The sequence below is a fragment of the Gardnerella sp. DNF00550 genome (assembly GCF_049262685.1).
Classification (GTDB): Bacteria; Actinomycetota; Actinomycetes; order Actinomycetales; family Bifidobacteriaceae; genus Bifidobacterium; species Bifidobacterium leopoldii.
The window spans coordinates 461,372-576,714 of record NZ_CP058397.1 but is presented as its reverse complement, the minus strand read 5'-3'; the positions used below and the strand labels follow the sequence as shown (position 1 = coordinate 576,714).

Genomic DNA, 115,343 nt, shown 5'->3' with positions numbered 1-115,343 from the left:
ATAACAGACACAGAAAATTTGCTTGGGGATTCTGTCAGTAAAGTTGCTGACATGATTGAGACAACAAAAAAGCGTACAGGAGTAAATGTTAGGCTCTTATATTTGTCTACTTTTGGAAATACAAAAAATCCATCAAAATGGGCTAGTGATTTGTTGATTAGTACGCTTCCAGCTAAAAATACTGTGCTGCTTGCACTAGCAACTCATGATGGAAGATTAGTTGTAGCTGTTTCACCTAATTCCGATGAATGGCTCAAAAATAAAAATACTGTAGACTCGTTATCCGATGCAGCTTATAAGCCATTAGTAAGCACAACTGGAACGCATTGGGATCAATCTGCAATAATGATGATGAAACAAATAATGCGTGCAAAACGTACGTCAACAACTTCTTCTGCAAGTCTTATTTCTACAATTATTATGCTATTAATATTGTTGGCATTATTCTCAATAGTCGCGATTATTCTGTTTAGAAAGAATCGCATACAACGTCAAATACTTGCTGGTGTTAGAAAAGCTCGTAGAAGGCACGCTCGTCACAGGTAGACAAAAAATATTCGATAACTTGTTTTATTTTCAGCAATTATTCAGGAAACATTCAGCTTGATAAGTGATGCTAATCAATATGAGTAAGAACGTTGAAGCATCTATTGTCGTGGTCGATGACGAGCCATCAATCCGTGAACTTTTGGTAGCATCTTTGCATTTTGCTGGGTTTGAAGTAGAAACTGCCGCATCCGGCTCAGAAGCTGTTGAAGTAATTGAACGAGTAAATCCGAATCTTATCGTTATGGATGTTATGCTCCCAGATATTGATGGTTTTACTGTTACGAGGCGTATTCGTCAAAATGGAATTAAAGTTCCCGTATTGTTCCTAACTGCAAGAGACGATACACAAGATAAAATTATGGGTCTAACTGTTGGTGGAGATGACTACGTTACAAAGCCATTCAGCTTGGAAGAAGTAGTGGCAAGAATACGAGCAATTCTTCGCAGAACACAAGAACCTGATGAAGAAACTCATATTATAAAAGTTGCAGATCTTGAGATTAATGAAGATTCTCATGATGTAACTCGATGCGGTATGCCAATCGAACTTAGCCCAACTGAATACAAACTACTTCATTATCTTATGGACAATGAAGGTCGAGTTCTGTCAAAAAGCCAGATTTTGAATCATGTATGGCAGTACGATTGGGGCGGAGACGCAGCGATAGTTGAATCTTATATTTCTTATTTAAGAAAGAAGATTGATGGCATTGAAATTACTGACGATTCAGGAAAGCCGCAAAAAGTAGTTCCTCTTATTGAAACTAAACGTGGCATCGGTTATATGATTCGAGAACCTAAGGCAGGTCAAGCCTGATCATGCAATCTAGTAATAATAACTACGATAATGCTGAATCAACTATTAGCAACAGTACGAATAATAACTCTAAAGATGATTCAGATGATAGCACTGCTGGAAAAAGTGTTGCGATAGTGCTAAGCGAAAATGACAAAAAAGATAAAAAACCTCGTAAAACCTGTTGGCTACGTCGTCGCATAAATACAATACCACTGAGTACGCGCTTAGTTGCATGTACTCTCGCTATTTTAACTGTAGCTGCTTTTTGCATATCACTATCGATCCAGCAGCTCGTAGGAAATTATTTGCTAGAAAAAACTGATGCACAATTAGCCGGTCAAGCGCAATTTGTTTATGACAATGTTGATTCATTGCGCATGAAAAACTCAAATCAATCTTCAGTAGGTCCGAATAATTACTTTATGCAAGTTAGGGATACGCATAATAAGATTATTTCTACTCCATTAATACCAAAAATTAAAGGATCGATTGTTTCGGTTCCTAAACTTCCTGCAGACGGTTTTGATAGTAAAAAAATTGTTACTCACAAACCTTACACAGCACCTGCAATCGTCAGGGGAAATACCAATAAAGTCGATGCAATCACTAAAAAAGCTGCAAAATCACCATGGAGAGTTTTAGTATTAACGTGGGGTCAAAAGAATAACTATAACTCAGAGTTAAGCGTTAGCGGTTACGTCTATATTGCTTTATCTCTTAGCGATCAAATTGACACCGTTAGCACACTTACTCGTTACTGCATAATGGTAAGTATTGCAGTTATTTTGTTTGGAGCAGTATTTGCAGCAATTATTATTCAATCAGCTTTAAGACCGTTAAAACGAATTGAAAAAACAGCTTCAAAAATTGCTTCTGGAGATTTAAGCAAACGAGTTCCATCTGCTCCTGAAAATACTGAGGTTGGATCTTTAGCAGCTTCTCTTAACTCTATGCTCGCTCGTATTGAAAGAGGATTTAATGAGCAAGAAGATATGACAGAAAAAATGAAGCGATTCGTTTCAGATGCAAGTCATGAATTACGTACTCCATTGGCTGCAATTCATGGATACGCTGAATTGTATACAATGTGGCGCAACATGCCAGGAGAGCAGGAGAGAGCAGATGACTCTATTGCTCACATTAAAGCTTCTAGCGAAAGAATGACTGAGCTAGTAGAAGATTTACTTTCTTTGGCGCGTTTTGATGAAGGTCGTGGAATTAATATTTCACAGCAAGTTAGCTTGTCTCCAATACTTTCTGACGCAGCTAATGATTTACATGCTCTTGATCCTGCTAGATCCGTTCAGCAAGGCTATTTGACTATTTCGGATGAGTGGAAGCTTATGAATTGCACAAATTGCAATTTTGAGCGTAAGCTCCAATTCCATGCTGGAAAACTTCCAAGTGTTATGTTACTTGGCGATGGCGCTAGATTACGCCAAGTAATGACAAATATCGTAGGAAATATTCATAGATACACCCCTGTTGATTCTCCTGTAGAAATTGCAGTAGGAGTTATGAAGGCATCTATAACTCCAAATGAATTATCTAAATTACCTTCTGTAAAAGAATCACTGAAGGAGTTTTTGGAAGCAGCGGAAGTTAGCCAATCTACTGATACTGGTCATAAGTATGCTGTAATTCGAGTTGTTGACCATGGTCCTGGAGTTCCAGAAGAATCTTTATCTAGAATTTTCGAGCGTTTCTATATTGCTGACCCATCAAGAGCTAGAGAAAAAGGTGGAACTGGCTTGGGTATGGCAATTGCGCAATCTGTAGTAAAAGCACATCATGGTTTTATTTGCGCAACTATATCTTCTCCATCAGAAGCATCGACCGATTCTAAAACTAATCTTGATGACACTATGGATGGGTCTGAGCCGATAGATGTTAAACCTCATGGCTTAACTCTTACTGTAGTGCTGCCAGTTAATGAAATTGAAGATCCTTCTAAACTTGTTAGCGATTAAAATATTGGCATGAGTAACACTTGCGTAGGTTAAAAAAATTTTATTGCCCGCGTGTATGCGCTACAATGTAATAAGGAAACAAGTAATAATAATATTTGGTACACTATCTATAGACCTATCGCATATGCTGATGCTTGATGCCTTGTGCACTTCAGCGTGCGAAATGAGAATTATTTGGAGTGAGGTGTGTTATGCCCAATGGGCGCGTGCGTTGGTACGATACGCAGAAGGGGTACGGCTTTATTGTTGGAGATGATGGTAAGGATGTTTTCCTGCCAGCAGCAGCATTGCCAGTTACTGTAAAAACTTTACACAAGGGTACACGAGTTGAGTTTTCTGTAATTGAAGGTCGCAAAGGACCACAGGCGATGGGTTTGAATGTTATTGCAACAGCACCGTCGCTTGTCAAGGCTACTCGTCCTAAAGCCGAAGATATGGCGGCTATTGTAGAAGATCTTATTAAACTTCTTGATTCTGCTGGTAATGGTTTGCGTCGACGTCATTATCCATCAACTGCTGAAAGCAAAAAACTTGCTACATTGTTGCGTGCAGTGGCAGATAATTTTGACGTTCAGGAATAGTGTCTGGAATATTATTTATGACTGATGAAGTGATGGATCCACAAGAACTAGCTAGAAGTATAGCTGTGGAAACTTCAGAACGTACTGGTGCAGTAGGTGATTTTGTATCTTCTACAGAGCTTGGTGACGGAGTTACAGACTTTCGTTTCGTAAGCAATTTAGTTGGATATGAAGGCTGGCAGTGGTCAGTTACGTTGTATCATGATGAGGAAACTCAACGTTGGACTGTGAATGAATCAACGCTTGTTCCTACTGAAGATTCTTTGCTTCCACCACCATGGATTCCATGGAAAGACCGATTGAAACCAAGTGATCTTTCTGTAATGGATTCTATTGGCACATCTGAAGACGATTCTCGACTAGAAGATGGCTTCCGTCAAGTAAATAATATTGATGATAGTAATTCTGAAAAGAATATAGAATCAGCAAATTCAGATGATAATTCTGAGTCTAAAACTGAAGATGACGCTAAAGCTAATACTGAGGCTGAAGATAATACTGAAGCTAATACTAGCGAAGAAGATGCAGACACAAACGCAAACGCAAAAAAAGATATTAATCAAAATCAAGAATCTTGCGATGCAAATAATGATTTTGACGAAGATCTTGAAGAAGCTGTTTCAACGCTAAGACTGTCTCGCAGACGAGTAATGACTGCGGAAGCAATTTCGCAAACAGCTAAACGCTGGTACGCAGGTCAACATGGTCCAAAGTCGTTATCTACAAAAATTGCCGATGGCAAAGCATGTTCATCATGCGGATTCCTTATTCCTCTAGCTGGAAGTTTAGGCTCTATGTTTGGTGTATGCGCAAACATGTGGAGCCCAGACGATGGGCGAGTTGTCTCGCTTGATCATGCTTGTGGTGAGCATTCTGACATTGAACCACCTGAGCCATCGCAGCTTTGGATTCAATCTGAGCCTGCATACGACGATTATCATATTGACATTTTGCAACAAGCTCCACGAGATGAGCGAGCAGACGTTGAGCTTATTGAGGAAGCAATTGAAGACAGTAAGATGCATCGTCGTAAGCGCAGAAAATTAGATTCAAAATTGCGCAACAAAAAAGAAGCCTCAACAGATAAAGATGAACAAAATAATTTATCTGAATCTGATTTAATTGACAATTCAACTATTGACGAAAAATTATATGAAAATAATGATGACAAAAATCGCGAAATTAAAGTTGAAAATCAAACTGAAAAAATTGAAGAGACTGTAGCTAATGAATCTGAAAAATCTGAAAAATCCCAAAACGATGCAGATTATCCTGATTCTTCAGAAGTAAACTTGCTAGACGAAAATTCTGTTACAGAAGAAATACCGTTAACAGAAAAAGTTGAAGAGCCACAAGAATCTGAAGACACTTCAAAAACTGCAGTATCCGCATCAATGCGATTATATAAAAGAAAATCTCGCAGACAACATAAGTAATTATGCAAGAAACGAAAATATGAATATTTAGGTTCATCATGCATGACTATTGTGATGCTATGGAATACTGTACGAATGAGTAAATATATACGACGCTTCGCGTCATGGCGACTCGTTACCATGGAATGAAAGAAAAGAACGGAAGGCAGTTATGTTTGAACGGTTCACTGATCGCGCACGACGCGTGATTGTGCTAGCTCAGGAAGAGGCTCGCTCACTTCAGCACAATTATATTGGTACTGAGCATATTTTGCTCGGGCTTATTCGCGAAGGTGAGGGCATTGCCGCGAAAGCGTTAAGCTCAAAAGGCGTAGACCTAGAAGGCACTCGCAAACAGGTTGAAGAAATGATCGGCAAAGGCACTGTTTCGCCTGCTGGTCATATTCCTTTTACGCCTCACGCTAAGCAAGTGCTTGAACTGAGTTTGCGCGAAGCTCTTCAGCTTGGTCACAGTTATATTGGTACTGAGCATATTTTGCTCGGTCTTATTCGCGAAGGCGAAGGAGTTGGCACGCAAGTACTTATAAAGATGGAAGTTGATCTTGGAGACTTGCGAAGCACTACTGTTGATTTAATTCGTGGAGATAATGCTCCTAACGGTAGCGAGAAGGGCGAGTTAGCTAATGCTGGAAGTGTACAAGATAAGCGAAATCAATCCGGCTCTGCTCTTCTTGATCAATTTGGACGCAATTTAACATTTGAAGCTCAAGAAGGAAAGCTTGATCCTGTTATAGGTCGTTCTGAAGAAATTGAACGCGTTATGGTTGTACTTAGCCGACGCACGAAGAATAATCCTGTGCTTATTGGCGAGCCTGGAGTTGGTAAAACTGCAGTTGTAGAAGGTCTCGCACAGAAAATCGTTGAAGGCGATGTACCTGAAACGTTAAAAAATAAGCAAGTTTATTCGCTAGACTTAGGTTCAATGATTGCAGGATCTCGCTATCGTGGCGATTTCGAAGAGCGCTTGAAGAAAGTGCTTAAAGAAATTAAAACACGCGGCGATATTGTGCTTTTTATTGATGAAATTCACACTATTGTTGGAGCAGGTTCTGCTGATGGAGCTCTTGGCGCATCCGATATGCTTAAACCAATGCTTGCGCGTGGAGAGCTACAAACAATTGGTGCTACTACTACTGACGAGTATCGCAAGTATATTGAAAAAGATGCTGCTTTGGAGCGTCGTTTCCAGCCGATTCAAGTTCCAGAACCTACAATTGCTGAAACTATTGAGATTCTTAAGGGATTGCGTTCTCGCTACGAAAATCACCATCATGTAACTATTACCGATGGAGCTTTACAGTCTTCTGCTGAGCTTTCTGATCGTTACATTCAAGATCGTCACCTTCCAGATAAGGCTATTGATCTTATTGATGAAGCTGGTGCGCGCTTGCGTATTAAGCGATTGACTCAGCCACCTGAGCTCAAAGAATTAAACCATAAGATTGCTAAGATTTCCGAAAAGAAAGATGAAGCAATCAAGCAGCAAGATTTTGAAGAAGCTGCAAATCTTCGCGACGATCAAGAAAAGCTTGAGAATGAAGCTGCAGAGAAGGAAAAGGCTTGGCGCGAAGGCGAGTCTAACGTCAAGATGGTTGTTGACGAAGACATGATCGCTTCCGTTGTTTCAAGCACTACAGGCATTCCTGTAGTAAAGCTTACTCAAGCGGAATCGCAGAAGCTTCTTCAAATGGAATCTGAACTTCACAAGCGTATTGTTGGTCAAGATGAAGCTGTGTCTGCTTTAGCTCGCTCGATTCGTCGTGCTCGAGTTGGTTTGAAGGATCCTAAACGTCCTTCTGGCTCGTTTATTTTTGCTGGTCCTACTGGAGTTGGTAAAACTGAGCTTGCCAAGGCACTCGCAAACTTCTTGTTTGATGACGATAATGCCTTAATTAGAGTTGACATGTCAGAGTTTGCAGAAAAGTACGCTGCGTCTAGGCTTTTCGGTGCTCCTCCTGGATATGTTGGATATGAAGAAGGTGGCGAGCTTACTGAAAAAGTTCGCAGAAAGCCATTCTCCGTGGTGCTTTTCGACGAGATTGAAAAAGCTCATCCAGATATTTTCAACACGCTTTTGCAAGTACTCGATGACGGTCACTTAACAGATGGTCAGGGTAGAAAAGTGGACTTTAAGAATACGATCATTATTCTTACCACAAATCTTGGTACTCGCGATATTGCGAAGGCTGCAAACACTGGCTTTACACTTGGAAATAACGCTGATTCCACGTATCAGCGCATGAAAGATCAGGTTAATTCTGAGCTTAAGCGTCATTTCCGTCCAGAGTTCTTAAACCGTTTGGACGACACTATTGTGTTCCGTCAGCTTACAGAGCCAGAAGTTCGTAAAATTGTTGACATGGACGTGAAGTTGCTTAACGACAGGCTGTTTGACCGTCACATGTCTCTAGAAATTACGGATGCCGCTAAGAATTTGCTTGCACAGAAAGGCTTCGATCCTTTGCTTGGTGCGCGCCCGTTGCGTCGCGTAATTCAGAGAGATATTGAGGATACTATTTCTGAAAAGATTTTGCTTGGTGAACTTTCTGACGGCGAACACATTAAGGTGGATGCTGAAGGCGAAGGATTGCTGGGGGAGTTCACAATTAAAGGCGAAAAGTTTGAGACAATAGACACAACTGCTGCTGTTGCTACTGAAGAGAACAAATCTGAAGAAAATAAATCTGAAGATAGCGAAAAAGAAGATAGCGCAGCTAAAGAAGATATTACTGCTAAAGAAGATAGCAATAAGAATAAGTAAAGTTACACAATAACTAACTGAATACACTAAAAGCCCGGCGCATAAATCTCGTCGGGCTTTTCTACTTATTTAACTTAAATTCATTCTTGAGTCATGCGAATATAGGATTTGAAGAGAATTTCCAAACGCTCGTCATTATTGGAGCAAGGCTTTGTGGCACCAAAAGCAACGTCTACTATTTTATCTAGCTCATCATGAGCTTTGCGCAAATCTTGAGGCATGTATGTTGGGTCATATAAGTCTGCTAGTGATTGGCCTGGGTGATTCGCGCGCACTTTAAGTACGGCTTTGCCTGCTTCAATAACTTTTGCTCGCATATCACTTGTAAGCTCTGGAAGCGGAAGATTATTCCAAACGACTGTGTTGGAGAAGCGATTATCACTTTTTAATCTTCCACCAATTGCATCTTGCCAAGCCATAAACATAGAAGATTCTATAATTGCAAAATTAAATCCATCTGGGTCTATGCATGTATAAACTTTGTCCCCTGCAATAATATTTGGTTCATATATATCACAAGTAGTATATTCACGACGATTAGTACATACACGTGGAATAGCTAAATAAATTTTATCTGGTTGATTATTTTTTCCAAATATCCACGCAGTTTCAGCTTTATCTCGCGTTCCTTCAGCAGTGCTTTTTTCTCGCATTCTACGAACTTTCTCAACGCGTTGAGAAATAAATTTTTGATTCACGCATTTCAGAAGGCTCAGCATCCACTAGCCATAAACACCAGCGATTTTTATCGTTAATAAGCTCCTTTGCTCCAATAAATTTGCATACATATTTAGGAGCAATAGTGTCTTTCATTGCTTCATCATATTCTTCACGCGTATTAAGAATAAGATTCCCACCATCTGTTGGCTGTGATCCTTTATCAACTCTGTTAAGAGTACCTTCTTTTTGACTACGTTTTTCAACAAAAATGTCATACCCCCCCCCCACGAGATATGGATTTATGTGAGAAACTATAGTTTTGGTAGGTTCACCATTAATTTTTTCGTAACTATATAAAACTGGTTGCAGAATCTTGTCACTTTGCGTATCCATGCCAATAATTACAACATGCACATTCGCATTATCAGTAGATTGAGCATTCCAAGCAAACGTCTTATGTGCAAAACGAATGCGCCAACCTTCAGAAAACAGCGGTTTGAATAATGCTGGCACAGGCTGACCTTGAGTGATACTACTAGCCAGTATGTTAACCAGATCATTAAGAAAAAGATGGGATTGTTAATAAAACCTTTGTTCAGATGATTGAAGCCCTAGGCTACGATATAGAAATTACATATGTAAAGAGAAAAAAGCAAGGTGAATAAAGTGAATGAAATTAATAATATAGAGGTTGAATTATTATCTAATCAAGAAGTACATCCTACAGAAGTTAATGAATTTGAAAGTATTATTTTTAACCTTGATTCTCAAATTGATATGCTCTCTAGCAAAGCAGATAAATGGGATTGCTTAGTTGCACTTGGATCAGGTGTTGTTTGTGCAATGATGGACATTCTTTGGACTAAGGAGTTTTCTCTTATTGAAGGGAGAGATATCGCTGATAACAAGATCGAAAATGTTGTAAGAAAAACAGCCCATATGATGGGATGCGAATCTTATGATTTGAAAAAGTGTGTTAAGTTTTTAGAGGATAAGTTCCCTATTCCTTCAGATGGGAACACACCAGATTTTGGAGGTGGACTACAGCACCATCTCAGAGATTTTGCGCATCATCCTACCATTGTCGGCTTGATTTTTTCTTTATTGACTCAATTCACATATAAGTCATATGGAACCGATGTTAATGGGAATTTTTTGATTGTCGATGTTCTGGAGAAAAGCAGAGTTTTTATAGGAGAAGATACTAGTTCAAAAATAATAAATGGAACTTTTGTTTGGTTTTTTCATTTAATTAGTGATATAGCTGGTTCGAGTAGCACTGCAGGTCTAAGTGGTGGTACTGGAATTCCAGGACCAATTTTGTCAATCGCCAAAGAGATGTCTTGTCTCCCTATATTTAAAAGTATTCATAAAAATGACACGTCTTTGTTTGTGCTTCTATCGAAAATGTTTAACGGAACTCTTTTTGCTGAACACGATGGGAACGGACAAATTATTAGAGAAAGTATTGTAAAACTAGATTTTAGGGGTGAAATGGGCTTTGCGGTGGAAATTGGAAAACAAGCCATCCCGGTTGTTGTAAATGAATGTATAGTTAGAACCTTTTATATGATTAGGCAACTTGCAAGGCAGATTAAAGAAATTCAAATAACAAGGATTGAAGACTTTAAAAAGATAAACATAAAAGAAATACTTCCTTTTAATTCTCCGACACTTACAAGGATGCTTACCGTATCAACTGGTGTTTTCACTGCACTTGATGTGTCCGAAGCAGTGGTTACTAAAAAATACTGGGTGTCAATTAATTGTGTGGGAGTAGGAAGATTTACCTTAGCATTAGGCGATGAAATGGTTTGGGCTTTAAAACGCAGAGATATACGTCTAATAAAGTATATGTATGAAGCTATTTATAGGAATACATATACCGACACAGATCAAAGGATATATCAAAGAATGAGTGATGGCATGGATTATGACAAGCTTGGATTAAATGAAGAACAAACAGAGATTCTTTATAATCTTGAATATTACAAGACCCTTCATGATGCTTATAGATCTAAACTTCCTATTGGTGGAGAAAAGATTCGTCAAATGAAACTTGAATGGCTTAATGAGTGGAAAGGATACATGACCAAAGGCTTCAAAGGATTTATGAATGGTATGAATGCTGAACTTAATTGGTATTCTCTTGAAGAACTTCACGAGAAAATAAGATTAAATAGTTCAGAGAAACTTTGGTTTAGACTTGTTTTACTTGAGGCAATGCTTTTTGAACCATATTTTCCGCTTAAAACTGAAACAGATAAAAAGGGTAAAGAAGTACCAAGTAATAAATATTCTTATATAAATGCTCCGATTACGGGATATAAGAAGTCCGAAGGGGATAGGTATCTTGATAGTGAGTTTTCTGGAAGGCACAAGTTTCCTGGGTATGTTAAACGTCTTAGAAAGTGTTATGACAAAGTTTGTCGTGAAATGAATGAAGTACTTAAGACTGCCATTACATCAATCACGATAACAGCAGGAGTCGCAATAGTCACTATAGCAACAGCAGGTGCATTAGCTCCAACTATTGCAGTAGCCTTAGTCGGGTCGAATTTTGCTGGGTTAAGTGGAGCGGCCTTAACAAGTGCTTGCCTAGCATATTTGGGTGGCGGTGCAATTGCTGCTGGTGGACTTGGCATGGCAGGCGGTACGATTGCTATCGTTGGCGGTGGAGCAATTCTTGGAATAGGCGTAGGTGCTGGTATAGGTGGTGCAACTGGTGCTATTAGCTTGATGGGAAAGAAGAATACTATTCTACAGTCTGCTAAGTTAATGGTATCAGTTAGAGAAGTATTCATGAATGATGAAAAAGATCTTGAATACTCTAAGTCTGTTTATGAAAAGTATGTTCAGAATATAACTGAAATTGAAAAAGGTTTAATTGAACTAAGATTGAAGGCTAATGTTGCGGACAGTAAAGAAAAGAAAGAACTGAAAACTAAAATTAAGAGCGCCGAAGAATCAGTGCATGCTATGAAGATTGCTATGAAAACCATGAATAAATTTATCAGTGCATATGAGGTTGGAATGGGAATAACTGAATAATTGGATTAATTTATAAGGATTGATATGTTTCCACAAACTATGAGAGAGAAAAATTTGCAATAATAAGTTATGGTATCAGCTCATGCCACGTCGAGAGTGTCGTATTGATGTCAAAGGCTGATTAGGTGGGTGCAAATTTGCCCTTGTGCAGCAGGGGTTCGCGAGGGTTATCGTTAAAAGGTTTAGTATACGGCGGCTTTAAACTAGGTTCTCGCGGTTTTTGAGCGCAGTTCGGCTGTTTGAGGGAAGATGTCAACGCTCTAGGGTCGAGTGCACAAGATGGATAACGTTAAAAAGTGCACCCACCTTGCACCCAGGGTGGTTTATGCAAAAGTAACTATAATAAAGGTTTAAAAGACATCTTTCTTGCTATAGTAGTAGTCATGAAAAGGAGCAGTGCATGGGTTATAAAGATAGCAAGAAAACTATGGACCTTTATAATATGTCTTATTTTTTACGTGGGCAATCTTCAAAAATCATAACTAAGTTATCCGATAATGATAAAGCTGCTTTTGTCCTTAAAAACTGAAAATCAAAAGCCATACTCATTTCAAAAGAAAGATATGACCGATTAGTCCGTGCATGTATAGATATTTTAGATTATTAACGAGGGGATAAAGAGGACAATGGCTGTGAAAAAATCCGAGCTGTATTCAATTTTGTGGGAGGCTTGTAACAAGTTAAGGGGTGGTGTGGAGCCTTCAAGATACAAAGATTATGTGCTCGTACTTTTATTCTTTAAGTACGTTTCAGATAGATATAAGGGGAAAAGATTTGCAGATTTTGAAGTAAGTGATGGTGCTTCATTTGATGATCTGGTAAAAGCCTGCGGTAAAACAGATGTTGGCGAACGCGTAGATATTGTGATTCAAAAGTTCTTAGAAAACAATAGGCTTAAAGGCTTACTTCCTGATGTGAGCTTTAATAATCCTGATGAGCTTGGCAAAGGTAAGGAACTTGTAGATAAGGTTTCAGGTCTTATTAAAGTATTTCAAAATCCAGCCATAGATTTTAAAAGTAATATGGCAAGTGGAGATGACATCATTGGAGATGCATACGAATATTTCATGATGAAATTTGCTCAAGAATCAGGAAAAAGTAAGGGGCAATTCTATACTCCGAGTGAAGTGTCTCGAACCATCGCTAGATTAATCGGCATCGGAAACATTGATATTACTGTCCAGAAACCTTACACTCTTCACGATCCAGCTGCAGGAAGTGGTTCTCTTCTCATACGAGCAGCAGATGAAGCACCTACTCGTAAAGATGGTAGCTCACTCGTTGACATATATGGGCAAGAAAAATATTCAGATACCGCAGGCTTAGCCAAGATGAATTTTATCTTGCATAATAAAGCAACAGGTGAAATCAAGGCTGCAAATACGCTATCTGACCCACAATATATTGACGATTTTGGCGAGCTTGCGAAGTTTGATTTTATCGTTATGAATCCGCCATTTTCAGATAAAGACTGGACTGATGGCATCAAAGTCTCTGAAGACAAATTTAAGCGTTTTGATGGTTATGGTGATACACCGCCAGAGAAAAATGGTGACTATGCGTGGTTCTTGCACATCTTAAAAGCATTAAAACCAACAGGTAAGGCGGGTATTATTCTACCTCACGGTATCTTATTTAGAGGTAATGCTGAGGAAACAATTCGCAAGGCAATTTTAAAGAAGAAATGGATTAAGGGAATCGTTAGTTTACCTGCTAACCTCTTTTACGGAACGGGTATACCTGCATGCATTATTCTTGTTGATAAGGAAAATGCTGATGAGAGAGAAGGCATCTTTTTCATTGATGCAAGTGATGGATTTAAGAAAGACGGCAATAAGAATAGGTTAAGAGAGCAGGACATCGAAAAGATTGTACAGACCTTTACTAATCGAACGGAGATAAATGGATATTCTCGTTTTGTGAGCTTTGAAGAGATAGAGCAAAACGATGGTAATTTAAATGTGCCGAGATACATTCAAAAAATTGATGATACTCTACCACAAAATATTGAGTCTCATCTTAACGGTGGCATACCTAAGTTTGACATCGATTCTTTAGAAAAGCTCTGGTCAATTGCACCAGAACTAAAAACGATTTTGTTCAAAATAAAAGACGCTGAACACGATATTTGTGAGTTAAAAGTCAATCCTGACGAAACTGAAGAAACAATTATCAAAGACACAAATATCATAAGAGAGTCTAATACTGAAATTGAGGAACTTTTTAATAACTGGCAAAAAACAGCGAAAAAAGAACTTCTCAATATTAATGACAATACATGCCCTAAGTCACTTATTCGAAGTCTTGGCTTTGCTATGCTAGAAAGCTATGCAGAAGCTAAAATTCTAGACAACTATGCTGTCTATGACATTCTACTTAACTACTGGAACGAAAAGCTCCAAGATGATGTATATGTGATTAAGGCTTTAGGATATGAAGCTGGTAGTGAAATCGAATATACCTATGCAACCAAAAAAGGTAAAGATGATAATGGCAATGAAGTCAAAGTCGAAAATAAAAACAAGATAAAATCATTTGACGGAGCGCTCATTCCACGAGAAATACTGGAACAAGAATACTTTAATGCTGAATTAAAAGAAATAGCTGATTTATCAGCACAAGCTGAGAATATATCATCAGAACTAAATGAAATGGTAGAAGAACAATCTGGAGAAGATGGATTATTGTCTGAAGTATTGAATGAAAAAGGTAATTCAATAACTAAGGTTAAATTTAATAACAGGTTAAAGTCGCTAAAAGCTGAATTAAAGAAGTCAACGTCAAACGCAGAATTGCAAACAGAGTATAATTTGCTCACGCATTATCAAGAAAAACAAAATAATCTCGATAAAGTGAATAAAAAGATCAAAGAAAAAACGAACGAGCTTGATGCGAAAGTGGCTGAAAAGTATACGACTCTTACTATCGATGGAATTAAGCATCTTCTCTTTGACAAAAAGTGGATGGCAAAGCTTCAATCTGACATTAAAAACGAGCTTGACAACGTAATTAATGACTGGGCATCCAAAGTGCATACGATTGCCAGTCGTTATGAGAAGACCTTGTCTGAGATAGAAGAAGAAACTGCTAAATCCGAGCAAGCAGTGAAAGCAGCTTTAGAAAGGATGGGTTACAGATGGTGAGCTATCCGCAAGATTGGGAAACTAAAAATGTAAAAGACTTTGGATATGTAGTGACAGGTAACACACCAAGCACCAATGTTTCAGAATATTGGGGCAGGACGCATACGTGGATAACCCCAACCGATATTAATAATAAAATATTTGTTAGTTCAAGTGAAAGAAGACTAACTGAAAAAGGTTATTCAGTATCCCGAAGACTACCATCAGGTTCTGTGCTTGTTACATGCATTGCGAGTATTGGCAAAAATTGCATACTACACGGCCAGGGAAGCTGTAATCAGCAAATAAATGCAATTTGTGTTAACGATAAAAACTATAATTTGTTTATTTATTATCTGATGGAATTTAATAAACAGTATCTTGAAAATTTGGCAGGAATTACTGCCACCAAAATTATTAAAAAACAAATATTTGAAAATATTGAATTTATAGTCCCACCGTTGCCCGAACAACAAGCAATTGCTGATGCACTTACTGCTTTTGACACACACATTAATAATCTTTCCAAGCTCATTGAAAAGAAAAAGATGATCCGTGACGGGGCGGTGGAAGATCTCGTCAGTGGCAAGCGAAGGTTAGCAGGATTTAGTGGTAAGTGGGAAGAAATAAGCTTTAATGATTCAGTTATTCCTAAGGCTAGAATAGGTTGGCAAGGTTTAAAAAAAGATGAGTATCTACAATCTGGATATTCTTATTTAATAAGTGGTATGGACTTTTATCGTGGAACTATATCTTTTGAAGAAATAAGTTTCGTATCCAAAGACAGGTATGATATGGATAGTAATATACAAGTAAAACCAGGCGATGTTTTAGTTACTAAGGATGGGACAATTGGTAAGGTTGCTATTGTTCCTAATATAGATAAAAGAGCTACTTTAAATAGTGGTGTATTTGTCTTTAGAGTAATTGAAAAATTAAAGAGAAAATTTTTATATTGGATTTTAAGATCCTCGCTATTTTCAAATTTTATAGATGAGCTATCAGCAGGGTCTACTATAAAACATTTATACCAAAAAGATTTAAAACAATTAAAATTTGTTATCCCCACCTCTCTCACCGAACAACAAGCAATCGCTGATATTCTCACGGCTATGGATAAAGAGATTACTGACCTCGAAGAAGAAAAAGAGAAATATATGGCATTAAAAGCAGGGGCAATGGATGATCTTTTAACCGGCAAAATCAGATTGGTATAAGGAGGAAAGTATGGCAGACGTACATGTAGATTTAGAACGAGAACAGCTGCAACAACGTGTTAAGTCATGGATTATCAATGACTTGGGGTATACCTTCCTTGGAAATCTGGAAGACCAGGAAAATATTGGCATTAAAGAAGACCTATTAAGAGCCAATCTAACTAAACGAGGTTATCAAAAAGAGAAAATTGATGTGGCAGTCTCTGAGCTTATGAACTTGTATAAGAATCAGGTGGATAGCCTCTATCAAGTAAATAAAGAGATTTATTCTCTTATTCGTTATGGTAGGCAGGGTGTGAAGGATGAGAAAAAGAATCGGAATACTGTTAACTTTATAGACTGGGATAACATCGACAATAATGACTTCCAACTGGCTGAAGAGGTAACGACCTTGAGGTTTGATGGTAAAACACATCATAGACCTGACCTCGTTATCTATGTGAATGGTATTGCTTTGGCTGTTTTTGAGCTTAAGCGTTCCTGTAAAAGTATCGGTTATGGCATAAGGCAAAGCCTTGATAGTCAAAAGCGAGAGAATATTCAAGAGTTCTATCATCCGGTTCAACTCATTTTTGCAGGCAATGAATCAGAGGGATTAAAATATGGCACGATTAACACCGAGGAAAAATATTATTTAACGTGGAAAGAAGATACTAAGGCAGAAGATACACTTTCAAAAGAGATTGCTATGCTGCAGTCAGGTAATCGCTTAAAAGATGCCATTGTGTCTTTGTGTCATAAAAAGCGCTTCTTAGAATTTATTCATGATTTCATTATTTTTGATGCGGGTATTAAAAAGGTTGCTCGCTATAATCAGTATTTTGCCAATATTGCTGCTAGAGAGCGCATAAATGCAGGTGAAGGCGGTATTGTTTGGAATACACAAGGCTCAGGTAAGTCACTCATAATGGTGTGGTTGACTAAATGGATAATTGAAAATATCGATGAGTCACGTGTTGTAATAATCACTGACCGAGATGAATTAGATGACCAGATTGAAAGTCTCTTTTTTGATGTTGATGAGAAAATTAAACGAGCAAAAAGCTGTAAAGATTTAAGAGATACGTTAAACAAGACTGATGATTCGATTATTTGTTCGCTCATTCATAAATATGGGCATAACGCTGGCAAACAATCAGATGTAGATGCTTATGTGAAAGATTTAAGGGAAAATCTGGGAGCTGACTTTAAAGCAAAAGGTAAAATTATTGCTTTTATCGATGAATGTCATAGAACAAATTCAGGTAAACTTCATGAGGCTGTTAAAGCCATTATGCCTGATGCTATTTTGATTGGTTTTACAGGAACACCTCTTCTTAAAAAAGATAAGGTAACCAGTATTGAAACGTTTGGTTCTTATATTCACACCTATAAGTTCAATGAAGGCGTAGAAGATGGTGTCGTGCTTGATCTGCGCTATGAGGCGAGAGATGTGGATCAAAATCTGACGAGTAAAGACAAGGTTGATACTTGGTTTGATATTAAAACAGAAGGCTTAACTGAGAGTGCAAAGATAACACTTAAACAAAGATGGACTTCAATTAGCAAGCTGTATAGTTCAAAGCAACGCTTAGAAACTATTGCAGCGGATATTCGTATGGATATGATTACACTTCCTCGTTTAAGAACAGATCGTGGTACAGCGATGCTTGTTGCGGGTAGTATTTATGAGGCGTGTCGGTATTGGGATATTTTCACTAGTAGTGGTTTTACTAAATGTGCCATTGTAACATCCTACGAGCCAACGGATGCAAGTGTTAGAACTGCAGTTACGGATCCTAATCAGGAAAGTGAAGAGGAATATAAGAAGCGTATATACGAAAAAATGCTAAACGGAAAAACTGTAAGCAAATTTGAATCCGAAGTTAAAGAGAAATTCAAAAAAGAGCCCGGACAAATGAAGTTGCTTATAGTTGTAGACAAGCTATTAACTGGGTTTGATGCGCCGAGTGCTACCTATATTTATATTGATAAATCAATGCGCGATCACGACTTATTCCAAGCAATATGCCGAGTCAATAGACCAAACGGTGATGATAAAGATTATGGTTATATCATTGACTATAAGGATTTATTCCGTAATGTACAAACAGCGATGCTTGATTACACAAGCGAAGCATTTGATGGTTTTGATAAAGAAGATATTGATGGACTTTTGAAATCGCGCTATGATGAGGCAAAAGCTACCATGGTTGGATCTATGGCTTCACTAGAAGATTTGTTTGCTAATGTTAATGGAAATGAAGACACAGACTACATTGATTATTTCTGTGGCAATGATTGTGAATCTGAAGAAAAGACTGGATTAAGAGACGCATTGTACTCACTTACATCTTCATTGACGCGTTCATTTTCTGATTGCAGTGGCAAACTTGAAAGTGATTATGGTTATAGTGAAAGCCAAGTATCTGCTATTAGAAAAAGTATCTCAGGCTATAACCAAGTTAAGGAAATGATTAGACTCGCGAGTTGCGATTACATCGATCTGAAGGCTTACGAGCCTGACATGAGATATATTTTAGATACCTATATTAAGGCTGATGATTCTAGAAAAATAAATACCATTGGAGATAGAGGTTTAGTTGAGCTTTTAATTAACAGTACTACAACTACTCCTGTTGATGTCCTTGATGGTCTATCAAAAAATGATGTTGCGAAAGCAGAAATTATTGATAACAACATTAAACATGAGATTGTTAAAAAAACTGATAGTAATCCTAAATATTATGGCAAGCTATCAGAGATGCTGGAAGATATTATCAAGCAAAGAAAAATTGAAGCAATTAGCTATGAAGAATACTTAAAGCAGGTTGCTGAACTCGCAAAGGCGGTTTTGCATCCTGAAGTAAGTGGAAATTATCCTGATGAGGTTCGAGAAAGTGAAGCTAAGCGAGCTCTGTATGATTTCTTTGGAAGAGATGTTGATAAAGCGTTATCTATTGATCAATCGATTAGGTCTTCTTTGTCTACGAATTGGAAAGATAATCTTCAAAAGCAGAAGAAAATAAAACTTGCTATATATGAAAATCTATCGCTATATGGTTATGGTGATGATGAGAAATACTCGAAAGTGGAAGAAATTTATAGCATGATAGAGAGGCAAGAAGAATATGATATGTAGAACAGAGTTGATTGGAGGTATCGAGGTTAAGATAACTAAAAAATCTAACCTAAAGAATCTTTATATAAGAGTAGTACCACCCGAAGGTGATGTTACTATAAGTGCTCCACTCGGCTATTCTGACGATGAAATAAGACTGTTTGTATTAAAAAAAATGCCTGAAATAACTGCTGTTAAAGATAGAATGCTTGCACAAAAAAGACAGACTAAGCGTGAATATATTTCAGGTGAAAGTTATTATCTATGGGGGAAACCATATAGACTCGATGTAGAAACTGGATCTAAACAGTACGGTATCAAGAAAATGCCTAACAAAATAGTATTTATGGTTCCAGAGGGCGCAAGTGTTGCTAAGAAAGAGAAGGTATTTAATGAATGGTATCGTGGTGAGCTAAAAAGAGTTATAGGGGACTTAGCTCCGAGCATAGAAGAAAGAATGGGCATTCACGCAGACGAGTACCGAATCAAGAATATGAAAACAAGGTGGGGAACATGCAATATAGATGAACGACGTATATGGATAAATCTCCAATTGGCAAAAAAACCTATAGAATGTCTTGAATATGTTCTTGTTCATGAATTGGTACATCTTTTGGAGAAGAACCATACGCATAGATTCCATGCTTTAGTTGGAAAATATTATCACACATGGAAAGACGCAAAGAAAACATTGGAAAGTATGCCTTTAGATTACTTAGAAAAAGGAGATAGTATTATAAATGAGAAAGAAGGTTAGCTACAGCGATATTTTTGATGTTAATAAAAAAACTGGAGCACTCATCTTAGGTGCCAGTAGGCTAGATGATTATGCTACAAAGTTTTTGAACAAATACTGTAAGGATGCTCTCAATGAGCCTATGCCTTTACCTGTCGATGATATTCTCAAAAAGATGCACTTAAAAATTGCAGAAGAAAGACTATCTACTAACTTGGATATCTTCGGATGCTGCTTGTTGATAGATGGGAATATTAAAGTCTATAACGAAAAAACAGATGAATATGCTGAGAAGTTCTTTAATAAAGGGACTATAGTAATTGACCCAGAAGCCGTAAAGATATACGGTGATGGATCTAAAAGAAATACTCTTGTACACGAATTACTTCATTGGGAAAAAGATAAAACCTACTTTGAAATTTTAAATTCTAAAAACGAAAATAAGGTAGAAAAAATTTATCCTACTATGCTCAGGCAATCCCAATATTTCTATACGCCATCTAATGGAAAACGAACTAAAGAAAACCAAATACAGTGGTTAGAGTGGCAGGCTCACAAATTAGCTCCGAGAGTATTAATGCCATACTCTACTTTTAAGAAAAAAGCGACTGAGCTGATAAAAAAAAGAAGTGTCTAGCGGTGAAGAGCTTGTGCAAAAATTAAGCTCATTCTTCCAAGTATCAAAAGAATCCGCAAAATATCGATTGTTTGAAGTAGGCCTTGAAAAAGAGTTATCTTCCATTTCTGACTTTAAATATATTTTTGAGGATCAACTTACTAAAAATGAATTTACTAAATTAACGCCACAAGATGCGTTTAAGCTGTTAGAAAATAATAAAATTTTTGAGAAGTGGGTTAATCACGGCAACTTTATCTTTGTTGATGGCTATTTTGTGATAGCGAGCAAAGAATACGTAAAAATAAAAGATGGAAAACTGGCTTTGACGACAAAAGCCAAGCGAAATTTATCCAAGTGTGTTATCAATATTAGGTTAAAACATCATGTAGAACACGGAATTAATTCTACTAAGGATAAAGGAACAGCATTTCTTCTAAAAGATGATGGCGTAGACATAAGATTTCTTTATTTTGCGCCATCAGACCAAAAAGCGATATCGATAAATTTAAATCGAGTTGATAAAGTTTCTATGTATTCAAGCTTTATTGATGTATTAAAAAAGGATAATTTTGAGTATGAAGATGAATTTACTAGCCTTCTGACGGATCAAAATCAATCACTTTGTGAGTGTTTATGGTATTCGTTTGAAAAAAATGGATTAAGATCGCCAGAAAAATTTAATGAAGCAACATGTCTTAATAAAAATTATCACGGCAAAATTAAAAATAATAAATACAATAACATGAGCAAGGGCACACTGTGGGCGATATGTGTTGGGCTAGGATATTCTGTAAGAACAATACAAAAAATTTTTGCTAAATCAAACTACACATTAAAAGAACAAGAAAACCCTGATAAATTCTATCTGAAGATTTTGGACCGCATGCCAGGTATAAGCATTGAAGACTTCAATGGTATTTTGATACAAAGTAACATGGAAGAACTCGGTAGTAAATTAAGATAGAAAAAATTTTTAAAAGTCGTAACTCGAAGACTTGGTTTTAGACCCCGAATGGGGTCTTTTTTTATGCCCAAAAATCAGAAAACCGTTGCTAAATCAACATTCTTGCACCAACTTTTGGAGTTGGGCATAAAAATTTAATTTAGTTAATAATGAATACAGGTGTTAAAACCTAAACAATTTAAAAAAGTATAGATCAAAGCCTGATTAGCTATAGGGCGATGAGATACAGCATAGAGCTTCACGGATTTATTCCGTGGGGTGCTATGTGAAGTACCTCTATTTTCCTATGGCTATTTTCATGCCTTAAGAGCTGGTACTTCACAAAGTGCCAGCTATTTTTGTATGCGTCTTCTCATCGACCCAACTTGGTCTTATTCATATGCTTACGAAGGATTAGTGAAACTTATTGAACAGTAGTCCAAATTTTGATTATAAAAACTATTCTGCCCCTAAGGATGATCCTATTCATGATGCAGAAGATGATCATCAGTTAAAGAAAGCAATTAAAAACCAGATGCAACATGCTAGCTGTGTTCTCATATTAGCTGGTATTTATTCTACATACAGTAAATGGATTAACATTGAAATTGAGCTAGCACAAGAAATGGGAAAAAGATTATAGCTGTTGAACCTTGGGACTCTGAAAAAACATCACGTGTCGTAAAAAATGCTGCTGATGTAATAGTTAAGTGGAGAACTGATTCTATAATTTCCGCTATTAGAGGATATTAGTTTTTTAAAAAATAGAGCTATTCAGATGATTGATAGAGAAGTTGACTTTAATAGATTGCGCAAAGTCCAATGCACTAATTGTAAGCACATATTTACAGTTGACTGGAATTGGCTTGAAGAATCATATGAACATAAAAAGACATGCAAGCGTTGTGGTATAGACTTCTTATACCAAGAGAGTAGTGTGATACCATGTATTTATAATTCTGAGAAAGCACTTGACGATAATTCTCTTGTGAATATGTTTTGGTATCACACTACAGATATAAAAGATTGGCCAAATAATAGTTACAATCCTTTAGACTCATTAACTGAGGATACTATCAAACGTATGGGTGGCCTGCGTAAGGCACAAGAATGGAATAATCGCATGAAAAACAAGGCGCTTCACTTAGGAACATATGAAGCTTCTGTTTTTAATATGTATAGAAGAATTGAATATGAAGATCTTTGTGGAAAGGAATTTTACTTATATAGAGTCAAATTGAGAAAAGATTCTAAAATTTACCCTGGATGGAAATATGAACCAGCAAGCATGGTCGGAGAGTTTGATAGAGATGAAATGTGCCCTAAACCTTATAATATTACACGTTATTTAAATTATTATGAAGATCCTGGAACTTTGTCGTTAGCAATACGACCAGAAGCCATTGATAGTACACAAGTAATTGGATTTGATGATATTGCTGTGAATAAAAGTGAAATTGAAAATATTGTATATAAATTAAAATACATTTCAGAACAAAAGATAATCGAGTATACTTCTAACAGTATTAATCTCCCACAAAGTTCATTAGAGTGTAACAATATATTTGATGAAATATTTAATGATTTGCCTATTGCATTTTCAAATTCGTTGCGACATGCTGTGCAACCAGTTAAAAATTATGAAAGCTTTGCTAATTGGTTAATAGCAGTAAAAGCATTTGTAACTGACCATTACTCAATTAAGAAGATGCTAGATTCAAAACAATTTAATAAGGTCTGAACATATTTTGTGCTGAAATCATTTCTTAAATTATTGGATAATTAGATTGGAGATAATTTTTCCATGATTAAAAAAGTAATTATAAAAGGTTATAGAAAATTTAAAGATTTTAAATTTGAACCTGAAGGTGGAATGAATATTGTAGTTGGAGACAATGAATCTGGGAAATCTACTTTATTCGAAGCTATAATAATGGCTTTGACTGGACGTATTGATGGTGTTCGTGCGTCTGAAGCTATTAATCCGTATATGTTTAACAAAGATAATGTAGAGAATTTTTTTAAAAACAAAGAACTAAAAAATTTACCTGAATTCTTGATAGAAGTTTATTTAAATGCTGGCGATGGGGATATACAACGATTACGTGGTGCTAACAATAGTTTACAGGAAGATTCAGTAGGATTAAGTGTACATGCCTATTTTGATCTTGATTATGAAAAAGAAATTAAAGATTATTTCGAACAACATGATTGCCCAAATATAATTCCAACAGAGTACTACAGAGTAGATTGGATTGATTTTTCTGGAAGATCTATTTTTAAAAAGCCAAAAGATTTGGGTGTAATGCTAATTGATTCTTCAAATATAATCTCAAATAAATACGCTAATTACAATACGCGCAATATAATTAATTCGCACATAAATACGAAAGATAATAATAAAATTACTTCTGAATATAGAAGCAGATGCAATAATCTAGCAGCACAACAAATTAGCGAAATTAACGAAAAACTTGAGGAATATTACAAAGAAGAAAAAGAATGGACCATTGGGCTTCAGTCTGACCAATCCAATTCGTCATCATGGTGGAATATATTCACTCCATGTGTTGATAATATACCTTTAAATTTCATAGGACAGGGATATCAAGCATGTTCGAAAACTGTTTTAACTTTTTCACAGAAATCCGATAAATCTAATTACATTTTTATGGAAGAGCCTGAAAACCATCTAAGCTATTCAACGTTAAGGAAGTTGTTATATTTTATTGAAGACAATTATTCAGAAAAACAGATATTTATATCTACACATAGTTCTTATGTATTAAATAGAATGGGATTAGATAAAATATCTTTGATAAACAATGGTAAAATAAGCAAATTTAGTAATCTAAATCTTGATACTGTAGAATATTTCAAAAAATTATCTGGATTTAATACATTACGTATTTTATTATCAAAAAAAGCAGTTATCGTGGAAGGCCCTTCTGACGAAATTGTATTTAATAAATTCTTTAAAGATACTTATGGTAAAGAGCCTCTTGATTGTGGAATTGATGTAATAGCAATCAATGGAGTTGCATTTAGGCGATGCCTAGAACTAGCTGACATATTATCTAAAGATATTGTAGTGTTGCGTGATAATGATAATAAAAATCCTGAAGAATGGAAAGAGAAGTTATGTAAAAATATGCATAATGACTATAAAAATAAAATATTTATAGGAGAAGTAAATGATGGGAATACGCTTGAAACACAAATAGTTAAGGCAAACAGTAACAACAAAGAAAAACTGAAAAAAATTTTAAATTACAGTGAATCTGATAATAACAATAACATTGCTAAATTTATGATAAATAACAAAACTGATTCTGCGCTACTAATCGCAGAATCAGATATAGAATTAAATCAACCATCATACATTAAAAATGCTATTGGAAGTTTAAAGGAAATTGCTAATCAAAGCAATAATAAATAGATGTGGATATTGTATGCATAAATTTATACAAGCATGTGCTGGCTGGGGGAAAACGCACGCAATAATTGAACGTTGCATACAAATGCCTACCAGCAAGAGACGAATAATAATTACATTAACATCTTCAGGTCAAAGCGAATTGAGAAGAAGACTAAGAGAAAATATGGGTAAAATAAATATCTACCCTGAAGTAAAAGGCTGGTATGAATTTTTAATGCACGATGTTATAAGTCCTTATCTGCCAAAAAAGTTTTCAAATATCAAAATTAGTGGATTTGATTTTGATAAAAATAGAGAAAATAGAGCATGGAGAACAAACAAAAAGGGTAAAGTCGGTAGATATTTTACATCAGAAAATAAACTAATCAGAGGATCTGTTGAAGAGCTGTCTGCGGAAATTATGCTAAACGAAGCGTCTGGTTTGGTTGAAGATCGCCTATCTCATATATATGACGAGCTTATAATAGACGAAGTTCAAGATATTAGTCGCACTGGCTTGGATGTATTGGAATTGCTTATTAAACAAACTAAACTAAAAATCTTTTTGGTTGGCGATGTGCGACAATCGTTGATCGATAGCAATTTACAATCAAATAAAAATAAATTATACGATAGGGTAAATCTTATTTCGTGGTTTGAGAAAATTTCAAAAAATGGGAACCTAAAAATAGAGTACAAGAATGTAACACATCGTTTTAATCAAGAGATAGCAAATTTTTCAGATCAGATTTTTTATAAAAATTCTTTTCCTAATACAGTATCAAAACAACACTGTGAAAAAAATATTGAGCATAAGGGTGTTTATATTGTTATGCGTAAAGATTTGCAGGATTATATTTATGAATATAATCCTAAACTTTTACGTCATAGCAAAGCGTGTGGTAAAAATTTAGAGAATTTAGATTTTAAAACTATTGGAAAAGTAAAAGGATTATCATTTGACCATGTTGCAATATTAGCCACCAATCCAATATTGAATTTTATTAAACATAAAGATGAAGTCTTAACACAGAAATCTGCTTGCGAGTTTTATGTAGCTGCTACTCGTGCCAGACATTCAGTTGCTTTAATTGTAGATTCACTTCCTACAATTGATCCTTCATTAAATATTAAGGAATGGAAGCCTAAATCTAAGCAAGGCGTGCTTGATTTTTAAACTGATAATGAAAAAGAAGTATCAAAACTGTTTCCTTAACGCAATAATTTTGATACACTTGCGTTATGTATATTTTTGTAAATGATACTCTTCTTACGCGTGAGGAAGCTGCAGCCAAGTTAGCAGTTAGCACTCAAAGAGTTAGTGCATTATGCTCTAATCATTTACTAACAACATACACATTTGGAAGTAGGAAGATCTTAATTTCACTTGATTCCGTAAATCGTTATAAACAACAAAACTCTAAAAGCGGTAGAGCATATGCTCCGTCATTAGCTTTTGCAACATTGTTTATGCTTAGCGGTTGTGAAGTTTCGTGGATCAATAGGCAGCAGAAGTATCGTATAGAAGCATATTTGCGCTCAATTACTCAACAAGAGCTAGTTAATCGTTCCAGAAATCGCGCGAAAACAATGGAGTATTGGTGTAGAAAATCGCGTTTAGTAGAACTTTCGAATCACTTAATACTTTCAGCCGCAACTGGGAATATGCACTCACAATTCCAGCTTACGCAAACTGACAAAATAGAAGGATATGTAAGTAGCAACAATCTAGGGGATTTAATAAATAAATTTCATCTTAAAAATAGCGAAAATGGCGCAGACAGTTCAATAATTAACGTTAAACTTCGCGTTATTGAAGATTCTGAAGTTTTAGATTTCATTAGCCAAAATGTTTCTTCACACATTACTGAATACACACAAGAATCATCGACAAAATCCTTTATGCCAATAGCAGTGTGCGCCGCAGATCTTGCCGAATCTCTTGACCTTCGCGAGCGCCAAGCAGGATTAAACAAACTTGCGGAATTGATTGCTAAATATAATCACTAAACATAATCATGCAATAAAAGAATAAAAAAGAATCATACCTTTTGCTAAAATTTAGAAACAATATTGGGGAGTTTTTTGGGGGAGTTTTATGATTGACATAAGTGTACCTACACCTACAGTTGAAATTTCTAGTAGCACACATCCGTGGAGCACTATATACGCATTATCTAAATCATGCAATAGTTCACTATGGCTTTTAACTGGCGGACTTATGATTCAGTTACACGCAATAATGAATGGAATTACAGCACGCCCTACTTCTGATGCTGATTTATTGATTGATGTAATTTCTAATAAGGATAACGTTCGTAAAGTTTATAACGCTCTAAAAAATCTAGGATTTTCATTACAGACTGGCTTAACCGGATACGCAACTAGATTAAGGAATCAAAATAATGATGTTGTTGATCTGTTAATAGCTGATCATACTCCAAAAAAGTTATTTGGCTTTTTAAATATCTTTAATGCTCCACTTTTATCCATGCCAGGCGGAGCTCAAGCAATAGACCGAAGCATGCTAGTAACGCTTATTGATAGACATGAAAATAATGAAGCAATGCTAAGAATCCCAGATTTACTTGGAGCGCTCATATTGAAGAGCGCTGCATATAATGCAGATAATATGGGGAACAGGGAAAAGCATTTGTATGATTCAGCGCTAATAGCATCTTTAATAGACGATCCAGATTCTGAAGCTAAACGATTGCATAGTAAGAATGATTATAAAAGATTAAGATTTTTAAAATCAAAACTTACTAAAGATTCAATATACTGGGACACTTTAGATGCAGAACATAAGCTAAATGGCTTAGACACACTTGAAACTCTCACAGAACACGCTATATAACGTTTAAAGTTGTATAAGTATTTTTATATAGATGTCTCATTAATTTCTTTTGAGAATACCGAACTTTACGTATCAAAACTGTTTCCTTAACGCAACAATTTTGATACTCTTGCGCACTATCTATATAAATCAGATTTAGCATACAAAGCATACGAACAAAGTCAAAGTTGTAAATAAAGCAATATTTGGTAACCTGAGTTACAGGAGTCTCCCTGCGTTGAAAGTCGGCTTCACGCCGTTGACTGCTTTAACACTTTAGGCGTTGCGTAGGCTCCTTTACTTTTTTGATTTTCAACCATCAATACTCTATATGCCAGTTTGTGTTTTATGTAATAGTATTTTCAAATTTTTGTGTTTATAACCTTATAACTCAATTTTTTAAGATACCTAATATTGTCAGGATTAGTTAAAAGAATAATTTGTATAAATGATTAGAATATAAATGGTTCTAAAAATATTGCAATTGAATAAGTAGGGGAGAAAGTATATGAGCTACGTTGCGGATAAACCTATTGAAAAAGCTGATGAAGATTTGTTGGGAAGATCTGATTTTGCTAAACAATTTGGAAAATCGATTTGTGAATATGATAGCAAAGATGGTCTTGTAATCGGTTTGTATGGAAAGTGGGGAAGCGGCAAGACATCTATTATTAACATGGCAATATCTGAGATTCCAGTAGACGAAGATGAAGCCCAAAAAATAGAGAATGAAAAATGGTATTCAAGAGTATACAAAAGAATAAGAAAATCCGATACTTCACAAAAAACTGAAGAAGATCAAAATCATAATCCAATAATTATTAGATTTTCGCCATGGAATTATTCCGACAAGAACAATTTAATTAGTTTATTTTTCCATGAATTGAAGAATAAACTAGGTGTTGCTAAAGGAGAAGAGAATAAAGGAAAAATCGGAAAGGCTATAAGCCAATATTCAGATATTATTGACGCGTTATCAATTATTCCAGCAGTTGGGCCTGCAATTGTTCCTATATTGAAAACTATTTCCAAAGCAGCAGGAGCTAAATTGATGGAAACTCCTAGTTTGAATGATGCTAAAGAAAAATTGTGTAAGGCGCTAGAAGATTTTAACCACAAAATTATTGTTTTTATTGATGATATAGATAGATTGACTACTCCTCAGATTAAAGACATTTTCCAATTGGTGAAACAAGTAGGCGATTTTCCAAACATAATTTATGTCCTTACAATGGATAGGGAAATTGTTTGCAATGCTTTGTCTGAATATCACAATATTGATGGAGATGAGTATTTAAAGAAAATTGTTCAAGTTTCTTTTGAAGTTCCTGAAATTGATAAAACAACCGTGCATGAAATATTAAGAGATCGCCTTAATGATATTGTTCATAAAAACAAAGATGAAGAAGAATTTGAAAATAACGAATATTTTGAAACAGTACTTGAAAACTGTGTAAATCCATATGTAAATAATATAAGGGATGTAAATAGATTACTTAATGCTTTCCGATTCAAATATGGCGCTTTATGGAAAGAAACATCATTTGTTGATTTATTAGCTATTACATCTATCGAAATTTTTGAGCCTAAGTTATATGAATGGATTTCTGATAATGCATATGCATTATGCCAATGCAGTGAACATAGTCTTCTAATGATTGGCAAGGATAATAGAGAATACTTAAAATATTGCAATGAGAAATTTAGTAGCCTAGAGCTTGATTGTAACAAAGTAATAGATATTCTTTCAACTATGTTTCCTACATTTGCAAAAGACATTAATAAGCATAAATTCGCAAATCCTCAATCTAAAGAAGAACTTATTAGTAAAATGCGCGTTGGTTCTATTGAGAAATTTGATTTATATTTCAGTTTTAATTTATCAAGTATAAAAATTCAAAGAGAAGTAATTCTCGAATGTATAAATAATTGTAGCAAATTTGCTTTCATGCAAAAAGTTAAGAATTTTAATAAAGATGGTAACATTATATTCTTTTTAAAAATTACAGAGGCATTACTCTTTGATAATAAAATATCAAATAATAGACTTGCTGTAATTGCATCTACATTATTTGAATTGCAATATGGCTTTAAAGGTATAGACTTATCTAATTTATTCAAAACATCCGCATGTGAATATTCAGAACATTTAATACATAACATAATTACTCGATTAGAAAATGAAAACGATAGGTATGAAATTATTAGTTCTGCAGTTCAAAATATTAATAAATACAGCATTGGCACAACATCTACAATAATTAGAGATATTGGATTTGCCTACAAAAAATATGGATGTGAAGATGAGCGTAAAGATTTCCAATTCATTAGCCTTAAACATTTAGCAGATATTGAAAAAATTTATGCTACAAAAATTAAATCTATTTCATATTCCGAGGATATATTAAATTCTTATCAATTCTGTGTGGCATTTTGCGTATGGAAATATATTGATAAAGAAAGTGCCATTTCATATGTTAAGAATATATTTAATAATGAGAAGAATAAGCTTAAATTCTTATGCTTAACAACATATAATAGTTTAACGGGCTGGAAATTTTATTCAGAGAATTGCTTTAATCTAGTTTCTGAAGAAGAATTTTATGATTCTATAAAAAATTTTGATAAAAGCAGATTAGATGAATTTACTAAAGAAGAGCAAATAATATTAGCTTCGTTTAATATAAACTATGAAAATAGAGACAATGATCATTTTCTTCATGCGCAAGAAAAACAAGCTATAGAACTCATAGAAAAGTGGAAATCTGAAAGCAACATAGCAAAGAAATAAATCATATTGGGCACTAGCACACTGCAGTTAGTGCCAAATATTTTTGCCGCTTACCCTATTTAGCAGCATGAGTTATAAGAGTCTTCCTGCGTTGAAAGTCGGCTTCATGCCGTTGACTGCTTTAACACTTTAGGCGTCGTGTGGGCTCCTTTACTTTCGGCTTATAACATGTGAATATTAAAGACTGTAAAACAGTTGGAATATACGAAAAGCTAGTCATACCCTCAAACCAACTCATTACGAGATTAAAGGGTAAGAGGAGCCCTAGCTTTCACTTCGATTCTATCATATAAGTCTTTCCATAATACAGCAGTGGTAATCCTTGAAGCGCAATAAGTAAATAAATAGTCCCGAACAATCCAGGTGCCCGGGACTCGCTATCCACTATACTGCAGACTCATTATGAAATTAGACGCAATAGTATCTGCTATGTTCTCACTCGTTATTATCGCTGGAGTATGGTGCCATTTTTCACCTTGGCTCACAGTCTTTCCCGCATACGCTGATGCTATCCTAGAAGTGGGTTTATCAAAAAGAAAAAATCTTAGCGTGTTGTTACTGCATATAATGATGTGGAAAATAAGAGAGGAGTGAAAAGCTAATGGACATGATGAAAATTTATTATGACATGGCAGAGAAACTTCGACCTTATGCTGAGCCATACATGGATAAGCTCTCTAAAGAAGCAGTCAATAGTGCTATTAGAGCAGGAGAGCCATCAATTGCAATTGGTGACTATTTGGCAGAAGCATGGTTGCACAAGAGTGCGCCTAAAGATTTGTTAATCGAAGCGTATAACCTGCTAGAGCCTTATGAGTGCGGCGATATACATGACGATATAGCAGACGATTTAGGGTTGCCGCGTAAAGTTGATCCATTAGACGAATAAAAAATAAATTTTGGTCTATAACCCTAGAACCTATAACCCTAGAAAATATACTTAAAATGAAGATTGCGAGGGACCCCTCGACTAACAATCTGACGTAAACGGCAGCTGCGAGGCCCTCGCGTTACTTCTATTATAGAGTTATTTTTCAAAATATTTCAATGCAGCATGGGATTCAATAAATATTATTATTCAAAAACGTTTATCTAGAGAAGATACGAAACTAAATTGCGTTTGCATAATAGAAAACGGGGAAATTAACTATTACAAAAGAGCTGGTCATTCCCCCAAACCTACCCCGTGAAGGGTCAAGGGTAAGGGGGAGCCCCAGCTCTCAATTCGATTCTATCATATGAGCACCTTCCCTATACGCAAGGATTACCCATATTCTTGTTATTGTTTAGCTAGATTTATCATACGCAATAAGCATGTATCAAAACTGTTTCCTTAACGCAACAATTTTGATACACCTTCGCCGAATAGAATATATGACACACCAACAGACACGCTGAAAAACACGCCAAATAGCACACCAAACGACACGCCAAAATAGGCGAGGGCTTGCATTTGAGAATATTTCGGGTATAGTAGTTACTCGTGCTTCGGCACTGACATTGTTCAGTAAAGTTGCATTGCGGACATAGCTTAGTTGGTAAAGCGCAACCTTGCCAAGGTTGAGACCGCGGGTTCGAGTCCCGTTGTCCGCTCTAGGTCCGATGAGTTATTCGACCTTACGGTGGGTTAGCCAAGCGGTTAGGCAGCGGCCTGCAAAGCCGTATAGATGAGTTCGACTCTCGTACCCACCTCGATTAAGCTTCAAGCTTAATAAACAACCTGGGCGGTTGGCGCAGTGGTAGCGCACTTCCCTGACACGGAAGGGGTCACAAGTTCGAACCTTGTATCGCCCACTCGAAAGGATTGCCTTTCACGCATAATTAAAAAATTTTGGGTGATTGGCGCAGCGGCTAGCGCACTTCCTTCACACGGAAGGGGTCATAGGTTCGATTCCTATATCACCCACAATATGTTCGCAGTGTAGAAGCACTGCGTTTTTTGTTATCTGGCTATTTTTTATTTCCTAACTTACATATGAAAATTTTTCGCAGCCAAACACACATGCAACCACAAATAGAAGCAATATCTCATAGCAGTCAGTCAATCAATCAACCGACCAGCCAAGCAAGCAACCAATCATTTCTTCACAGAAACACACATGCAAATGTTCATTTTGAGTTCATTTAATATCGTGCTATACTCGTCCGAGTACAAGTGAAAATTGCAGGGGTACTGGAAACAGTTGAGAAACACCCTTTGAACCTGTTTTGTTAAGACATGCGTAGGGAGCAATTACAATAAGTGATTTCTTTCTGTCACGATTTTCGTGACATCTTGCGTTGCCACAAAGTAGTAGCAATTACACGAGTATCAACTAAACAATTAAAAAAAAAGATTTAAAAAACAATTAAAAACTAAAAACCAAACACCAAAACCAAAAAATATCCGCCTGAATGTCACTTTTGGGAAAACTTGCACAAGTGAGGAGGAATACTGCACATGATTAATAGCAGCATAAGTGCTGAAACTATAGAATCGGCCATAAGCTGGCTTGCAGGATTCACAGAAAAACCAGGAGAACAAGGAGTTACTCGACCTCTTTACACAAAATCTTGGAAACAGGCTCTTTTTGCTCTTCGTCAACGATTTGAAAAACTCGGTATGACTGTGGAATTCGACCAAGTTGGAAACCTAATTGCAACTGTTGAAGGATGCGAAAAACCAGAAAGCATAATAGCTTGCGGATCGCATATTGACACAGTTTCAAGAGGAGGTCGTTTTGACGGCCAACTTGGAATAGTTGCAGCCTATTTAGCAATTAAGAATTTACTTACTAGATATGGAAAGCCAAAGAAAAGTCTTCGCATTATCTGCTTAGCAGAAGAGGAAGGCTCACGTTTCCCATACGTATTCTGGGGTTCAAAGAATTTCTTCGGGCTAGCCAAAAAAGAGGACGTAGAAAATATTTGCGACAGTGAAGGTGTTCCTTTCGAAACAGCAATGCGTGAAGCTGGGTTCAATTATCAAACAACTCAACCTAAGTTCGCAAATCTTGAAGCCTGGATTGAGCTACACATTGAGCAGGGACCAACGCTTTACAGCAATCACGAAGATTTAGGTATTATCACTAGCATTGCCGGTCAGCACCGTTGGGATATTCATCTTAAAGGCGTACAAAATCACGCTGGCACAACAATGATGTCCTACAGGCACGATGCAGTAGATTGCATGTCTCATATAATCGCCAAAAATCTTGACAAAGCTAAGCAAGCAGGCGACCCACTGGTGCTTACTTTCGGTAGAATCAGCGTAGTTCCAAATCAAGTAAATATTGTTCCTGGAGAAGTTACTTTTTCAATGAACTGCCGTCATACAGATAAAGCTTTTCTTGATAAATTCTTGCAGGAACTCGACGAGGATATTCACGAAACTGCCAAGTCTTATGGCATTACAGCGCAGATCGATAAGTGGATGTCTGACGATCCTACACCACTTAGCGACGATATTATTAATCTTTTGAAAGATCAAGCTAATAAGCAAGGTTATGCGTACAGAGTCATGCATTCAGGTGCTGGTCAAGATACGCAAATTTTTGCTCCGTTTGTAAAATCCGGAATGATTTTCGTTCCTTCAAAAGATGGTATTAGTCACGCTCCAGAAGAGTACACAGATCCACAAGACGCTGTTCACGGAGTAAAGCTTTTACGAGATGCTCTGCATAGTTTGGCTTATGAGGACTAACTAAAAACCAACTAAAAAGATAACGAAAACCAAATAAATAGAAATCTAGGAAGGACGCAAAAGGCATATACGATGCAAACTTCACTGCTTAATTAATCGCAGCGAAGAAAAGTGAATATCGAATGAGAGTACAACGCTTATTCACGAATAAGAGGCTGATACGAAGGGGCGCACCACCACGGGTACGAAATCCTTTCGTATCTTTTTTTATTTTTGAGCAAAGTTGCGATTATTACTTTCAAAAAACTCAAAACACAAAAAAGAATCAAATTACAAACAAGAAAAGTAAGGAGGTGCGCATGCAAATTAGTAAACTGCTACAAGACGAGCCAGTAGCTAGTAAAAACTTGGAATGTTACCGCGAGCGCGGCTACACCAACGAAGATTTACTGCCAAAGCCGCAAGAAAAACGCACAATGAGCGCTCTTAATTTCTGCACTTTGTGGATGCAGTCTGTACACAATATTCCTAATTATGCTGCAGTTGGCGCATTCCTTTTAATGGGATACTCTCCAATTTACGTAATGATTGGTATCATGCTTGGCGCAATTCTTACAGCAATTGTCATGGTTGCTAACGGTGTTGTAGGTTCCAAATACGGCATACCGTTTTCTATGCATTTGCGCGCAACATACGGAAAAGCAGGCGCTCAACTACCAGGATTCCTCAGGGGAGTAGTTGCTGCAATATGCTGGTATGGAATTCAAACATATATAGGTGCGAAAGCTTTAGAGATTCTAGTTGGCAAAATTTGCCCTGAGTTTCTTACTTTTGGAAACAAAATACCATTTGTTGGTTCGCACATACCTATTATTATTTCCTTCGCAATATTTTGGTTGCTTAATTTGGCGATTGGTTTAGGCGGAGGAAAGACTCTTAATAAGCTAACTGTAGTATTAAGCCCACTTATTTACGTTGTTTTTGGTTGCATGAGCGTATGGGCTATTAGCTGTGCTGGTGGATTATCTGCAATCATGCAATATCATGCTACTGTTCAAGCGCCAACTAATTACGGTCTTGGGCTTTTCATGATGATGGTTGTAAATTCTGTACTGGGCGTTTGGGCTGCTCCTGCCGTTTCTATTGCTGATTTTACGCAAAACGCAAAGTCAACTATGGCTCAACTAAAAGGTCAAATTGCTAGCTTCTTGCTGAGTTACGCGCTTTTTGCTTTTACAAGCGTAGTTATTTTAGTGGGCGGATCGCTTTTTTACCATGAAACTATTACAGATGTTCTTGTTATCATAAACAAGTGGGATAGTCTTCCTGCAATTGCAATAGCTACTGGGTTGCTTCTACTTACTACAGTTTGCACAAATGCTACTGGCAATATTGTTCCTGCAGCATACCAGCTAACTGCTTTAGCTCCGCGATTTGTAAATTATAAGCGTGGCGTAGTTATTGCAGCTCTTGTAAGCACTGTGTTAATGCCGTGGAAGTTTATGGCTAATATTACAGGCTTCTTGAATCTTATTGGCATGCTTTTAGGCCCTATTGCAGGTGTTCTACTTGCCGACTATTACGTAGTAAAGCGCACGCATATTGATCTTGATCAAATTTATTACGATACAAATAGCTCGTCAAAATCTGCCTATTCTGGAACTAACTGGATATCTTATACTTCTACGATACTTGGGCTTTTATTTGCTCTTTCCGGGCAGATAATTCCTCTACTTTCACCGCTTACTCAAATCTCATGGATTGTGGGATGCGCTGTAGGCTTCGTGTGTCAAATATTACTATCAAAAGTTTTTCAGCCAACAATGGCTAAAGAAAGGAAATAATATGAACTACGATGTAGTAATCACAAACGGTTTGGTTGTATTCGATAATGAAGCAACTAAAGCCGATATAGCAATTAAAGACGGCAAGTTTGCCGCTTTTGGAAGCAACTTTACAGCCGATAAAACTATTGACGCAACTGATTTAATAGTTGTTCCTGGAAAAGTTGATTCTCATGTTCATATTAACGCTCCAGGCGGCGGCGTTCGCGACGATTGGGAAGGTTTTGTAACAGCAACTTCTGCCGGCGCAAAAGGCGGTATTACTACAATGCTGCAAATGCCTTGCAATCAGATTCCTGCTACTACTGATGGAAAGTCATTTGAAGCAGTGCTTAAAGAAGCCGACGGAAAGCTCAAGGTTGATGTTGGTCAAACTGGTGGCTTGGAACCACAAAACCTCAATGGCGGAATATGCGAGCAAGATAAGCAGGGTGTCGTTAATTACAAGGCATTCCTTGGAACTACTGGCGACAAGGATTTGCAAGTTGATTTGTATAATTGCGACGATTATTCCCTCTACACCGGTATGCAGCAGATTGCAAAAACCGGCAAAATTTTGATTATGCATTGCGAAAACGCTCCTATTACAGACCAGCTTGGAAAGAAAGCTCATCAAATGGGAGCTAGAAAGCTTTCTGAGTTCGTAGCAACCAGACCTGTTTTCACCGAAGTTGAAGCGATTGAACGCGCTTGTCTTTTTGCTAAAGAAACTGGATGCAGAATTCATATTGTTCATGTTTCTTCACCGGAAGGCGCTCAAGCTGTTGCTGACGCTCGTAAGAATGGCGTAGACGTAAGCTGCGAAACTTGCAACCATTACCTGTATTTCGACACTTCTGAGCTTGACGAAATTGGAAATATCGCTAAGTGCACTCCGCCAATTCGTGACAAGGAAAACCAGAATGGCTTGTGGGAAAAGGTTTTTGACGGTTCTATTAACTTCATTGTTTCCGACCATTCGCCAGCTCCTTTGAGTTTGAAGCAAACTGATGATGCTTTCACAGCTTGGGGTGGTATTGGTAGCGTTCAAAACGATGTTGATGTGTTCTTTGATGAAGCTGTGCAAAAGCGCGGAATGTCGTTGACTCAATTTGTGGCATTGAATTCTAGCAATTCTGCAAAACGCTTCGATTTGAAAGGAAAAGGCAGCATACGTTTGGGTTACGACGCAGATCTTGCATTCATTAAGCCAAACGCTCCTTATGTTCTTAAAGCTGAAGACCTTGAGTATCGAAACAAGTTCAGCCCATACGTTGGTCGCACTATTGGCTGCCAGGTGGTAAGAACTTTGCTTCGCGGCGAAGAAATTTACAGCCAAGAAAATGGCGTTTGCAAAGGCTTCAAGGGCAAGTTTATTCTTCATCCAGCTAAGGATTAGGTAGAATCTTTAAACGTAATATTTAAAACTTAAAGCATATTCTACAGAAAGGAGGTAAGTGTGCTGAAACTTAATCACGATACTGTGGATTATGTTGAGAACGAGAATTTACTTGAACTACTTAAGCGCGAAGGCTACGACAGTACTTTTGTTGCAATAGAAGTTGATGGTGAATTAGTAAAACGCAAAGATTTTGAAACTTTCATAGTTAAAGATAACGCAAAAATTGAAGTATTTAGCATTATGGGAGGAGGATGAATGGAAAGTGACGATATTCGCGCAAAAGTTCTTAAACGTCAGCTAAAGGAAGATAATGATTTGTTTGCTCAACAATCAGTTTCAATACTTGGCTGCGGCGGTTTGGGATCAAATATTGCGTTAATGCTTGCGCGAGCCGGCGTAAAAAAGTTGTACATTTACGATTTTGACAGTATCGAGTATTCGAATTTAAACCGTCAAAATTATACGATTAACGAAATTGGACAACATAAAGTATCTGCTACTAAAGCGCGGCTTAATGAAACTTTGCCGTACGTTGAAGTAGAAGCTTTCGTGCAAAAAGTTACGCCGGAATCGTTAGATGAGATTGCTGAGCGCTCCGACTTGTTTATTGAAGCATTCGACAATCGCGAATCGAAAGCAATGGTTCTTGACTATTTCATGAATCATCCTAACAAATATGTTATTACCGCTTCTGGCTTATCTGGACTAGGAGATATTAAGAACGTAAAAATTAAGCATCTTTCAAACGTGTGCTTAGTAGGTGATTTTAAGTCTTCTCCTGAAGAAGGCTTGTATTTGCCTTATGTTTCGATTATCGCAAGTTTAGAAGCGTTAGAAGCGTTGAAATGGATAAAAAATGGAGGAAATTATGGAGAATGAAGATTATTTAGAATTAGGTGGTAAGAAGTTTACTTCTCGATACATTTTGGGTTCTGGAAAGTATTCTGAGGAGCTTATTGATGCCGCAGTAAATAGTGCTAAAGCTGAAATGATTACTGTAGCAATTCGCTATAGCGAGAAAGCTGCAGGAATTTTAAAGCATATTCCAGAAGGCGTTACCATTTTGCCTAATACTAGCGGATGCGTAACTGTAGAGGAAGCAGTTAACACTGCACATATTGCTCGCGAAATGGGTTGCGGAAACTTCATCAAGCTTGAGATTATTCCTGATCGCAAGTATTTGTTGCCAAACAATGAAGCTACTTTGCAAGCAACAAAGATTTTGGCTGACGAAGGTTTTACTGTTCTTCCTTACATGTATCCAGATTTGTACTTTGCTAAGGCAATGCGCGACGCTGGAGCTGCCGCAATTATGCCTCTCGGCTCTTTGATTGGCTCTAACAAGGGTCTTGAAACTAAGAAGTTTATTCAGCTTATTATCGACGAAATCGATCTTCCTGTTATTGTCGATGCCGGCATTGGCGTTCCAAGCCAGGCTGCTGAAGCAATGGAAATGGGTGCTGCAGCTGTAATGGCAAATACTGGAGTTGCTACTGCAAACGATATTGTGCTTATGGCTAAAGCATTCAAGCTTGGTATTGAAGCAGGCCGCGCAGCTTATCTTGCAGGCCCTGGTCGAGTGCTTGAAAAGGGTGCAACACCATCTTCTCCAAAGCGCGATGACGAAAGCAAGTAAGCAAACAAATAAAATAAGTCTTCAACTTAAAACACTGAAAATCTGAAACAAGTAAGCCTTACAAGTGCAGCCAGTACTTGTAAGGCTTGCGACATACCTAATTTGCACTTTTTATGAAAATGATATAAGGTATTCACTTGTTTGCGGACATAGCTTAGTTGGTAAAGCGCAACCTTGCCAAGGTTGAGACCGCGGGTTCGAGTCCCGTTGTCCGCTCCATTTGAAAATAAAATATCCACAATTCTGCAACATTCACACATCGAACATGCGTTTCCTATATACTACTTATATACTGAACTATGATGTGACGAGTGCAGTCAGCGCATAAGATTAAATGCTGAATGCTTACGAACGCAACTTGCATTATGTCAACGACTTGAAAGAATGGGGATTATGGCTGAAGACGTGCAATCTACCGAGCAGACACACTCTAAAGAAGATCGTATGTCAATCATGTCAGACGCTATTGATTCCTTATGGCAACAAGGCGAAATTACTTCCATTCCTACTTTTTCTAAACACCGTATTTTTTGTGATTTTCCAGGACTTCCAGCAAATACCCAACTAGCTTGGTTTAAAATCCCTGGGAAACTATTTGGAATTGCGCTAGGTTTATGCAAAGATGATGGAAAACATTTTCGTCAACTTGCAATCGCAGACAAAGATGGGAGAGTTTACACAGGAGATAAAGTAACTCCTGTAGAAGCAATTGAGCGCATACCACAATTGTCATTTATTGAGCAAGGGTCTTTTAATCTATATAACAAAACTAGATTCTATGGATCTAAGCAAATACAAGCATCACATAACTTTACAAAACAACTACAAAACGTATTTAAAAATTTACGAAAAAAGAAAGTAAATAAGAATACTTCAAGCTCATACGCAAAACAAAACATTAACGATAAGCCTTTTGTCTATGGCGATGTTGTTATGCAAGTTTCTTTAGATGATGGCTTACATCAAGTTGCTTCATGGATCTGCTTAAACAATGGAAAGCATAAAAAATATACTATCGAAGGCACACGCGTATCGTTGAGTGACGATTTTAGATGCAATCTTTCATATGAAGACGCTATTGCTACAGTATTTTTTGCGACTTTTTTTGTGCCAGATTTACACCAATCATTAGTTGGTTTTGGATATTTTCACGTATTACACCGCTTACATACAGAAGCTCCTCTTGGCGCAATAAGAAGAAGCGTTTCCGATATTAAAACTGCGCGCAAAGAAGGTTTTAGAGTTTCCGGTTTGGAAGAATACTACGAACGCGTCATGCGCGACGTTGGAGCATTAGAGCAAACTCACAGTCTAGAAGCAGTCCATGCAGCGGAAAGATTACACTTACAACCTGCACAGAAAACTTCAGCACATTACTTGATTTGGGATGATTCATTAGAGCCTTCTGCAGCTTTGAAAGTGTTGCGCATTGAAGGTGCATTAAACAGACTACAAGCAATTTATCAATGCATTCAAGCAAACGCATCGCAAGGTGGTAAAAGTTTAGAAGATAATATTACTTGCGAGCGCATTTGTGCTATCGATAACTCATTTATTGAAGATCCAGCTTTTATTGCTAGCGAAGATTTAGGAATGCAAAGTTTCGGAGATCCTACGCAAGATGACTGTATTCGCCCATTAATGCATTTATGGCGCAAAGCTCGCAAGTGCCAACAGTCTGCATCGTATTTAAAACAGACTGAAGCAGGAGAGTGGTTGTATCGCCAATCTTTAGCTGAACTTATTCGTAGCTTGTATTTACCGTTCCGTTTTGATGCAGATTTTCGCTCTAATTTAGGAGATGGGAAAGTTGCATTAGCTTTTACAGCAACAGGATCATCACTAATGCCAAGAAGTATCTACGATACTCATAAAAATAAGTGGCATGAGTATAGCGATAGCGAAAAGTCCAATATTTCAGTAAATTACAATTTGAGAATTGGAATTATGCTTGCAACTCTCGCTTTTGGTATTAGCGATAAAATACAGCAAGTTTCTATTAGACTTGACTCTATAGGTTTAGAAGAAATGGTTGCTGCACAAGATAGCGCTATTAGCAATCTACTAAATCGTACGCTAAGAGCACTAAATAGAATTGATAACAATAGTACGCACGAAAAAGGTGAGCCAAAAGATGGAGACATTCATGGTGACCCTTCTAAGTTGCAAGATTTGCAACACCTACCGTTTGCTGATGTTGTAGAAGCTGCGCAATCATTAGTAGATGAGCATAGTGATGATTTAACAAGCGCGATGGAAGTCGGAAACAATGAAAACAACGCAAACAACACAAATAACACAAATCCTTTAGCAGCATTTAGCGAACCGCCAGAAGTGCGAACTTTAATGACCGTCACTTTCGAACGTGACAATTTCGTAAAACATATTCGCTCGCACGGATTACAAAATCCTATAGAATTCTACAAAAAATCTAACGCGCGTATAAGCTTAAACGAAAATTGCAAGCTTAACACTGTAGAACCATCATTCGATTTGCATGACACTTGCTTCTCGCCTAACGGCGCACAGGAAGAGCCAGAGTTTTCAGACACACTATTTAACGAAGAACAAGAAGAAATACTCGGAACAGAACATGCTAAAGGTCTTTCTATACAACGAGAAGACTTGCTACAGCAAGCAGTCGCCGATTTTCATCATATTGCTTCACAACCATTGCTAACAACAGCTGAAAAAGCTCGTGAAGCAATGAATATCATCGAACAAATTGGCGACCCAGAGCTTAACAACCAAGCAGATATAGTAACTCGTTCACTTATTGACGAAACTACAATACCGGAACTTCATTTCAAAGCATCTCAAAATATAAGAGATATGCGCATACACGCCCAAGAACAACTCATAGAGGGCGACATTAAACAAGCATTAGAATCTTATGAGAACAATATTGCAAAATTTGACACCATGTTCACAATAGATAATGCTGTGCCACGTTACTTTAATTCATATGCAGAACGAGTAGTGTACAACCGCTTATTCGCAACACCAGACGAGCAAACACTACTTATTCCAGACGGATTATTCTACGCCCACATGGAATTAGCAGATTTGCTCTCACAACTACATCAATATGATGCGGCGTTAAAACATTTAAACACAATGGTTTCATACGCTCCAACATACGCATTATCGCATTTGCGACTTGCAGCAGCATTATCGCAACAAGAAGATTGGACGTCAACAGTAGCAGCATGTCTAAACGCACTTCGAGTCGCATTAGACAAAGACGACGCAGCATTCGCATACTATAGATTAGCTTATGCAGCTTGGATGCAAGACAAGTTCACTCTGGCAGCAAGCGCTTACCGAATGGCAGACTATTTAGCTCCAGGAAGAATAGAACCGCTACAAATGGAACTAGAAGAATTATTATCACGAATGCGCTCGCAGTGTTATAAAGCTCCTACTAGTATGGATGATGTTAGACATTGCTTTATGAGTGACGATATTCCTGTCTGGCCTAATATTGAAGCAAATCATATTATTGGAAAAGCCGCAAAGCTAACTGTTGACGATGGAATGTTTGTAATTGCAAGAACTTTGTGCGTAGCGCATATTCGAATGTCACTGAATGACGATTGTGAAGGTGCAGTACAATCACAGTTCTTACGTTCATTAAATGCGTAAATGGTAAGTGACATAATCTATATAAAGCAACAGCTGATTTGAAGGGGGTTTCATGAGTATGGCTCACGATGATATCGAGTCAAAAAACGCACAATGGACTCTTTTTGACGATTTTGACGAGCAAAATGAGACTCATGAAAATACGCAAAAAACAGATACGTGGATTGCTCAACTTCAGCCAACAGACACTGATGCGTTGGCTCTTGGAAACTTGCAGCCAGCGACGCTTACTATAGAGCAAGCTGCGAAACTTTGGGCAAAATTGGCAGCTTGGGCACAATCTGATCAAATTGCTTATTACGTAGAAGATTCTCCGACTAGTTCAGACGCAGCATATGATGCAAGAATGCGAGCGCTAAGCGCTTTAGAAGCTGCCTTCCCAACTTTAGACACACCTCAATCTCCAACACATCGCGTAGGTGGAACTTTTTCTAACGATTTTACTTCTGTAAAGCATCCGTCTCGAATGATGAGTTTGGATGACGTATTTTCAATTGAAGAATTACACGATTGGTATAACAGCGTAATTCGCGATTTACAATGGGATGAGTCTAAACCTCTTCCTATGACTTGCGAAGTAAAAATTGATGGTCTTGCTTTAAATCTTATTTATTGCAACGGTACTCTTGAACAAGGTCTTACTAGAGGCGACGGCGTAACTGGCGAAGATATTACATTAAACGTAAGAACGATTGAAGCAATACCAACACAGCTTCATTCTGACAATCCTGACGATATTCCTGAGTTCGTGGAAATTCGTGGCGAAGTTTTTATGAAATGGGAAGACTTTAGAAAATTAAATGATGAACAAGAAAATGCTGGACGAGTTGCTTTTGCAAACCCTCGTAACGCTGCAGCTGGCTCTTTGCGCCAAAAAGACCCACGAATTACAGCCACGCGTCGATTAAGCTTTTTTGCACACGGACTAGGTGAGCTTCGTTGGAAAGAAAATACAAGCCATAACAATAGTGAAACAAAATTTAATCAGTCTGACGCATATAAGCTCTATCAACAGTGGGGAATACCTGTTTCTCCGTACACAAGAAAAGTCACAAATTTTTCTGAAATAGAAGAAATGATTGACTATTACGGAGAGCATAGGGCAAATATTTTGCACGCTTTAGACGGCATAGTTGTAAAAGTTGATGACAGAGCATTACAGCATCAATTAGGAGCTACTTCTAGAGCTCCACGATGGGCTATTGCATACAAGTATCCTCCTGAAGAAGTTAATACTTATTTGAAGGATATTATTGTCCAGGTTGGAAGAACTGGAAGAGTAACTCCTGTAGCTGTTCTTGAACCTGTTACTGTAGCAGGATCGACAATTTCTCGCACAACTCTTCATAATGCTTACGAAGTTGAACATAAAGGTGTGCTAATTGGCGATACTGTCGTAGTTCGTAAAGCTGGGGATGTTATTCCAGAATTAGTCGGACCGGTACTTAAAGCTAGGGAAGGGCGAGAAAATGAACTTAGAAAGTTTGTTATGCCAGAATACTGCCCATCTTGTGGAACTAAGCTAGCTCCTGCAAAAGAGGGAGATAAAGACATTCGTTGCCCAAATGTAGAAAACTGCCCAGCTCAACTTACAGAACGAATAATTCACTTGGCTTCCAGACAAGCTTTTGATATTGAAAATTTGGGCGATAACGCTGCGCTAGCTCTTACAAATCCTGAGGATTGCAGACCTACAACTGCAGAAGTTTACTGCCCAGATATGGATAAAATTATAATTCAGCGAGGCGCAACTCAACAACCATATATACCGTCACCAGATTTAACGCTACCTGAACCACAAACTCCAGTACTTAGAAATGAAGCTGGATTATTTAGTATTACTGCCGACGATTTGCAAAATGTAATGGTTTGGAAAGAAATTCCTCTTGTTGAAGAGTGGAAAGAAGTTAGTAAAGACGGTAGCTTTAAAAAGCGTACACGCAAAATAGGCGGATCTGGTCTTTGGCATCAAGTTAGAGCATTTTGGACTCGCACAATCGAAGCAAAGTTATCTACAAATTACGAAGCAGAAGGAACTCCCGAAAAAACTACTTCACCAAACGAACAATGGGATCCTCAATATCCTAAATTCCAAGTTCCAATTGACGCTAAAGTGGTACTTTGGAAAAATAAGCGCATTACTAGAAATGCTAAAACTAGCGACAACGCTAAAGAAACAATAAATGTGCCATGGTATACAAGACCTTCTGAAACTACTCGTAGTATGCTTGAAGAAATAGCTCAAAAAGGCAAGAATGCAGCACTGTGGCGAGTTTTGGTTGCTTTATCTATTCGTAGACTAGGTCCACCAACTGCACGTCTTATAGCGGCAAATTTTGGATCTTTAGACAATATTTCCAAAGCATCTATTGAAGAACTTACACAAATTGATGGAGTTGGTCCTGAAATTGCGCAAGCAGTATACAACTGGTTCCAACAAGCTAATGACCCTGCTAATTGGCAATTTGAAGTATTAAAATCGTGGCAAGAAGCAGGTGTAGTAGGGAAAGTTGAAGCATCATCTTTCGCTCAAACATTAGTAGGTAAAACAATAGTTGTTACAGGATCTTTGCAAGGATTTACAAGAGACAGCGCAAAAGAAGCTATAGTCTCAAGAGGCGGCAAAGCATCAGGATCAGTAAGCAAGAACACATATTGCGTTATTCTAGGCGAAAATGCAGGATCCAAGGCAACTAAAGCGCAAGAACTTGGCATCCCTATGCTTAACGAACAACAGTTTAATACTCTTTTAAAAACTGGGAACTTAGAAGAAATACTACAAATTGCAAATAATACTGTTCCAAATCTCATTGCTGAGGAATCATAACGCATGAATACAAGTGAACTCGAAAAACAAGTTTACGATTTGCTGGGTAGCGTTATTGATCCAGAATTAGGTCGCTCTGTTACCGAATTAAATATGGTAACCGGAGTGCATGTGATAGAAAAAGCTGAAACCATTGATACAACAAAGTTTGCTTATGATGTAGAAATAAATCTTGAACTTACTGTGCCAAATTGCCCTCTTGCAGAAGTAATTACAGGACGAGTTCAAGAAGCTATATCTAAATATCCTCAAGCAATACTCATACCGCACGTTAACGCCACTGCAATGAGTAAAACTAAATTAGAAAAGTTGGTTGCAGATTTAAAAGCTGAACGCAAAGAAAATCCATTTAATAAAGCTGGCACTCGCACGAGAATTTTTGCTATAGCTTCTGGGAAAGGCGGAGTTGGAAAATCTTCTATAACTGCTAATTTAGCTGCAACTTTTGCAGCATTAGGTTACGATACTGCAGCTATTGACGCCGATATTTACGGCTTTTCTTTACCGCGAATGTTTGGAGTTAATTCTCAACCAACAAATTTAAACGGAATGCTTATGCCTGTAGTTGCTTGGGGAGTAAAGCTTATTTCTATTGGAATGTTTGCTGGAACTGATCGTGCTATTTTGTGGAGAGGACCACGATTACAACGTTCTTTAGAGCAGTTTCTTTCAGATGTTTGGTGGGGCAACCCTGATGTTTTACTTCTTGATTTAGCTCCAGGCACAGGAGATATGGCATTAGCTGTAGCGCAATCCTTACCAAACGTAGAGCTTGTTGTAGTAACAACTCCACAGCCTAGCGCATCAGATGTAGCAGTTAGGTCAGGTCTTATGGCTTTGCAAATTCCTGTAAAAGTTCGCGGAGTTGTTGAGAACATGAGCTGGTTTGAAAATAACGGCGAGCGCTTAGAATTATTTGGTTCAGGAGGAGGAAGGAGAGTAAGCGAACAACTTTGTAACGCTCTTGACACTAATGTGCCTCTTTTAGCTCAACTTCCTTTAGATCCTGCGCTTAGAGAAACTGGTGAAGCAGGGAGACCTGCTGTTCTAACCGAAGATGGAAAATTGGCAGATTCTAATTTAGCTAATACTTTTATTCATTTAGCTAAATCTTTAATAAAAAACTCTTAAAGCAAATAAAGCTTAAAATACAGCCGAAAAAATAAGTATGGGGTTGCTTAAAATCAAGCGACCCCATACTTTTAGTTAGTTATAAAACTAATTATTTAACAGCGTTCAACCACTGCTCTTTAGTAGCCTTTTCAGCTTCCAACTTAGCTTTACGCTTATTATCGGTTTCCTTAGCAATAGCAGCGTTAAGCTCTTCTAGTTGTGCTTCCAACTGTAAAGCAAAACTGGACTTACGAGCGTTAGCTTCAGGATCAGCCTCACGCCAAGCAGCTTCTTCAACAGCCTTAATCTTTTTATCAACGTCGTTTAAGCGAGACTCAATACGACGCATATCTTCACGAGGAACGAAACCAATAGCATCCCATTCTTCCTGAATCTGAGACAAAGCCTTACGAGCTTTCTTAGCAGCTTCTTCATTTTCTACTGGCAACAAAGCCTCTGCTTTTACGAGCAAAGCTTCCTTCTTAGCAAGATTTTCGTGTTCTCCAGCATTAACCTTTTCACGGTCATTTTGACGAGCATGATAGAAAGCATCAGCAGCTTCGCGGAACTTAGCCCACAAAGCATCATCGTGCTGGCGGCCAGCATTGCCAGCTTTCTTCCAACGATCCATCAAAGCATTGAACTTCATAGAAGTTTCACGCCAATCTTTTGAATCTTTTAAGCTTTCAGCTTCTGCAATAATAGCTTCCTTAAGCTGCTTAGCAGTATTACGCACGTGCTCACGTTCTTTAACCCAAGAATTGCGAGCCTGAGAGAATGCAGAACGAGCCTTTGAAAAACGCTGCCACAAAGCATCGGCATCAGACTTATTCAAGTGAATAGTAGTACGCTGATGCTCCTGCCATTCGTCAAATAAAGCACGTAGCTTATCGTTTAATTCACGCCAATTAGTAGATTCATTCATTTGCGCTACTAACAATTCTGCACGTTCTACAATATTTGTACGCTCTTTCAAAGCTTTTTCCAGAGCTTCTTTTCGAGCTTTAGCGATTGCTTCCTTCTTTTCATTACCTTTTGCAGTCAATTCGGCGTGTCGCGCACGTAAAGCAGCAATATCGCCTACGGCAGCAGGATTTTCCAATTCAGCTTTCAAAGTATTAAGCGTTTCGTCAATTTCTTTTGCTTTTACATTGGAAGCTTCTAAGCGCTTAGCAAAAAGATCAAGCTTAATCTTCAAATCAAGATAACGGTGAATATAGAAAGTCAACGCTTCTTCAGGAGTGCCAGTGGAGTATTGACCAACCTCACGCTCAGCACCGTTTTCAGTAACGTAAACAGTGCCATTTTCATCAACACGGCCAAAGGTTTTTGCGGCTTTAATATCCTCTTCACTATAAGAAATGGTTGGTGCTTGAGCAACAACACGAGTCTTATGCGCGAAGCTTGCTGGAGATGGAGCAACTGGCTTTGGCGCGGTAGTAGTTTTAGTAGTTTCTTCAGGTTTAGTCTGTTCGGTCACGGGACGACTCCTTACAGCAGATGCACGGTAACATTGTTACGAATAAGTATGACGGTAAGCCATGATTTTTCCGCAACACCACCTATTATAGTGGACATGGTACAAGGCTCATCAATATCGGGTTTCCCTGAATGGCTTCCTAGTGAACGCGCTGTTGAACAGCAAGTAATTGACACACTAAGAGAAGTGTTTGAACTCAACGGTTTTATTGGAATTGAAACGCGTGCAGTAGAACAGGGTTCAAGCTTATTAAAAAAAGGCGAAACCAGTAAAGAAATTTATTTATTATCGCGTTTACAAGAAGTTGGTCACGAATCCGACACTCCTGTAGAAGAACGCATTGGTTTACATTTCGATTTAACAGTTCCACTCAGCCGTTACGTCGTTGAGCATACTGGTGATTTGACGTTCCCATTTAAGCGCTGGCAAATGCAAAAAGTTTGGCGAGGGGAGCGTCCACAAGAAGGTCGTTTCCGTGAGTTTGTTCAAGCAGATATCGATGTCGTAGGAAATGGCGAATTACCTTCACACTACGAAGTTGAACTTCCACTTGTCATGGTTGAAGCTCTTGAGCGTTTACGTAAGTTCGGTCTTCCTAAGGCAACTGTTCATGCTAACAATCGAAAGCTTTCTGAAGGTTTTTATCGCGGTATTGGATTAAGCGATATCGAGGGAGTTCTTCGAGAAATCGATAAGCTAGACAAAATTGGCGCTGAAGAAGTATCCAAGCTTTTGGTAAAAGAATGCGGAGCTACGGCTTCTCAAGCTGATGCATGCTTAGAATTAGCTGAACTTACTGCCGAAACAGGAGATGAGTTGAAGTCTCGTTTCGACGAATTATGCGATAAGCATAATATTTCTCGAAATGATGATAACGAGTCTTATGTTTTAGCTTCTCAAGGTGTTGAAACTCTTGCAATGATTGTAGACGAGGCAGCACGTATTCGCCCAGGCGCTGTTGTTGCTGATTTGAAGATTGCTCGTGGACTTGACTACTATACTGGTTCTGTTTACGAAACTTTCCTTGATAATGCAGCATCTCTTGGTTCAATTTGCTCTGGTGGACGTTACGATAATTTAGTTTCACAGGGCAAGAAGAAGTATCCAGGCGTAGGACTTTCAATTGGCATGTCTCGACTGCTTTCTTATATGCTTCACACTGCAGGAGCTACTGTTTCTCGAGTTTCTCCTGCTGCAGTACTTGTTGCAGTGTGGAATGAAGAAGATCGTCCTGCATGCAATGCTATTGCTAAAACTTTACGAGATCGAGGCATTGCAGCAGATGTTGCTCCTAGCGCAGCAAAGCTTGGTAAGCAAATAAAATATGCTGACAAGCTCGGCATTCCTTATGTGTGGTTCCCTGCTGATAGCACTGAATCAGAGTCATCTCACGATGAAGTAAAAAATATTATTACTGGCGAACAGGAAACCGCGGATGCCACGTCTTGGCAACCGGATACTGTTTATGCCCGGCAGACAGTTTCTTGCGCTAAATAATGTTCTTGCAAATTTGCTTGAATATTGCGCGCAAAATCATGTCAATAGAAACAAATGAATATATCAATTAGATTGTAGAGGAAGTGGACTTATGAGCCAGACGGCGTATCGCACACATCATGCCGTTGAAGTGACTGAAGAATTAGTCGGGCAAAAAGTAACCATCGCTGGTTGGGTTGATCGTCGCCGCGATCATGGTGGAGTTGCCTTTGTTGATGTCCGTGATAACACAGGCTTAGTGCAAGTTGTTATTTACGATGAAGAAACTGCACGACCATTGCGTAGTGAATTCGTTGTGCAAGTGACCGGCGAAGTTCGCTTGCGTCCAGATGGCAACGAAAACGATCATTTAGCAACCGGTAAAATTGAGATTGTTGCAGAAACTGTTACTATTCTCGCAAAGTCAGACGCTTTGCCATTCCAGGTTTCAACAGCTTTGGAAAACGAGTCCGAGAACAAGCTTCCAAGCGAAGATGTTCGTTTGAAGTATCGTTACCTTGATTTGCGTCGCCCATCTATGCAGCGCAATTTGAAGCTTCGCTCTGATATGGCTAAGGCTGCCCGCCATGCTTTGGAAGACATGAACTTTACTGAAGTTGAAACACCAACTTTCATTAAGTCAACTCCTGAAGGTGCTCGCGACTTCGTTGTTCCAGCACGATTGGTTCCAGGCTCTTGGTACGCACTTCCACAGTCTCCTCAGCTTCTAAAGCAGTTGCTCATGGTTTCTGGCGTCGAGCGCTACTATCAGCTTGCTCGTTGCTATCGCGACGAAGACTTCCGTGCGGATCGTCAGCCTGAGTTCACTCAGCTTGATATGGAAATGAGCTTTGCAAGCCAGGAAGATGTTATGGCTATGGCAGAGCGCGTTATTGCTGCTATTTGGAAGGAAGCTGGTCACGAGATTGCTCTTCCTTTGCCTCGTATTACTTGGCAGGAAGCAATGGATAAGTATGGTTCCGATAAGCCTGATTTGCGTTTTGGAAACCCACTTATTGAGTTGACTGACTACTTTAAGAACACTCCATTCCGCGTGTTCCAAGCTTCATACGTTGGCGCTGTGCTCTTTAAGGGCGGTGCTGCAACTCCTCGCCGTCAGTTTGACGCTTGGCAGGATTGGGCTAAGCAGCGTGGAGCTAAGGGATTGGCTTACGTTGTGTTTGGTGAAGATGGCGAGTTAAAGGGTCCTGTTGCTAAGAATCTTAGTGAAGAAGAGCGCGCAGGTCTTAAGGAAGCTGTTGGAGCAGAAGATGGCGATGCAGTGTTCTTCGCAGCAGGCTCCCGCGAGTCTTCGCAGCTTTTGCTCGGCGCAGTGCGCGTTGAACTTGCTAGCCGCGCAGGATTGCTTCACCCAGATGAGTTTGCTTTCACTTGGGTTGTTGACTTCCCACTGTTCAAGCGCACTGATGATCCAGATGATGACGACGTTGCTGTTGGTCACTCAAAGTGGACTTCTATGCACCATCCATTCACAATGCCGTCGGCTGATTGGATCGATAAGTTTGATAAAGATCCAGAGCACGCTATGAGCGATTCTTACGATATCGTGTGCAACGGTAACGAAATGGGCGGCGGATCCGTTCGTATTCACCGCGACGATATTCAAGATCGTGTGCTTAATGTTCTTGGAATCGATAAGGCTGAAGCTGACGAAAAGTTCGGCTTCTTGCTTGAAGCTTTCAAGTATGGTGCTCCACCTCACGCTGGTATTGCTTTGGGTTGGGATCGTACTGCTGCAATTTTGGCAGGCGCAAGCTCAATCCGCGACGTAATTGCATTCCCTAAGGCTGGCGGCGGTAGGGATCCTCTAACCGGCGCTCCTGCTCCGATTTCTGACGAGCAGCGTGCTGAAACTGGCGTTGATTACGATCCAGAAGAAAACGAGTAAATAGAAATACTTGTAAAAAGTGTTATTGATAAGCCGTTGATTGTTGATTTTATGATTACAATTAACGGCTTTTTTGTAACGTAAGAGTTACAAAACGTAACGATAGTGATAAATAGCCGTAACACAGGTTAGCTAAACTTCTTGTTATGGATAAGCAAGTATCAAAGTCAAATCCAAACGCCGAGGATATGACTAATCGCACTATTTCAGTGCAAAAAGCGGCAAATCCCCTCGTAGAACTAAGTCATGTCGAAAAGCATTACGGAAAACTTCATGTGCTTAAAGACATCAATCTGACTGTTAACAAAGGCGAAGTACTAGTTATTATCGGTCCATCTGGTTCTGGTAAATCGACAATGTGTCGCACAATTAACCGTCTCGAAACTATTGATTCAGGTGACATACGTATTGACGGTGAGCCACTTCCTCAAGAAGGAAAAGAACTTGCAGCTTTGCGAGCAGAAGTTGGTATGGTATTCCAGTCCTTTAATCTTTTCGCTAACAAGACTATTTTGGAAAATGTTATTCTTGCTCCAATGAAAGTGCGCCATATGGATCAGCAAAGTGCTGAATCTCTTGCTATGGAATTGCTTACTCGAGTCGGAGTTGATAATCAAGCAAATAAAATGCCTTCACAACTTTCCGGCGGTCAGCAGCAGCGTGTTGCAATTGCTCGAGCTCTTGCTATGCAGCCAAAAGTTATGCTTTTTGATGAACCTACATCTGCACTAGATCCGGAAATGGTTAATGAAGTTCTTGATGTCATGGTTGAACTTGCAAAAGAAGGCATGACTATGATTTGTGTTACCCACGAAATGGGATTTGCACGCAAGGCAGCTGACAGAATTGTATTTATGGCAGATGGTCAAATTCTTGAACAAGGCACTCCTGAAGAATTCTTTGAACATCCAAAAACTGATCGTGCAAAAGATTTCCTTTCCAAGATTCTTACGCATTAATCTGCTTTTTGTTTTATCTTTCAGTAAAATTCTGAAACTTTAAAACAGTTCTTATGAAGGGAAAAGATATGAAAATATTACAAAATCGCATTTTTCGTGCGATACTAGCGATGCTTTGTACCATATGTTGCGTTATGCCACTTACAGCGTGCGATCGTAGCGATGGTAAAAAAGTCATACGCATCGGTATTAAATTCGATCAGCCAGGCATCGGCTTCAAAAAATCAGGAACTTACGTTGGATTCGACGTTGATGTTGCAAAGTATGTTGCTAAAAAGCTTGGCTATTCCGAAGATCAGATTGTGTGGAAAGAATCACCATCTAAACAACGCGAAACGATGCTCCAAAATGGCGATGTTGATATGATTGTAGCCTCATACTCTATTACGGATGCTCGTAAAAAAATGGTGACATTTGCAGGACCATATTTTATTGCTGGCCAGGATTTACTAGTTCGAAAAGATGAGCATAAAGTAAGCGGTCCAAATGATTTGGACGGAAAGCGTTTATGCTCAGTTTCAGGCTCAACATCTGCAATTGCTATTAAGGAGCGTTACTCTTCAAAGGTACAGCTTATGCAACAGCCTGGTTATGCAGAATGTGCAACTGCATTATTCTCAGGAATTGTAGATGCTGTAACTACCGACGACATTATTCTTGCTGGTTTAGCAACCGCTTCTCGAGGTCGTTTAAAGCTTGTAAACAAGCCATTTACCGCAGAATATTACGGAATTGGCATTAAAAAAGGAAATACAGGCTTAGCTAAGAAAATTAACACAGCCTTAAAAGACATGATTCGTAACGGATCATGGAAAAGAGCTCTAGACGACAATTTACGAGGCACTGGCTTTAAGCCAAACGCAAAGTATAATCCGCCAATTCCTCAAGAAGGAGAGAAGTAATATGCAAGATTTTATGCAGCTATTTACCTCCTACAATATTCCAGGAGCATTCTTGGTTAATATTGAAATAACTTTATGGAGTGTACTTTTTTCATCAATTATTGGCGTAATTCTTGTTACTATGCGCATTTGCCCTGTTTCATCATTACGCATGATTGCTACAGTTTATGTTGAATTGTTTAAAAACATGCCACTTACCATCATTATGGTTTTTATGGTTTTAGGCGTTTACGCTCAGCTTAAGATAGGATTCTCCTCAATTTTTGAAGTGAATTTCTTCTGGCTGGCAATTGCTGGATTGTCGCTTTATACTGCAGCATTTGTTTGCGAATCTTTGAGATCTGGTCTTAATACAGTGCCTGTTGGCCAAGCAGAAGCTTGCCGCGCTCTTGGATTAAATTTCTTCCAATCTGCAACACAAGTAATTCTTCCACAAACTTTCTGCGGTTCAGTAGCACCATTAGGTAATACTTTTATTGCTTTGCTTAAGAATTCTACAGTTGCTGCTGCAGCATCAGTTGCCACAGAGACTTCAACAATGATGAGCGAAATGATTGAGAAACATGCAGATTTGATTGTTCCAATCTTCTTAATTTTCGCTTGCGGATACATTATGCTCATCATTCCTATCGGCATTTTGACTACTTATTTGTCAAATAAACTTGCTGTGAGAAGGTGATAACAATGGCTAAACAACGTGAACAATCATTATTATTTGATGCTCCAGGTCCAAAAGCTCTTAAGAAAATTCGCATAGCTAATATTATTGCCGGTTGCATTTTTGTTATTTGCATTATTGCTATTCTCGTTCGTTTGAGCAATCCTCCAGAGGGAGAAAACCAACTTTCTTGGACACTTTGGAATCCTGCACTCGAATCTGAAGCCTGGGTTGATTTTTATCTTCCTGGATTATGGATGACACTAAAGGCATCGTTACTTGCAGTAGTTGGTTCTATTGTATTTGGCTTATTCTTCGGACTTTGCCGTTTACTACCTAATTTTATTATTCGTAGTATTTCCGCAATAGTAGTAGAATTTTGCCGTGCAGTACCAGTATTGATGCTTATGATTTTCTTGTGGAGAGCATTCGCACTTTCTGGTATGAAAGAATCATCATACTGGGCTGTTGTTTTGGCACTGATTATGTATAACGGTTCTGTTGTTGCAGAACTTGTTAGATCTGGTGTTGGCAACTTGCCAAACGGTCAAAGAGAAGCTTCGCTTGCATTAGGATTGAGCGAATACCAATCATTGACACAAATTGAAATGCCTCAAGCAATTATTGCTATGATGCCTGCAGCAGTAACTCAGCTTGTAGTTGTTTTGAAGGATACTGCACTTGGTTCAATTATTATGTACACTGATTTGCTTCAGGAATCGCGTCGACTCGGATCAATGTACTTTAATATTTTGCAAACATTAAGCGTTGCAGCAGTAATATATTTCCTTATTTGCTTGGCATTGTCTTGGTTTGCACAATGGTTGCCATCGCACTTGAAGAATCGAACTGCCGCTCCAACAGAACCAGAGCCTGTTGCTCCAATTGCTATTATGGATCCTTCTAATGTGAACCAAATAGCAGTTGCTAGCGAAGTTAAAGAGCTTCCTTATGGTGGTACTCCACGTAAGTATCACGTACATCATCGCGGTACAAACGCTTCTATTCACCATTGGCGTCACACTCGTTACTTGCAAGGCTATGACGAGCATCATCTAAAAACTGGAGATGAACCGGAAGAAAATGATGACAACAATGCAGAAAATAACTAAATTTCATATTTAGTGGTGTTTAGTAGCAAATTTCTCATAAGCGCAGTCAGTATTTATTATTGGCTGCGCTTATTATTTTCTATCTTGCAATTTCTAACTTTGGTAGAATCATAATAGTATTTCAAAATAACCGTTAAAAGCAATATTTGCGCAGCGACGCACAAATCGCTAAACTATTAAGGTCACATGCATACGAGGAGGCTTTTACATGGATGACGCGTTTGAGTTGTCCGCTGCAAAGATGCGCGAACAAGGCATGAGCGAAATTGCTATTGAACAATTTAAACACTTATATAATGCTTGGAATTTAGATAAATCAGGGGATAAGCCTGCGGAGTTTATTCGCGAGAGCACGGTTGAGCCTATTAAAAGCGTTCCAACTTTCCACGAAATTTACGAAACTATTGATCACGACAAAGCTGTTAACGCATTCGCAAAAACTGCTTTTATTAAATTAAATGGCGGTTTGGGAACATCTATGGGCTTGTCTTGCGCAAAATCTTTACTACCAGTTCGTAGGCATAAAGCTCGCCAAATGCGCTTTATTGATATTATTATTGGACAAGTTCTTACAGCTCGTCAACGATTAGGAGTTAATCTTCCGCTTATTTTCATGAATTCTTTCCGCACGTCTCATGATACTTTGCAAGTACTAAAACGCAATCGCAAGTTTGTGCAAGACAATATTCCTGTAGAAATTATTCAACATCAAGAACCAAAATTAGTAGAGGAAACTGGAGAACCGGTTTCTCACAAGGAAGATCGATCTCTTGAATGGTGCCCTCCAGGTCACGGCGATATTTTTTCAACTCTGTGGGAATCTGATTTATTGCATACTCTTAAAGAAAATGGAATTGAGTATTTGTTTATTTCAAATTCTGACAATTTAGGTGCTAGACCGTCGCGCACTCTTGCTCAACATTTTGAAAATACTGGCGCACCTATCATGATTGAGGTTGCGAAGCGAACGCAAGCAGATCGTAAGGGCGGTCACATTGTTAGGGACGCGCAAACAGGAAGACTAATACTACGAGAAATGACACAGGTTCATCCTGAGGATCGTAGAAGCGCACAAAGCATTAAAAAACATCCATACTTCAACACAAATAATATTTGGGTTCGTGTAGATGCTCTAGAAAAAAAGTTAAAAGAGCACAAAGGAATTTTGCCTTTGCCTGTTATTTTTAATCACAAAACTGTTGACCCAACTGACGAAAGCAGCACACCAGTAGTGCAATTAGAAACAGCAATGGGCGCAATAGCTTCACTTTTTGATGACGCAATTTGCGTAGAAGTTGATCGCATGCGTTTCTTGCCTGTTAAAACAACCAATGACTTATTTATTATGCGATCAGATAGATTCCATCTTACTGATTCATATGAAATGGAAGATGGTAACTATATATTTCCTGATATTGATTTGGATCCACGTTATTACAAAAACATCAATGATTTCAACGAAAGATTCCCATATTCTGTTCCAGCTTTAGCTGCTGCAAAATCAGTAACTATTAGAGGGGATTGGACATTTGGAAATCAAGTTTCAATGTTTGCTGACGCTGTTTTAGAAGATACAGGAGAACCAAGTTATGTGCCGAACGGAGAATTCGTGGGACCGCAAGGAATTGAACCAGACTCTTGGGTTTAAAGCAGATTTCTTGCAAATATGCGATTTTTATTGATAGTAAATAAAATTATCTATAAAAAAGTTATATGGCGTGTCGCGAAAAAATGGCGTATTTTCAACGTTGTTGATGTTCGTGTGAATAAAAAATACATAATTATTAGAAGTTTTTTAAAAAATGTCCACACGTACCGCAAAACACCATTAAAATAGAAAAGGTGTGCGCAGTATTGCAACACAAGTTTTGCTGCATTTCGTAGTCGCTTGTATGCAAGGCGCATAAGTAAATTGATACAAACATGATACGTGAGGACTAATGGTAGAAGGAAGCAACGGAAGGCGACGTTTTTCCGACAAATGGGGCAAACACGAGTTAGATGTACTCGCTGTATTGTCTTCCGCATTCCCGCAATGGCTGACTTCGCGTCAAATTGCACAGCGCGTAAAGGCATATGCAGATTCGTACGGTGAGCTTGCAGATCAAGCAGCTAAAGCAGCATTCGCAAAACAATTCCAGCGAGATCGCGCAAAGCTTGCTGCTATGGGTATTGCAATCGAATCTAGGCAGCCAGAATATTCTTCAAAGTCCGAAGGTCAAGACTTTGCGTCTTATCGTTTGCAATTAGGCGATGAACCTCGCGTACGTTTACGTTTCGACCAATCTGAATTACCAGTTTTAGCTGCAGCAAATTATCTTGCTCGTTCAATGTCTATTTCTTCTCTTGATTCAGGTCAACACGAGCAACAGCGCACTTCTCGCACTGCTCCTAGAGTTCCACAAACTCCTATTCCTGGCTTAGGCTTGGATTCAATCGCACCTGGTCTTGGAACACAAATGCTACCTGATTCATTGGTAAAAGTTATTGATTCTCGCAGATTTGCCGCAACTGTGGATGTCGATGGTGAACATTTAAACGTTGCTTATACTGATGCTGACGACTTAGCGATGTTTGTGCTAGAACATCCTGGATCTAGCGTAGTAAGCCCTCAAGAAGCAGTTGATGCTTTCCATCGCCGTTTGCACGCAGCAGTTAATTTTGCTCAATGTGACGAAAATGAGCAAAAAGATGAAGAAGATGCTATACAAGAAGCGCAAAATATTGAAGAACAAAATAGCGACACTGATAAATCGCATACCAAAAAAGGCTCTTCATTCCAAACTGGAAGTGAAGTAGATCGTAGGCTTCGATTGATGCTTTTCTTGTCTGCTCATCTTGGAGAGGAATTCCCATTAGACGAGCTTGCTGAGCGTTTTATTGGTAGACCAAAAAGCGATGATGAACTCCGTCGATTTGTTACAATTCTTCACAAGGATATAAATACTCTTACTACTGTTTCTGACGATGGGGAAATGGCCGGAAGCCAATTCTTTGATATAGATTGGACTCTTCTTGAGAACGAGGGAATTGTTTCTGCTACTAATTCTCTAGGATTGGAAAGACTTGCTGGAATTTCGCAGCAATATTTGAGCATGCTTACTGCGTCTGCTAATTATTTGGCACATTCCTTGCTTTTGCCTATTGAGCAGCGCACACAAGCTGAATCCTTGTATAAACGTCTTCGCCGTCATGTTCTTCCTGGTCAAACTCCATGGCTGAGTTTAACAGGTTACGAAATTGAGCCTCGAAATTGTTCTATTGTTCGCAGTGCTATTAACTCTGAATCTTTGCTAGATATGGAATACACTGACGGGGCAGGACGTATTCGTCGCAAGATTGTTGCACCGTCGAAGATTTACGTTGATGAAGGCGTTTACTATGTTGCAGTGTGGACTGATGTAGAGCAGCAAACACCAGAAGATAAACGTGAATTTGTTGCTAAAGATACGACAATTAATAAAGCGAATGGATTGCCTCGCATTTGGCAAGTTCTTCGCGTAGCACGTATTGAACGTGCAGAAGTTGTAGAGCCTGTGTCTCAAGTTGAAATTCCAGATGTGCCAGTTAGCGAACTTCGCAAGTGGAGCTTTGATAACGGAACTGAGACTTGCTTCATTACCGACGAAACAGAATTGAACTTTTTGAAGAATCTTTCTGGAGCCACTATGGAAACTTGTGGCAGCGGAGTAAAAGTCCATCTTACTGTTTCTTCTGATTCATGGTTCGTTGCTTTTTGCATTGCTCACGCACGTCATATTACAGCTGTTGCTCCTGAAACATTGCGTAGTATGATTATTGCTCGCGCTCAACGTGAATTAAGCGTTAATCACGCTGATAATGCGAATACAGAGGAATAACAATGCCTTGGTGGATTTGGCTACTCATAACAGTTTTTATGCTGATCATGGTAGCGCTAGGAGTTGTTATTGTCGTTTTAAGCGCAATAAAAATAGCTAGGGTCTGCTTTGGCATTTCCGAAGACGTTTCTTCTAGATTCGAACGTTTGCATGAACCAAATAAAGAAGATAATGAAAATCCTCGAGATCCATTATTTACACTTCCTATTAAAGATGCAACGAATCGATATGAGCGAACGCACGCAAGAGTTATTGAGCGTCATCAAAAAATTCGCGAAAATCACCGTAAAATATGGCAGCATTGGGATAAAAAATCTCTTCGCGAAGAAGACATTCAGCTATAGCATATAAGAAAGCGACTAATACTTTTTATGTCTCATTTATCACATAAAAAAGACTGCAAAAATAAATCAAGCAATCCAACTGACTGCAATGAGAATGATGTAGTATTATCTCCTTCACAACGTTTCGCAGCTTTTAAAAATACAATGAAGCACGAGCGTTCAATGGCATCTAAATTTGAGCGTTCTTTGTCTTTTGAACTTGATGATTTTCAACTTGATGCTATTGATGCACTAGAAAATGGCAATAATGTTTTAGTTGCTGCTCCTACTGGAGCTGGTAAAACTGTTGTTGCGGATTTTGCTGTATTTCTTGCGCAAAATCGCAATGTAAAAGCTTTTTACACAACGCCTATTAAAGCTTTAAGTAATCAAAAATATCACGATTTCTGCGAACTGTACGGCTCAGACAGAGTAGGGTTATTAACTGGAGATACTTCTGTAAATCCTGAAGCAGACATTGTTGTAATGACTACTGAAGTTTTAAGAAATATGCTTTACGAGCATTCGATTACGTTGCAATCTTTAGGTTTTGTCGTTCTTGACGAAATTCATTATCTTGCAGATAAATTCCGCGGAGCTGTGTGGGAAGAAGTTATTATTCACCTTCCAAAATCGGTGAAAATTATTGGGTTGTCTGCAACTGTTTCAAATGTTGAAGATTTTTCTGCATGGCTAGAATCAGTGCGTGGAGAAACTCATTTGGTTGTCGACGAACACAGACCCGTGCCTTTAGAAAGACATGTTGTTATTCAAGAGGATTCTGCAACTGAGCCTGAGTTACTCGATTTATACGACCATGACAATAATGGAAACGTAACTAAGCGCGTTAACCCTGCATTGACTAGGAAACTTAATGAATTTGAGTACCGCGCTCGTCGCCGTAAAGAATCTTACAGCGATAGCAAATACCGTTACAGAAAAGGTAAGAAGCACAGTATTAACGGGGGAGTTGCACAGTTAGATAAATGCGCGAAACGACATACTCCTCGTCGCTGGGCTGTTATTGACGAATTAGATTACCTAGGAATGCTGCCAGGAATTTATTTTATATTCTCTCGTTCCGGTTGCGATCAAGCTGTTCAACAATGTTTAAACGCAGGATTAATACTTACATCTGATGAAGAAATGTACGAAATCCGTAAAATTGTTGACAGTATGGTTGCAAATCAACTTTCTAAAGAAGATTTACACGCTTTAAGCTTTGAGCGTTTTCGTTTTGCTCTCGAACAAGGATTTGCAGCACATCATGCAGGTATGATTGCGTTATTCCGTCACATTGTTGAAACTCTATTTGAACGCGGACTTATTAAAGTTGTTTTTGCAACAGAAACACTTGCTTTAGGCTTAAATATGCCAGCTCGAAGCGTTGTTGTAGAAAAGCTAGTAAAATTTGACGGTACTGGGCATGTACCTCTTACACCTGGAGAATTTACGCAACTTACAGGTCGTGCTGGAAGACGTGGAATTGACGATATTGGTTACGCAATTCTTGTAGATCATGCTGATTTTGTTCCTCAACAGGCTGCAGCGCTTTCTAGTAAACGCGTATACCCACTACATTCCAGCTTCGTTCCTACGTTTAATATGGCAGTTAATTTGCTGAACTCAAGCGATGCAGATACTGCTCGAACAACACTAGATCGTTCTTTTGCTCAATGGGAAGCTAATGCTTCTGCTGAACGTTTACATAATCGCATGAACGAACTTGAAACAGCTCTTAAAGGCTATGAAGAAGCATTCCACTGCGAACATGGGGATTTTGCTGAATTCTTACAATTACGTATGAAGCTTAAAGAAGCTCAACACGATCAACGCCGTAAACTGAAACATACTTTATTCCACACAGATGCAGAACGCACAGCAGCGTTTAAAGCGCTGGATGATGTTATTGCAAATCTTAGAGAAGCTGAGCGAACGCATCCGTGTGCAGGTTGTGCAGATATTCAACAACATTTGCGTTGGGGCTACCATTGGATTAGAGAACATAAGGAACTTGATCAAGTACGTGAACGCTACGAATCTCGTACTGGTTCTGTTGCTAGAACTTTTGACCATATTTGTGACGTATTGTACAGTTTGGATTATTTACAATCTGAAGATTCTTCACAAAACCAAATTTTGCACCTTACTGAGCGCGGTCAATTGTTAAGAAGGTTGTATAACGAACTAGACATTGTATTTGCTGAAGCTATTTGCGAAGGAATTTTTAATAATCTTTCACCGCTTGAATTATTATCGTGCTTGTCTGCATTAGTTTATGAATCTAGAGGACCTGCAGGGGGAGAACCTAGACGATATCCAGGCGGCAAGGATGGCGCGATATTTAATACAGTATTGCGAATGAAAGAATTATTTATGCGTACTAGCGCATTATGCGCAGACGCTCATTTGCCAGCGTTAAGACCGCTTGAATTTGGTGCTGTAGATATTATGTATGATTGGGCTAATGGTGCTGATCTAGCTGAAATTTTGCGCAATACCGACAGCACTGGAGGAGATTTCGTGCGTCAAGCTAAACGTCTTATTGATTTACTTACTCAACTTTTCGCAGCAGGAGAATATTTACAATCTATAGATGGCGTAGATAAAAATCTTTCTTCGTGCGCTTATGAAGCTGCAAAACTATTAAACCGTGGAGTTGTTGCATACTCAGATGTATAAGTATGAGCATATACAAATAAAACGCATGTATTTTGTATATATAAATCGTTTTTATATATATAGTCCGTGCAATTCGGTAATTTTATAAAGTACTACACAAGGAGATACTATGGCAGAACGCAGTTTACGCGGTATGAGCATTGGTGCGAAATCATTAGAATCTGACGATAATGTAGATTTCGCGGCACGAAATGATGTTGTGTATGTGTGCCCAAAGGGACATCGCACGATTCTTCCTTTTGCTCAAGGCGCAGAAATTCCTGAAGAGTGGGAATGCCGCTGCGGCACGATTGCACATCGCGAAGGCGACGATGATCGTCCAGATGATGATTTCAACAAGCCTTCTAGAACGCATTGGGATATGCTGCTTGAACGTCGTAGTGAAGAAGAATTAAAAACTTTACTAGACAAACGTCTAAAAATGCATCATGAGGGCTGGATTCCTGACTATGAGTGAATTCTCGGTGACTTCAGGATGCACTAGTCGTCGCATTATTCTGCTTGATCTTGATGGCACATTAACAAAGTCAGATGCTGGTATTATTACTTGCGCAAAGCTTGCATTGAAAGAATTGAAACAGCCTATTCCGGACGATGCTGAAATGCATCGTTTTATAGGTCCTTCAATTTTAGAATCTCTTCAACGCAATAATGTGCCTGAATCGCTGCTAGCAAAGGGACTTGCTACGTATCGCAAGTATTATTCTGAAGTAGCAACTTTTGATGATCCAAATAATCCTGGTAAAAAGATTCCAGGATGCCTACTTAACAAAGTATACGATGGAATACTTGAGCAACTCACAAAACTTCGTGAAGCTGGATATTATTTAGCAACCGCATCTTGCAAGCCAGAATATCAAGTAAAGCCTATTTGCGATTATTTTGGTTTAACGAAGTATCTTGACGGAATTTATGGCGCTAGCAAAGATATGTCGCGCATTAGCAAAACTCAAGTTATTCGTTATGTTTTTGATGAGATTGATTACAATCCAGAAAAAGGCGACAGAGCTTTGATGGTTGGAGACCGCTGGACTGATGCCGACGGAGCAAAAGATTGCGGCTTGGATTGCTTGGGATGCGCTTGGGGCTATGCTGAGCCTGGCGAGCTTGAAGCACACGGATCTTACAGAATTATTGATAGCGTAAGCGAATTAAGCACTGCAATTTGCGAATATTTCGCTTAATCTAATCAGAATTTTTGTCGTAACGGCTTTTTCTTTACACCCTCGTAAAGTTTCGGTCGTTTTTTGGCGGGAAAACGGCTTTTTCTTTACATACATGCACAGTTTCTGTCGGTTGAGCTTATTATTTGACTAGATTTACTTGATATTTATCCGATAATGTACGTTATGTCAAATTAGAGATAAACAATCAAACACAACCAACAAAATCTCAACTACTATCAAATAATATCCCTATTGATACTTCTTACTAAATAATCTAAGACTTGCAGCTTCGGTACGCACAAAATAGCATGACAAAAATATTGACAAAAATAAGCGCGATAATAATCACATATGACGCAATCAGCGTTGATCTCATTAATAACCAATAATCATCGCGAACAAATCCAAAATCGCGAACAATATGCAAAAGCATGTACGCAAGCATTGCGCAAGGAAGCCCACAACAATGCGTAATAACAATACTCCAAGGCATTAAACCAATAGAATTTCTCTTATTACTATTGCTAATACTATTTGCCTTCAAATAAGCATTTTTTCGAAATTTTACTAAAAAACGCACGCAAGCAAATAAACTATAGAAAAACAATGATACTGAAGCAAACCAGCAAATAACAGCGATAATAACAACTACAAACATGCCATTATCCCCACGTTTCCTGAACAAGACTCCATGAGTTTGAAGATGTATGAGAAGTAGGTTTTGAATAAGATTTGCGAGTAGACTTACTACTTTTTTCTTCAACTTGCGTAGCATCAACAGAATTTTCAGAAGATAAGTCCTCTTCAACTCTAGAAACAATGCGGCCAACAGCAATAGCAAATACTGCTAAACCAGAAGCAAGCATACGACGCATATTATTTTGATTCTCATCGCACTCTTGAACAGATTGACCATCACAAATAATAGTCATATTTCTCAAACGCTCTTCTGAGTATCGATTAAGAAAAATAATAGCCGTAGTAACATTAACTAAATTAACGCCAGCATCAAGCAGCCTTTTAGCTACAGCCATAATCGCAATATCCTTAAAAGAATACAAACGACGAGAACCAGAACCGCTAGATGCATGAATTGAAGGCTCTATAATGCTTTTACGAGCCCAATAATCGAGTTGCCGGTAAGTAATACCGGCAACCTTCATAGCGACACTACCACGGTATCCTGAAGCGTGATCAGCAGACAGAGAAAAATTAAAAAGCTCCCCCTGTACTGCGTTAATCACATTATCGGACTGTGACTGCGTCATGTGCGAAAAATACCAGTCTGAATTTGCCAATCATAATTTCATCGCCATTATGCAGCACTGATTCATCAACACGTTCACGATTTACATACGTACCATTTAGACTTCCAGAATCTGAAATGCTAAACACGCCATTATGGCGCTTAAACACTGCATGAGCACGCGAAACAGTAGAATCATCTAACAAAATATCAGCATGCGAATCGCGCCCAACTGTTACTAAGTCTTCATCGAGAAGATAGCGAGAACCAGACACTGCTCCCCTAGTTGAAATCAACAACGCAGTACCAGGACGTAGTTTCGCTATAGTATCAAAATCATCCTGCTGCATAGGACGATCTGAAGTTGTATTCATTGGAATATGAATAGCTGGCATACCAATAATAGTGGTTTCGCCAGCTGTAGGAATCGGTTCAGTCATACTTGCTATTCTACCTTGTTACTCGACTGGTTTTGCATATTCGTACTGTTTTGGTTCGCGTGTCGAAGTAATTTCTACCTCATCAGGCACTGAAACCATTACAGAAGAACCAAATTTAATTTTTAAACGCGACCCAACACCGCCTGCAATATTAACAGCATTTTGCAAATTCTGAGGGTCACCAATTGCTTTCACAATATAAGGAGGATCAATCATAATATTGTCACATATAAGACCATGCTTAGTTTGTGAAATATAGCTTGAAGTAACTATTCTCACACCGTTAATAGACATAACTTCTACGCCAGCATTTCGCAATTCCTCTATTAGCTGAAACATCGTAGCGGCATCAATATTCTCTTTTTCACCTGCGGTAATGTGAACTACAATACCTTTACCTACTGCCGGCAGACGTCCAGAAATAAGACCATTTGCTTGAGCATTCTGCTGAGCAATGCGACGAGCTTCATCTTGTTTATCTACTGCTTCACGCAACGAATTAAGCTGACCTGTTAATTCACTTTTTCGGCTTTCCAAACTCTGAATTTGAGAATGAGTTTCTGTAATAAGACGCGTCAACTCCTCTTCACTCATTGTTTCATACAAAAGTGAGTTACTACGATTAACTTGAATCATGTACGCAAAACCTAATAAAGCGCAGAGCAACATCATTAAAAAGCCCGTAAATATACGCGCCCGCGTCACATGACCACTTAGTGAAGATTTTACTTTACGATGAACTGCTGGGAAAGATCCAGTTTGAGTTTCATCACTTTCACGATCATGCGCTTTTTGACGACGCATTTTATGAAGAATATCATCACCTTGTGGAGAATGAGAAAACATTGAAACCATATGCTAACTCCTGAAGATGAAACGACGAATTGCAGAAACGTTAGAGAAAATACGAATTCCTAAAACAACAATAACTGCAGTTTGTAATTGTGCACCTACACCAAGCTGATTTCCAAGTAAAACAAGCAACGTAGCTGCTATAACGTTTGAGAAGAATGAAATAACAAAAACTTTATCCGAAAAGTTTCTTTCAAAATATGCACGTGCAGCACCAAGCAACGCATCTAGTGCTGCAACGACCATAATAGGTAAATAAGGCTGAATGACAATAGGAATATCTGGATGAACAACAACTCCAATTAATACTCCCAAAATTAATCCAAAAATCGCTGCCATGCTTATCTCCTAATTCTCTCGTTGGCAAAACTGATATCGCCTGTGTTTGCTGCGCTGAGTCGTATAACTCTCGAAGGTGAAACCTGTGGATTAATGCCTGCATTAGCTAAAGATGCGTACCATTTCATGCGTTTCATATCATTACACTGTTTAATTAAATCATCAGAATCGCCAATAACTTCAATAACATATGGACTTTGAGTTTGATTAACTCCAATAAGAATAGTTTGGCCAGCAACACGAATAGAAGTTTGTGCTCCAAGTCTATGCCCATTAACAGAAATAGCTTCAGCGCCTGCTTTCCACAATAATGATACAAATTGTTGAATATCGCGATCTGTAACTAATCGCATTCTTGCGCCATTACTCTCGCGAGGCAAAGAACCGCTATTCACATCGCTCGAAGCAGAAATAGGATTAGCAATAGTTACAGTAATCCCAGAACCTTCTACAGCATGAGTGCCATTAACCATATCATCTGATTTACTAACTTCATCCTCTTCAGGCGTAGTAATTTTTTGCGACTCATGATCTACGTTATTTCTCAATAACGTTACTTCTTCTACAAGCTTATCGAAACGAGACGTATAACCTGACAACTCATTAGCTAATGAAGAACGTATTGCTTTTCTAGGATCAGTGTGTAACTTACGAACAAACTGACTCCCAACAGTACCGATAGAAACACACAATAAAAATACTATAGCTCTAGTGAACCACAGATTAAACGGTTTAACAGGTTGTTTACTTAATCTTGCATCCATAAACATTGGATCAACCGGACGATTAGTTAAATCATCAATAAGACGCAAAGCATAATCGTCAATATAACGTCTACGATCATGATTGTGAGCAAAACCACTAGGAGACATTACAACATGATGCGTTGAAATACCAGTAAATGAGTGCGAGAATAATGCTCTACGCCTAGTTAACAACATTCCATCAGGAGCAGCAAAAGACATTGGCATAGTGCTTTTATGAGACGTATGTTTTACATCTAAATCTTTGATACTATCTTTTAAACTAACAAATTCATCTTGCTTAGTCATATGTGCGTACACGCCTTATTTAGTTTTTTCTTGACTTAGCAAGTAACAAATAAGCTTGCATATAGTAAAGCAAGCCAGCATACCAATATAGAGCAATACCCCACACTCCACATGCAAGTGCAGCAGCATAAAGCAGGAACATAGACTCAGTAGCTACAGCATAAACAATCATTAAAGAAACGATCGAAAGCATAAGAAGCGCTGTACCAGCTTTACCTACAAAGTTAACAGGCAAAGGACCATAATCTCTTTGCGCAAGTACTATTACAAGTACAGCCATAATAACATCACGCAATACTACTAATAAAAGTGCCCACCAAGGGATAATCATTGCAACAGCTAAAGCTAACGTACTGCAAAAAATCAATAGACGATCAGCTATAGGATCAAGGATTTGACCCAACTTACTAACTTGATTCAAAGTACGAGCAATATAACCATCAAGACAATCAGAAAACGCAGATATTGCTAAAACAATAAGAGCAAAAGTCATCTGATGCTGTGTAATAAGCCAAGCAATATAAGGAATTGAACATATGCGCAAAAAACTGATTAGATTAGGTATTGTCAAAACTCGATTCATTGCTTCAGGACTATATTCCTGATTAATAACGAACTTAGTCATAATATCTTCCTCATACGAAATCACTCAATTAATCAGCATATATTCGCATCAAAAAAACTCGCTTGTTGTGCAATACTTAATATGTTGGGGACATATTTCATGTCCCCAACATACATCTAATATTTATTCGTGCCAAGCAGCTTTTGCAGTATTACGAATAGCTTCAATCGCCTCTTTAGGACTTTCTGCTCCATAAACTGCAGAACCTGCAACAAGCACATCAGCACCAGCTTCAGCAACTATTGCTGCAGTTGAAGGGCTAACTCCTCCATCGACCTGAATATGAGTCTGCAATCCGCGACGAGTAATTTCGTCACGTAAACGGCGAACCTTATTCATTTGATTAGCTAAGAACTTCTGTCCACCAAAACCAGGCTCAACAGTCATAATAAGAACCATATCGAATTCATCAAGAATATCGAAAATAGGTTCAACTGGTTCTGCAGGACGCACAGCAAAGCAAGCTTTACAACCCATATCGCGAAGCTGACGAGCTAATCTCACTGGAGCATGAGTAGCACCCATATGAAAACTCACAGAAGCAGCTCCAAGCTTAGCGTATTCTGGAGCCCAACGATCTGGATCCTCAATCATCAAATGTACGTCAACTGGAAGTTTAGTAACCTCACAAATTCGCTTAACAATTGGTTCACCTAAAGTCAAGTTAGGTACAAAGTGATGATCCATTACATCGACATGAACAAGATCCGCATTAGATATTGCATCAAGGTCACGCTCAAGATTGCAAAAATCTGCGGAAAGAATGCTAGGTGCTATTTGTATATTCATGTGTACTATTCTAGAAAATGCAAGCGACTAGTTTTATAAAAACAAAATTTTTAAAATTGCTTTTTCAAATACTTGAATCTTATTTACTAGAAGTATTCTGAGACTCACGTTCTCTTTCGTCTGAAGTTATATCTATAAGTCGTTCAACAAGAGAATCACGAGTACTAGCACTCTTTTGCAGCAAAGCAAAAACAATAGTTGCACAAATAAATACGATAATAGAAACCCAAACATTAATGCGAACACCTAAGAAAACATGTGAAAAATCAATTCGCAATGCCTCAATCCATACTCGTCCGATTGTGTACCACATAACATAAAGTGCGAATACGGAACCGGCTTTTAACTTCTTAGCTATAACTTTGCCAAAATAAATAAGCAATGCAGCACCGATGAAATTCCAAATCATCTCGTACAAAAATGTTGGATGAAATAATGTGCCTTCTGGGCACGTTAACCCATCATAACATCTTTCACTATGACCTATTGCTTGTGTGGTATCATAATTTAACTTCAAACCCCATGGCAAGTTAGTAGGAGCTCCGTAAAGTTCTTGATTAAACCAATTCCCCAATCTTCCTATACCTTGAGCAATAAGCACTGCAGGAGCTGCACAATCAGCTAGTAATCCAATAGGATATTTACGATACTTGCATAACACACAAGCAGCCAATGCGCCTAAGAATATGCCGCCCCAAATTCCTAGACCACCATTCCAAATTCTAAATATTTCTAAAAAATCACCATTAGAGCCAAAAAACTTTTCTGGAGTTGTAATAACGTGATACAAACGCGCGCCAATTATTCCAGCAGGAAGACTGACTAAAACAAGATCAAGTATCTGGTTAAAATCTCCTCCAAGACGCTTCCATCGACGCGTAGTAATCCACATTGCAACCAAAATACCGGCAAGAATACTAAGAGCGTAAAACTTTATGTTTACAAAGCCAAGAGAAAATTGCGAAATACTTGGCGACGGGATAAAACAGACTGTCATGGCGTCGATATTAGTCTAAGCCCACGATTGCGACAGATAAATTCAGAAATGAGCAAGTTGCAAAAGCACAAGCAGCACAGGACCGCACAGCAAAATAGAATCTACTCGGTCAAGAACACCACCATGACCTTTTAGCAAATGCCCCATGTCTTTAATACCAATATCTCTTTTAAGCATAGAAGCACACAAGTCACCGAATGTGCCAATGATTCCAGAAGAAATACCCATGACTAATGGCATCCACCAGAAATTGAACCAAGAGGAACCATAAAAACCTGCAATAATTGCATATGCTCCTATAATTGCAAAAAGCATTGAGCCTATTAAGCCTTCTACAGACTTCTTAGGAGAGATTCGCGGAGAAAGCTTATGTTTGCCCAACCATGCACCAGCAAATAATCCGCCAGTGTCACTTAATGCAGGTAAAAATACCAAAAGCATAGCGTGAGCAACTGCGTATTTTGTATTTGTAAGAGCTAATACAATGCAAGAAGCTAAAAGTGGAATGTACAACACCACGAATAGCGAAACAGACGTATTCGTAAATAAAGTATGTTCGTATGATGAGCGGTTAGAACCATCGAGCTTTTTTTCTACAGCTTGCATCGTTCTATCTGAAATAGTACTGCTAAGAGTCGCACAAATTACTGTAAGAAGCAAAGATGCAGTAATTCCACTAGCCATAGCAACAGCATGCCATTTTGCATAGTATGTTGCAAAAATAGTTACAAGCGAACATATTGATAACGTTACGAAAGGAATACGCAAACCGAGAGTTGCAAAATCAACATGTAATTCCCACAATGCCAGAACCATAAAAATGGCCATAAGCACTATAAAGACATCAATGCTAATAATTAAGCAAGAAACAATTGCTACAACTAGTATTGCGGCAGTAGCAATTGCTTGAGGCATATTCCTGCCCGTGCGACGATTAATATCACTTAAAGTTTCATGGGTGCCATGTGTAGCAGTATCTGCTTTGTCAAAAGACAATCCTACTTCTGATGCAGTTTTTTCAGCATTTGCTTTACTGACTTCATTGGCAAAATTATGCTGTTTTATTTGACTCATACGGCACCCATTCAGTTTGAAACTACAAAAATCTCAGACTTCCATAATTTCTTTTTGCTTACCTTCAAGCAAAACGTCTAAAGAATCAGTAACTTGCTTAGTTACTTTATCAAGCTCTTTTTGTAAACGATCGCCTTCATCTTCGCCAAGTTCACCATCTTTAACAGACTTGTCAATAGATTCCTTAGCTTTGCGACGAATATTGCGAACTGCAACTTTGCCTTCTTCTGCTTTATTCTTAGCAAGCTTGACGTATTCCTTGCGACGCTCTTCCGTGAGCTCTGGCATAGTAACACGAATAACATTGCCATCACGATTAGGGCTTACACCTAAATCAGAATCGCGAATAGCCTTTTCAACAGCATTCGCTTGAGAAGCGTCAAAAGGCGTAACTGAAAGAGTTCTAGGCTCTGGAACACCAATAGATGCAACAGCTTTAATTGGAGTTGGAGCACCATAATAATCAACCATAATTCCGTTTAGCAAAGCAGGATTAGCACGACCGGTGCGAATACCCATAAAATTCTCTTTAGTAGCTTCAACAGACTTATTCATCTGTTCACGGGCTTGATCAATTATTGCTGACATGTGTTCTCCTTTATAATATTTAAGCAAATGTTGGCTCTGCATTAGACACTAATGTGCCAATAGATTCTCCAACAAGAGCACTAGTTACGTTACCTTCGCCCTCAAGACCAAACACACGAATTTTTTGATTATTATCGCGAGCCATAGAAAGCGCAGACGCATCCATAACAGCTAAACCATCAACGATAGCGCGATTGTAGTTTAATGTTAGGAACTTACGAGCAGTAGAATCTTTACGAGGATCAGCACTATATACGCCATCCACACCATTCTTGCCCATAAGAACTTCATCGCAATGAATTTCCAATGAACGTTGAATAGAAACAGTATCAGTAGAAAAATATGGCATTCCGGCACCAGCACCAAAAATAACCACACGACCCTTTTCAAGGTGACGAATTGCTTTCAACGGAATATAAGGTTCTGCAACCTGACCCATTGTAATAGCAGTTTGTACGCGAGTTGCTTGCCCTGCTTGCTCAAGAAAATCCTGAAGAGCCAAGCAGTTCATTACAGTGCCCAACATACCCATATAATCGCCACGGCTACGATCAATACCTGCTTGCTGCAGTTCTGCTCCCCTAAAGAAGTTACCGCCGCCGACAACAATAGCAACCTGAACGCCTTGATTCACTGCAGCTACTATTTCGCCAGCAATCCTACGAATAACATTAGTATCAATACCAACAGCGCCACCACCGAATGCTTCTCCAGAAAGCTTTAATAAAACCCTACGGGACTTTCCTTCATCCGTTTGTGCAATAGCCATACAGATTCCTCCAGTCATAACGGCGAATGAGGTATATCTTTGTCAGTTTATCTATCAATAACGACACTCAAAACGCACGTTAAGCTGGAAAATGAATATAAAAAATGGGTTGCGCACAACTTGTGCACGCAACCCTATATACAAGAACAAAAATAAATTCTTATATAATTAGTGCTTATTCAGCAGCACCTTTGCCAACCTCAACGCGAGCAAAGGCAAGAGCGGTGCCGCCAACTTCCTTGAACAAGTCACCAACGCTCTTGGATGGATCCTTAACGTATGCCTGCTCGAGAAGTACAGTTTCCTTGAAGAAAGCGTTCATACGTCCTTCAACAATCTTTGGAACAATCTTCTCTGGCTTGCCTTCAGCCAAGGACTTCTCGGTTGCAACGCGACGCTCAGATTCCAAAACTTCTTCTGGAACATCTTCGCGGCGAAGCCACTGCGCACCCATAGCGGAAATCTGCAAAGCAGCTTCGTGAGCAACCTTTGCACCAGCCTCGTCAGTAGCAATCATGGAAACGATGCTTGGAGGCAATTCCACAGACTTCTTGTGAGCATAAATCTCAACGTGTGGACCGCTTACCTTAGCAACCTGACCAACCTTGACGTGCTCGCCAAACAAAGCTGCTGCTTCTTCAACAGATTCCTTAACAGTTGCGCCATCAGCTGGTGCTGCAAGTACTTCTTCAGCAGTAGAAGCATTAGCTTCAACAGCATGGTCAAGAACAGTGTTTGAGAATTCCACAAACTTTGGTGTCTTTGCCACAAAGTCAGTTTCAGAATTCAACTCAACTGCGTAACCAGTTTCGCCTTCAGCAGACTTAACAACCTTAGAAGCGATGGTACCTTCCTGAGCCTTACGACCTTCACGCTTACCAGCTGCCTGAATACCCTTAGCGCGGATGATTTCCTTAGCGCGGGCAACGTCGCCTTCAGCTTCAGTAAGAGCCTTTTTAACGTCCATCATGCCGGCGCCGGTTTCTTCACGCACCTGCTTAATCAACGCTGCAGTAATTGCTGCCATTTTGTTCTCCTCGTATCAATATGATTCTTAAAAGCTGCAAAAAGCAAAATCAATTGGATTTTGCAGCTTCTAGATAAGAATCTGGTTGCAAATTAGCTTATCAGGCGTTTGCCTCAGTATTTTCTTCCTTGGCAGGCTTAGCTTCAGCTTCGCCTTCCTTGGTGAGCAATTCCTTCTCCCAAGCTGCCATTGGCTGAGCATCATTACCTTCAGACTTAGCGCCCTTACCGGCATGCTCAAGCAAGCCTTCAGCTACAGCATCAGCCATCAAGCTGGTCAATAACTCAATGCCACGAATAGCATCGTCGTTAGCAGGAATTGGATACTCAACAGACTCAGGATCAGTGTTGGTATCAACAATTGCCACAACTGGAATACCAAGCTTATGGGCTTCTTCAACAGCCAAAGCTTCCTTGTTAATATCAACAACGAACATGGCGGATGGAGTGCGGTTCATGTTGCGAATACCACCGAGCTGCTTGGAAAGCTTGTCCTTCTCGCGCTCGAGAAGCAAAAGTTCCTTCTTAGTCAAGCCGGATCCACGAACATCACTGAAGTCCATTTCCTCAAGTTCCTTCAAGCGCTTTACGCGAGTAGAAACAGTCTGGAAATTGGTCAACATACCGCCAAGCCAACGCTCGCAAACATAAGGCATGTTTACGCGAGTTGCCTGATTCTGTACAGCTTCCTGAGCCTGCTTCTTAGTGCCCACGAAGAGAACAGTGCCGTTGTGAGCAACAGTCTGCTTGATGAAGTCATAAGCCTTGTCGATCATGTCGAGAGACTTGAACAAATTGATGATATGAATACCATTGCGCTGGGTAAGAATGAACTGCTTCATCTTTGGGTTCCAGCGACGAGTCTGATGACCGAAGTGCAAACCAGCCTTCAGCATTTCGCTCATGGTAATCTGTGCCATATCTATATACCTTTCTTGTCGGTTATTTCCTGGCCATGTCTGTTCGCATGCAACTTGGCTGACACATGCCTAAATCCAAGCCGACCGACACGAACGGACGCGTACATGGCGCGTATTTGCGAATCCGTGTAGACAATAAAAAGCGAGCAATCATATAACGCGGCAATACTCATGCTCAAAATGGACACGCAGAGAGTGATTATATCAGATACTCAATACCAAAAATCGGCATCCTTGTAGCAATAAAAGCAACAAAAATGCCGATAACTTTTAAAAAATTATTTACACATAACGCATAAAAACTAAAACTTAGCTACGCATATTATTGCGCAACTCACGCAACGCTTGACGGCGCACATCCTTTTCAAGCCTATCTAAATAAATATGACCATCTAAATGATCACACTCATGCTGAATCATTCTAGCCATAAGACCTTCACCTTCAAGCACTACAGTCTTACCATCTAAATCAATTCCACGAGCTCTAGCATAATTTGCACGCCTAGTTTTGTACCATAATCCCGGAACAGAAAGGCAACCCTCGTCGTCGTACTGTTCACCTTTTAGCTCTTCAATTACTGGATTTAGAATATAGCCAATTCGACCATTTATATTGTAAGAAAAAGCTCTAAAACTTACACCAATCTGATTAGCAGACAATCCAGCTCTACCTGGATCATTTACCGTTTCCAATAAATCATCGACTAAATGTTTCACAGCTGGCGTAATTTCACGAATCTCATCACAAGGAGTTCGCAATACGGGATCCGGAACAATACGAATTTTTCTAATAGACACTCGATTACTCTTTCTTTTATGTAAGTAGGAATAACGAAAAAACAACTACAAATATGTAAGCTTTTTACTCGACATGTTCATTATGATCACTATGCGATGTCGAAGAGGAATCTGATGAAGATTCTTCACCAAAACGCTTCAAATGATTCGCAGCTTGATCGATAGCTTGACGTACTCGAGGAGTTACAGCTTCTTGAGCCTGCTTAACAGTCTCCTGTGCTTGCTTAACAGTCTCAGTAGTTTTATCGAGAATCTTTACAGTTGCTGGCAAAGGACGAGTATTAGGCTTTGGAGCATACAATTGCGTTTCGATAATATCAGCATAGCGAGCAAGAATCTTCGGACGAACAATCTTCATACTTGGAGTCAAGGTTCCAGCATCTTGAGTAAATTCATCTTGCAAAATAACAAACTTACGAACAGACTCAGCGCGAGAAACAGTACTATTAGCTTGGTCAATAAATTGCTGAATTACTGAACGCACTGCTTCGTTAGTAGCAATCTCACTCATAGTAAGGTTAACATCCATACCCTTATTCTTTAGCCAAGAACGAACCATATCTGGATCAAGCTCAATTAAAGCAGAAACAAATGGCTTACCATCGCCCACTACTACAGCATGAGAAACTAATGGGCATTGAGCAATAATACCTTCCATAGGAGCAGGACTTATATTCTTGCCACCGGCAGTAATAATAATATCTTTTTTGCGACCAGTAATAGACAAGAATCCTTCATCATCTATTGAGCCAAGATCGCCTGAATGCAACCATCCATCTTCGTCAATAACTTCTGCAGTAAGCTCAGGCTTATTGAAATATCCCATAAATACGTTAGGACCTTTAATAAGCACTTCATCGTCGTCAGCAAGACGGATAGCTATACCAGGACCAGGTCGACCTACAGATCCAACTTGATTTGCATGCTCAAAATTAACTACACAAGGAGCGGCAGTTTCAGTCATTCCATACCCTTGAATAAAAGTAATACCATCAAGACCATTAAAGAAATGAGCCAAATCAGCATCCATTGGAGCTCCACCGCAAGCTAACCATGAAAGATTAGGACCTAAAGCTGAACGAATAGAAGAACCAACTGTTTTCATGTACATCGCATGATTCATGCGTGCAGCAAGAGAATGAGTTTTACCTTCAACATTGTCGCGAGACCATTGAATGAAATGCTTTACAGCTTTAGCAAAGATACGACCCTTTATGCCAGCACCAGCTTTTTGTGACGCAGCATTATAAACTTTTTCAAAAACTCTAGGCACGCCAAGTAAATACGTAGGCTTAAAACTACGCAAATCAGCCAAAAGATGCTTAGCATTAGGCACATATCCAATAACACCGTGAGCACCAATAGCAACATATTGAATGTACCGAGCAAAACAATGCGCCAATGGAAGGAATAAAAGCAAACGATTTGGTTTGCATAACATATCGTTAAGAACATCGTAACCAGCAAAAACAATATGCGTAAAATTACGATTTGAAAGCATTGCGCCTTTAGGTCTACCAGTCGAGCCAGAGGTGTAAACAATAGTAGCTAAATCATCTGCCTTAACAACATCAACAGCTTTATTAAGCTCATCCTCAGTAATAGATCTACCAAAATCAACAACTGCTTCCAAGCCACCAGCTTTGAAATTAAATACGGTTTTCAAAGTTATATGTTTATGATCCTGACGAACACGCTCTAAGCATTGAGCATGCGCATCGTCTCCAGCAAAAGCAATAACTGGCTTAACTTCATCGATAATGTCAGCTGCCTGCAATGCTGAATCTGTTTCATAAATAGGAACGCTTACAGCACCAATACATGCACAAGCAAAATCGACAATACCCCACTCATAACATGTAGCAGAGTAAATAACAACTTTGGAGCCATGCTGAACTCCGAGTGCTATTAAGCCTCGAGCTACTGCACGAACTTTCGCGAGCATTTCAGATGAAGTAACATCATGCCAACGACGAGTTTCATCGTCTTGCCATTGAGCAACCAAGTCTTGTGGGCTACGCATAGCACGATTGGCGAGTAAGGAATAAATGGTATCACCGTCTTGAGTTGGGTGAATGGCTTCTACAGCAAATTCTCGGAGCATATTATTTATTGTACTTGATAACAGAATCGACACGACTGCACGAAGTACAAAAAATAATACTTAATATTGTCATTTACAAACAAACACTGGGAAAAAACTTAGATTCTACAAGTCGTACAAGTTAGAATGTTTAATCTTACAAAAGTGAACCCCTTTATTGCTAAAATTGTTGAAAAATCAGCAAATCAAGCAATAAGGGGCTCATATTTATTTGAATATATGTACATAAGTCTTCAAACGCATTATCATAGATGTCTTATTTCAGCTACCTACTATAAGCGACGATTTTATCCTAGATCTGCATACGTGCAAATCCAACGATTATTTTTCAATTCCAAAGATAACGACGCCCAGTATTTCACAGGTCCTGCACAAATGCGCACAACACCTTCAAAATGATTCGGGCTGACTAGCATTCCATTAAACAAACTCGGAACTGCAGGAAAACTACGCACAGCAGAGCGAGTTTCCGAATCGTTATTATCAGTGAAATACTCATCCATCAGTTTCCACATGTTAGTTAATTTAGTAATACAACTTTTTGTTAAAAGCTGCGACATTGCTGGAGAAATAGGCCTACCTCTCGAAATATCTGCAGCTATGCAAGCAATTTGACAAGTTTTTAAAGCTAAATTAACAAAAGCCTGCTCATCTCTACTGTCGAAATAACACATTCCAACATGGTATTTCAAGCATTCACGCGAAAAACCAACACTAACTTCACCCTCATATACAGGCAAGCTAATACGAGGTCTACAGAAAACATGTGGAGGATCCTCGTCATTGTTTTTCTTAGTCTTTGAGGACTTATCTTTCAGCTCATCATCACTGTAATCGTTATCTTCCATGCCATAGGCATCAGCAAAATCTATCTTCATGTTTCTCTCCTGTTTTAACAATTATTTAAAACTGTTGTTATTTAAAACTTGTTAAGCTTATATTTCTACAAACTAAACGAGTTTAGATAAAAGCTTACAACGTAATTTTTCTCTAACTGCGTAATTAATAAAAATGTGGATAAATTACAAAATATTCGTCGTTTTTATTGAAAATAAACGATTTTATGCGTGTTGAATTATACACATTACGGTTTAAAAGAATAGCAAATATAGCTAAAAAATCATATTTATGCATAAATCAATAGAATGTTCATATAGATATAACAATTTTGAAAACAAAAATGGCGGCTCAGAGCAAATTACTGAACCGCCATATTTTATGCAATAAGCATCATACTTATAACACTAACGAATATCCTGATGGAATGGGTTAAATACTACGTTGCAACGCTGGAAGCTCTTAACATCAACATAACCTGTAGAAGCCATTGTTCTGCGCAATGCACCAACAAAGTTTGTAGTACCATCTGCTTCATGACTTGGACCGAAAAGAATATTTTCTAACGGAGCCACAGTGCCAACATTTGAGCGCATGCCACGAGGAAGTGATGAATGGCGAGCCTCAGCACCCCAATGAGTGCCATGACCAGGAGCCTCAGTTGCGCGAGCTAATGGAGTACCAAGCATAACTGCGTCAGCTCCAACTGCAAGAGCCTTAATAAAGCTGCCGGAATTACCCATTCCTCCATCAGCAATAATTTGCACGTAACGACCGCCGGATTCATCCATATAATCCCTACGAGCTTCAGCAACATCCGCAATGGCAGTAGCCATAGGTGCTTGCACACCTAAAGTATTCATTGTTGCGGATACTGCTCCGCCGCCAAATCCGACTAAAATACCTGCAGCTCCAGTTCTCATCAAATGAAGAGCAGAAGTATAATCCGCGCAACCTCCAACAATAACAGGGACATCGAGATCGTAAATAAACTTCTTTAAATCAAGAGGTTCATGATCTTTAGAAACATGTTCCGCAGATACTGCTGTTCCGCGAATCACAAATAAATCAACACCAGCTTCTAGCACAGTGTTATATAATTCTTGCGTGCGTTGTGGAGAAAGAGCTCCTGCTACTGTCACTCCAGCATCTCTGATTGTATGCAAACGCTTTGCAATCAATTCTGGTTTGATTGGCTCAGTATAAATCTCCTGAATGCGGCGGGTTGCAATATTTGACGGCATCTCAGCTATTTCTTTTAACAAAGGTTCTGGATTCTCATATCGAGTCCATAAACCTTCTAGATCAAGAACTCCAAGACCACCCATTTGACCAATTGCAATCGCAGTATCCGGGCTAGTAACAGAATCCATCGGAGCAGCAATAATTGGGATATCAAACGTGTAAGCATCTACTTGCCATGAAGTAGATACAGCTTGAGGATCACGCGAGCGGCGCGAAGGAACAATAGCAATATCGTCAAGCGAATATGCAACTCGGGCTTTTTTGCCCAAACCAATTTCAATTTCCTGAGACATACTTCTTAGGCTAGTGCCTTATGCTGACGAGTTACGACTCATAGTAAGACTCATAGTAATTCAAAAGCTATTTATCATTATTTTTACGCAAAGCACTGTATATAGCTTTTGCTTTATTCTCGCCAATTCCAGGTACTTTTTGCAAATCTTCTAATGAAGCATTTTTCAAAGATTTTATTGAACCAAAAGATGCAAGCAAACGCTTGCGATACACTGCTCCAATTCCAGGAATTGCATCAAAAGTAGAATGCAATGAACCTTTTCTTCGCAATTTACGATGATACGAAATAGCAAAACGATGAGACTCGTCTCTAGCACGCTGCAATAAATACAATCCTTCTGAGCTTCTCTTAAAAATGATTGGATAATCTTCGTCAGGAAGCCACACTTCTTCAAGCTTCTTAGCTAAACCACAAACAGTAATATCACTTACGCCAGCATCTCTCATAGCTCTTTTAGCAGCTTTTGCTTGTTCTTTTCCTCCATCGACAATAATTAATTGAGGTTTATAAGCAAAATGCCGCGCACTAGTCAATGAATTACCTGAAAAATGCTTATTAGAAATACTGTTAGCATCGCAAATATTAATATCAGATGAGTCAGATGTATCTGATGTATCTGATGAATCTGATGCATCAAGCCTATTTTCTGCATAAACATCTTTATGCTTAAACCTTCGCAATAATGTTTCATAAACAGCACTTAAATCATCTATTTTACCATCACCATGTTCACCTCGAACCGCAAAATGACGGTACTCACTAGGACGAGCAACACCATCTTCAAAAACAACCATAGAAGCAACTTGATAACTGCCATCAACTGTATTTGAAATATCATAACATTCAATTCGCAAAGGAGATTTACTCATTCCAAGCGCTTTTGCTATTTCGTTCATAGCTTCTGTTCTCATATCTATGCTGTTAATACGGCTAGATTTTATTCGTTTCAATTCCTGACTAGCATTATCGTTTGCACGATCCATAAGAGCACGTTTTTCTCCGCGCTCTGCAACTCTAATACTTACTTGAGAACCACGAATATTGCTAAGCCACAATTCAAGCTCTTGCTTACGTTCATCAGAAATTTTAATTGGAACTATAATCTCACGAGGAACAGGCGAAATAGGAGCAAGTAAATCCTCACGACCTGTTCTCTCTTGACGTTCACGACGAGTTTTAGTAGCTTGCGCTCGCAATATTACATCAGTTGCAGTAGCTTGCTGCGTAGAGCTAACAGCGTCGCGAACTTTCTTAATGCTAATAGTATCTTCATGGTTTTGTGTGTAATTTTGCTCATATTCTGCGTATACGCGAGTTAATAAATCAGCTATAAGATCACTGTCACTGATATGCTCATTTCGTTCTACCGACCAATTTTTCTCTCCACGAATCATTCCAGCTCTGACAAAAAATACATGAATTGACGCTTCAAGCTCATCTCCGCAGAATCCAAAAACATCTGCTTCTACATCATTGTCAAACACAACTGCATTTTGTTGCAAAATAGTGTTCAAAACAGCAATTTCGTCACGCAATTTAGCTGCACGCTCAAATTCTAGCTCTTCACTTGCTTCTTTCATCTCATTCTTAATTTGTGAAATATAAGACTCTCCAACACTGCCTGTAAGTATGCCAACTACATGTTCTACCATCTTGCGATGTTCGCTAGGATCTATGTTTCCTATACAAGGAGCTGAACATTTACCAATCGAAGCAAATAAGCAAGGTCTACCAGTCCTATGAGCTTTGCTAAAAACAGAGGATGAGCATGTGCGAATAGGAAAAGTTTTAAGTAAAGAATCTAAACTATGACGAAGAGGCCACACTTTTGCATACGGACCAAAATATCTAGCATGCCGCGCACTACGATTTCTAGTAATCCATACTCTTGGAAAAGTTTCCTCTAGCGAAACTGCAACATAAGGATATGTTTTATCGTCACGAAAAACTACATTAAACCTAGGATTAAAAGCTTTAATCCAAGTATATTCAAGTGTAAGAGCCTCAAATTCAGTGCTTACAACAGTCCATTCCAAACTGCGAGCTGTAAGAACCATAGATTGAGTTCTAGGATGAAGTTGGTAAAGAGGTTGAAAATAATTCGCTAAACGATTGCGTAAATTTTTTGCTTTTCCAACGTAAATAACTCGCCCCTCGCCATCACGCCACTTGTATACTCCAGGTTGCGCTGGAATATCACGAGAAGCTGGACGGAATAAATCACGGGTATCACCAAGCAATGGAGCTCCTAATGCATTTACTCTTTCATCATCAAATGATGAATCTTTCGAAAACTGTTCATCTATTATTGCTTGCGTTTTACGCCATTTTTCACTATCTCTCATCCTATTTTCTTCTTGCAAATCATATGCTTTATAAGAATTTTTATTAAGATCATTATCTTTCATTTTCACCTCCTTTCCTAAACAAGATTTATGCAACTATTCATAAGATTTGTCGAGTAAATTTCTCAGTTCAGCAAATTACAGATCGGTAACTTTTTTGAACGCTTAATGTAACATTTGCTTAAGGAATTTACCTGTCCAACTCTCGCCATTACGCGCTACGCTCTCAGGACTACCTTCTGCAACTAAGGTTCCGCCTTTATCTCCTCCTTCTGGACCTAAATCAATAATCCAATCTGCAGATTTCACAACATCAAGATTATGTTCAATTACAATAACACTGTTGCCTTTATCTACAAGAGATTGCAAAACCGCTAGAAGTTTCCTAACATCTTCAAAATGCAGTCCAGTAGTAGGTTCATCAAGAATATAAACTGTTTTACCAGTAGATCTTCTCTGCAGCTCTGTAGCAAGCTTTACTCGTTGAGACTCACCGCCAGAAAGCGTTGTTGCGCTTTGACCAAGACGAATATAGCCCAAGCCAACTTTTACTAAAGTATCTAAATATCGAGAAATAGAAGGATATGCTTTGAAAAATATTGCAGCTTCACAAATAGGCATATTAAGAACATCTGCAACAGACTTTCCGTTATATGTAACTTCCAAAGTTTCACGGTTATAACGTTTACCATGACAAACTTCACACTCTACGTATACGTCAGGCAAAAAGTTCATTTCTATTTTTAAAGTACCGTCGCCATGACATGCTTCACATCTGCCTCCTTTAACATTAAACGAGAAGCGACCAGGACCATAGCCACGAACTTTTGCTTCTGGAGTCTGAGCAAACAATGAACGTATTTTATCCCAAACACCAGTGTAAGTTGCTGGATTAGAACGAGGAGTTCTTCCTATAGGATTCTGATCGACATGCACTACTTTGTCACAAAGCTCAATACCATCAATACGTTTGTGCTTTCCTGGAACAATTCGAGCACCATTTAGTTTGTCTGCAAGAACAGGATATAAAATTGAGTTTATAAGTGTTGATTTACCAGATCCAGATACACCCGTTATGCATGTGAATACTCCCAAAGGTATGCTTACATCAATATTTTTTAAATTATGCTCATGGGCATTAATTATATGGAGCATACGATTTTCGTCTACACTACGACGTTGTTTTGGCACATCTATTGAGCGTCTGTGAGCAATATAATCTCCAGTAATTGAACGCTGAGCTTTAATAATTCCATCAGACGGACCTGAATATACTACTTCTCCTCCATGCTCGCCAGCTTCTGGACCAATATCAACAAGCCAATCGGACTGACGAATAGTATCTTCATCATGCTCGACAACAATAAGCGTATTACCAAGATTTCGCAGATGATGCAATGTTGCAATCAAACGCTCATTATCTCTTTGATGCAATCCAATAGACGGCTCATCAAGCACGTACATAACACCAACTAAACCTGATCCAATTTGAGTAGCTAAACGAATACGTTGAGCCTCTCCACCAGACAAAGTTTTTGCAGCTCTTGAAAGAGTGAGATAGCTTAAACCCACATCGTTCAAAAAACCAAGTCGAGCACGAATCTCTTTTAATATTTCTGTTGCAATTACTGCTTGAGAACCATCCAAATGCAAAGCATTTACCCATGCTAGACTTCGCTCTACTGGCATATCGCAAACTTCAGCTATGGAAGTATTAGATACTGTAACTGCAAGAACTTCTGGACGTAAACGCTTTCCATTACATTTTTGGCATGGAACTTCACGCATATACGACTCATAATATTGACGCATTTGATCAGAATCAGTTTCGTCATGTTTGCGCATAAGCGTACGAACTACACCTTCAAAGCCAGTAGAATATTCACGCTGACGCCCCCACCTATTTGTGTAGGAAACTTGAACTGTGAAATCATGACCATACATGATGTCATGTTTAACGTCTTCCGCTAGATCCTTCCACGGAGTATTCATATCAAAATGCAAATCTTTAGCAAGTCCTGAAAGTATGTGCTGATAATACATTCCAGCTGACTTATTCATTGCCCACGGCTCAATAGCTCCCTGCGCAAGAGATTTGTCTGGGTCTGGGATAACAAGTTCAGGATCAATTTCGAGATTGTATCCAATGCCAGAACATTCAGAGCAAGCACCATAAGGAGCATTGAATGAAAATGTTCTAGGCTCAATCTCATCAAGCTCTAATTGATGATTATTTGGGCATGCGCGATGCTCCGAAAATGATTTACGACGCGTTTGTGAGTCTTCTGGTTCGTCAACAAAATCAGCAATTACTACTCCCTTAGATAGTTTTAATGCTGTTTCAATCGAATCAGTTAATCGAACACGAATGCCATCTTTAATAACTAAACGATCTACTACTACTTCAATTGTATGTTTCTTCTGTTTAGTAAGAGTAATATCTTCAGAAAGCTCATGCATTTGTCCGTCAATAATCGCACGAGCATAACCATCTGAGCGCAAAAGCTCAAGCGTGTCTTTAAATTCTCCTTTACGACCACGAACTACTGGAGCAAGAATTTGTAACCTCGTACGTTCTGGCATAGCAAGCAACGAATCAGTCATTTGCTGAGGAGTTTGAGAGCTTACTATTTGACCACATTCAGGACAGTGAGGCACACCAATCCTAGCAAACAATAATCGCAAATAATCATATATTTCTGTAATAGTTCCAACAGTAGAACGAGGATTACGATTCGTAGTTTTTTGATCAATAGAAACAGCAGGACTTAGGCCCTCAATAAAATCAACATCAGGCTTATCCATACGTCCTAAAAATTGGCGAGCATAAGCACTAAGCGACTCAACATAGCGTCGCTGACCTTCTGCAAAAAGCGTATCAAACGCAAGCGAGGACTTACCAGATCCAGAAAGACCAGTAAAAACAACCATACGATTCCTAGGAATCGATAAACTTACATTTTTTAGATTATGCTCTCTAGCACCCTGGATAGTTATTTTCCATTCAGAAGGAATACTAGATAAATCAGCTATAAAAGTACCGTTGTTAGCGCTCATAGGAGCATTATCAAGCAATTCTTGCAACGAGTCATTTTGTTCATTCGCCTGTTTTGACACAATTACCTCCACACTTCCCCATAATCACTTGAATATTCCCAACCAATACCCAATTTTATTACTAACAAGAAAATTATAGAACAAGTGTTCGAAAAAGTAAAGTATTTGACTATCAACCACATGCTGTATTCGTTACCAGTAAGCAGTATAATGGTGAGTTTGGTTATGACTTTTATAAGTAATAAATACTAACAGCCTAAATTTTGGGGAACGGAACAGACATTATGCCTATTGACGCACAAGCTTTAACCATTCAGATTGGTGCGCGAACGCTGTTAAATCCTACCGATTTTCACGTCACAAAGGGAGATAAGATCGGTTTAGTCGGCAGAAACGGCGCAGGCAAAACTACGCTTACTCGCGTTATTACAGGAGACATGCTGCCAGCAGGAGGCTCGGTTAGAGTTAGTGGAGGTTTAGGCTACTTACCTCAAGACACGCACGCAGCAGACCCAGAGCAAAGTGTTATAGATCGCATTATGAGTGCTCGAGATATTGCTTCTATCGTTTCGCGTATTCGCAAAGCGGAAAAAGAAATGACAGATCCAGATCCAGACATAATGACTAAAGCTATGAACCGCTACGACAAAGCAATGCAAGATTTTGAAAAAGCAGGCGGTTATTCAGTGCAATCTGAAGCAATATCGATGGCAACAAGCTTGGGACTTCCACAAGAAGTTATGCAACAAGCTTTAGGAACACTTTCAGGTGGTCAACGTCGCCGCATAGAACTTGCTAGAATTCTGTTTTCTGACGCAGATACATTAATTCTCGATGAGCCTACAAACCACTTAGACGCAGACTCAATAATATGGTTGCGCAATTATCTTAAACGATTTGAAGGCGGATTCCTAGTAATTTCTCACTCCACAGAATTACTAGACGAAGTAGTCAACAAAGTATGGCATTTAGATGCGCAACTTGCAAAAATAGACATGTACTCAATGGGTTGGAAAGCATACTTGCATCAGCGCGTAGTAGACGAAGAAAGACGTCGTCGCGAACGAGAAGTTGCAGAAAAGAAAGCTGAACGCCTTATGAAACAAGGCATTCGCTTGCATGCTAAAGCTACAAAAGCAGTTGCTGCTCAAAACATGATGCGAAGAGCTGAACGCCTATTAAGCGAAACAAGTGAAGCTCAAAAACAAGAAAAAGTTGCAGATATTCGTTTTCCAGAACCAGCTGCATGCGGAAAAACTCCAATTATGGCAAAAGATATTTCCAAAGCGTATGGTTCTAATATTGTTTTCGCTGGAATTAATCTTGCTATAGACAAAGGTTCACGCGTTGTCATTCTAGGCTATAACGGTGCTGGAAAAACAACAACATTACGCATTTTGGCAGGAGAAGAAACAGCAGATACTGGTGAAGTTCAATACGGACACGGATGCAAAATCGGTTATTTTGCACAGGAACACGATACATTAGACTTGGATTCTACAGTTTTGGAAAACCTTCAGCATGTTGCACCAAACCTGGATGACACGCAAGCACGTTCTATGCTTGGCAGCTTCCTGTTTTCCGGCGACGACGCAATGAAGCCTGCAAGAGTGCTTTCAGGTGGCGAAAAAACGCGTCTAGCACTTGCAACACTAGTCACTTCCAAGGCCAATGTGCTACTACTAGACGAACCTACTAACAACTTAGACCCAGCATCTCGAGATGAAATACTTAAAGCTATTGCAAAGTATGAGGGAGCAATTGTTCTTGTTACACACGATGAGGGTGCAGTCCAAGCCTTACAACCTGAGCGAGTGCTACTCATGCCTGATGGCGACGAAGATTTGTGGAATGACGAATATCTCGATTTAGTTGCCGAAGAGTAAAATGTTGAACTGAATTACTTGAATTGTGCAATAGAATGGTTAAGCAGTGATTTCAACGTACGCGTCTAAGACTTTGCCAAATACGGCAAATAGTGACAACAGTCGTATAAGCAATCAAATTGACAAACATTGCATAAAACGTACGCTACATTTTTTGCGAATACCATTCATCGTAATAATTCTTATAACCTTATTTGAATGTTCTATTGGAAATCTGCCATTTTGGAGCAGTGTTACAGGAAGCACAGATAGCATTTCTGCACACAACGATATAGGTTCTGGAATTAGACGCTTAGCTTCCGGCGGCATTCTTATAACGGATCCTTCAGAAGCATATTTAGAAGTAACATCCGATGGAAGTTCGCCTTATATTCGCTTAGAGCCTGCGATTATTAAAAAGAAAAGCAAAAATAATAATCTTATTTCAAACATCAATGTTTTAGTTGAAGCAAACAAATACTTAAGCAAACCTCAAAGCACAAACACTGCTTCTCTAAACCCATCTTTGCTTAAACTTCCAAAACAAGCAGTAGGAAAATCTTGCATTGTTAGAGTGTGGCTGCAACATCCAATAGGATCAATATTGAATATTGAAGACTCAAGAGCAAACGTTCGAGTGCCTTTTAGGTGGTCATGGGGTCGCGTATTAATACTTGCTATTTTTGCATTTCTTGTTACGCTTTGGAATCCTTGGTCCAAGCTTTGGAAAATCAAACTCAACACTCATAGTCTTATTCAACGTTGCTGCTTTGCTGCTTCTCTTCTTCCATTTATTGCTGTTGGGTTAATAACTATTTTTTGGAATTTACGAAACGCAACTCCTATGCATTTTTACACAAACGGTAATTATGCATATGATTTTGATCAATATGCTCACACTGCAGACGCATTGTTAAAAGGTCAAGTGCATTTAAATCTTCCTGTTCCTAATGAGTTAGAACACTTGCAAAATCCTTACGATCCTACGGCTAGAAATAATTTGTTAAACCACTCAGTACAACATATGTATTGGGATTACGCATACTACAAAGGTCACTGGTATTCCTACTTCGGAGTTCTTCCAGCAATATTGCTATTTTTGCCTTATCGCATTATTTCAAGACTATGGACTCCTGAAGGCTCTATGCTTCCAACAACAGTAGCTACGATAATATTCTTAATTGGTTTTCTTATCGCAGGTTCCCTATTGGTTATTCGAATTATTGAGCAGACTTCAAAAAAAGTATCTTTAGGAACGACATCCATCGTTCTTGCTTTATTCTTCATTACTTCAAATACAGTGTATTTGTGGTTTAGAACGTCATTTTATTCCGTACCTATGGCAGCCTCACTTTTCTTCACATCTCTTGGATTGTGGTGCTACCTAGGTTTTAATAAAACACACTCTTTGCTAAATATTGTTTTAGGCTCTTTCTTTATTGCATTAAATTTAGGATGTAGACCTACTTTTTCTATAGCTGTTCTTTTTGCACTTCCTGCAATTTATTCGCATATAGAAAAAGATTTACCAAATATTTTGCGCAACTGGAAACAAGTTTCTTCATGGCATAAGCCTTTTAAATATTTTGCAGCTTGGATACTGCCATGCGTAATTACTGCAATTCCATTTGGCATTTATAATCTTTTGCGCTTTGGCTCACCGTTAAATTTTGGCAATGAGTATCAAATAACTATTACTGACATGACGACTATGCGTTTGCCGTCACAAAATATTTTGCCGTCTATTTTCAGCTATATTGCGCTACCTTTGCGTTTTATTCCAACTTTTCCTTGGATTGGTATTCAGCCTATTGCATTTGACCGTTGGCAATATGCAGAGCCTATGATTGGCGGAATGTTTACACTTTCACCATTGGCATTAGTTGGCATAATATGCGTATTTATTATGAAAAAACGCTGCCGCACGCATATTGCTTGGCAAACAAGCGTAATAGCTATAATAGTTGGGCTTGTTCTTATTGTTTTTGACAGCTTAAAAGCTGGTATCGGATGGAGATATATTGCTGATTTTGCGTGGTCTTTTGCTATAGCTGCCGCAATTGGAATTAGCTTGATTTTAGAATATGCATCCACTTTGCAATCAGAAAATTCTTTACATAAAAAAACTATTGCTTACACAATACGCTTACTTGTAGCAGTATTGCTATTTGCTTCTATTGCTATCGCTGTACTCAGTTGGTTTGTTACAGGACGTGAAGACAGCACGCTTCGTTTTAATCCAAACTTATGGTTCGCGTTTAGAAGTTGGATGACATTGTTTTAAATAATTATTTATATAATTACTATTCTTCTAACAATGCATCTACAGTTCGAAGAAGCGCATGCAATCCGCTAATAAACTGTTGCGGCTCTGGCAATAATGACAATGCTAAATACCCATTAACTGGCATATCGAAATAATATCCAGGTTGAGAAACTAAATTATAATCTTTCATCAATCTCAAAGCTAATACATCATCGTCAATGCAAGATGGTACACGCAATAAAATATTCCATCCGCCCTCCGCACGCAACGCGCTAACACAGCATTTAGGTGTAGATGCCAACGTTTCTCGAAGCGTATGCAGATTATTAATAATACGATTTCGTACAATAGCGCTTTGAGAAGATGCATATTGCAATAATTCTGGTATTCGCTCAGAAACAGTATTACCAATAGGCAAAAAATCATCCGCTATAACGTCAAGCCTTTTTTGTGCTTCATAAACATCATCTTTAGGACCTGAAACTTCAATCCAACCAACTTTTGCGTGAGGAGCAGCAAGCATTTTGGAGAATCCATCAAGCGCAAAAACTAAAGTAGAAGATTCTCCAGCAAGACGAGCATTTCCAGCAAAAGGTTCAAGCGAATATTCATAAAATACTTCGTCTGCAATAATCGCAACACCATTATCACGACATAATTGCAATAGTATTCCACGTTCTTCAGGCTTGACATATGAGCCTGTAGGATTATTTGGATTAATAAGCACAAGAGCTTTAATACGCAAAGACACATCTTCTAAAAGTTCTCTAACACGCGCAATATCAATAGTCCAAGAACCATCATAGTGCAAAGGATACGGTATTGCATTCACGCATTGCAAGCGCGCAATAGACTCTATAAGAGGATATCCAGGAGTCGGTCCCATAACGGCATCCCCTGCATCACATAAAAGCATCATAAGCCATGCGTAAGCTTGAGAAGTTGAAGAAAGCACATAAAGCTGATCTGGATTAAGCTTTGATGGAACAGACTTTTCAGTGCGGTTATCTCGCTTATTGATAAAGTTTGAAAGAATATCGCGAATTTCCTTAGGACCCCTAGGGTCTGCCGTGTAACGTCCACTTAAACATTTAGGCGCTAAGCCGTGAGACGTTGGATTGGAATCGTTTAATTTAGTAAGCTTTACACCATTAAAAATAGCTTTTCGCTGAGCTAAAATAATAGGATTTGGCTCACTCACATCTATTCTAGAAGAAAATCGCACGAAACTACCCTAACACTTGGCATAACAAAAGCTGGGCTGCAGCATAAACTGCTCACCCAGCTCAATAGATAACAAATAATATTTAGTTATTTTTTAGTTTTGCTGCATCTTTTGCATTGCATAGTAAGCTGCACCAATAATTCCAGCCTCATTATGCAATGTTGCAACAACAATAGGAGTTTTAATATCGATATGCGGCAAGAACTTTTCGCTTACGCGGCTAACACCGCCACCGACAACAAACAAATCTGGGTTGAAATACTTTTCCATCAGGCCGTAGTACTTAGTCAAACGCTTAGCCCACTTCTTATAGCCCATATCCAACTTTTCACGAACAGAAGAAGCAGCGTACTTTTCAGCATCGCCCTTACCTTTTTCAAGCTGAATATGACCAAGCTCAGTGTTTGGAATAAGCACACCGTTGTAAATCAAAGCCGTGCCGATACCAGTGCCAAGAGTAGTAGCAATAACCAAGCCATCCTTGTCTTTCGCCGCACCAAAACGCTGCTCAGCTAAACCAGCAGCATCGGCATCGTTAACTACTGTTACAGGACGACCACAAGCCTCGCTAAAGACTTCAGTAACATCAACACCAATCCAAGACTGGTCAAGATTTGCCATAAAATCGAGCTTCTTACCAGGCTTAATTGGAGCAGGGAATGCAATTCCAACAGGAACATCTGCAGGTACTTCAAAATGTTCAAGCTGCTGACGAACAATATCTGCAACTGCTTGAGGCGTAGAAACCGTAGGAGTGAGAATTTTGTATCGAGGTTCTGCGAACTCTCCCTTTTCCAAATTTACTGGAGCAGCCTTAATACCGGATCCACCAATATCGACGCCAAATGCTTGTGCAGTGTCAATCATTTCACTAACACTCCCCTCTGAATGTGTGCTGTATGGACAATTACCAGTATTCTATCGTATATTTGATACGACACGCTTACTGTTTACTAACTTCTACTTCAACGAAGGCATAGGTTTCCAGTCTTGATCGTGCAAAATTTTTCGAGAATCAATCCAACCGGTAAACAATTTACTAATACCCGAAATAATATGCTCACGATCGACAGCTATCAAACGAATAAGCTCTTTAGCAGCTGTTAAAGCAGTTCCAAGCGCAAACATAAACGGACGAAAATCGCCATGAACCATAAAGTAGCGAGCCATAAAGCCTCTATTTCGCATAATATGATAACGATTCATGTCCGATGTTGAATTTAGCTGACGCACTCCTGCAATATCCCAATTAGGAATATCACGAGTGCGACGAAGAATAATATCCGGAACAACAATAGGATTCGTAACCTTACTCGCAAGATACCCGTAAGTAGTATCATCCCAGTAAATAAAGTAGCGCGAATCCGGGAAGCCGATTTTTTCAACTATATCTCGACGAATCAAACCGCCCTCAAAACACATCGTATTCATAACTTTGTATCCAGCTCTGCCGAAAGCAGCAGGCGCAATAGGATTTGGAATACCAAGCGGAACCAAAAAATCGTACTGCCAGTAGAATTTACCACCGTCATAATCTAAACGACTTCCTTGAACAACAGCATGACGCTTAGTCCAAGGAGCAAGACGCTCAATAGATTCAGGCACTGTTTCAACATCGTCATCCATAACCCAGAACCACTTAGCTCCAAGTTCATAAGCTTTTTTAACACCAGCACTAAAACCGCCAGCACCACCAAGATTTTCATCTTGAGGAGCATACACAACATGAAGTTCATTGCCTTCACAATCTTTTTGAGCTTTACCCCAACGATTAGTTAAAGAAGCTTCAAGACGAGCAACCATTTCGCCGGTTTTGTCACTGCACTCATTGTCAACAACGACAATACGCCAAGGGCATTCTTTTAAACATTCAAACGAATGGAATAAATTCTCCAAAAGCTCTTGACGCTTATAAGTGACAACAACAATAGCTAATTTATCAATGCTAGTTGCGTTATTAGTAGTAATTTTTTTTGATGCACTCGTATTGCTCATACTTGTATTCTCGCACCTACCCTCGCCACACAATTATCACAACAATGTTCTTAGCATGAGATACAAAAGAATAGTTAGTTTCAGGGAAGGTGAAAATCCTTACTGGCGGTAACAAAATACGTATTTCATGCGTTTTTGAAGCCCGCGAGCGGCTTACAAGCTGCTGATTCGGTTAAATTCCGAAGCCAACGGTTACAGTCCGGATGAAAGAAACGGAGACCCATCATGGGCATTTCTAATACAAATAATCACCAAACTTATGCAAAGAACTCTAACTGGTCTAGCGAAAAAATAGCAAAATACGCTCTATTCGTGGCACTTTCAATGGCTGTAAGTTTCATAGAATTTCCACTTATTCCAGACTTGTCGTATTTAAAATATGATCCTTCAGGAATAGTATGCCTAGTTGCAGGATTCGCATATGGTCCTGCAGCTGCAGCAATAGTAAGCATACTAGGTTTCGCACCGCACTTATTTACCAATCCACTAGGCACAGTTATGGCAGTGCTAGTATCTTTAGGAGCTAGCGTCACAGCGGCATTAATTTACAAAAAAATGCATACCAGAAAAGGCGCAATAATCGGACTTTTGGCAGGATCAATTATTGCTATTGCTCTTGCAATAGCTGGAAATCTTGTTATTACGCCACTTTATGCTCACATGACTGTTTCACAGGTTGTGGCTCTTATTATTCCAGCACTGCTACCGTTTAATATTATTAAACTTGCACTTCACGTTGTAGTAACTATGCTTATTTACAAACCAATTTCCAACCTGCTACACGAAAATAAATAATAATTCTAAGCGGCATAATTATGCATAATATCAGCACAAGTAGTAGCATGAACGAAGCTAAAAAGCACATGATTGAAAACAATGCGCAAGTAGTGTTGCGAAATATTTGCTTTAGCTACGATGATGGAAAAACTTGGACGCTTAATAATTTAAGTCTTACAATTAATGCTGGCGAGCGCGTGGCAATTGTGGGATTAAAACGGTTCTGGTAAGTCAACCTTGGCAAAAATTATTGCAGGTTTAACGGCACCAGATAGCGGTTACGTTACATTATGCGGTGAAAAAGTTTTTGAAAATACTACTGCTTGTGCTGAATCATATAAAAATGCACGAAAATATATTGGTGCACTTTTCCAAAGTCCTGAAGACCAGATTATTACAACAATTACTGAAGAAGATGTTGCTTTCGGACTAGAAAATTTGCAATTCCCTCGAAAAACAATGTATAAGAGTATCAGCGAAGCTTTAAAAACTGTTCACATGGAAGATAAGCGTTACGATGACCCTAGCACTATGAGCGGCGGACAGCAGCAACGAGTAGCTTTAGCAAGCGCTATTGCTATGAATTCTAAACTGCTTGTTCTTGACGAACCTACTTCTATGCTCGACTCGTTCGCTCGCAAAGACGTTGATGCTTTATTCGATAATTTGCATAAAAATGGCACTACTATTGTTCAAATTACACACAATTTTGAGGAATGCAAACGAGCAAATCGCATACTTCTACTAAAAAATGGCATACTGAAAGAAGTAAGCTTTAATGGTTTAAAAACTTACTTTTCTAATATTGAGTTGGCTAATAATCATTTAACTAAAATCAGCAAGAACAAAAACTTAACAGATAGCAGATTCAAAGAAAATGAGTCAGATATCGCTGTAGAAATTTCCGGACTAACTGTTAAATATGATAAAACTTCTCCAGCTGTTATTGACGATTATTCACTCACTGTTAAAAGTGGCGAAACAGTTGCAATAATGGGCGAAAACGGCTGCGGTAAATCAACTCTTGTTAAAACAATGTGTGGATTGTTAAAAGCCAATTCAGGAAACATAACAGTGCATGGTATATCTGTTAGAGGTAAAACATCTAAAATAATACGGCAAAAGCTACATCAAACAATTGGCTACGTTATGCAACTGCCAGAACAACAGCTTTTTGCTGATACAGTACGGAACGATGTTTCGTATGGGCCAAAAAATTTTGGGCTGAAAGGCAATGCTCTTAAAGAACGTGTGGATGAAACCCTACGCTTATTGAGCCTTGAGAATTTGGCTGAAAAATCACCTTTTGCGCTTTCTGGAGGTCAGCAGCGTCTTGTTGCAATAGCTGGCGTTTTAGCTTGCAAGCCACGCGTGCTCGTACTGGATGAGCCAACAGCTGGATTAGATTTTGAAGCTGCGTTACGTATTCGAGAAATTCTTGGAATGCTACACAATCAAGGCGTAACCATAATACTTATTACGCATAATCTTCAAGAAGTAGAAGATTTAGGCGCAAGATTAGTAACATTGAAAACAAGGAATAAAGCAAGCAATAAAGAATGCAGCACAGCAAAAAATATTGAAAATACCAAAAACAAAGAAAGTTCCGCAAAAGCAAAAACAACTTCGCTACTTCAATCTTTTGACCCACGCGCGACGCTGCTATCATGCTTTATTCTTATGCTAAGTGCTTTTAGTATTACTAACTACATACAGTTAGCTATTCTTGCTTTTGTAACATTTACTCTAACTGTTGCTGCAAAAATACCATTTGTTAAGCTTATTGCTTCACTGCACATGATTATTGCAATATTTGTTTTCTCTGGATTACTTAACATTCTGGCAGTGCGAACTGGTACAGTGCTAGCAAATATTGCAACTATTCCTATTACAACTGATGGAATTAATTATGCAATACTTTTTGCAACACGATTCTCGCTTGTTATTATCATTGGAGCAGTTCTAGTGCTAACAATGAGTCAGACAACGCTTAACGAATCTTGCACACGATTACTATCACCACTTCGACATATTGGAATACCAACGCAAGAAATAGCACTTATTATGAGCCTAGCGCTACGGTTCTTACCAACACTCAGTGCAGAAGCGCACTCTGTGGCACTAGCGCAAATCGCTCGAGGAAGTAGCATTCGAGATGGTTCTTTTAAGCAACGAGTACACGCTATAACAGCTTTAATAGTGCCAGGTTTTGCAGGAGTAATTCGCCATGCTGACACTCTTGCGCTCGCATTAGATGCACGCTGTTACACGCCTGGAGCTGAAAGAACTCACTTGCACTCATGGAAAATGCGTATAAAAGATGTGCTGCTATCAGTAGTTACTCTTGGTGTTGTAAGCGCGATTATTGTGTGCAAAATGCTACCTTTGTAATAAAAAATTTTGAAAATATTTCACCCTTTGCAGCAAGCGCAATAAATACGGAATAAATAAATTTGCATTATCACATACAACAATTCGCAATATACTGTATAATCCGTTAAGCACTATGTAATTTATGTAATATTTGCGTTATAAAACTTGCATTTGAAAGGACGCCTTATGGCATTGACAAAAAAGCAGATTAAGCAGCTCCGCGCGCTCGCTAATACGCTTAGCCCACTTTTATACGTTGGCAAGAACGATATTACTGATGCAGCTGTGAAGCAAGCAGACGAAACCATGCAGTACCACGAGCTCATGAAGTGCTCTGTGCAAGATGGTTCCGGATTAAGCGCTAAAGAAGCTGCTGATGCACTTGCTCAAAAGCTCGGCGCCGAAGTCGTGCAAGTAATTGGCAATCGTTTTGTTTTGTTCCGCGTATCTCCATTAGACAGCGTTGACCACATTATGCTTGTGCGTGAATAATGATTTAGATTAACACGCCGTTTAAATCGTATACGAATGGGCTTCTCTAATTTGAGAGGTCCATTTTGCTTATGAGAAGCTATATAAATTACGTAATCAAGCCAAAAATACGCATAATTTTTGCATGTTTTCTTATCAGCGCATATAGATAGAATTGCATGTAAGAATTTCGCTTAAGAGAGATTGATTGATTCGAAAACTGAGTCAGCGATGCTTATTTTGTATCATGCTTGAGATGGAGGTTTATTATGAGTAAAGCTAAAAGTTATTTTTGGGGATTCGTTGTTGTCGCTATATTAGCTGGTTTGTGCTATTGCGTTCAGCACAATCCTTCTTTTAGCGGATTGCGCCACTTACTTAATATAAAACCAGATCTTAACGCTATTAGCGAAAAGTGCCATTTACCAATAAAACGCAGCTACGCTCTCGGAGGAGATAATGCGATTATAAAAGTTGGAACTGGTGACAATTTTCAACAAGCCGCATCATGCGTACTTGATGAGTTTCCTTCTTCTGACGCAAATCATAAAAAATTAGAAAATATTCTTTATAAAAACGGCAACCCATTCGACATGAATGACGACAATCATATTTTTATTGTTAGCGACCCATGTTCTGTAATGATTTTCCCAACTAGTGCTGGTGACGTTATGATTGTTGGAAATGCTAATAATCTTTCCAAAATAGACAACGGCTCACTCATGGCAGGTTTAATGAAAGACGTTTCTTCCAATTACGGTGAATGAGTTACACATAAAACGTAGGTTTTGCCAAAATACGATTAAACAATTGCAACTTTGTGAAAGTAGAGATGCTGGGCATGAAAAAGAATAGTGATTTTCTGTATTATTGCGTATCGACTGTTGTACTTATATGCTGGCTTACAACATGGGTTGTGTATGTTTGCTTTGTTGCCGACACTGCACAAAATAGCGGTTTTTCACTGCAACATGTTGCCAGTAGTGCCATAAGCACTATCACAAAACCGCATACTCGCAATGCAGATGACATTCGTTCTCAAGCTGGCCGCGCTTATAAAGACGTACTAACTAATCTCAACGGCAAGTATAAATTTGGTGATGCAGATAAATATTATTATTCGCTTTGGGATGTTAACAATGACAAAATTCCTGAGTTGATTGTAACTGCTGCGAAAGTTGTAGATCCAAATTGTTCGCCAGCACAAAATGGTGAGACTTGTGAAAATGATCGGCCAATATCAGCTCGGTTATTTTCATATGATGGGAAAAAGTTAGTCATTCCCTCAACCATACTTAGTTATGGCACTAATTTTGGAACTATGTTTTTTGACAAAAATCATGATGGTATTGTTTTCCTTGAAAATAAAGTACCAGATGGCGGTTATTCTGAGATCCATAACTGGTCGGAAGATCCTCATTTCCCATGGAAAAAAACAATATATAAACTGCAAAATAATGATTTTGTTAAAAAACTTATTTAGTTGAATATCCTATCGACACAAATCTAACTAAAGGTAGTAATGAGTTAGGTAAAGTAACTGCGCCAAATTATTTGGAATCTGATGATCTTAGCGAAATTAATAAGTTAATTAATATAACTAAATTAACTTCTAAAGAGCGTCAGCATGAAGCAGAAGTGCTGAAATGGCGAGAAAAAGGTTATCAGGTTTTCGACGGTACAATATCTAGTGAAAATGAATTTATTTTCACTAAACGTCTTCTTATTGTTACTAATTTTCATGGAACAGAAAGTGGTTTTTCAGCTCCAGGTTCCTCTGTAGCAAGAGGTTTAATACTTCAAGGAAATTCTGAAGAAGATAATTCTAAATTAGATGCTTATTTTTCAAAATACGCAAAAACTGGGGATAAATTTACCATAGCTATTAAAGATTCTAGATATTGTTGTTGGGATGAAGATCTTTCAGGAACTCCGGAAGCTTTTGATGCTATGCATATTATTCCGTAATATACATTAATATATCATCGCAAAACTTTCTGTTCCTATGAAGTATGTAAATACACATAATTACATAGATTAAATGCTCCATGAGTGTTGAACTGTCTCAGTAGTTTTGCAATCATGGAGCATTTTATTTGCGCGAATAAATTTCATTTTTAAATGAATATCACTTCGCTTGATGCATGTAATGCAGTTTAGTCACGTTCAGGAAGCTTACTCCAGTCGAAAGGCTTTTCAACCAAGTAGTATGCAACACTATCGTCTGGAGCAGGCTTAAATGGAACAGCCTTGTGCTTAACTGTTGGCACGAACGGGTTATCTTCTATTGCACCTTTGTAAGGCTCAGCATCAACAGTTGTTTTAGAATACAGTTTCGGATTTCTGCGTAAAATAAACGGTCTTGTAGTATCTGGCTTTTTATTGCCTTTTCCTTCAAAATAGCCAGAAGATTCAATCTTATTAAGATTTGCATGAACTGGAACTACAAGGAAGAAGTCGCGCATTCTAAACGAAGAGTCTTTCCAATAGCCAGGAATTTTATCAGGACTTCCATATTGTTTAATGTCTTCAGGAGGTTCAAACGCGTCAACCCACTTACCATTAACACACATATTGCCAATATTGTCATTAGCTGTTTCACCACAATATGGCAATCCCATTCCACGATAAAGTTCAAAGGCGCCAGTGTCTCCAACAATCAAATGATTCTTCATCTGACTGTCTTTATTCTTATCATTATCCTTATAAAAAATTACCCCACCAGGATCATGAGCACCATTACCCAGAGTTAGATACTCATAGAAATGAGAATCTTCAGGATATACAGGGTCATTTGGCAACCGCAAAAATGTAAACATTGGATGTTTTTGCGGATAATAATATGGCTGAAAATCTATACAGTCACCATCATTAGTACACCAAGTGCCAATTACAGGATTGGTATTCGTTGCCCAGAGTGACTTATCGTCGCTATCGCTTTCTTTTGTCATTACATTTTTGGTTTCAGAAGCGTCAACACCGTAGTACAAGTCAACATGCCCACCAGAAAACTTTGTGCCTAAAGCAGGTTTAGAAGAAATAATCTTACCAAGATTCTTTTCTGACGAGAAATGCGGGTGCAATGAAACATCTTTCAATCCTAAATCTCGCAACTTATTTACTGCTTCGTCTTTATCCATGCCGAACAAGTCTGCAGGAATACCTTTGTCTTTAACTCCAACAGCAATACGAATCACGCCATCATTACTACTTCCGCTCGAAACTGAGAAGCCTGGCATCGGGTCAGTTGCAATAACTTTTCCAGTATTAGTAGAAATAATATTGTATGTTTCAACAGGAACACCCATAGATTCAGCTATTTTCTTAGCTTTTTCGAGAGGCTGACCTACTACTCCCTTTTTAGGAATTCCAGGACCTTTAGATTCTATAACAGTAACATGCGATGAACTTTGCACACGTTGACCAGGACGAACATTAGTAAAACGAACAAAACCACCACGTTTAACAGAAGAAAACTCTTTAACAATAATAACTTTCACACCCTGCTTACGTAGATCGTCTACAGTTTTTTGCAATGGCGCACTTTTTAATGCACTAGCTTTAGGAATAAGAACAGTATGACTACTTTGTGAAGGTAAATAAAATACCATAAACGCAACCGCAGCAGCAATAACAAGTACTACAGCAACAATTGAAGCAATCAGTAGTTTAAATTGCTTTGATTTAGTAAAAGATTTCTCGCTACTACTTTTTGCAATATACCCAGGCTGAGTATAAGTTTCTTTTACAGGTGGCACATTATAATTTTCATTCGCAACATCTGAATAATTTGCAACAACATTGCCACATGAATCACAAAACTTACTATTCTGCTCTAGTTTATTTCCACAATTTTCACAAAATGCCATAATTCCCTCTCTTAACTGTGCTCGCACTTACCGAGTTTTTAACACAGCAAATCCCTCTTAAGTGAAATATCTATACGCGATTCTAGTTACACTGTCTGATAAACACAAAGATGCAATAACAAACACAGCACTTATTTATTTGTTAGATTCATGAAGAATGGCACGGATTTGAGATAAACGTTGCGAAATCTCGTGCTCGTAGCCGCGATTCGACGGCTGATAGTATTCGCGACCAACCAGCTCATCTGGCATGTACTGTTGGGATGCTACAGCACCCGGATAATCGTGAGCATACTTGTACCCGTCATGGTTTCCCCAACTTTTCATCAAAGCAGTTGGAGCGTTACGCAAATGAAGAGGAACTTGACCAATATTTCCAGCATCAACATCTTGCAGAGCCTGATTAATAGCATTGTAGCTTGCGTTTGATTTAGGAGCGGTTGCTACAGCAATCACAGCTTCAGAAAGAATAATGCGCGCTTCCGGCATGCCTATTAAAGCAACTGCTTGAGCTGCTGCAACAGTTACTTGCAAAATTTGTGGAGCTGCCATACCAACTTCTTCTGCAGCAGCAATCATAATTCGCCTTGCAATAAAACGCGGATCTTCCCCAGCTCTAAGCATTCGCGCTAAATAATGCAAAGAAGCGTCAACATCACTTCCGCGCATCGACTTAATAAAAGCAGAAATCACATCGTAATGATCGTCGCCGTCTTTGTCGTAACGAACTGTAGTAGTATCCATTACGTTAGAAACAATATCAGCAGTAATTACAGGCTTCTTTTTGCCATGCTGCAACGCAACATCTCCTGTTACTGCCCCTGCAGCCGCCTCTAAAATAGTGAGAGTTTTGCGAGCGTCCCCCCCGCTTAAGCGAATAATAGAATCTATTGCGTCATCGTCGATTTTAAGCTGATTATTAAGACCATTTTCGCTAGTTAGCGCACGTTCTATAAGAGTATGCAAATCTTCAACGCTAAGTGACTCAAGTTTAACAACTACTGATCTACTAAGTAGCGGCTTAATAATTGAAAAGCTTGGGTTTTCGGTAGTAGCTCCAATAAAAGTTACGTCGCGATTTTCAACGCTTGGAAGCAAAGCATCCTGCTGAGATTTAGAAAAACGGTGAACTTCGTCAATAAATAAAACTGTTTCTTGACCATTACTAACTAAACGCTCATGTGCTCGATCTAACACAGCTCGAACGTCTTTAACTCCAGAAGTTACAGCAGAAAGTTCTTCAAACACGCGACCAGACTGACGAGCAACAATATGAGCGAGCGTAGTTTTGCCAACTCCCGGAGGACCAAACAACACAACAGAACTTGGAGCAGTAAGAGAACCTTTAGATTGCGGATTTGCAAGCCTGCACAAAGGCGAACCTTCTTTTAGAGCATGCAACTGCCCTAGCACGTCTTCAATACTGCTCGGGCGCATACGCACTGCCAACGGACGAGTTACATCACTCGGCGCGCTACTTGCTGCAAATAAATCCTGCTCCATAAATACCAGCTTACACTACATATAGAACAAACGTTCGATTGCATTTTGCGTCTTGCATTTCGTATTCTGTTAACACATTTTTAAAAATCACACGTGCGAAACTTGGTAATCGAAGAACACAACTTCGCCTTCATCTTGAGTTGTATCTAAATCGACAACGCCAGTAATAGCCCAATTATGATCCCCGTCTGAATCGTCAATAATCTGCCGAACTTTCCACGAATGTTCACTTTTCTCAAGCGAATCATCCAAAATAAACAAGTCGCCACTTCGAGCCTTAGCATCTATTCCAACATACTCGTGCTCATCGTAATAGTCGTCAAGCACATCATTCCACTCGTGAACGCCATAACCCCAAGCTTTGTCAAGCTCTCCTAAAGTATCCGCATCTTCCAAATCCATAAGCTGCACGCGACGAAACATTGCGTTTCTAATCAACACAATAAGTCCACGACGATCCTCAACTACAGACTCAGAAGTTGAAGGCGCAGCCGTAGTTACAGCGCTAGCTTCAGCATCCGATCCTCCAGCACTCTCCCACTCGTCAACAAGACTTGAATCAATAGAGCGCACAACAAGACGAAGCCACGAAATAATATCACGCAATTCTTCGTTAAGCATATCTTCAGGCACAGTGCGCGCAAGAGAACGGTAAGCGTCCGAAAGGTAACGAAGAAGCGTTCCCTCACTTCTAGCAATGCCATAACGAGAAATGTATCCAGTAAAATCAGATGCTGTTTCAACCATGTCTCGAAGCACAGATTTAGGCTTAATCCAGTAGTCGTTCGCCCACGGCACATCCTTGCGATATTGCGCAAAAGCAGGAGCTAGTAAGTCTTCAAGAGGCTTAGGATAGCTAACTTCAGCTAAGCGTTCCATGCGCTCCTCATAGTCAATGCCATCGTCCTTCATACCAGCCATTGCAGCATCGCGTGCTTTGCGCTCTTGAGCACGAAGAACAGGCTTAGGATCATCCAGAGTTGCTTCAACCATGGAAATTACGTCAAGCGCATAGCTTGGAGATTCTGGGTCTAGAAGTTCCAAAGCTGCGAGTAAGAATGGAGAAAGCGGCTGATCTAGCGCAAAACCGTCTGGCATAGCAACATCAAGATCATAATCACAAGAACCGTCAACGCGCTCTCTGCATTCAATAACTTGAGTATCGAGCAAAGTTTGGAAAATATCGTCGCAACGCTCAAGTAATTTTTCTTTATCTTGTGGCCTTTGTGCACTATCTTCAATAAGTTTTTCAACGCGCGCTCTAGCATCCCCACCTTGCGTAACTTCGTTCAAAATCATTGAATGCGTTACAACCATGTGAGGATTCAAAGTTTCGGGAGCGCTTTCAATAAGCTTAGTAAACGTTGGCTCGCCCCAAACAACAAAGCCTTCTGGAGCTTTCTTACGCTTAACTTTTTTAAGCTTTTTAGGATCATTTCCAGCTTTTGCAACAGCGCGCGCATTCTCAATCTCGAACTCTGGAGCCTCTGCAACTACTAAGCCCTCAGTATCGAATCCCATTCTGCCTGCACGTCCTGCAATTTGGTGAAACTCGCGAGCGCGAAGCTTTCTACTACGATTCCCATCAAATTTTGTAAGAGCTGTAAGCACAACCGAGTGAATTGGCACATTAATGCCAACGCCGAGAGTGTCTGTGCCGCAAATAACTGGTAGAAGTCCAAGCTGAGCGAGCTGTTCGACAAGCCTACGGTAGCGCGGAAGCATGCCAGCATGATGTACGCCTACACCAGTGCGCAGTAGCCTTTGCAAAATTTTGCCGAAACCTGTAGTGAATTTAGTACCTTTAATGGCTTGAGCAATTTTGTCTCGCTGCTCTTTGCTTGAAACTCCAGTACTTGCGAGCGCTTGCGCTGTTTCAAGAGCTGCGTCTTGCGAAAAATGAACTACGTAAATTGGCGTTAAACCCTTGTTAAATAAGAGTTCTACAGTTGTTGCAAGCGGCTTATCTGTGTACTCGTATTCGAGCGGGATTGGTCTTGGAGCGTCTGCAATAATATCGACGTTTCTTTTTGTTGATTTTTCTAAGCGTTCCGCAATATCCGTTACGTCTCCAAGAGTTGCGCTCATAAGTAAGAATTGCGTATTTGGAAGTGTAAGTAGCGGAACTTGCCAAGCCCATCCGCGCTCTGGATCTCCATAGTAGTGAAATTCGTCCATTGCAACGCAATCGACTTCAGCGTTTGCGCCTTCACGCAGAGCTTGATTTGCTAAGATTTCCGCCGTGCAGCAGATTATTGGAGCATCTGCATTAATATGCGAGTCGCCTGTAATCATACCAACGTTGTCACGTCCAAAAATAGCTACTAAATCGAAGAATTTTTCGGATACAAGAGCTTTAATTGGCGCAGTATAGTAGGAGCGTCTGCCGGTGGCGAGCGCCGCGAAATGCATACCGAGCGCGACAAGCGACTTTCCAGAACCTGTTGGAGTGTTTAAAATGACGTGGTCTCCTGCAAGCAAATCCATAACGGATTCTTCTTGATGCGGCCACAAATCTACATGTTTGTTATCTTTAACCCAATCAACAAATGCTTGAAAAATCTCATCTTCGCTAGCATGATGCAAATCGAAAGCTAACTCGCCCAAACCAGCCATATACGCTCCTACTTTACTTAACCCTAACTTACTTTGACTTAATCACGCTTTATTTGCGCTTTACTTGCGCTTCTTCTTATCTCGTACTTTTACAGAGATTTGAATAGGAGTTCCCTCGAATCCAAACTCTTCTCGAAGAGAACGCTCAATAAAGCGACGGTATCCGTGCTCTAAGAAGCCAGTTGTGAATATTACAAAACGCGGTGGGCGCGTAGAAGCTTGCGTAGCAAACAAGATTCTCGCTTGCTTTCCGCCTCGCAAAGGATGCGGATGAGCAGACTGAATACGCCCTAAGAAAGCGTTGAGCTTGCCTGTAGGAATGCGCTTATCCCAGCTGTCTAAAGCTGTTCGCATAGCGCGCGCAAGACGATTCGTATGCCATCCTGTTTTTGCGGAAAGATTTACGCGCTCAGCCCAAGTTACGCGCTCAAACTCAGTTTTCCATAAGCGTTCCATGCGCTGTCTGGAAAATTCGTCCATCAAGTCCCATTTGTTAAACACAAGTACGATTGCTCGACCCGCGTCTACAGCCTGGCTCATAACTTTCAAATCCTGCTCTGCAATCGGCTGGGAAGAATCGAAAAGAATCAAAGCAAGTTCCGAGCGTTCAATCGCAGCTTGCGTACGAAGTGAAGAATAGTATTCAGCACCCGTAAGCTTGTGCTGCCTGCGCTTAATACCAGCAGTGTCAATAAACAGCCAATCCTCGCCGTCAACTCGCACAACCTCATCAACAGGGTCACGAGTAGTTCCAGCCAAATCGTTTACAACAGATCGCTCTTCATGAGCTAAATGATTCAAAAGCGAAGACTTACCAACGTTTGGACGACCTACTAAAGCAACTCTGCGAAGTCCTTCTGGAGTTAAGAATCCTGAAGTTTTATTCGCTTTCTTCAAAGAATTGAGCGCTGCATCAAGCAAATCTCCAACGCCTCTGCCGTGCATTGCAGAAATTCCGTAAGGCTCACCCATTCCGAGCTTCCAAAACTCTGCAGTCAAATACTCGCTTCTAGCATCGTCAACCTTGTTAACTGCCAGAGTAATAGGCTTACCTGCAGCGCGAAGCATTGAAACAATACGCTCGTCTGTAGCTGTTAAACCAACTTGACCATCTACTAGGAAAATCACAGCATCGCTTAAACGCACTGCTACTTGCGCTTGTTGAGCAATAGAAGAATCAATACCTTCAACATCTGCTTCCCAGCCGCCAGTGTCAACAAGCTTGAAGTTGGTTCCAGCCCACTCAGCGTCGTAGCTTACGCGATCTCTCGTAACACCTGGAGTATCTTCTACAACAGCTACACGATGACCCAAAATACGATTTACAAGCGTTGATTTTCCAACGTTTGGTCGACCTATAATGGCGATTACTCCAACAGCTTTAGAGTCTTTTGCATCGTCTTGACTTACTTCGTCGCCTCGAAGAAGCGCACGATCTTCATCGTCAAGATCGTAGCCTTCAAGATTAGCCGCATAACGGTCATACTCATCCTGCTCAATTGCAGCGTCAACCATTTCAACAAGAGCATCGAGAGTCTGCTCAAAAGTCAAATCAGAATTATCGAGCGTTGTAACACCGTCTGCTGCTTGAAGAAAATGCGTAACTTTAGCATCTTTAGCATCACGAGCGCGAATATCGTCTTCTTCAGATTCATTATTTTTAGATTCATTATTTTGCAAATTTTCTTGCGCAATATTCTGCTTGTTTCTGCGAGCTTGACGCACTTCTTCGCGTGCAGTAAGAAGCACTCGAACTTGAGCATTAGGAGCAACAACAGTAGTAATATCGCGTCCTTCTGCAACTATTCCCTCACCTTTAGAGAAAGAATCTTCATCTGACTCTGAAGCAATATACGCACGCTGAGCAGCAATAAGCATACGGCGAACTGCAGGAATCGAAGATACAGTAGACACATGCGAAGAAACTTCGCTGGAACGCAATTCTTCGCTAATATCCTCACCTTCAACAGTCACTACAGGATTCTTAGGATCAACACTAAAGTCAGCGTCACTTTCAGTAAATAAGGCTCCAACAGCTTCAATAATTTGATTAAAACGTTCAGCATCCGCTGGATTTACAGGATTTCCTTCTTCATCCAATTCAAGTTGCGTGCTTAAATCAATACCTTGTTTCAAGCACCACCAAGCAGCAGCTCTATACATTGCACCCGTATCTAAATACGCAAAACCATAGTATTGCGCTAAAGCACGAGAAGTAGAAGACTTACCTACTCCTGCTGGTCCATCAATTGCTACACAAATCACAGGCCAACCTCCTTAGAAAGCGAGCGCACTTCTGTTTGAGAAAGCACGCGATACGATCCAGCTTTTAAGTCACCCAATTTAATAGGGCCAATTTGCGTACGAACAAGACGCTTTACAGGGTATCCTACGGCTCCAAAAATCCTGCGAACAATACGATTTCTGCCAGAATGCAACACAACTTTTACCATGGTTGTGTCGTGATTCTGATCGATTATTGCGCAACGGTCGAGCTTAATCCAACCATCTTCAAGATTTACACCTTGTGAAACCAAGCGGCGGCAAACCATACCGTTGATTTTGCCTTCAACAGTTGCAATATAAGTTTTCTCAACCTCATACTTTGGGTGCATTACGTGCTGGCTTAGCTCGCCATCGTTGGTCATTAAAATAAGACCTTCAGAATCGTAATCCAAGCGTCCCATGTGGAAAATTCGCTCGTACTTGTCTCCAACAATATCTCTTAAAGTAAAGCGACCTTTTGGATCGTCCATTGCGCTAAGAACTCGCTTAGGCTTATGCAATGCGAGCGTTACTAGCTTTGTGTTGAACTTTACGCGAGATCCATCAACGCGCACTTTTTGACGTTTTGGATCTACTCGAGTACCAAGTGTTGTAACCAATTCGTCGTCTACTTCAACACGCCCGTCAAGAATAATCTCTTCACACTTGCGTCTTGAACCAAATCCCGCTTCAGCAAGCAGCTTCTGCAGTCGAATGGCGTTGTTGTCATCTGAATGCGCCTGATTGGCGCGGGAATATGCGTTTGGCATCGTTCTCCCAACGTGACCTAAAGAATTACATACATATTTGCGCCAGAATTTACTTAAGAATACGCAATATAAGCAATTCATTACTCATTAACTTACTAATTTCTGTGGCAATTTATTAAATTTGCAATAAATCAAAAAACACCACACTTTCCTATGTTACCGTATGGCATAGCCGTGATAGTATAGCCTAGGTTTCATTGTGTTGCAATCATTAACAAAGCGGCACAACTAAAATTAAGGAAAGTTATGATTAAAACTACAGATACACCGTGCAGCACAACTAAAACTGCTGCGCCACTTATTGTTCGTATTGGTACTGAATTTATTGCTACAGCTTTAGCGATGTTCGTTGTTTACACTTTTTATTCTCTTACTACCGTAATGTACGGAATCAACGTTTTAATGATTGCCGCAGGCACTGGTATCGCTTATGCTGCAGCGACATATATTGCATCTAAAGTTTCTGGAGGCCACCTTAACCCTGCAGTGACAGTTGCTTCGATGCTTACTGGACGCACTTCATACACTGCAGGATTATGCTACATTGTTGCCCAAGTTCTTGGTGCTATTGCAGCTGCAGGATTGTTTATTCTTATTATTCCTCAGCAGGATTCAAGCATTGATCCGTCACAAGTTGGTCAAGGCTCAGGTTTTGACAAAAAGTATTGGTTTGTTTCAATAGTAAACGGATTCGAAAAGGCATCCCTTTCTGCACGTCAACTAAAAGAAATAAACTTGTCTTTCGGAATAGTATCTGCGTTATTAGTTGAAGTTATTGCTGTTATTTTGATTGTTGCCACTGCATTGCGCAGCACAGACCATGAAGGTAATACTAAATGCGGTTATGCAACACACATCGGTATTGCATACGCAGCTGGCGCTTTCATTACGTATCAAATTACAGGAGCTGGTTTGAATCCTGCTCGTTCTACCGGCATCGCATTATTCGCAAACTCTCATGATTTGGAAGTTAAACCACTAAGTCAATTGTGGGTATTCTGGATTGCTCCAATTTTTGCTGCAGCGCTTGTTAGCCTAGTTTTGCTATTAACAAAGCTTCTTTCAAACTCAGCACAAAAACTTGCTGTATCAAATGAAACAAATCCTGCACCAATACAAAATTTTGCAGACACAAAGGCAGATGCTCCTGCAGCGCCAGATATGAGCTATGAGTACGTTCAAAACGTATCTGACAATAACGTTGCGAACAATCTTTAAAAATAAAGTTATAGCAAAAATATAATTGAAGCGTATGTTATAAGCAAACCTATGCCGAGCGTAATACTTATGAAAGAATCAAAGCCAACTGAGCGAACTTTCCAAGGGCTACGCTGACGCATAATTAAGCGCATAACTCCTAGAAGTACAGCCGTCACAGAAATAACAACTGTGGCGGCTTTTACATATCCTATAAATGCCAATAATGCGCAAAGTGCAATAATAATTGCTACAATCCATTCAGCATAAGGCTTACCCTCACGTTTTTCCGACACGTACGGATGCTCCGTTTTAGCACTTCTAGTCTGATGCTCACTATCTGTCATACTTGTATCATACCTGCTCCGCGATAAGAAAACATGAGTTGTTTTAGGCACTAACACAAAGATGCAGTGCTTGAAGTACACAAGCGCTGCATCCATAATATTGATTAATTTATTTGTTTATAAATCTTAGTTAAAGCAATTTTAGTGGAAGAAGTGACGAGTACCGGTAGTGTACATCGTTACACCAGCTTTGCGCGCAGCTTCGAACACTTCTTCGTCGCGAATAGAGCCACCAGGCTGCACGATTGCGCGAACGCCCGCTTCAATCAAAATTTGCGGACCGTCAGCGAATGGGAAGAAAGCATCCGAAGCCGCAACAGCTCCGCGAGCACGTTCAGCACCATCAGCCAAAGTATTCGCACGTTCAACAGCCAAATGGCACGAATCCACGCGATTAACCTGCCCCATACCAATGCCAACAGTAGCATTATCATGCGCAAGTAGAATTGCGTTAGACTTTACACAACGAAGCGAACGCCAGGCAAATTGCAAATCACGCAAAGTGCCAGCATCAGCAGGATCTCCAGAAACAAGCGTCCAGTTTTCAGGATTATCACCAACTGCATCAATCTTATCTGCAGACTGAACTAAAGCACCACCGTCAATAGGATGAACTTGCAAATCTAAGACTGGCGGAATTGCAACCTTCAAAATGCGAAGATTCTTTTTCTTAGTGCGAAGCAATTCCAAAGCTTCAGGCTCATAGTCTGGAGCCACAATAACCTCTGTGAAAATTGGGCGCACACTTTCTGCCATTTCCAAAGTCACAGTAGTGTTTGCAGCAATCACACCACCGTAAGCACTTACAGGATCGCAAGCATGAGCTTTTTTGTGCGCTTCTACTGCAGTCGCGCCTATTGCCAAGCCGCAAGGATTATTATGCTTGCAAACAGCAACCGCAATTTGTGGAGCAAAATCCCAAACTGCACGCCAAGCAGCATCCGCATCCACATAATTGTTGTAGCTCATAGGTTTTCCGCCAAGAAGCTCAGCCTGAGCCAAACCACCCTTATGCAAAGGATCTAAATACAATCCTGCTTGCTGATGGGGATTCTCACCATATCGAAGCGTATGCTCTAAACTCCAAGTGCGCGTGTAGTTTGCAGGAAGCTTCACAGCTTCAGCATTTTGATTATCTTCTTCATCATTTGTGTTCAAACTTTCAGGCTTCTTCCATGCTTTACTTGTCCACTCAGATATAGAAGCATCGTAAGCTGCTGTATGAGCAAATGCTTTACCAGCCAAATATTCGCGCTCTTGCAAATTAAAGCCTTCACCTGAAACGATTCTATTAGCTAAAAGCTGGTAATCTGCAGGATCTGTAATAACGGCAACAGACTTATGATTCTTTGCTGCAGCACGAATCATAGAAGGTCCACCAATATCAATTTTCTCAATAATTGCGTCACTATCAGCACCGCTCATTACAGTGTCTACGAATGGATACAAATTAACTACTACAGCATCAAACGGCTTTATGTTTAACTTTTCAAGTTGCTTTACATGATCAGCATTACTCATATCTGCAAGAATTCCAGCGTGAATATGCGGATCTAAAGTCTTCACTCTTCCATCAAGACTTTCTGGGAAACCAGTAACGTCAGAAACTTCAGTAACATGAACGCCAAGTTCAGCCAATTTAGCAGCAGTAGAGCCGGTTGAAACTACTTCAGTATCAGCCTTTCTAAATGCTTCAGCTAATATTTCAAGTCCCTCTTTATGAAAAACTGAAACAAGAACTCTACGAATTTGCTTTTCACCTGTGGTTATCAGCACATTTGCGTTTGATTCTTTGCTCTGTGTCTGTTGCACGGCGGCCTTCCTTCCCAAAATAGTAGTGAGGAATTATTTTCTTTTAGCCTTCGATGAAACTGTCCTAGGAGCAGCTTTTTTCAAAGGCAAAGGTTGATTCTTTTTATTACTAGTCTTATTTTCGATTAATTCTGCAGATTTTACAGGTTTATTCGACTTACTAGCAGCAATAAGATTAAAGCAATATCGCACGCCACAAATAAGTAGGATACTAAAAATCGAAATAACCCATGCTACAGCAGAAGCGTATAGAGTAAGATGACCAACAGCTCTAGTACTTTCAATAATGTCAACTCCAATATAAGAAAGTCGGCATTCACCTAATGAACCATTTGCTATTGAGAAAACAACAGTCCACATAATCGTAATTAAAGCGGATACACCTACACTATCAGTTGCAGCTTCTACAGCATTCAACATAAAAGACTCACGCTCGGTTTTGTCAATAATATTTTTTAAACGCAAGCCACAGCCGCTTTTATGCAATAAAGTTATAAGCATTACAATAAAGCAGAAAATTGGAACTATGGAGTAAAAAACAGTGCGATGCATAACATCAACAACAGCATCAGGAAATATTCCAAAAACCGGAATAGGGGGCAAAGATTTACGCTGAGAAACTGTTAAAGTAAATTGTGCAACAGATCCAATATTAAATCCAGATCCACAAATCCAAGATAATGCCCAAATAGCAATATTCGGCAGCCAAACTAAGCAAGCAATAGTTGTAAGAATACGAGAACCATTTTGCATGCCTAATTTATTGAAATATGAATTAACATAGCCAAAATTTGTGCAAGCCCAAACTACAACAGTTATTAACGCAACGAAAGCGTATAAACCAAATAAAATTACTGCTGTACGCTTAGTAATACGAATATTTTTTTGAATATACTCAGGGCACATTTGCTTGTAGCGCTGCTTTAACGACATAAACAATGAGCTGCTTGGAAAAACCGCTATAAGCAAAGAAATTAAATAAATACAAGAAGATTTACAAGCAACAATAAAAGTAGAATCCAGTAAAGTAACATGCGTATTTTGAGAAAGTATCGCATTAATAACAGCCCAGACTACAAGCCCAGTAAAATATGCTATATCTCCACCTCGAATACGGCGAATTAAACATACAAGTGTTGCAATAAGTAGAAAAGTAAGACCTAAAGGAATAATCGTAAGAATGCAATTGCCAAAAGTAAGACCTACGCCTTGAGCAAACATAAACACAGCCCAAGTCATAGACATTGCAGATTCAGAAAGATTGCCTGCTCCCTCTTCGATAGAAACCACAAGAAGTGTGAGAGATAAGAAAAGACCTATCGTAAGAGAAAAAATAAAAATAACAATAATAGGAGTTATTACACCTTTAGACATGTTTATTAAGAATGACTTAAGTTTCTCAACCATGCCTTTTCCTTTCAATTCTTTTAGGTGCAAAACCAATATATTGCTTTAAATAGGATATTACTTTAATAATAAGCGATAATAATAAACTTTTAAGCTGGCATAGTAATTAAACTACTGCAAGGATAATCGCATAACTCACCCATTCCACTAATACCTGTAAGTTCAATAACAAAACTAAAACCTGCAACTATTCCTTGAGCGCGCTTGACAATATTTGCAGCAGCTTTTGCAGTGCCTCCAGTTGCAATAAGATCGTCAACAATAAGCACACGTTGACCTGGCTTAATAGCGTCGTTTTCAATTTCAATACTTGCCTGACCATACTCAAGCATGTACGACTCAGTAATAACTGGAGGAGGTAGCTTACCAGCTTTACGAATAGCAAGAAAACCTTTGCCTAACCGAGATGCCAACAATGGTCCAAAAAGAAAACCTCGAGCTTCAAGCCCAGCAATCAAATCAATTGAATCAGCTGGTACAGGCAATGCATCAATCAAAGAATCAATAAGAATTCGCGAAGAGCGAGCATTTGAAAATATAGGAAGAAAATCACGAAATATAATACTAGGATTGGGGAATCCTGGAACGGTACGAATCAAAGAAGCAAGATAAGCGGCGTCATCGTTACTTACTGTTTTCAACGTTTTCACTGTAATATCCGTTGCTGTCATAATTCTAACGTTCTTTTCTTCACAAGACTTGTTATTGGAATATGGAAAGAATGTCACATATTCGCATGATGTGTGAGACATGCGCTAACTCACACATCACGACTTAAGTATTAAATTATAAATTTATGAAATAAAAGTTATTACTTTTCAGATTCTGCAGATTCTGATACTGGCTTGTTATCTTCGTTTACAGACTTATTTGCATCATCCTGCTTAGCTTCTTCTGCTTGTGCAGCTTCTGCCTCTTCATCGCTAATAAACGCTGGACGCACATACAATCTGTTTACAGCGCGGAAAGATACTCGCATCAAGCTACCTTCTGAATCGATAACAATCTCTTCATACTGCGTATCTACGCTTACAATCTTGCCGATAATGCCGCCAATTGTAATAATTTCAGTGCCTGGCTCCAAAGATTCATGGAAGGAACGCATTTCAGCTTGACGCTTCTTAGCATTGCGAGTCTGGAACATCATCATGCAAACCATTGCTACAACGAGAATAATAAGCATGCCATACTGCTGGAAAAATTGAGGCAAAGTAAACTCCTTAAGTATCCAACCCTAAGACGGTCGAAATGCCGTCCAAGTTAATTATTTTAAGCTAGCTCACTGACATTACTAGGCTCTTTAAAGCCCAAATGTTTCCAAGCTTTACTAGTTGCAACACGACCTTTAGGAGTGCGAATTAAGAATCCTTCACGCACTAAATATGGTTCACATACTGTTTCAACAGTTTCAGCTTCTTCACCAACCATTGCAGCTAAATTATTAAGACCAACCGGTCCACCGTTAAACTGACAAACCATAGCCTTCAAAACTGCAATATCAAGTCGATCAAGACCTTGCGTATCAATCTGGTATAAAGCTAACGCTTCAACAACAGCTTCATGATTTACTTCTGACAAATCATGCACAATAGCCCAATCTCTGACACGCCTCAACAAACGATTCGCTATACGAGGAGTGCCACGAGAGCGCAATGATAGCTCTTTAGCAGCTTGATCAACAAGACGAATCCCTAAGACTTTAGCAGATCGTTCAATAAGTTTTTCAAGCTCTTCGTGAGGATAAAAATCAAGATGAGCAGTAAAACCAAAACGAGCACGCAATGGAGAAGGCAACATTCCTTCCCTAGTAGTAGCTCCCACTACGGTAAAACGAGGAAGAGTTAACGGTATTGATGAGGCGCCAGGACCTTTACCCACCATAACGTCAACGCGAAAATCTTCCATAGCAATATAAAGCAACTCTTCTGCAGCACGAGGCAAACGATGAATTTCGTCAATAAACAACACCTCACCTGCATCAAGTGCGCTTAGTATAGAAGCTAAATCTCCAGCATGCTGGATAGCAGGACCTGAAGTAATTCGAATAGGAACTTGCAATTCATTAGCAACAATCATTGCTAATGTAGTTTTTCCCAATCCAGGAGGGCCTGCCAATAACATATGATCAGGCGCAACATCACGCTTTTTAGCAGCATCTAAAAACAGTTGCAATTGCGCTTTTAAAACTGGTTGGCCAATAAAACCTTCTAATGCGTGAGGACGAAGCTCCTCATCACTGAGTTGCTCATTTCCTAAAGGAGTTGAAGAAACCATGCGTAAGGATTCTTCAGCAACACCAGTATTTAGCGCAGAAGCATACTCTTCACTCACTTCAACTCCCCCAATACTAGATTCTTTACAAACATGATTACCTACCTCTATCAAGTGAAGCTAATGCCATTCGTAAGACATTAGGCAAATCTGCATCAGATATAGGAGTTGAAATATTATTCTCTGCACAGACTTGCTCAACTGCTCTTTGAGCGTCAACTTGTCTCCAACCCAATGAAACAAGACCCTCTATGACGCATTGCACGCTAGAATCAACAATCTGCTTATTAGATTGAGTAGAATCATTAGAACTATCTGCCAGTATTGAAGGATCAAGAGAACCCTTCAATTCCAAAATAATCTTCTGTGCACCCTTTTTCCCTAAACCAGGCGCAGAAGAAAGAGAAGTTACATCTCCCTCAGAAATAGCTTGTAAAAGACGATCAACATTCAAAGTTGAAAGCATAGAAAGAGCAACTTTAGGACCAATTCCACTAACTTTTTGCACTTGCAAAAACATTCGTTTAGCAGCTTGAGTTGTAAAACCATAAAGAGTTAAAGCATCTTGCGAAACTTGAAGCGACGTATAAACGCGAACTTCCTGCCCTTCATGCAAAGAAGACAAATCTTGAGAAGGCATATAAGTCTCGTAGCCAACTCCAGAAACAACAATAAGCGCAGAACGAGCATCAATTGACGCAACTTGCCCAACAAGCATTCCAATCATAAGCTCACTCCTACTTAACAAAAACTCATAACTTAAAGCACATAAAGTCAAATACAATTATAATAGAACATCTGTTCTATTAATATCCTACATGTCTCGAACGACAGAAGAAGATTTACGCGCCTGAGCTTGAGCTAAAGCCCATTGTTTCTGTGCAGCAGTTAGATGCTGCTCGCGCTCGCCACCTTGCAAAGCACCAGAAGGACGAAGAGCATGACAAATAGCTTGAGCTAAAGCGTCGGCAGCATCAGCAGGAGTAGGCAAAACATTAAGACCAAGTAATCGCGCTACCATGCGCTCTACTTGAGGTTTTTGAGCTTTTCCGTTTCCAGCTACAGCAAGTTTAACTTCAGTAGGAGTGTGTAAAGCAACAGGAATATTGCGCTGAGCTGCAGCAAGCATTGCGATACCAGCAACCTGTGCAGTGCCAAGAACAGTATTTCGATTTTCTTGCGCAAAAACACGTTCAATAGACACAGTATCAGGCGAAAAACGCTCAATTTTTTCAACTAATCCGTTATAAATCTTTAAAAGTCGCAAATCTTGCGAAAGATCAGGCTCAGACCTCAACACATCGACGTGAATAAAAGAAAGCCGACGCGAGACGCCGGCTTCAATCACGCCGACCCCGCAGCGAGTAAGCCCGGGGTCAACGCCCAAAATCATCATAGGAGACTATTCATCTTCCTCAAGCTGAGCCATAACCTCATCTGAAGCGGTCCAGTTGCTGTAAATATTCTGAACATCGTCCAAGTCATCGAGATTATCGATTAAGCGAGAAACCTTTTGAGCATCTTCGAAGCTTAATTCAACCTCATTGTTTGGATGCATAATGATATCTGCAGAATCATAGTCGAAACCAGCTTCCTGCAAAGCCTTACGCACAGTTACCAAATCACTGGAATTGGTGTAAACAGAATAAACATCACCATCATCAGCAACATCTTCAGCTCCAGCTTCAGCTGCAACTTCGAAAAGCTTATCGTAGTCAACGCCTTCGGATGG

The 115,343-nt window shown here is 39.1% G+C and carries 89 protein-coding genes, 5 tRNA genes, 1 pseudogene and 2 riboswitches (2 of these 97 running past the window's edge); of the genes and pseudogenes, 56 read left to right on the top strand and 39 right to left on the bottom strand.

Annotated elements, in window-relative coordinates:
* From HXT29_RS02075 to HXT29_RS02050, 6 genes are all read left to right on the top strand, one after another.
* Window positions 1-546, top strand: the 3' portion of a protein-coding gene (locus HXT29_RS02075) for a hypothetical protein (RefSeq protein ID WP_410295858.1). Its footprint begins 360 nt before the window's first position; only the last 546 of its 906 coding nucleotides appear in the window; the start codon falls outside the window, past its left edge; it ends in the stop codon at window positions 544-546.
* Window positions 547-625: 79 nt separating this feature from the next.
* Window positions 626-1,366, top strand: a complete 741-nt coding sequence (locus HXT29_RS02070) for a response regulator transcription factor (protein ID WP_004106736.1) — start codon at window positions 626-628, stop codon at window positions 1,364-1,366.
* A gap of 2 nt (window positions 1,367-1,368) precedes the next feature.
* On the top strand, window positions 1,369-3,318 hold the full coding sequence (locus HXT29_RS02065; protein ID WP_422118428.1) for a sensor histidine kinase: 1,950 nt from the start codon (window positions 1,369-1,371) through the stop codon (window positions 3,316-3,318).
* Window positions 3,319-3,509: 191 nt separating this feature from the next.
* Entirely contained in the window at window positions 3,510-3,899 is a 390-nt protein-coding gene (locus tag HXT29_RS02060; RefSeq protein ID WP_004106732.1) for a cold-shock protein, read from the top strand.
* A 17-nt stretch (window positions 3,900-3,916) separates the two neighbouring features.
* Window positions 3,917-5,335, top strand: coding sequence for a DUF3027 domain-containing protein (locus HXT29_RS02055; RefSeq protein ID WP_422118427.1), 1,419 nt, complete (start codon window positions 3,917-3,919; stop codon window positions 5,333-5,335).
* A 151-nt stretch (window positions 5,336-5,486) separates the two neighbouring features.
* The gene (locus HXT29_RS02050; RefSeq protein ID WP_101886036.1) at window positions 5,487-8,096 is read left to right on the top strand and encodes an ATP-dependent Clp protease ATP-binding subunit; all 2,610 of its coding nucleotides are present in this window, start codon (window positions 5,487-5,489) and stop codon (window positions 8,094-8,096) included.
* Between the two features lie 80 nt (window positions 8,097-8,176).
* Here HXT29_RS02050 and HXT29_RS02045 read toward each other — a convergent pair whose 3' ends face one another.
* Window positions 8,177-8,749 (bottom strand): type IIL restriction-modification enzyme MmeI, encoded by a 573-nt coding sequence (locus HXT29_RS02045; protein WP_422118426.1) that lies wholly within the window; start codon window positions 8,747-8,749, stop codon window positions 8,177-8,179.
* A gap of 13 nt (window positions 8,750-8,762) precedes the next feature.
* Entirely contained in the window at window positions 8,763-9,269 is a 507-nt protein-coding gene (locus HXT29_RS02040; protein ID WP_174163981.1) for a type IIL restriction-modification enzyme MmeI, read from the bottom strand.
* A 153-nt stretch (window positions 9,270-9,422) separates the two neighbouring features.
* Here HXT29_RS02040 and HXT29_RS02035 point away from each other — a divergent pair, with 153 nt between their 5' ends.
* From HXT29_RS02035 to HXT29_RS01895, 29 genes are all read left to right on the top strand, one after another.
* The gene (locus tag HXT29_RS02035) at window positions 9,423-11,807 is read left to right on the top strand and encodes a hypothetical protein (protein ID WP_254596765.1); all 2,385 of its coding nucleotides are present in this window, start codon (window positions 9,423-9,425) and stop codon (window positions 11,805-11,807) included.
* A 626-nt stretch (window positions 11,808-12,433) separates the two neighbouring features.
* Complete coding sequence (locus HXT29_RS02030) at window positions 12,434-14,950, top strand: N-6 DNA methylase (protein ID WP_174163974.1); 2,517 nt, start codon at window positions 12,434-12,436, stop codon at window positions 14,948-14,950.
* On the top strand, window positions 14,944-16,146 hold the full coding sequence (locus HXT29_RS02025) for a restriction endonuclease subunit S (RefSeq protein WP_174163970.1): 1,203 nt from the start codon (window positions 14,944-14,946) through the stop codon (window positions 16,144-16,146). The genes HXT29_RS02030 and HXT29_RS02025 overlap by 7 nt, the downstream gene beginning before the upstream one ends.
* A 10-nt stretch (window positions 16,147-16,156) precedes the next feature.
* Window positions 16,157-19,267: an HsdR family type I site-specific deoxyribonuclease gene (locus tag HXT29_RS02020; RefSeq protein ID WP_174163968.1), complete on the top strand. Its 3,111-nt coding sequence runs from the start codon at window positions 16,157-16,159 to the stop codon at window positions 19,265-19,267.
* Window positions 19,257-20,003 carry a M48 family metallopeptidase gene (locus tag HXT29_RS02015; RefSeq protein ID WP_422118425.1) on the top strand — a complete coding sequence of 249 codons (747 nt, stop codon included), beginning with the start codon at window positions 19,257-19,259 and terminating at the stop codon, window positions 20,001-20,003. The genes HXT29_RS02020 and HXT29_RS02015 overlap by 11 nt, the downstream gene beginning before the upstream one ends.
* The gene (locus HXT29_RS02010) at window positions 19,987-20,619 is read left to right on the top strand and encodes a hypothetical protein (protein WP_422118424.1); all 633 of its coding nucleotides are present in this window, start codon (window positions 19,987-19,989) and stop codon (window positions 20,617-20,619) included. Before HXT29_RS02015 ends, HXT29_RS02010 begins: the two co-directional genes overlap by 17 nt.
* Complete coding sequence (locus tag HXT29_RS02005; protein ID WP_422118423.1) at window positions 20,612-21,565, top strand: hypothetical protein; 954 nt, start codon at window positions 20,612-20,614, stop codon at window positions 21,563-21,565. Before HXT29_RS02010 ends, HXT29_RS02005 begins: the two co-directional genes overlap by 8 nt.
* 406 nt (window positions 21,566-21,971) lie before the next feature.
* Window positions 21,972-22,187 carry a TIR domain-containing protein gene (locus HXT29_RS02000; protein WP_217431417.1) on the top strand — a complete coding sequence of 72 codons (216 nt, stop codon included), beginning with the start codon at window positions 21,972-21,974 and terminating at the stop codon, window positions 22,185-22,187.
* A gap of 135 nt (window positions 22,188-22,322) precedes the next feature.
* The gene (locus tag HXT29_RS01995; RefSeq protein ID WP_174163958.1) at window positions 22,323-23,285 is read left to right on the top strand and encodes a hypothetical protein; all 963 of its coding nucleotides are present in this window, start codon (window positions 22,323-22,325) and stop codon (window positions 23,283-23,285) included.
* A gap of 63 nt (window positions 23,286-23,348) precedes the next feature.
* Window positions 23,349-24,983 (top strand): AAA family ATPase, encoded by a 1,635-nt coding sequence (locus HXT29_RS01990; protein WP_174163947.1) that lies wholly within the window; start codon window positions 23,349-23,351, stop codon window positions 24,981-24,983.
* 13 nt (window positions 24,984-24,996) lie between these two features.
* Window positions 24,997-26,139, top strand: coding sequence for an AAA family ATPase (locus HXT29_RS01985; RefSeq protein WP_174163944.1), 1,143 nt, complete (start codon window positions 24,997-24,999; stop codon window positions 26,137-26,139).
* 65 nt (window positions 26,140-26,204) lie between these two features.
* Window positions 26,205-26,972, top strand: coding sequence for a helix-turn-helix domain-containing protein (locus tag HXT29_RS01980; protein ID WP_174163941.1), 768 nt, complete (start codon window positions 26,205-26,207; stop codon window positions 26,970-26,972).
* Between the two features lie 88 nt (window positions 26,973-27,060).
* On the top strand, window positions 27,061-27,819 hold the full coding sequence (locus HXT29_RS01975; RefSeq protein ID WP_254596764.1) for a hypothetical protein: 759 nt from the start codon (window positions 27,061-27,063) through the stop codon (window positions 27,817-27,819).
* 487 nt (window positions 27,820-28,306) lie between these two features.
* Window positions 28,307-30,589 (top strand): P-loop NTPase fold protein, encoded by a 2,283-nt coding sequence (locus HXT29_RS01970; protein WP_174163938.1) that lies wholly within the window; start codon window positions 28,307-28,309, stop codon window positions 30,587-30,589.
* 601 nt (window positions 30,590-31,190) lie between these two features.
* Window positions 31,191-31,478: a hypothetical protein gene (locus HXT29_RS01965; protein WP_174163935.1), complete on the top strand. Its 288-nt coding sequence runs from the start codon at window positions 31,191-31,193 to the stop codon at window positions 31,476-31,478.
* A 631-nt stretch (window positions 31,479-32,109) separates the two neighbouring features.
* A tRNA-Gly gene (locus HXT29_RS01960) sits at window positions 32,110-32,182 on the top strand.
* Window positions 32,183-32,210: 28 nt separating this feature from the next.
* Window positions 32,211-32,281 (top strand) — tRNA-Cys (locus HXT29_RS01955).
* Window positions 32,282-32,311: 30 nt separating this feature from the next.
* Window positions 32,312-32,383: transfer RNA gene (locus HXT29_RS01950), tRNA-Val, on the top strand.
* A gap of 39 nt (window positions 32,384-32,422) precedes the next feature.
* Window positions 32,423-32,495: transfer RNA gene (locus tag HXT29_RS01945), tRNA-Val, on the top strand.
* Window positions 32,496-32,745: 250 nt separating this feature from the next.
* Window positions 32,746-32,835: riboswitch (TPP riboswitch) on the top strand.
* Window positions 32,836-33,029: 194 nt separating this feature from the next.
* Window positions 33,030-34,271, top strand: a complete 1,242-nt coding sequence (locus HXT29_RS01940; RefSeq protein WP_004108971.1) for a hydantoinase/carbamoylase family amidase — start codon at window positions 33,030-33,032, stop codon at window positions 34,269-34,271.
* A 299-nt stretch (window positions 34,272-34,570) separates the two neighbouring features.
* Entirely contained in the window at window positions 34,571-36,055 is a 1,485-nt protein-coding gene (gene allW, locus HXT29_RS01935; protein WP_174163930.1) for an allantoin permease, read from the top strand.
* 1 nt (window position 36,056) lies between these two features.
* Complete coding sequence (gene allB, locus HXT29_RS01930) at window positions 36,057-37,433, top strand: allantoinase AllB (protein ID WP_004106667.1); 1,377 nt, start codon at window positions 36,057-36,059, stop codon at window positions 37,431-37,433.
* 60 nt (window positions 37,434-37,493) lie between these two features.
* Window positions 37,494-37,691 (top strand): sulfur carrier protein ThiS, encoded by a 198-nt coding sequence (thiS, locus tag HXT29_RS01925; protein WP_004106666.1) that lies wholly within the window; start codon window positions 37,494-37,496, stop codon window positions 37,689-37,691.
* A complete protein-coding gene (gene thiF, locus HXT29_RS01920; RefSeq protein WP_004106663.1) occupies window positions 37,692-38,315 on the top strand; it encodes a sulfur carrier protein ThiS adenylyltransferase ThiF in 624 nt (207 codons plus the stop codon). It abuts the gene before it with no gap.
* Window positions 38,305-39,072 (top strand): thiazole synthase, encoded by a 768-nt coding sequence (locus tag HXT29_RS01915; protein ID WP_004108959.1) that lies wholly within the window; start codon window positions 38,305-38,307, stop codon window positions 39,070-39,072. Before thiF ends, HXT29_RS01915 begins: the two co-directional genes overlap by 11 nt.
* A gap of 143 nt (window positions 39,073-39,215) precedes the next feature.
* A tRNA-Gly gene (locus tag HXT29_RS01910) sits at window positions 39,216-39,291 on the top strand.
* A gap of 174 nt (window positions 39,292-39,465) precedes the next feature.
* Entirely contained in the window at window positions 39,466-42,717 is a 3,252-nt protein-coding gene (locus tag HXT29_RS01905; RefSeq protein WP_422118422.1) for a tetratricopeptide repeat protein, read from the top strand.
* A 58-nt stretch (window positions 42,718-42,775) separates the two neighbouring features.
* Window positions 42,776-45,544, top strand: a complete 2,769-nt coding sequence (ligA, locus tag HXT29_RS01900) for an NAD-dependent DNA ligase LigA (RefSeq protein WP_422118421.1) — start codon at window positions 42,776-42,778, stop codon at window positions 45,542-45,544.
* Window positions 45,545-45,547: 3 nt separating this feature from the next.
* Window positions 45,548-46,675, top strand: coding sequence for an Mrp/NBP35 family ATP-binding protein (locus tag HXT29_RS01895; RefSeq protein WP_004574245.1), 1,128 nt, complete (start codon window positions 45,548-45,550; stop codon window positions 46,673-46,675).
* Window positions 46,676-46,766: 91 nt separating this feature from the next.
* Here the strand turns inward: HXT29_RS01895 and HXT29_RS01890 are convergent, their stop codons facing one another.
* Window positions 46,767-48,137 (bottom strand): DUF349 domain-containing protein, encoded by a 1,371-nt coding sequence (locus HXT29_RS01890; protein WP_004574246.1) that lies wholly within the window; start codon window positions 48,135-48,137, stop codon window positions 46,767-46,769.
* A 96-nt stretch (window positions 48,138-48,233) separates the two neighbouring features.
* On the opposite strand from HXT29_RS01890, the gene hisS reads away from it, so the two are divergent.
* From hisS to HXT29_RS01830, 12 genes are all read left to right on the top strand, one after another.
* Complete coding sequence (hisS, locus tag HXT29_RS01885; protein ID WP_064340395.1) at window positions 48,234-49,634, top strand: histidine--tRNA ligase; 1,401 nt, start codon at window positions 48,234-48,236, stop codon at window positions 49,632-49,634.
* A gap of 91 nt (window positions 49,635-49,725) precedes the next feature.
* Entirely contained in the window at window positions 49,726-51,522 is a 1,797-nt protein-coding gene (gene aspS, locus HXT29_RS01880; RefSeq protein ID WP_032842491.1) for an aspartate--tRNA ligase, read from the top strand.
* Window positions 51,523-51,668: 146 nt separating this feature from the next.
* Window positions 51,669-52,481 carry an amino acid ABC transporter ATP-binding protein gene (locus tag HXT29_RS01875; RefSeq protein ID WP_004106646.1) on the top strand — a complete coding sequence of 271 codons (813 nt, stop codon included), beginning with the start codon at window positions 51,669-51,671 and terminating at the stop codon, window positions 52,479-52,481.
* Between the two features lie 68 nt (window positions 52,482-52,549).
* Window positions 52,550-53,383 carry a glutamate ABC transporter substrate-binding protein gene (locus HXT29_RS01870; RefSeq protein WP_064340390.1) on the top strand — a complete coding sequence of 278 codons (834 nt, stop codon included), beginning with the start codon at window positions 52,550-52,552 and terminating at the stop codon, window positions 53,381-53,383.
* Window position 53,384: 1 nt separating this feature from the next.
* A complete protein-coding gene (locus tag HXT29_RS01865; RefSeq protein WP_004574250.1) occupies window positions 53,385-54,062 on the top strand; it encodes an ABC transporter permease subunit in 678 nt (225 codons plus the stop codon).
* Window positions 54,063-54,067: 5 nt separating this feature from the next.
* Window positions 54,068-55,153, top strand: coding sequence for an amino acid ABC transporter permease (locus tag HXT29_RS01860; protein ID WP_004106637.1), 1,086 nt, complete (start codon window positions 54,068-54,070; stop codon window positions 55,151-55,153).
* A 208-nt stretch (window positions 55,154-55,361) separates the two neighbouring features.
* Window positions 55,362-56,801, top strand: coding sequence for a UTP--glucose-1-phosphate uridylyltransferase (locus HXT29_RS01855; protein WP_004106635.1), 1,440 nt, complete (start codon window positions 55,362-55,364; stop codon window positions 56,799-56,801).
* Window positions 56,802-57,093: 292 nt separating this feature from the next.
* Complete coding sequence (locus HXT29_RS01850; protein WP_004574253.1) at window positions 57,094-59,013, top strand: helix-turn-helix transcriptional regulator; 1,920 nt, start codon at window positions 57,094-57,096, stop codon at window positions 59,011-59,013.
* Between the two features lie 2 nt (window positions 59,014-59,015).
* Window positions 59,016-59,357 carry a hypothetical protein gene (locus HXT29_RS01845; RefSeq protein ID WP_004574254.1) on the top strand — a complete coding sequence of 114 codons (342 nt, stop codon included), beginning with the start codon at window positions 59,016-59,018 and terminating at the stop codon, window positions 59,355-59,357.
* A gap of 27 nt (window positions 59,358-59,384) precedes the next feature.
* Complete coding sequence (locus HXT29_RS01840) at window positions 59,385-62,018, top strand: DEAD/DEAH box helicase (protein WP_004574255.1); 2,634 nt, start codon at window positions 59,385-59,387, stop codon at window positions 62,016-62,018.
* Window positions 62,019-62,127: 109 nt separating this feature from the next.
* The gene (locus tag HXT29_RS01835) at window positions 62,128-62,475 is read left to right on the top strand and encodes an RNA polymerase-binding protein RbpA (RefSeq protein WP_004106625.1); all 348 of its coding nucleotides are present in this window, start codon (window positions 62,128-62,130) and stop codon (window positions 62,473-62,475) included.
* Complete coding sequence (locus tag HXT29_RS01830) at window positions 62,468-63,202, top strand: HAD hydrolase-like protein (protein ID WP_004574259.1); 735 nt, start codon at window positions 62,468-62,470, stop codon at window positions 63,200-63,202. The genes HXT29_RS01835 and HXT29_RS01830 overlap by 8 nt, the downstream gene beginning before the upstream one ends.
* Window positions 63,203-63,846: 644 nt before the next feature.
* Here the strand turns inward: HXT29_RS01830 and HXT29_RS01825 are convergent.
* From HXT29_RS01825 to uvrA, 19 genes are all read right to left on the bottom strand, one after another.
* Entirely contained in the window at window positions 63,847-64,452 is a 606-nt protein-coding gene (locus HXT29_RS01825; protein WP_410299649.1) for a MerR family transcriptional regulator, read from the bottom strand.
* Window positions 64,430-64,870, bottom strand: a complete 441-nt coding sequence (locus tag HXT29_RS01820; RefSeq protein WP_004106618.1) for an FHA domain-containing protein — start codon at window positions 64,868-64,870, stop codon at window positions 64,430-64,432. The genes HXT29_RS01825 and HXT29_RS01820 overlap by 23 nt, the downstream gene beginning before the upstream one ends.
* A gap of 18 nt (window positions 64,871-64,888) precedes the next feature.
* The gene (locus tag HXT29_RS01815; RefSeq protein WP_004574263.1) at window positions 64,889-65,725 is read right to left on the bottom strand and encodes a DUF881 domain-containing protein; all 837 of its coding nucleotides are present in this window, start codon (window positions 65,723-65,725) and stop codon (window positions 64,889-64,891) included.
* Window positions 65,726-65,728: 3 nt separating this feature from the next.
* A complete protein-coding gene (locus HXT29_RS01810) occupies window positions 65,729-66,061 on the bottom strand; it encodes a small basic family protein (protein ID WP_004106615.1) in 333 nt (110 codons plus the stop codon).
* 2 nt (window positions 66,062-66,063) lie between these two features.
* The gene (locus tag HXT29_RS01805) at window positions 66,064-67,113 is read right to left on the bottom strand and encodes a DUF881 domain-containing protein (RefSeq protein ID WP_004106613.1); all 1,050 of its coding nucleotides are present in this window, start codon (window positions 67,111-67,113) and stop codon (window positions 66,064-66,066) included.
* A 19-nt stretch (window positions 67,114-67,132) separates the two neighbouring features.
* Complete coding sequence (locus HXT29_RS01800) at window positions 67,133-67,738, bottom strand: CDP-alcohol phosphatidyltransferase family protein (protein WP_064340298.1); 606 nt, start codon at window positions 67,736-67,738, stop codon at window positions 67,133-67,135.
* A 123-nt stretch (window positions 67,739-67,861) separates the two neighbouring features.
* Entirely contained in the window at window positions 67,862-68,527 is a 666-nt protein-coding gene (gene rpe, locus HXT29_RS01795) for a ribulose-phosphate 3-epimerase (RefSeq protein WP_004574269.1), read from the bottom strand.
* A 79-nt stretch (window positions 68,528-68,606) separates the two neighbouring features.
* Window positions 68,607-69,524, bottom strand: a complete 918-nt coding sequence (gene lgt / locus HXT29_RS01790; RefSeq protein WP_004106607.1) for a prolipoprotein diacylglyceryl transferase — start codon at window positions 69,522-69,524, stop codon at window positions 68,607-68,609.
* Between the two features lie 42 nt (window positions 69,525-69,566).
* Window positions 69,567-70,598, bottom strand: coding sequence for a phosphatidate cytidylyltransferase (locus HXT29_RS01785; RefSeq protein WP_012914196.1), 1,032 nt, complete (start codon window positions 70,596-70,598; stop codon window positions 69,567-69,569).
* Window positions 70,599-70,631: 33 nt separating this feature from the next.
* Window positions 70,632-71,186 (bottom strand): ribosome recycling factor, encoded by a 555-nt coding sequence (gene frr, locus HXT29_RS01780; protein ID WP_004106603.1) that lies wholly within the window; start codon window positions 71,184-71,186, stop codon window positions 70,632-70,634.
* 19 nt (window positions 71,187-71,205) lie between these two features.
* Entirely contained in the window at window positions 71,206-71,955 is a 750-nt protein-coding gene (pyrH, locus tag HXT29_RS01775) for a UMP kinase (RefSeq protein ID WP_004106602.1), read from the bottom strand.
* Window positions 71,956-72,130: 175 nt separating this feature from the next.
* Window positions 72,131-72,982: a translation elongation factor Ts gene (tsf, locus tag HXT29_RS01770; RefSeq protein ID WP_004106601.1), complete on the bottom strand. Its 852-nt coding sequence runs from the start codon at window positions 72,980-72,982 to the stop codon at window positions 72,131-72,133.
* A 100-nt stretch (window positions 72,983-73,082) separates the two neighbouring features.
* Window positions 73,083-73,901, bottom strand: a complete 819-nt coding sequence (rpsB, locus tag HXT29_RS01765; RefSeq protein WP_004574276.1) for a 30S ribosomal protein S2 — start codon at window positions 73,899-73,901, stop codon at window positions 73,083-73,085.
* A gap of 309 nt (window positions 73,902-74,210) precedes the next feature.
* Entirely contained in the window at window positions 74,211-74,699 is a 489-nt protein-coding gene (locus HXT29_RS01760) for a peptide deformylase (protein WP_004106598.1), read from the bottom strand.
* Between the two features lie 64 nt (window positions 74,700-74,763).
* Window positions 74,764-76,803: an AMP-dependent synthetase/ligase gene (locus HXT29_RS01755; RefSeq protein ID WP_004106596.1), complete on the bottom strand. Its 2,040-nt coding sequence runs from the start codon at window positions 76,801-76,803 to the stop codon at window positions 74,764-74,766.
* Window positions 76,804-77,090: 287 nt separating this feature from the next.
* A complete protein-coding gene (locus tag HXT29_RS01750) occupies window positions 77,091-77,681 on the bottom strand; it encodes a hypothetical protein (RefSeq protein ID WP_004106594.1) in 591 nt (196 codons plus the stop codon).
* A 366-nt stretch (window positions 77,682-78,047) separates the two neighbouring features.
* On the bottom strand, window positions 78,048-79,178 hold the full coding sequence (locus HXT29_RS01745) for a GuaB3 family IMP dehydrogenase-related protein (RefSeq protein ID WP_004106592.1): 1,131 nt from the start codon (window positions 79,176-79,178) through the stop codon (window positions 78,048-78,050).
* 67 nt (window positions 79,179-79,245) lie between these two features.
* The gene (uvrC, locus tag HXT29_RS01740) at window positions 79,246-81,588 is read right to left on the bottom strand and encodes an excinuclease ABC subunit UvrC (protein ID WP_004106589.1); all 2,343 of its coding nucleotides are present in this window, start codon (window positions 81,586-81,588) and stop codon (window positions 79,246-79,248) included.
* Window positions 81,589-81,690: 102 nt separating this feature from the next.
* Window positions 81,691-84,582 (bottom strand): excinuclease ABC subunit UvrA, encoded by a 2,892-nt coding sequence (gene uvrA, locus HXT29_RS01735; protein WP_223293644.1) that lies wholly within the window; start codon window positions 84,580-84,582, stop codon window positions 81,691-81,693.
* Between the two features lie 284 nt (window positions 84,583-84,866).
* On the opposite strand from uvrA, the gene HXT29_RS01730 reads away from it, so the two are divergent.
* Complete coding sequence (locus tag HXT29_RS01730; protein ID WP_012914200.1) at window positions 84,867-86,468, top strand: ABC-F family ATP-binding cassette domain-containing protein; 1,602 nt, start codon at window positions 84,867-84,869, stop codon at window positions 86,466-86,468.
* Window positions 86,469-86,514: 46 nt separating this feature from the next.
* A complete protein-coding gene (locus tag HXT29_RS01725) occupies window positions 86,515-88,731 on the top strand; it encodes a beta-carotene 15,15'-monooxygenase (RefSeq protein ID WP_422118420.1) in 2,217 nt (738 codons plus the stop codon).
* Window positions 88,732-88,750: 19 nt separating this feature from the next.
* Here the strand turns inward: HXT29_RS01725 and HXT29_RS01720 are convergent, their stop codons facing one another.
* From HXT29_RS01720 to HXT29_RS01710, 3 genes are all read right to left on the bottom strand, one after another.
* Window positions 88,751-89,938 (bottom strand): pyridoxal phosphate-dependent aminotransferase, encoded by a 1,188-nt coding sequence (locus HXT29_RS01720; RefSeq protein ID WP_116442730.1) that lies wholly within the window; start codon window positions 89,936-89,938, stop codon window positions 88,751-88,753.
* 93 nt (window positions 89,939-90,031) lie between these two features.
* Window positions 90,032-90,805 carry a polyphosphate--glucose phosphotransferase gene (ppgK, locus tag HXT29_RS01715; RefSeq protein ID WP_004574289.1) on the bottom strand — a complete coding sequence of 258 codons (774 nt, stop codon included), beginning with the start codon at window positions 90,803-90,805 and terminating at the stop codon, window positions 90,032-90,034.
* Between the two features lie 93 nt (window positions 90,806-90,898).
* Window positions 90,899-91,933 carry a glycosyltransferase family 2 protein gene (locus HXT29_RS01710; protein WP_004574291.1) on the bottom strand — a complete coding sequence of 345 codons (1,035 nt, stop codon included), beginning with the start codon at window positions 91,931-91,933 and terminating at the stop codon, window positions 90,899-90,901.
* A gap of 72 nt (window positions 91,934-92,005) precedes the next feature.
* A riboswitch (FMN riboswitch) is annotated at window positions 92,006-92,152 on the top strand.
* A 6-nt stretch (window positions 92,153-92,158) separates the two neighbouring features.
* Between HXT29_RS01710 and HXT29_RS01705 the strand changes: the two genes are divergently transcribed.
* From HXT29_RS01705 to HXT29_RS01680, 6 genes and pseudogenes are all read left to right on the top strand, one after another.
* The gene (locus HXT29_RS01705; RefSeq protein WP_004574293.1) at window positions 92,159-92,728 is read left to right on the top strand and encodes an ECF transporter S component; all 570 of its coding nucleotides are present in this window, start codon (window positions 92,159-92,161) and stop codon (window positions 92,726-92,728) included.
* Between the two features lie 47 nt (window positions 92,729-92,775).
* Window positions 92,776-95,101 (top strand): annotated as a pseudogene (locus HXT29_RS01700) (energy-coupling factor transporter ATPase).
* Window positions 95,102-95,269: 168 nt separating this feature from the next.
* Complete coding sequence (locus tag HXT29_RS01695) at window positions 95,270-95,575, top strand: YhbY family RNA-binding protein (protein WP_012914205.1); 306 nt, start codon at window positions 95,270-95,272, stop codon at window positions 95,573-95,575.
* 248 nt (window positions 95,576-95,823) lie between these two features.
* Window positions 95,824-96,321: a hypothetical protein gene (locus HXT29_RS01690; protein WP_422118419.1), complete on the top strand. Its 498-nt coding sequence runs from the start codon at window positions 95,824-95,826 to the stop codon at window positions 96,319-96,321.
* Between the two features lie 74 nt (window positions 96,322-96,395).
* Window positions 96,396-97,037 (top strand): hypothetical protein, encoded by a 642-nt coding sequence (locus tag HXT29_RS01685; RefSeq protein WP_422118418.1) that lies wholly within the window; start codon window positions 96,396-96,398, stop codon window positions 97,035-97,037.
* 71 nt (window positions 97,038-97,108) lie between these two features.
* Entirely contained in the window at window positions 97,109-97,522 is a 414-nt protein-coding gene (locus tag HXT29_RS01680) for a hypothetical protein (RefSeq protein WP_422118417.1), read from the top strand.
* A 188-nt stretch (window positions 97,523-97,710) separates the two neighbouring features.
* Here the strand turns inward: HXT29_RS01680 and HXT29_RS01675 are convergent, their stop codons facing one another.
* The 5 genes from HXT29_RS01675 to HXT29_RS01655 form a co-directional block, all read right to left on the bottom strand.
* On the bottom strand, window positions 97,711-99,423 hold the full coding sequence (locus HXT29_RS01675) for a PASTA domain-containing protein (protein WP_410299654.1): 1,713 nt from the start codon (window positions 99,421-99,423) through the stop codon (window positions 97,711-97,713).
* A 135-nt stretch (window positions 99,424-99,558) separates the two neighbouring features.
* Complete coding sequence (locus HXT29_RS01670; protein ID WP_422118416.1) at window positions 99,559-100,926, bottom strand: replication-associated recombination protein A; 1,368 nt, start codon at window positions 100,924-100,926, stop codon at window positions 99,559-99,561.
* Window positions 100,927-101,013: 87 nt separating this feature from the next.
* Window positions 101,014-103,542 carry a DUF3516 domain-containing protein gene (locus HXT29_RS01665; protein ID WP_174163884.1) on the bottom strand — a complete coding sequence of 843 codons (2,529 nt, stop codon included), beginning with the start codon at window positions 103,540-103,542 and terminating at the stop codon, window positions 101,014-101,016.
* Between the two features lie 60 nt (window positions 103,543-103,602).
* Window positions 103,603-105,807 (bottom strand): bifunctional cytidylate kinase/GTPase Der, encoded by a 2,205-nt coding sequence (der, locus tag HXT29_RS01660; protein WP_101886053.1) that lies wholly within the window; start codon window positions 105,805-105,807, stop codon window positions 103,603-103,605.
* Window positions 105,804-106,577 carry a pseudouridine synthase gene (locus HXT29_RS01655; RefSeq protein WP_101886054.1) on the bottom strand — a complete coding sequence of 258 codons (774 nt, stop codon included), beginning with the start codon at window positions 106,575-106,577 and terminating at the stop codon, window positions 105,804-105,806. The genes der and HXT29_RS01655 overlap by 4 nt, the downstream gene beginning before the upstream one ends.
* Window positions 106,578-106,823: 246 nt before the next feature.
* Here HXT29_RS01655 and HXT29_RS01650 point away from each other — a divergent pair, with 246 nt between their 5' ends.
* A complete protein-coding gene (locus tag HXT29_RS01650; protein ID WP_004106561.1) occupies window positions 106,824-107,795 on the top strand; it encodes an MIP/aquaporin family protein in 972 nt (323 codons plus the stop codon).
* 8 nt (window positions 107,796-107,803) lie between these two features.
* Here HXT29_RS01650 and HXT29_RS01645 read toward each other — a convergent pair whose 3' ends face one another.
* From HXT29_RS01645 to HXT29_RS01605, 9 genes are all read right to left on the bottom strand, one after another.
* Window positions 107,804-108,121: a hypothetical protein gene (locus HXT29_RS01645; RefSeq protein WP_004574306.1), complete on the bottom strand. Its 318-nt coding sequence runs from the start codon at window positions 108,119-108,121 to the stop codon at window positions 107,804-107,806.
* A 141-nt stretch (window positions 108,122-108,262) separates the two neighbouring features.
* On the bottom strand, window positions 108,263-109,933 hold the full coding sequence (gene purH, locus HXT29_RS01640; protein ID WP_174143340.1) for a bifunctional phosphoribosylaminoimidazolecarboxamide formyltransferase/IMP cyclohydrolase: 1,671 nt from the start codon (window positions 109,931-109,933) through the stop codon (window positions 108,263-108,265).
* Between the two features lie 33 nt (window positions 109,934-109,966).
* Window positions 109,967-111,340 (bottom strand): DUF6350 family protein, encoded by a 1,374-nt coding sequence (locus HXT29_RS01635; RefSeq protein ID WP_410295841.1) that lies wholly within the window; start codon window positions 111,338-111,340, stop codon window positions 109,967-109,969.
* A gap of 89 nt (window positions 111,341-111,429) precedes the next feature.
* Window positions 111,430-112,011 carry an adenine phosphoribosyltransferase gene (locus HXT29_RS01630; RefSeq protein ID WP_174143405.1) on the bottom strand — a complete coding sequence of 194 codons (582 nt, stop codon included), beginning with the start codon at window positions 112,009-112,011 and terminating at the stop codon, window positions 111,430-111,432.
* Window positions 112,012-112,151: 140 nt separating this feature from the next.
* Window positions 112,152-112,550: a preprotein translocase subunit YajC gene (gene yajC / locus HXT29_RS01625; RefSeq protein WP_004574313.1), complete on the bottom strand. Its 399-nt coding sequence runs from the start codon at window positions 112,548-112,550 to the stop codon at window positions 112,152-112,154.
* Window positions 112,551-112,609: 59 nt separating this feature from the next.
* Window positions 112,610-113,614, bottom strand: coding sequence for a Holliday junction branch migration DNA helicase RuvB (gene ruvB / locus HXT29_RS01620; RefSeq protein ID WP_217428681.1), 1,005 nt, complete (start codon window positions 113,612-113,614; stop codon window positions 112,610-112,612).
* 94 nt (window positions 113,615-113,708) lie between these two features.
* The gene (gene ruvA, locus HXT29_RS01615) at window positions 113,709-114,338 is read right to left on the bottom strand and encodes a Holliday junction branch migration protein RuvA (protein ID WP_064340661.1); all 630 of its coding nucleotides are present in this window, start codon (window positions 114,336-114,338) and stop codon (window positions 113,709-113,711) included.
* Between the two features lie 87 nt (window positions 114,339-114,425).
* Window positions 114,426-115,007: a crossover junction endodeoxyribonuclease RuvC gene (ruvC, locus tag HXT29_RS01610; protein ID WP_004106546.1), complete on the bottom strand. Its 582-nt coding sequence runs from the start codon at window positions 115,005-115,007 to the stop codon at window positions 114,426-114,428.
* A gap of 6 nt (window positions 115,008-115,013) precedes the next feature.
* Window positions 115,014-115,343, bottom strand: the 3' portion of a protein-coding gene (locus HXT29_RS01605) for a YebC/PmpR family DNA-binding transcriptional regulator (RefSeq protein WP_004106544.1). 429 nt of this gene lie beyond the right edge of the window; the window shows 330 of its 759 coding nt (coding positions 430-759); the start codon falls outside the window, past its right edge; its stop codon occupies window positions 115,014-115,016.

Coding starts and splice junctions, on each gene's coding strand:
- HXT29_RS02070 (WP_004106736.1), top strand. CDS start 626: ATGAGTAAGAACGTTGAAGCATCTATTGTCGTGGTCGATGACGAGCCA.
- HXT29_RS02065 (WP_422118428.1), top strand. CDS start 1,369: ATGCAATCTAGTAATAATAACTACGATAATGCTGAATCAACTATTAGC.
- HXT29_RS02060 (WP_004106732.1), top strand. CDS start 3,510: ATGCCCAATGGGCGCGTGCGTTGGTACGATACGCAGAAGGGGTACGGC.
- HXT29_RS02055 (WP_422118427.1), top strand. CDS start 3,917: ATGACTGATGAAGTGATGGATCCACAAGAACTAGCTAGAAGTATAGCT.
- HXT29_RS02050 (WP_101886036.1), top strand. CDS start 5,487: ATGTTTGAACGGTTCACTGATCGCGCACGACGCGTGATTGTGCTAGCT.
- HXT29_RS02045 (WP_422118426.1), bottom strand. CDS start 8,749: ATGCGAGAAAAAAGCACTGCTGAAGGAACGCGAGATAAAGCTGAAACT.
- HXT29_RS02030 (WP_174163974.1), top strand. CDS start 12,434: ATGGCTGTGAAAAAATCCGAGCTGTATTCAATTTTGTGGGAGGCTTGT.
- HXT29_RS02025 (WP_174163970.1), top strand. CDS start 14,944: ATGGTGAGCTATCCGCAAGATTGGGAAACTAAAAATGTAAAAGACTTT.
- HXT29_RS02020 (WP_174163968.1), top strand. CDS start 16,157: ATGGCAGACGTACATGTAGATTTAGAACGAGAACAGCTGCAACAACGT.
- HXT29_RS02015 (WP_422118425.1), top strand. CDS start 19,257: ATGATATGTAGAACAGAGTTGATTGGAGGTATCGAGGTTAAGATAACT.
- HXT29_RS02010 (WP_422118424.1), top strand. CDS start 19,987: ATGAGAAAGAAGGTTAGCTACAGCGATATTTTTGATGTTAATAAAAAA.
- HXT29_RS01995 (WP_174163958.1), top strand. CDS start 22,323: ATGATTGATAGAGAAGTTGACTTTAATAGATTGCGCAAAGTCCAATGC.
- HXT29_RS01990 (WP_174163947.1), top strand. CDS start 23,349: ATGATTAAAAAAGTAATTATAAAAGGTTATAGAAAATTTAAAGATTTT.
- HXT29_RS01985 (WP_174163944.1), top strand. CDS start 24,997: ATGCATAAATTTATACAAGCATGTGCTGGCTGGGGGAAAACGCACGCA.
- HXT29_RS01980 (WP_174163941.1), top strand. CDS start 26,205: ATGTATATTTTTGTAAATGATACTCTTCTTACGCGTGAGGAAGCTGCA.
- HXT29_RS01975 (WP_254596764.1), top strand. CDS start 27,061: ATGATTGACATAAGTGTACCTACACCTACAGTTGAAATTTCTAGTAGC.
- HXT29_RS01970 (WP_174163938.1), top strand. CDS start 28,307: ATGAGCTACGTTGCGGATAAACCTATTGAAAAAGCTGATGAAGATTTG.
- HXT29_RS01965 (WP_174163935.1), top strand. CDS start 31,191: ATGGACATGATGAAAATTTATTATGACATGGCAGAGAAACTTCGACCT.
- HXT29_RS01940 (WP_004108971.1), top strand. CDS start 33,030: ATGATTAATAGCAGCATAAGTGCTGAAACTATAGAATCGGCCATAAGC.
- allW (WP_174163930.1), top strand. CDS start 34,571: ATGCAAATTAGTAAACTGCTACAAGACGAGCCAGTAGCTAGTAAAAAC.
- allB (WP_004106667.1), top strand. CDS start 36,057: ATGAACTACGATGTAGTAATCACAAACGGTTTGGTTGTATTCGATAAT.
- thiF (WP_004106663.1), top strand. CDS start 37,692: ATGGAAAGTGACGATATTCGCGCAAAAGTTCTTAAACGTCAGCTAAAG.
- HXT29_RS01915 (WP_004108959.1), top strand. CDS start 38,305: ATGGAGAATGAAGATTATTTAGAATTAGGTGGTAAGAAGTTTACTTCT.
- HXT29_RS01905 (WP_422118422.1), top strand. CDS start 39,466: ATGGCTGAAGACGTGCAATCTACCGAGCAGACACACTCTAAAGAAGAT.
- ligA (WP_422118421.1), top strand. CDS start 42,776: ATGGCTCACGATGATATCGAGTCAAAAAACGCACAATGGACTCTTTTT.
- HXT29_RS01895 (WP_004574245.1), top strand. CDS start 45,548: ATGAATACAAGTGAACTCGAAAAACAAGTTTACGATTTGCTGGGTAGC.
- hisS (WP_064340395.1), top strand. CDS start 48,234: ATGGTACAAGGCTCATCAATATCGGGTTTCCCTGAATGGCTTCCTAGT.
- aspS (WP_032842491.1), top strand. CDS start 49,726: ATGAGCCAGACGGCGTATCGCACACATCATGCCGTTGAAGTGACTGAA.
- HXT29_RS01875 (WP_004106646.1), top strand. CDS start 51,669: ATGGATAAGCAAGTATCAAAGTCAAATCCAAACGCCGAGGATATGACT.
- HXT29_RS01870 (WP_064340390.1), top strand. CDS start 52,550: ATGAAAATATTACAAAATCGCATTTTTCGTGCGATACTAGCGATGCTT.
- HXT29_RS01865 (WP_004574250.1), top strand. CDS start 53,385: ATGCAAGATTTTATGCAGCTATTTACCTCCTACAATATTCCAGGAGCA.
- HXT29_RS01860 (WP_004106637.1), top strand. CDS start 54,068: ATGGCTAAACAACGTGAACAATCATTATTATTTGATGCTCCAGGTCCA.
- HXT29_RS01855 (WP_004106635.1), top strand. CDS start 55,362: ATGGATGACGCGTTTGAGTTGTCCGCTGCAAAGATGCGCGAACAAGGC.
- HXT29_RS01850 (WP_004574253.1), top strand. CDS start 57,094: ATGGTAGAAGGAAGCAACGGAAGGCGACGTTTTTCCGACAAATGGGGC.
- HXT29_RS01845 (WP_004574254.1), top strand. CDS start 59,016: ATGCCTTGGTGGATTTGGCTACTCATAACAGTTTTTATGCTGATCATG.
- HXT29_RS01840 (WP_004574255.1), top strand. CDS start 59,385: ATGTCTCATTTATCACATAAAAAAGACTGCAAAAATAAATCAAGCAAT.
- HXT29_RS01835 (WP_004106625.1), top strand. CDS start 62,128: ATGGCAGAACGCAGTTTACGCGGTATGAGCATTGGTGCGAAATCATTA.
- HXT29_RS01830 (WP_004574259.1), top strand. CDS start 62,468: ATGAGTGAATTCTCGGTGACTTCAGGATGCACTAGTCGTCGCATTATT.
- HXT29_RS01825 (WP_410299649.1), bottom strand. CDS start 64,452: ATGACGCAGTCACAGTCCGATAATGTGATTAACGCAGTACAGGGGGAG.
- HXT29_RS01820 (WP_004106618.1), bottom strand. CDS start 64,870: ATGACTGAACCGATTCCTACAGCTGGCGAAACCACTATTATTGGTATG.
- HXT29_RS01815 (WP_004574263.1), bottom strand. CDS start 65,725: ATGGTTTCAATGTTTTCTCATTCTCCACAAGGTGATGATATTCTTCAT.
- HXT29_RS01810 (WP_004106615.1), bottom strand. CDS start 66,061: ATGGCAGCGATTTTTGGATTAATTTTGGGAGTATTAATTGGAGTTGTT.
- HXT29_RS01805 (WP_004106613.1), bottom strand. CDS start 67,113: ATGACTAAGCAAGATGAATTTGTTAGTTTAAAAGATAGTATCAAAGAT.
- HXT29_RS01800 (WP_064340298.1), bottom strand. CDS start 67,738: ATGACTAAGTTCGTTATTAATCAGGAATATAGTCCTGAAGCAATGAAT.
- rpe (WP_004574269.1), bottom strand. CDS start 68,527: ATGAATATACAAATAGCACCTAGCATTCTTTCCGCAGATTTTTGCAAT.
- lgt (WP_004106607.1), bottom strand. CDS start 69,524: ATGACAGTCTGTTTTATCCCGTCGCCAAGTATTTCGCAATTTTCTCTT.
- HXT29_RS01785 (WP_012914196.1), bottom strand. CDS start 70,598: ATGAGTCAAATAAAACAGCATAATTTTGCCAATGAAGTCAGTAAAGCA.
- frr (WP_004106603.1), bottom strand. CDS start 71,186: ATGTCAGCAATAATTGATCAAGCCCGTGAACAGATGAATAAGTCTGTT.
- pyrH (WP_004106602.1), bottom strand. CDS start 71,955: ATGGCTATTGCACAAACGGATGAAGGAAAGTCCCGTAGGGTTTTATTA.
- tsf (WP_004106601.1), bottom strand. CDS start 72,982: ATGGCAGCAATTACTGCAGCGTTGATTAAGCAGGTGCGTGAAGAAACC.
- rpsB (WP_004574276.1), bottom strand. CDS start 73,901: ATGGCACAGATTACCATGAGCGAAATGCTGAAGGCTGGTTTGCACTTC.
- HXT29_RS01755 (WP_004106596.1), bottom strand. CDS start 76,803: ATGCTCCGAGAATTTGCTGTAGAAGCCATTCACCCAACTCAAGACGGT.
- HXT29_RS01750 (WP_004106594.1), bottom strand. CDS start 77,681: ATGAAGATAGATTTTGCTGATGCCTATGGCATGGAAGATAACGATTAC.
- HXT29_RS01745 (WP_004106592.1), bottom strand. CDS start 79,178: ATGTCTCAGGAAATTGAAATTGGTTTGGGCAAAAAAGCCCGAGTTGCA.
- uvrC (WP_004106589.1), bottom strand. CDS start 81,588: ATGAAAGATAATGATCTTAATAAAAATTCTTATAAAGCATATGATTTG.
- uvrA (WP_223293644.1), bottom strand. CDS start 84,582: ATGAGCGCTAACAACGGTACTTTTATAGCTGATTTATCTAGTATTCCT.
- HXT29_RS01730 (WP_012914200.1), top strand. CDS start 84,867: ATGCCTATTGACGCACAAGCTTTAACCATTCAGATTGGTGCGCGAACG.
- ppgK (WP_004574289.1), bottom strand. CDS start 90,805: ATGATTGACACTGCACAAGCATTTGGCGTCGATATTGGTGGATCCGGT.
- HXT29_RS01710 (WP_004574291.1), bottom strand. CDS start 91,933: ATGAGCAATACGAGTGCATCAAAAAAAATTACTACTAATAACGCAACT.
- HXT29_RS01705 (WP_004574293.1), top strand. CDS start 92,159: ATGGGCATTTCTAATACAAATAATCACCAAACTTATGCAAAGAACTCT.
- HXT29_RS01695 (WP_012914205.1), top strand. CDS start 95,270: ATGGCATTGACAAAAAAGCAGATTAAGCAGCTCCGCGCGCTCGCTAAT.
- HXT29_RS01690 (WP_422118419.1), top strand. CDS start 95,824: ATGAGTAAAGCTAAAAGTTATTTTTGGGGATTCGTTGTTGTCGCTATA.
- HXT29_RS01685 (WP_422118418.1), top strand. CDS start 96,396: ATGAAAAAGAATAGTGATTTTCTGTATTATTGCGTATCGACTGTTGTA.
- HXT29_RS01675 (WP_410299654.1), bottom strand. CDS start 99,423: ATGGCATTTTGTGAAAATTGTGGAAATAAACTAGAGCAGAATAGTAAG.
- HXT29_RS01670 (WP_422118416.1), bottom strand. CDS start 100,926: ATGGAGCAGGATTTATTTGCAGCAAGTAGCGCGCCGAGTGATGTAACT.
- HXT29_RS01665 (WP_174163884.1), bottom strand. CDS start 103,542: ATGGCTGGTTTGGGCGAGTTAGCTTTCGATTTGCATCATGCTAGCGAA.
- HXT29_RS01655 (WP_101886054.1), bottom strand. CDS start 106,577: ATGCCAAACGCATATTCCCGCGCCAATCAGGCGCATTCAGATGACAAC.
- HXT29_RS01650 (WP_004106561.1), top strand. CDS start 106,824: ATGATTAAAACTACAGATACACCGTGCAGCACAACTAAAACTGCTGCG.
- HXT29_RS01645 (WP_004574306.1), bottom strand. CDS start 108,121: ATGACAGATAGTGAGCATCAGACTAGAAGTGCTAAAACGGAGCATCCG.
- HXT29_RS01635 (WP_410295841.1), bottom strand. CDS start 111,340: ATGGTTGAGAAACTTAAGTCATTCTTAATAAACATGTCTAAAGGTGTA.
- HXT29_RS01630 (WP_174143405.1), bottom strand. CDS start 112,011: ATGACAGCAACGGATATTACAGTGAAAACGTTGAAAACAGTAAGTAAC.
- ruvB (WP_217428681.1), bottom strand. CDS start 113,614: ATGGTTTCTTCAACTCCTTTAGGAAATGAGCAACTCAGTGATGAGGAG.
- ruvA (WP_064340661.1), bottom strand. CDS start 114,338: ATGATTGGAATGCTTGTTGGGCAAGTTGCGTCAATTGATGCTCGTTCT.
- ruvC (WP_004106546.1), bottom strand. CDS start 115,007: ATGATGATTTTGGGCGTTGACCCCGGGCTTACTCGCTGCGGGGTCGGC.